Source organism: Leucobacter sp. cx-328, from assembly GCF_014530035.1.
GTDB lineage: Bacteria > Actinomycetota > Actinomycetes > Actinomycetales > Microbacteriaceae > Leucobacter.
Window position 1 is genome coordinate 57,672 of the sequence record NZ_JACVMX010000002.1, and the last position, 114,851, is coordinate 172,522.

The window sequence follows — 114,851 nt, forward strand, 5'->3', positions numbered from 1 at the left end:
ACAGCGCGGTTTCGTTACCGGAGTCGCGTTGACGCTGTGGCGCTTGCTCAGGTGTAATCCCTGGAGCTCGGGCGGCATCGATGATGTCCGTCCGCCCCGCCGCGTAACAACTGAACTTAATTCCAGCGGATACGTCCGCCCGCTTGACCGAAAGGCCTGATCAGGTGCAATTCTTCGAGACAATTCTGTGGCCACTCCGGTGGCTCGTTGAGCTTGTGCTGGCGGTCTGGCACCGCGCATTCACCTTCATTGGTATGGATGCCGATTCAGGCCTGACCTGGGTCCTTTCAATCATCGGCCTCGTTATTGTTGTGCGAGCGGCACTCGTGCCCGTGACGGTTCGGCAGATCAAGTCGCAGCGTCGCATGATGGATCTTGCGCCTGAGATGAAGAAGATCCAGGCGAAGTACAAGGGCAAGAAAGATCAGTACTCGCGCGAGGCCATGAGCCGCGAGACGATGGCGCTCTACAAGAAGCACGGTACGAACCCGTTCGCTTCGTGCCTGCCGATCCTGATCCAGATGCCGATCTTCTTCTCGCTGTTCTACGTGCTGCGCCAGGCATCGGGTGCGATGGGCTCCGGCGCGGGTGACGGCAAGGGCCAGGCCGGCATCGGCGCAATGACGCAGGAGTTGACTGACAGCTTCAACAGCGCAACTCTCTTCGGCGCTCCGCTGAAGATGACCTTCACCCAGGGCTGGGAAGCTCAGAACTGGGTTGTCGTCGTTCTTCTCGGCGCGATCGTGATCCTCATGATCGCTTCGCAGTTCTTCACCCAGCTGCAGATCATGTCGAAGAACGTCTCTGACGAGACGAAGAATTCGCCGATGTACCGCCAGCAGAAGATGTTCCTTTACATCATTCCGTTCGCGTTCCTCTTCTCGGGTGTCACCTTCCCGCTCGCACTGAACATTTACTGGTTCACCTCGAACATCTGGACCATGGGTCAGCAGGCGATCGTCATCAACAAGATGCCGACCCCGGGCAGTGATGCATGGCGCGCACGCCAGGCTCGCCTCAAGGCAAAGGGCAAGCTCACTGATGAGGAGCGTGCAGAGCTCGACAAGATCGAGAACCCCGAGATCAGCCAGGGCCAGCGTCAGCAGCCGGTGAGCTCGAAGCGCGCGAAGAAGAAGAAGTAAGTAGGCGTACGGTGACGAACGAAACTCCAATCGAGCATCCCGAAGAGCTCTCGCTCGAGGCACTTGAGGCTGACGGCGACCTCGCCGCAGATTACCTCGAGGGTTTGCTGGACATCGCAGATCTTGACGGTGACCTTGACATCGAGGTGCGTAACCAGCGCGCATATGTTTCGGTGACCGGTGGCGACACTGGCCTCGACGCACTCGCGAACCCGGACGCCGTGCAGGCACTGCAGGACCTGACCCGCCTCGCGGTGCAGGCCAAGACCGGTCGCTTCACTCGCCTGATCGTCGATATCGGCGGATCGCGCGATGCCCGTGCACAGCAGCTGACGTCGCTCGTCGACGCCGCGATCGCTCAGATTGCTGCTGGCAAGGACGAGGTCGTCCTCGAAGCGATGTCTTCATACGAGCGCAAGCTCGTTCACGACGAGGTCGCAGAACGCGGCTACGTCTCGGAATCGATCGGCGAGGGCCGCGGCCGTCGTCTCGTTATTCGACCCGCCTAACGAACCAGAGAGTTTCACGTGGAACGCGACGCTAACGCACCTGACAGCCCCTCAGTGGCAACCATCGAACCCGAACCGGCTGCCGCCGCCCAAATCGCGGGCGACCAGATCGATAAGCTTCGCGCATTCACAGCGGATCTCGCAGAGCGCGGGGAGACTCTCGGCCTGATCGGGCCGCTAGAGCTCCCCCGCCTCTGGACTCGTCACATTCTCAACTCGGCGATCCTGGCCCCGCTGCTGAAGGCAGGCGGCCGTGTCGGCGACATCGGCACCGGTGGCGGCATGCCTGGTCTGGTGCTTGCGATCGTTCGCCCGGACGTTGAGTTCTTCCTGATTGAACCCATGGAGCGACGTTGCGCATGGTTGAACGAACAGGTTGAACTCCTCGGACTCGAGAACGTTCAGGTCAAGCGCGGCCGCGCTGAAGAATTCCATGACGCTTTCGAGGTCGACCAGGTCACTGCTCGCGCGGTCACCGCACTTCGTAAGCTCGTCCCCCTCACCGCTCCCCTGGTAAAGGCTGGCGGCGAGATGCTCTTCCTCAAGGGTGCTGCTATTTCGGAAGAGATGGACGCCGCAGCGAAGATCATGAAGAAGTTCAAGGTCCGTGAGCCGAAGGTCGAAATCCTCGGTGAAGGACAATTGGCCGAAACGACTCGCGTATTTCGGGCTAGGGTAGATTTCCATGGCTGAGAAATCGGTGGTTGGTGACCACATCGTAGATAAGGTTCGTCGCCGTCGCCGTCTTGCGGAGATCACTTCACCGCTCCCGAAGAAGACTCGCATCATCACGGTGTCGAACCAGAAGGGCGGCGTCGGTAAGACGACGACGACCGTAAACTTGGCATCTGCGCTCGCTCGTCGCGGCGCTAATGTGCTCGTAATTGACCTTGATCCGCAGGGAAACGCATCGACCGCCCTTGGTGTGATGCACCGTCCTGAGGTGACGAGCGTGTACGACGTTCTGCTTGGGGACGCAGAGATCGCTGATGCGGTCCAGCCGAGCACAGATCATGAGAACCTCATCTGTGTACCTTCGACGATCAACCTTGCGGGAGCCGAGATTGAGCTCGTCTCTCTCGTTGCCCGTGAGCAGCGCCTGCGTACCGCGGTTGAAGAGTTCCTCACCACGACGGATCGTGAGATCCACTACGTCTTTATCGATTGCCCGCCCTCGCTCGGCCTGCTGACGGTCAACGCATTCGTTGCGGCGAACGAGGTCCTCATTCCCATCCAGTGCGAGTACTACGCGCTCGAGGGCTTGAGCCAGTTGCTTGGCAACATCCAGCTCATTCAGAAGCACTTGAACCCGACGCTGAAGGTGTCGACGATCCTGCTGACTATGTACGACTCGCGTACGAACCTCTCGCAGGAGGTCGCCGGTGAGGTGCGCACGCACTTCCCGAACGAGGTCCTGTCGGCGGTCGTTCCCCGCTCGGTGCGCATTTCTGAGGCACCGAGCTACGGGCAGACAGTCCATGCATATGATGGCGGATCGATCGGCGCTCTCGCCTACCTCGAGGCTGCTGTAGAAATCGCAGAGCAGCAGGCTTTTAACGGCCGTGGCTCGAAGACTGAAGGAGCGTAACTGTGGCAGCAAAGAAGCGAACTGGCCTCGGCCGCGGCATTGGCGCCCTCATTCCCCAGCCGACCTCTGGCGAGCGTCCCGTTGACGTGTTCTTCCCGGCTGCAGATGATGCAGCTGCTGCGAAGGCTGACGTTACGACCGACACCACGAAGGTTGAGCAAGATATGGCAGCAACCAACGAGGAGCTCGACGCGAACCTTCGCGAGGTGCCCGGTGCGCAGCTGCGCCGCCTGAACCTCAGTGAGATCGTTCCCAACCGTGTGCAGCCGCGTACCGAGTTCGACGAGGAGGCGCTCACTGAGCTGACCCACTCGATCCGCGAATTTGGTGTCTTCCAGCCGGTGGTTGTGCGCGAGATTGAGGGCGCGGTTGCTGGCGATGAGCCCCGCTATGAGCTCATCATGGGTGAGCGTCGTTTCCGTGCCTCGAAGCGTGCTGGCAAGGAGACGATCCCCGCGATCGTTCGGTCAACCGCTGACGAGCATATGCTCCGTGACGCGCTGCTCGAGAACCTGCACCGCGCGCAGCTGAACCCGCTTGAAGAGGCTTCGGCATACCAGCAGCTCCTCGCTGACTTCGGCATTACGCAGGAGCAGCTTGCCGAGCGCATTGGCCGCTCGCGCCCGCAGATCTCGAACACGATCCGCCTCCTGAAGCTGCCTGAGCAGGTCCAGTCGCGCGTTGCAGCCGGTGTGCTGACCGCTGGCCACGCGCGTGCGATTCTGTCGCTCGACGGCGATGCTGACGCGATGCTCAAGCTGTCAGACAAGATCGTTAACGAGGGCCTTTCGGTCCGCGCGGCTGAGGCTGTCGCGAGCGAGGCTCCGAAGAAGAAGACCCCGAAGCCGCGCGCCGGTGGCGTGCAGGCGCAGTTGGGTGAGATCTCTGAGCGTCTTGGCGATCGTTTCGATACCCGCGTAGCGGTGAAGTTGGGCGCGAAGAAGGGCCAGATCATTATCGATTTCGCGACCGTCGCAGACCTGAAGCGGATCCTGCACGAGCTCGGTGATCCCGGCTTCGGCGCGTAACTCACTGCGTAACTGGTCGGCCGCGCATGTGCGCGCAGCCTGCCAGGCCGCAATACAACGAGAGGGGCGGACACCACACGGTGTCCGCCCCTCTCGCGTTGCAGGGAGACCCTGCTCGAGTGTCTTAGATGACGCCCTCGAGGTTGTCGAGGATCGCCTTCTTCGGCATTGCGCCGATGATTTCGCGGATCTCTTCGCCGTCCTTGAAGACCTTCATCGCCGGGATCGACGTGATGCGGTACTGCGCTGCAAGGTTCGGGTTCTCATCGACATTGAGCTTGACGATGCGAATCTTGTCGCCCTGCTCAGCTGCGATCTCTGCGAGAACGGGAGCTACTGCACGGCAGGGGCCGCACCAAGCTGCCCAGAAGTCCACGAGTACGGGGATTGGGCTCTGCAGAACGACGCGCTCGAAGCTCTGCTCGTCTACGTTGATGGGTTCAGTCATGATGCTCTCCTAAAAATTACTTGTCTGCGAGCGCTGCAAGGTAGTGCTCTGCGTCAAGCGCCGCAACGGTGCCCGATGCTGCTGCGGTGATGGCCTGGCGGTAGCTCGGGTCGATGACGTCGCCTGCGGCGAAGACACCAGGGATCGAGGTACGCGAGCTGCGACCGTCGACCGCGATGGTGCCCTCGGCGGTGAGCGCGAGCTGGTTGTGTACGAGGTGGGTACGCGGATCGTTGCCGATCGCCACGAAGACGCCAGTGACGTCGAGTTCGCTTTCGGTACCGTCAACGGTGTTGCGCAGGGTCACGCCGGTGAGCCCTGACGAGCCGTGGAGCTCCTTGATCTCGGTGTTCCAGATGAACTCGATCTTCTCGTTGTCGAAGGCACGCTGCTGCATGATCTTCGACGCCTTGAGCTCATCGCGGCGATGGATCAGGTAGACCTTTGACGCGAAGCGGGTGAGGAAGGTTGCCTCTTCCATCGCCGAGTCGCCGCCGCCGACAACGGCGATGGTCTGGTCACGGAAGAAGAAGCCGTCGCAGGTCGCGCACGACGAGACGCCGTGGCCGGTGAGGGTTTCTTCGCCGGGAACGCCGAGCTTGCGGTAGGCCGAACCGGTCGCGAAGATGACGGTCTTTGCCTCGTGTACCTTGCCGTCGCTTGAGGTGACGCGCTTGACGTCGCCCTCGAGTTCGACCGAGGTGACGTCGTCGTAGACGACCTCGGTGCCGAACTTCTCTGCCTGGTCTTGCATGTGCTGCATGAGCTCGGGGCCCTGGATGCCCTCTGGGAAACCGGGGAAATTTTCAACCTCGGTGGTGTTCATGAGCTCGCCGCCAAGTGCGACTGAGCTAGCGAACAGGAGGGGTTTCAGGCCTGCGCGTGCTGCATAGATGCCCGCGGTGAAGCCTGCGGGGCCGGAGCCGATGATGATGATCTCGTGCATGTTTCTCCTTGTGCGGGACGTCGCTTGAACCGCGATCACTGGGTATAACCCATCCTAGAGTCGCGGTATTCCGTACGTCAGCTGATTACGCTGTGGGTGATTCAGTTTCTGGTGCGGAGGATGTTTCAGTGGCTTCAGCCTTGGCCTTGCGCCGGCTGCGGATACTGCGGAAAATTCCGAACCCAACGAGCAAGACTGCGCCGGCGCCGAGCGTAATGAGGGCGATACTCTCGATCGTGGCGGTGACGGAGATTTCGATTTCGCCGCTGTGGGCGGTGACCGTGCCTGAGGGATCCTGGAGAGTCACGATGAGCGATGATTCGCCGTTCGATACACGGCTCTTCACCGGCACAAGAATGGTCTGTGTCGACTTGGCCTCGACGAAGACGTCTTGGAACGTTTCCTGTCCGACCGCGAGGACAGCCGAAGTCGGGCGCACCTCAAGCCGCACGGTCGCATTGAACGGCAGCAAGTTTTGCACCTGAATGGGGACGCGCGTTGAACTGCCGACAAGCTGGGTGTGGCGGGTGTCGATGATCCGCACGCCGCGCTCAATCTCGGCGTCACGCTCGGCGTAGGCCTCGGCGATCGCCGCAAAATCGGTGTCAGGGTCTGCAAAGTGCGTCGCGTACAGATCGAGCATGCGTGCGCGTTGATACCCGGTGACGTAGTCGGGATGTACGTACAGGTCGCGGATCGCGGTGACTTCTGGCTCACACTCCGCTGCGAGGGCGAGGGCGTCGAGACGGGCGGGATCAGCGTCTGCGGGATTCGGAGTCACACGGGTAAGCGTGGCACGGCCCTCTGCCTGAGCGGTGAGCGCGGTCGGCGTGAGCCATGACTCGCTCGTGAGCGCGGTGAGCTGTTCCCACGGCGAAATGCCTGCGGCAATGATTCCGCGGTCGACGGTGAACATGACTCCGGTGGGCTTCGCCGCGGCAAGCGCGGTGAGCTTTGCTTGGAACTGCGCCGTACCGAGCGCACGCTCGGCTGGGGTCGCGCCCTCGACTGCGAGGGCTGCGCCGGCGGAAAGGTCAGTGTCGGCAACGAAGGCTTCTGATACCCCTGATCCTGATGCACGAAGCGTCACGCGTGGTGAGGTCGCGCCTTCAACGTTTGATGAATCGAGCACCGTCGTTGACAGCGCAGAGGTGCGTAGCAGGTTGAGTGTCGCTGAATCGACAGCACCGGTAGCCGGCCAGGCGGCCGGAATGCCCTGCGGCCATGCCATGAGCGCCTCAAGCGAGGCGGGGTCGACGGGTTCTGCGTCGGCAACCTTGTCCGTAGTCTGTCCAGTCGCTGCGTCGGTCGCCGCCTCTTTTACCTCGCCCTTCGCGTCAGCCGGGTCGCCGGTACCTGGCGCGGTAGTTGCCGGATCCGTCGTCTCAGGATCCTCAAATGTGCCAAGGCGCGTGAGGAAATCGAAGGAGGTCGGCGCGAGCAGCGCGTCGGCGTCGAGGGCTGCTTGGGCTGCCGGATCCGCGTCCGCATACTGCAGCAGGAAGCTCTGCAGCGGGGAAGCTTCGAGCGTGGCAAGGAACGTGCGCGCGGGCTCTGGCGCATCGAGGCCGTAGCCGCGAATGGCGACGATAATGCGCGGATCGATTGCGAGCGTCGCCTCTTGCTTGAGGGCGTAGTTGTACGCGGCCTCAAGCTCGGGGATTGCGCGAGTGAGCTGGCGCGGGGTCGGTGTCGACTGCACAGCATCAGGCAGGACAAGGGGAACGATCGTGCTGAGTTTGACGGTGTCGCCGGTGTTTACTCCGCGCCAGATGACCGGGGCGGTTGCGCCCGCGAGGGGGCCGGGGGCACCTTCATCGGCCGTCGCGGAAGCGGTAAAACGCTCGCCTGGCTCGGGCGCGAATGCCGCCTGGAGCGCGAATACGCCCGGCTGCTCGGTGCCGGCAAGCGGCCAGACATCGCGCGGAATCTCCACCGTGACCGACTGATCGCTGGTGGCGGGAGTCTCGCGCATGGCCTGGCTCACAAGTACCTTCGCGGCGTCATCGAAGGCAGGTGCGGCAGTGCTGTCTGCGGCCGCGATCCGCGCGCCGAGCGCGAGATCGAGCGTGCCTGCGCTGATCGCTTCCTCGCTCGTGTTCCGCAGCGTGATCTCGACCGATATGGGGTCTGAGCCTGGGCGGATCAGCGCCTCAGTCGGCGCGACAAACAGCGTGACGGGTGCAATGTCAGTGGTCTCATCTACCGTTGAATCTACGGTCGAAATGACCGTCGGAGCCGCGTAGGCACTGGGGGCAGGCGCAGTAAGTGCGCCAACGCCCACAATGGTGAGCGCGGCCACAGTGAGCCCACCGATCATGCGCGCACAGTGGCGGCCTCCGCGAGAAAGTCCCATACCGACAGTTTAGAGATAGGAGCACCGAGTACCCTTAGTGGGTGACATCCTTCGCTGATTCAATGGCCGCAATGCGTGAGCGCGCGTCGCTCCCGCCCGTGTCGATTCTTGCAACCGCCTTCGATGAGGCCGGTCATGAGCTTGCGCTTGTGGGCGGTCCGGTGCGTGACGCCCTGCTCGGGCGTCCGGTGCACGACCTTGACTTCACAACGTCTGCGAGCCCTGATGAGACCCGCGCGATCCTTGAGGGCCTGACGAAGCAAATTTGGGATGTCGGCCGTGACTTCGGCACGATCGCCGCGAAGGTGGCTGGCGAGGACGTCGAGATCACGACGTACCGCGCCGACACGTACCGCGAAGACTCGCGCAAGCCCGTCGTAGAGTTCGGCGACAACATTCAGGGCGACCTGGTGCGCCGTGACTTCACGATCAACGCGCTCGCGCTCATGCTGCCATCGATGGAACTCGTCGACGTGTCTGGCGGTCTCGAAGACCTCGCAGAGGGTCGCATCAAGACGCCCGGTTCGCCCGAGGTGTCGTTCACCGATGACCCGCTGCGCATGCTGCGCGCTGCCCGCTTCGCATCTCAGCTCGGCTTCGAGGTCGAGGCTGAGACCGAGGCGGCAATGGTCGTCTTCGCAGATCGCCTCGACATCATCTCGGCAGAGCGCGTGCGCGACGAACTCGTCAAGCTGCTGCTCACCGATGACCCCGAGCCGGGCCTGCGCCTGCTCGTTGACACGGGCCTCGCGCAGCGCTTCCTGCCCGAGCTCACCGACCTGCTCACCACACAGGACGACCACGGTCGCCACAAAGACGTCTACGAGCACAGCCTCGTCGTACTGCGCCAGGCGATCGCGCTCGAGAAGAGCCGCTCACATGAGCCCTCCCCTGACCTCGTGCTTCGCCTCGCGGCGCTCCTGCACGACATCGGAAAGCCAGCGACCCGCAAGTTCGAGCGCGGTGGCGTCACCTTCCACCACCACGACATGGTCGGCGCGAAGCTCACCCGCAAGCGTCTGCGTGCGCTCCGCTTCGACAACGACACCGTCAAGCGCGTCGCACGGCTTGTTGAGCTGCACCTGCGCTTCTTCGGCTACAGCGACCAGCAGTGGACCGACTCGGCCGTGCGCCGCTACGTGCGAGACGCCGGTGATGAGCTGCAGCGTTTGCACATCATCACCCGCTCTGACGTGACGACCCGTAACCGCCGCAAGGCGGAGCGCCTCGAGCACGCCTACGACGACATCGAGCGGCGCATCGAAGAGCTCGCGGCAGAGGAAGAGCTCGCGGCCGTGCGCCCCGCGCTCGACGGCGAAACAATCATGCGAATCCTCGACCTGCCGCCCGGGCCGGTCGTGGGTATGGCCTACAAGTTCCTACTCGACCTGCGCCTCGACGAGGGGCCCCTCGAAGAAGCCGAAGCGATCGAGCGTCTGCGCACCTGGTGGGCAGAGCAAGACATTGAAAAGCTGACCGCTGCTCGTGGCCGCGGCCCGCGCGACAAGAAGCACACCACTGGAGGAAGCAATGACTGAGACCCAGGCTGCACAGCCCGCAGAGACTGCAGACGTGACCGAGTGGTTCGGCGGTCGCGCGCGCGTCATGTTTGTGCACGCGCACCCAGACGACGAGACCATCACGACCGGAGGCACGCTCGCGGCACTCGCTGCGGCAGGCCGCGAGCCACTGCTCGTCACCTGCACGCGCGGCGAGCAGGGCGAGGTTGTTGAGGGTCCGCTGCAGGCACTCGTCCAGCTGCACGGCCTGCCGATCGCACGCCAGAACGAGCTGAAGACCGCCCTCGGCATGCTCGGCATCGAGCGCCACGTGTTCCTCGGCGTTGAGCCGGCGCGCGCTGAGGGTCTCGCCCCCACGATCTATGAAGACTCCGGAATGGAATGGTCTGAGGCTGACCCCGAGACCGGAGAGCGCCGCGCGATTCCGTCGCCCGCGACCGGACCCGACGCGTTCACGACCGTGCCTGCTGTCGAGGCGCTCAACGACCTCCTCACCGCTGCGCACGCCGCTGGCGCGCAGGCGATCGTGAGCTACGACAACGGCGGTGGATACGGTCACCCCGACCACGTCCTCGCCCACCGCCTCTCGCGTGCGGTCGCTGCCGCGCTCGGTCTGCCGTTCTGGGAGATCGTCGGGGACGATGTCGTTGAGACCGCGCCCGCGGCTGAGACTGATGATGAGGGGGCGGATCCGCGCCCCATCGAAAGCTACGACGTCAGTGCGTGGCTTGACCGCAAGACCGCAGCGCTTCGCGCTCACCAGACCCAGCTCGTGGTCGAGGGTGACGAGATTGTGCACGTCGGTGGACAGCGGGAGCCGATCCGCGCAACGGAGCGATTCCGCCGCGTCGTCGGCATGTAGGTGCCCTGCAGAAGGACGTAAGTACTTCAGCAGGTGGCAATGAATTTGAGTCGGCGTAGACTGACTCGTTGGAAAGCCCGGCCGTGTGCCGGGAAGATGTACAGGGATGGTTCAATGAGTGTGAAGGTAGCCCTCGCGGGTGTAGGTAACTGCGTAAGTTCGTTGGTACAGGGCGTCGAGTACTATCGCGGTGCGGCTGACGACAAGCAGGTTCCGGGCCTGATGCACGTTCGTCTTGGTGGATACCACGTCTCGGATCTCGAGTTCGTAGCGGCGTTCGAAGTTGACGCCGCAAAGGTTGGCAAGGACCTGTCAGAGGCGATCTGGGCCGGCCACAACAACACCATTAAGTTCTCGGACGTGCCGAACCTCGGCCTTGAGGTACTGCGCGGCCCGACGTTTGACGGTTTCGGTAAGTACTACCGTGCAGTCAGCGAAGAGTCGACCGCAACCCCCGTCGACGTGGCACAGGTGCTGCGCGATTCGGGTGCAGAGGTACTGGCTTGCTACCTGCCCGTCGGCAGTGAAGAAGCAGTGAAGTTCTACGCGCAGGCAGCGCTCGAGGCAGGCGTCGCGTTCGTGAACGCAGTGCCCGTGTTCGTCGCGTCTGACCCCGTATGGGCACAGAAGTTCGTTGATGCGGGTCTCCCCATCGTCGGCGACGACATCAAGAGCCAGGTCGGCGCAACCATCACGCACCGCGTGATGGCACGCCTCATGGAGAGCCGCGGCATCGCGCTCGACCACACCTACCAGCTCAACGTCGGCGGCAACATGGACTTCATGAACATGCTGGAGCGCGACCGCCTCGAGTCGAAGAAGATCTCGAAGACGCAGGCAGTGACCTCGAACATCGACGTCGACCTGCCCGCAGAAGACGTGCACATCGGCCCGAGCGACCACGTGCCCTGGCTCGAGGACCGCAAGTTCGCGTTCGTGCGCCTTGAGGGTCGTGGCTTCGGCGACGTTCCCATGAGCCTCGAATACAAGCTTGAGGTCTGGGACTCCCCCAACTCGGCAGGCACCATGATCGACGCGATCCGCTCGGCAAAGGTTGCACTCGACAAGGGCATCGCTGGCCCCGTCGAGTCGGCATCGGCGTACTTCATGAAGTCGCCCGCTGTGCAGAAGCCTGACGATGAGGCGCGTGCAGAGCTCGAGGCATTCCTCGACGCGTAAGCCATAGGCGCGTTGGCGCTCGCCGTATGAGGGCGGGGGTTCGGATTTTCCGGGCTCCCGCCCTTTTCGATACTCACGTTTTCGACGGAGCTACTCAAACATGCCTAACGCATGCAAAAGCTATGAGTCTCAAATTTAAGCTTCCGGGATGAAGAAGTTTTCAGCTCTGTGTTTGACCGGTGCGCTCGTGTCCGCAGCGTTCGTGGCAGCGACTCCAGCGTTCGCCGAAGACGATGAACCATTTGCTGCGTGCGTGGATCCGGGATCCCCGCTTACTGTGACCGATGGACGCTCGCCGATCATGGTTACGCAGGCCGACGGCAATGCCGCGGCCGAGGAAGGAAGTTACGTCTGGGCGGTGGATCAAGCCAATGCCACCCCAGGCGTAGATGAGATCGTCATTGCTGCAGGCGTGGTGATCGAGAACATTCCTGAGGACCACCCGATTGTCGAGTCGGCAATCTTGCGCGGTGAAGATGCAACCTCAGGCATTCTGGGCCTTGGAGTTATCACCGCAGAAAACGAAGCCCACGTGGAATACGAGAGTCGCTATGCGATCAGCAATTTGACGCTGTACTCGGTTGAAGACCAAGACAATTTTGCTGGCATTCTGGATCTGAAGCAATCGTGTGGCAACGTACTTTCCAACATTCGTGCTGACGGTAACGAAGGGATCCTCATCCACAGTGATGGGACGAAGTTCTTCCACCTGACGGACAGCTCGTTCAGCAATCACGTTTCCCCTAACGGATTCGACTACGGCGGCATGGTGACCGTGAACACGATGGTCGAAGACCCGTCCGTGTTGGTGCGAGGCGTGAGCTTCACAGACAATGCGGGCGGTGCAATGCGATTCCTTACACCGTTGCGATTTACTGGCGAAGCCGGGGCTGGTGTTACGGTCGCTGATTCAATCTTTGCGCGCAACACCAACGCGAACGAGCCTGACTATTACACGACTGGCACTCTGGCATTCAATGAATTGGTTGCGCAGGAAAAGTTTGGGGAAACCTATCCCAAAACGGTTGAGCCGCTTCTGAATGTTGTAAACACGACGTTTGCCGACAACACTGCCCTTGATGGTGGCGGCATCTCAGTGCTGGGCGTCAACACCCCTGAGAGCATCACGTTTGCGCCAGCAGTCGTAAACATTGAGGATGCAAGCTTCGTAGGGAACAACAGCGAGCCTCAATTTGGCCCGACCATTCGAGGCAATGCGATCGCGTTTGGTGGGTACCTGACCACTGTGCGGGCTGGTTCCGCACTCGCCGTGACGAATTCAACCTTCGCAAACCCGAACGCGGACGGGCAAGACCTGAACGAAAACGGTCGCCCGGTGCCGAGTATCTCTGTGCAGTCGCTCGTAGGCGATGTGGCAGTGCAGCATGCCACGTTTACCGGACCAGCGATTGATATCGGGCTGGTTGACAGCGCACCTGCCTCGCTCACTGTGAGCAACTCGGCCTTCGAATCTGGTGACGTAGAGCCTATTGTCACGCCAGAAGATCCGGTTATGGCTGTGAGTGGATCGCACAATGCCTACACCAACTGGCCAACGGCTTTCGCTGCTGATGAGAACAGTCTGGTCACTACGGCGGCAGATTTTGCGCTTGGTGATCTGGTGAGCACCGCGGGACCAACGCCTGTCTTTATTCCAGCGGCAGACTCGGCACTCATCGACGCTGCCGCTAGTGGCGGGCCCTCATTTGACCAGCGTGGGCTTGCGCGTCCACAGGGAGATGCCGCAGATATCGGCTCGGTCGAACGCGAGGTTGTTGCCCCTGAACCCGAACCTGAGCCCGAGGATCCGAAGCCGGAGCCGAAGCCGGATCCCGAGCCGAAGCCTGACCCCGCACCTGCGACGCCAAAGCCAACTCCGGGCACTTCGGATGTGGACACAGGCCTTGCAAACACCGGTCAGAATGACGCGCTGATGATCGGGGTTGTGAGCATCGCGCTTGCGCTCGCCGCAGCTGGGGGTGGAGTGCTACTCGCTCGCCGACGCCTGAGCTAGCCTCGACGGTCGTAGGCGCCGTGAGGCAGTGGGCGGGAGTGCGGATTTTCCGGGCTCCCGCCCGTTGGGCTCCCGTTCCGTGGTGCTTTAGAAACTACATGTCGTTAGGCAAGACCAAATATGTGAGCAACGCTTGCACATCAGGCTTGGTGACCCTGCCGTAGTCGCGCAATGTCGCCGCAAGAGGATGCACGACCAGCAGGTTCACCTCAGGTGACAGGTAGTCGAATAGCTCTGGCCACGTGTGGGCGAAGGCGAGGCGATGCCAGCCGGTATACATAGCTTCGAAGAGGTAGTCGTCGAGGAGCCCGTCGTCTACGGCTTTGGCAATTTCTTCCCATGGCGCTGGTGCAGAGAGCGCAATGACGTTGCCCTCTGGTTCCTGCGTGATGGCGACGTGTCGGAAGTGGTGCGCGTTTGCCATGAGCTGCTCACGGCTCAGGGAACCCTTTGCGTACAACACGCAGAGTTCATAGGCAGACAGCCGTGCTTGCTGCTCCTCCAACTGCATGACGCCCGCCTAACACGTGGATGACGATAATTTCGCCCATCTTACGCAGAGGCAACCTCATTAGTCACGCATTAGTGAGTCATAGGTGCGCAGGAGTTTTGTCGCGTGTGCATCCCAGTTGTGAGCCTCTGCGTGAGCGCGCCCGCGAATCGCATATAGCTGACGCAGATTTTCGTCATTGAGCAGTGCGCGGATCGCCCCCGCCCACGTGCGCGGATCCCTGTCGGCAACGTGCACGCCGGCCACGCCATTCGGCGCGGCCTCAAGGAGCCCCGTGTGCGCCCCCACAACGGTCGGTACCCCGCTGGCCGCAGCCTCAAGCGCCACGAGTCCGAAGGTCTCAGATCGTGAGGGGACGAGCGCCAAGGTGCTCCGTGTGAGCAACGCTGCGGCCGCTGTGCGTGACTGTGCGGGAAGGAAGTGCACGCGGTCTGAGATCCCAGACTCCGTGGCACGTGCCCGAAGCGCTTGCGCGTAGTCCTCGGCGCCCGGGGTTGGCTCCCCCGCAATCACCAGTTTGGTGCGCGCGGCAAGCGTGGGATCAAGCTGTCCCAGTGCTGCCATCGCTTCAACCGCAAGGAGCTGGCCTTTGAGCGGTTGCACGCGGCCGAGCACGGTGATCGTGAAGTCGGCTGCGGCTGCGGCTGCGGCTGTGCCAGTGCCAGTGGCAGTGGCGGAGTCGGAGCGTCTGTGGGTAGGAGCTGGCACGAAGAGATCAGTATCGACGCCCGGATGGATCACAGTGTTGCCCACAGCTGGGGTCCCGTAACCGGCCACCACTCCCGCAAGCTCACTGTGGCTTCCTGCGATGATGAATTGCTCGCCGGTGAGCGATGCCTCGGCATCGAGTCTGGCCTGCGGTTCCGGGCGATCACCCAGCGCCAAGTGCGCATTCTTCTGCGCGGCAACCGTGTGGAGCGTGAGCGCGGGGGTTACTCGTTGGCCAGTCGCCTTCGCCTGTGCCGCAGCGAGTGATGCCGCGGCAACCCCGCTTAACCAGTAGTGGCCGTGAATCGCGTCGAACGGGCCGTACTCTGCGATCCGCGCCCCAAACTCGGTAGCAAGGCCCGGGAGCTCTTCCTTTCGGAGGGACGGCTTGCCAACAGCAAGAGCGATGAGCCGTGGGCCGGTCGAGTTGTGCGGGTCGAGCGCACGCTCCCCCGCGGGGGTCTCGTTCGTGGCGCGCGTGAAGATCTCAACCCCGTGACCGTGCCGGGCGAGGGCGCGAGCGGCCTCAGCGACCACTACATTCATGCCGCCAGCATCGCCGCTCCCTGGAACTGCGCCGGGGGAGGTATGAAGCGAGATGAGGGCGATGCGCATGGAACCCATCGTCCCACGTGGAATGCGTGACGGCGTGAACGATGAGTGGGCCTGCGGAAAAACTCCGCGGCCTGGCCTGACAGTGGGGTCAATCAGTGGTAGGCTTTCCAAGTTGTCTGTGCACCCGTATCCTTCGGAGTGCACGACACAATGCACAAACACCCTCCTGTCACAGAAATCCTGTGGCCGTGAAGTCCGAAGGAGGTGGGTCAGTAATGCATCCGTACGAACTCATGGTGATCCTCGATCCCGGTATCGACGAGCGCACCGTGGCCCCCAGCATGGACAAGTTCCTCGGCGTCATCCGCAATGCGGGTGGCTCGGTTGAGAACGTTGACATCTGGGGCAAGCGCCGTTTCGCATACGAAATCCAGAAGCACACCGAAGGCATCTACGTAGTTGTGAACTTCACCGCTACGCCTGAGGCTACCGACGAGCTCGATCGTCAGCTTGGTCTCTCCGAGGCAGTCCTCCGCACCAAGGTGCTCCGCGCAGACGAGCTCATGGCTCAGCGTGCAGCACAGGCAAAGCGCGACGCAGCTAAGGCTGCACGCGCTGCTGCGAAGCAGGGCGCGTAGCTCATGGCCGGCGAGCCGCTGATCACAGTTGTCGGTAACCTTGTTGCCGATCCCGAGCCTCGCGTAAGCCAGGCCGGTAAGTCTTGGGTTACCTTCCGTATCGCCTCGACTCCGCGCGTGCGTGACCGCCAGTCGGGTGATTGGTCGGACGGCGAGCCGCTTTGGCTCGGCTGCCGTGCCTTCGGCGAATATGCCGATAACATCGCCGCATCGCTCACTAAGGGCATGCGCGTGATTGTTCAGGGCCGGCTGACGCAGCGCAGCTACACCGATAACCAGGGCCAGCAGCGCACCTCTCTCGACCTTGATGTCGAAGAAGTAGGTCCGTCGCTCCGCTTCGCAACCGCACAGGTGAGCCGTGGGCAGTCCCGCGGCCAGGTTGGCGGTTTCGGTGGCGGTCAGCCTGCAGGACAGAGCGGCTGGAATAAGCCTGCTGCTGCTCCGCAGGACAACCCCTGGACCAACTCGGGCCAGCAGGGCAACTCGTCTCCCGCCGACTTCGGTGGCGGATTCGACGACGAGCAGCCCTTCTAAAACAGTTTTGTCCCAGACTTCGGTCTGAGGCGCAGTACGAAAAGAGACCATCATGGCAGGTAAGTCAAGCGGCGCAGGCCGCAAGCCGGGTCGCGGCAAGAACGCAAAGCCCGTCGCACCCGCGAAGAAGCAGACCGTCGGCGTCATTGATTACAAGGACGTCGCAACGCTTCGCAAGTTCGTTTCTGAGCGTGGCAAGATCCGCGCACGCCGTATCACCGGTGTTTCCGTCCAGGAGCAGCGTCTCATCGCAAAGGCAGTTAAGAACGCCCGCGAGATGGCACTCCTCCCCTACGCCGGCTCGGGCCGCTAAGGAGAACACATCATGGCGAAGGTAATTCTCACGAACGAGGTCCAGGGCCTCGGTTCCGCAGGCGACGTAGTAGAGGTTAAGACCGGCTACGCACGCAACTACCTCGTACCTCAGGGCTACGGCGTTCACTGGACTCGCGGTGGCGAGGCTCAGGTTGAGCAGCTCCGTGCAGCTCGCGAGGCACGTGCACTCGCATCGGTCGAGGACGCTCAGGCACTCAAGGCAAAGCTCGAGGCAGGCAAGATCCGTCTCATCGCTAAGGCTGGTGCAGAGGGCCGTCTCTTCGGCGCAGTGAAGCCCGCTTCGGTGGCTGCAGCTGTTGCTGAGCAGGGCCTCGGCGAGGTCGACAAGCGTAAGATCACCGTTCCGGCGATCAAGACCACCGGTGAGTACAAGGCAACGATCCACCTCCACGAGGGTGTCGACGCTAAGGTCACCGTTCAGGTTATCGCTCAGCGCTAATCTCGGTTTCTAAAAGACCCCCGCCCACTTCGGTGAGCGGGGGTCTTTTGCGTTTGCGTTGGCCTCTGTGCCGGCGTTGGCGTGGAGTTCTGCCAGTCGACTTCGCGAGACGGGACCTTTCCTGCGAGGGTCTGTCTTTCGGCGTAAGTAAGTGCCTCCTGTGTTAGAAACACTTCGTTTCAATGGGATGGTGGTCTTGCAAAACGTGCGCAAGGGATACGGCGATACCCTCTTTGGCGCGAAGGATCTGCAACTTGGGCGCCCCGAAACGGCACATATGAAGGAGCGCCTGGCAAGGCCTCGTGCGCTAAATAGTGTGAATTCTATGTAAACACTACTTTTCTGCTGTCTAAAAGCGGTTTGCTGGCAGTTTCTTCAATGTGTGCTGCGTGGGTATACGATTTCGATGCTTTTGTCCACAACTTTTCGCGAGGTTGAATCCTTCAAGTCTTGGCTGAATGTTGAATAAGTTTGTCATTGTGGAAACTGACAAGTCCAGTTCAGGACGTACTTTAAAATACTTATTCAATATCCATCCACAAGTTATCCCCAGAAATGTGGACAACTTGTGTGAAAACGCGGTGGATTATTCACACAGTTATCCACAGGTAGACTTGAGGGGTAGGTATTGTTGGGTAATTCCGCAATTTTGGACGTTTCGGGGGCGCTGATCCGCGCCCATCGCCCGTCCCCATGAGGTCTTGCAAGGAGCGAACGAGTGTCTATCGCACACCTGGGTATTTCAGCCCCGTCTGAGGAGCCGCGGAGCGCCGGTGATTTTGAGCGCACGCCTCCATATGACCTGCTCGCTGAGCAGAGTGCGCTCGGTGGCATGCTCCTCTCAAAGGACGCCGTTGCCGATGTGACGAGCGTTGTGCGCGGCAATGACTTCTATGTGCCCAAGCATGAGGTCATTTATGAGGCAGTGCTGTCGCTGTACTCACGCGGCGAGCCGACAGACGTCATTACCGTGACCGACGCGCTCACCAAGTCAGGCGATCTGCAGCGCGCGGGCGGTGCGGAGTACCTGCACCAACTCACCGCGATTGTGCCAACGGCTGCAAACGCGAGCTTCTACGCCGAGATCGTGGGCGAAAAAGCCCTGCTCCGCCGCCTGGTCGACGCCGGAACGCGCATCGTGCAAATGGGCTACGCCGGCGAGGGCGAAGCAATCGATCTCGTCAACGTGGCTCAGTCAGAGATTTACGGTGTGACCGGTGAGGCACAGGGCGAGGACTACGTTCCCCTCTCGCTCGCGGTCGACGCCGCGCTTGAAGAGATCAACAAGGCAAACAGCATGCCTGACGGTATGCTCGGCGTCCCGACGGGCTTCGCTGAGCTCGATGGCATGACCAACGGCTTTGCCGGTGGCCAGATGATCATCATCGCCGCGCGACCCGCAATGGGTAAGTCGACGCTTGCGCTCGACGTCGCCCGCAACGCCTCGGTGCACGCCAACGCCTGCACGGTCTTCTTCTCACTCGAGATGGGTCGCGCAGAGATCGCTATGCGCTTGCTCGCGGCAGAGGCAACGATCCCGATGCAGACCCTGCGTAAGGGTTCGCTCGATAACCGCGACTTCCAAAAGCTTGCAGCGACCCAGGCGCGCATCGCCGAGGCGCCGTTGTTCATTGATGACAGCGCGAACATGACACTGGTGGAGATTCGCGCAAAGTGCCGTCGACTCAAGCAGCAGCACGGCCTCAAAATGGTTGTCATCGACTACCTGCAGCTGCTTTCGAGCGGAAAGAAGAGCGAGAGCCGTCAGCAGGAGGTCTCGGAATTCTCGCGTGCGCTCAAGCTGCTCTCGAAGGAGCTCGACGTTCCCGTCATCGCACTATCTCAGCTGAACCGTGCCTCCGAGCAGCGTGCCGACAAGATGCCTGCGATCAGCGACCTTCGTGAGTCGGGCTCGCTTGAGCAGGACGCCGATATGGTCATCCTGCTCCACCGCGAGGCCGTTGGTGATCGTGATCACCCGCGCGCTGGCGAGGCGGACTTTATCCTTGCGAAGCAGCGTAACGGCCCCACCGGTACGGTGACCGTGGCCTTCCAGGGCCATTACTCCCGCTTTGCAGACATGCCGCAGGGCATGTAATTCGGGCGTATGGGGGGCGGATCGGGACAGCGTGCAACGCACCCGAATGATCCGCGCCCTGCACTGCGCCGTCGGGCGCAACACTCAGCTGACTGCAAGTGTCCAGGCAGACCGAGTACAATCGCGAGGGGCCAATGAAAGGGGTCGATATGAGCGTGTCTGCACAGGGCCAAGCCGTAGCTACGGGTTCGGCGCAGGAAGTCGTCTCTCGACTCGCTCCGCGAGGAGTGCGCATCGCGCGAGCGGTCGTGCTGTTCGTGGTCGGTATGGTCGTGACCTTCTCGGCCACGATGCACTCAGATTTCAACTTTGATTTCCTCGTCACCGCTGGTGCACTTGCCGCCATCGGTGTCATGCACCTCGTCGAATGGTTTGCGCGAAAAGACGAGGCTCGCTCGGTCATTCCGCTGTTGCTCGGCCTCGCTGCTCTCATTGCCACCGTCGTACTCCCCATGACTGGTGAGGCCGTTGGCTACGCGATCATCGTTGCAGTGTGGGCGCTCATCAGCGGACTCCTTGAGTTCGTCGCGATGGTCACCCAGCCCGGCACGCGCCAGGATCCAGCGATTATCGGCGCAGCTGGTCTGCTCCTCGCAATTTTCGTGCTGTTGGCACGCAACGACGCCGTGGCCGTGCTTGGCTTCTTCGGCGCGTACACCATCATTGCCGGCGTATTCCTCGGCATCGCAGCTTTTGACTCGAAGCGAAACGGCTCGGCCGACTCGCAGAAGTCTGAGTAACTGCTCACGCAGTACTCCCCCTCGATATCAAAAACGAAGAAAGCAGTCATGACGAAGTCGAATGATCCCAAGCAGTCTCAGTCGCACGAGCCCCTGCGTAAGGACCGCATGCGCCCCGTGGAGCTGCTCGTATTCTCGGGTGTGCTCGCAATCTTTGCGGGTCTTGTCGTGGTCTTCACGACGCGTGACATTCGCCTCGCACTGATCTTCATGCTCGTTGCGTTCATCGTCTCGGTAATGGGCGTTGCCCTGCTCGGACTCGGTGGCAAGCGCAGCCAGGAAGACGAAGAAGCACGTCAGGTGCTGCAGAAGCCGAACACGGACGACGCGCACTAAGCGCGAGTTGGAAAAAGCCCCGGGTGCGCCCGGGGCTTTTTGCGTTTCTGGGGCCCGGCAAAGCTCAACCCCTCGAAACAGGCCGTTTCTCTCGAGATGAGGCTCTTCATACGCATGAAAGGGTGCCTTTCGAGAGAAACGGCCTGTTTCGAAGGGGTAAGGCGGGCGGCGGGGTACGGCGGGCAGCGGGGTGCCAGGGCGGCGGGGTGCCAGGGCGGCGGGGCAACTTAGCCGCGCACGCCGGGCTGCCCCGCCTGTTCCCTTACTCCCCTGCTTCGGGCTCGCTCGGGTCGAGCGGGCCGTGGTGATCGAAGTTGGCCTCGCCGCGGCGCCAGTAGCCGCTCACGGTGTACTGCTCGCGGGGCAGCCCGATCTCGTCGCGGATAGCGCGGCGCACCGGAATCAGGCTCGTTGCCTCGCCGGCGACAAATACGTACGTACCCGCGCCGACTTCGCTGTCGAGCATGGCCTGCGCGAGTCCGCCGAGGGGCTCGCGCACGAGGATGTCTCGGCCCGTCGAGATACGCAGGTACTCTTCGACCCACTCGATGCTCGCCGGGTCGACGTCAGCGACGACCTCAATATCTGAGACGTGCGGTAGACCTGAGATCCAGCGGGTGACGGCGGGTAGCGCGGTCGGGTCGACGATGCAGACGAGGCTGTCGATGCCCTCGGGGATGCCACGCGAGCCACGCGGGCCAGCGACGACGATGGTGTCGCCAATGACCGCCTTCTCGGCCCAGGCGGACGCAGGACCGGGGTTCTCGTGAAGAACGAAGTCGAGGTCGAAGCAGACGCCATCGGCCGTCTCACGGACATTCAGGGGTGTGAAGTCGCGCGGGAATGTCTGCCCGTCGGGACGAATGATGCCATCTTCGCCGGGGCCAACAGCCTTGGGTGCCAGCAGCTCACCGGTGACGGGGTGCGGGAAGAATGCCTTCACGTGATCGCCGGGGCCGGTCGCGGTGAAGTCTGCGAGGTCATCGCCGGTGAAGGTGAGGCGTGCAATGGTGGGTACGGGGCGATAGACCGCGATCACCCGTACCTCTCGTGCGGTAAATCGGTGCCGAGTGGTGGAAAATGCGAAACGGGGTGATGCAGTCATGCATTCAGCATGGCCTGAATCACCCCGTCTCAGCAATCAGCTGCGAATCAGGAAGACCTGAGCAGTAACCCCTAGAGGTACTTGAGGAGCTCGGTAGCGCTGCCGATGTAGGTAGCGGGGGTGAGCTTCAGGAGGCGCTGCTTCGCGTCGTCACCGATCTCGAGAGCCTCAACGAACTCAACGAGCTCTGCCTGGCCGATGCGGCGGCCGCGGGTGAGCTCCTTGAGCGCTGCGTACGGGTCTTTGATCGAGGAACGGCCAGCGGTCACCTCTGCGCGGATCACGGTCTGGATCGCCTCGCCGAGGACCTCCCAGTTGTGATCGAGATCGTACGCGAGCGCCTCAGGCGCTGCGTCGATCTGGCCGAGGCCCTTGAGGATGTTGTCGAGTGCGAGCACCGAGTGGCCGAATGCGACACCAATGTTGCGCTGTGCCGACGAATCGGTGAGGTCGCGCTGCCAGCGGCTGGTCACGAGGGTTGCTGCGAGCGAGTCGAGCAGTGCATTCGAGAGCTCGAGGTTTGCCTCTGCGTTCTCGAAACGGATCGGGTTGACCTTGTGTGGCATGGTCGACGAACCGGTTGCGCCAGCAACGGGGGTCTGGCGGAAGTAACCGATCGAGATGTAGCTCCAGATGTCGGTCGCGAGGTTGTGCAGGATGCGGTTTGCGTGAGCCATACGGGTGTAGAGCTCTGCCTGCCAGTCGTGCGACTCGATCTGCGTGGTGAGCGGGTTCCAGTCGAGGCCGAGACCTTCGACGAACTCGCGCGAGATCTTCTCCCAGTCAGCTGCGGGGTCTGCTGCGAGGTGCGCAGCGAAGGTGCCGGTCGCGCCCGAGAACTTGCCGAGGTACTCGATGCGGTCGATCTGCTCGAGCTGGCGACGGAGGCGGTATACGAAGACCGCGATCTCCTTACCGAGGGTGGTCGGCGTAGCTGGCTGACCGTGGGTGCGGCTCATCATGGGGAGCTCGCGGTACAGCTCAGCCTGGCGAGCGAGCTCGTCGATGACCGCGACGAACTTCGGACGCCATGCGTCAGCAACAGCGTGCTTGACGGTGAGTGCGTACGACAGGTTGTTGATGTCTTCGCTGGTGCAGCACACGTGGGTGAGCTCAGCGAATGCTGCGAGGCCCTGCGCCTCGAGGCGCTCGCGGATGAGGTACTCAACCGCCTTCACGTCGTGGTGCGTGACTGCCTCGATGCCAGCAAGCTTGTCGATCTCGGTCTGGCCGAAGTTCGCAGCCCACTCGCGAAGCGATGCGAGCTGGTCGTCAGCGATCGGGCTGCCGCCGAGGAGCGAGTTCGAGGTGAGGTAGGCGAGCCACTCAACCTCAACGTGCACGCGTGCCTTGTTCAGGCCCGCCTCCGAGAGAGTGTTACCAAGCTCGGTAACGGCTGCGCGGTAGCGGCCGTCGAGGGGGCTGATGGGCTGCGGGGGAAGATTGGTCATTGCATCTCCGTGCGATCGTGACGTGGGGTTCACCCGACTGGGAGAACCGAAATCGTTCTTCTATTCTTTCACGTTCGCACGGGGGCGTCAGCCGGAGGCCCGCTTACCCACAGGAAGCACCCAAAGCTACGACGAGGTCAGGGCTGTGAGCAGCGCTCGGCAGCTGCGTTCTACCTGGTCTCGGACGTCGTCGAAGGCAGCCGCGTCTGAGTAGTAGGGGTCGAACACGTCGGGATCCGCCGGTGACTCAGGGTCGTACGCCGTCAACAGCTCGACCCGCGATGCACCGCGCCCCAGCATGATCTCCTCATGGCCCCGATCGAGCGCAATGAGGAGGTCGTGCGACGCGATGTCAGCGTCAGACAACTGGGCCGCACGGTGGGCGCTACCGTTGTACCCGGTCTCGGCGAGCGCTGCGACAGTGCGCGGATCAGCGCCATTGCCCACGTGGTAATTGTGCGTGCCGCGCGAGGTGATGACGAAGCGGTCAGCAACGCCAGCCTGCTCAGCGAGCTCGCGGAAGATCACCTCGCCCATGGGCGAGCGGCAGATGTTGCCGGTGCAGACGAAGCTGATGTGGAACGGCGAAGCGGCCGATGCAGTTGCAGCAGAAGCCGAAGCTGAAACAGGTACAGACACAGGAGACTCCTCTTACTTACGGTTCTTACGCTTCTTCGTGCCAAGGATCGAGTTCATCAGGCTCGCAAGCAGCGACATGACGAACGCCCCAAGCACGCCCCACCAGAAACCATCGACTTCGAGGCCGAACCCGGCGAGGCTGGAGAGCCAGACGACCACCGAGACCATGATGCCGTTCACGATGAACGCGAACAGGCCGAGCGTGATGATGTACAGCGGGATCGACACAAAGCGAACAACCTTGCCAAGCGTCGCGTTCACCAGACCAAATGCGAGCGCAACCAGCACGAGGGTCACCACGTGTGCCTGTTCGGTTGGCTCGTAGGCGCGCACCCAGAATCCGTGGTCACCGCTGCCACCCACAATGAGGGTCGTGAGCCACAAGGCGAACGAGCTGACGGCAATACGAAGAATCATGCGCATACGACCCATCCTCGCACCGACCGCTGATAACCGACCACTGACAAACTCTCAGCAAACGACGCGCCCATATAACGATCTGAGAACGGACGCTAAGTAGACTCGGGAGCTATGAGCCAACACCTCACTCTTGGCTTCGACATGAGCGATCCGGAACCCATCCGATTCCTCGACGAAGCAGGCAACTACGCCCCCTCAGACACCGCGGTCGAGTACGCAGAAGAACTCGAGGCAGCAACGCTTGACGACTTTACAGAGTGGTACAGCGACATGGTCGCGACCCGTGCGTTCGACACGGAGTGCACGCACCTGCAGCGCCAGGGCCAGCTCGCCCTCTGGGTACCGAGCGTCGGTCAGGAAGGCTGCCAGGTTGGGCTCGCGCACGCGGCAGAACCCAAGGATCACATCTTCCCCGCGTACCGCGAGCACGCCATCGCTCGTATCCGCGGCGTAGACCTCGCAGAGCTCGCGCTCCTCTTCCGCGGTTTCTCGCACGGCGGCTGGGACGTCACCGACCCCGCGAACGGCAACTTCCACCTCTATACGCTCGTGCTCGGTGCCCAGGCACCGCACGCGACCGGATACGCCCTCGGCCAGGTACTCAACGCCAAGCGTGACGCGCTCGCCGCAGGCGGATCCGCGCCCATGACGCTCGACCCGGGTGAGGCCGCAGAGCCGACCGGCGAGGCAGCCATGGTCTTCTACGGCGATGGCACCTCGAGCCAGGGTGACGCGAACGAGGCGCTCGTATTCGCTGCGAGCTACCAGACGCCGCAGGTCTTCGTCGTGCAGAACAACCAGTGGGCGATCTCGGTGCCAGTGACGCGCCAGTCGCGCACTCCCCTGTACCGTCGCGCGCTTGGTTTTGGCATTCGTGCGGTGCAGATTGATGGCAATGATCCGCTCGCTGCGTTTGCAGTGGGTCGCCGGTTCATGCGCCTCGCGCGTGAGGGTGGCGGACCGAGCTACATCGAGGCCCTCACCTACCGCATCGGCGCACACACGACGAGTGACGATCCCACGCGCTACCGCGAAAACGAAGAGCTCGAGTCGTGGCGCGACCGCGATCCCATCGAGCGCATGGAGATCTTCCTGCGTTCGAAGGGCGTCGAGGACGAGTTCTTCACCCAGGTCGCAGAGGTGGCGGATCGCGAAGCGAAGCGTATCCGCGACCAGATTCTCACGGCTCCGGCCCCCGAGGCTGACTCCATGTTTGCCAACGTGTACTCGGCTGAGCATCCGCGCATTGAAGAACAGCGCGCATGGCTCGAGCGCTACGAAGCATCGTTTGAGGAAGGCGCCTAATGAGCGACGCAGAGATTACCGCGGGTCGTCAGACCCTGCCCATGGCCCGTGCGATCAATGAGGGTCTGCGCGCGGCAATGAAGAACGATGACCGCGTCCTCATGATGGGCGAAGACATTGGCCCGCTCGGTGGCGTGTTCCGCATCACCGACAAGCTGCACGCTGAGTTTGGCTCGGCGCGCGTGCTCGATACCCCGCTCGCAGAGGCCGGCATTGTCGGCAACGCGATTGGTCTTGCGATGCACGGCTACCGCCCGGTCATTGAGATCCAGTTCGACGGTTTCATCTTCCCCGCGTTCAACCAGATTGTGTCGCAGCTCGCAAAGTTCACCAATCGGCATGACGGCAAGGTGTCGATGCCGATCGTGATCCGCGTCCCATACGGCGGACACATTGGTGCGATCGAGCATCATTCCGAGAGCCCCGAGGCGTATTTCGCGCACACTCCGGGTCTGCGCGTGGTCGCGCCCTCGACACCGAATGATGCGTACTGGATGATTCAGCAGGCGATTGAGTCGCCAGATCCCGTGCTCTTCTTCGAACCGAAGGCGAAGTACTGGATGAAGGGTGAGGTCGACTTCGACCAGCCCACCACCGACCTGCACACCGCCCGCGTCGCGCGCACCGGCACCGATTGCACCGTCGTTGGCTACGGCGCAATGGTCACGACCCTGCTCCAGGCAGCAGAGGTCGCGGCGACCGAGGGCACCAGCCTCGAGGTGGTCGATCTGCGCAGCATCTCCCCCATCGACTACGAGCCGCTGCTCGAATCCGTGCGCAAGACGGGACGCCTCGTCGTCGCGCAAGAGGCCTCGGGCAACGCGAGCGTTGGCAGCGAGATCGCGGCGTACGTTGCTGAGCACGCGTTCTATTCGCTGCAGGCTCCAGTGCTCCGGGTCGCTGGCTTCGATACGCCGTACCCTGCGGCTCGTCTTGAGGGACTGTTCCTTCCTGATGCGGATCGGGTCCTCGAGGCCGTCGACCGCACCATGCACTACTAAGCCCGGCCCGCTCCACGCGGATCGTGCGACATACTGAGACTGAACATCAGGCTTGAGGAGTCCTCATGAGTGAAATGACTTTCCCCCTCCCCGACGTTGGCGAGGGTTTGACCGAGGCTGACATCGTCAACTGGCTCGTAGCGCCGGGCGACACTGTCGAGCTCAACCAGGTCATCTGCGAGATCGAGACAGCGAAGTCGCTGGTCGAGCTGCCGTCGCCCTTCAGCGGCGTCGTGACCGAGGTGCTTGCTGCGGTCGGTGAGACCGTGCCCGTTGGCGCGCCGATTCTGCGCGTGCGCGTTGCTGGCGGGGCTGATGAGGCTGCCGCTGGTGCTAACTCGGTCGATGCTCCCGTCGAGAAGTGCGCTGACGGTGCTGATGATGCTGCGTGCGAGGTTGGCGCCGGGGCTGCTGCTGGTGCTGCGCCCAATGCCGATGCGCCCACTGCCGATGCTCCCGCGGCCGAAGAAGAGGGCGGATCCGTCCTCGTCGGCTACGGCAACGCCGGCACCGTGCGTTCGCGTCGTCGCAGTGGCGGTGAGCCCCTGCTCACTCCCCCGCCGATTCCCGTCGCCGAGGCGATGCCGGTCATCGCGAAGCCGCCGATCCGCAAGCTCGCGAAGGATCTCGGCGTTGACCTCACCCAGGTCGAGGGCTCGGGCATCGCTGGCGAGATTCTGCGCGATGACGTTGTCCGTCACGCGTCGCAGGCGAGCGTCTTCCGCAACCTGTCTACCCCTGAGGTGTCGCCGCAGCGCGAGGAGCGCATCCCGCTCAAGGGCATGCGCAAGCACATCGCGAACGCGATGACCCTCAGCTCGAACGAGGCGCCCCACGTGAGCGTCTTCACCGAGGTTGACGCGACCCGCACCATGGAATTTGTGAAGCGTCTGAAGACGTCGACCGACTTCGCTGGTGTGAAGGTGTCGCCCCTGTTGATCTTTGCGAAGGCGATGCTGTGGGCGATCCGCCGCAATCCCGAGATTAACTCGACCTTCACCGAGACCGAGATTATTCGTCGGTACTACGTGAACCTTGGCATCGCGGCCGCGACGCCGCGCGGACTCATCGTGCCCAACATCAAGGACGCGCAGGAGCTCAGCCTCATCGAACTCGCTCAGGCGATCGAACAGCTGACGATCACCGCGCGCGATGGCCGTACGAAGCCCGCTGAGATGCAGAACGGCACCATCACGATCACCAACATCGGTGTCTTCGGGATGGACTTCGGTACGCCGATTCTGAACCCGGGCGAGGTTGCGATCATGGCGATGGGTACCATCCGCGAGAAGCCGTGGGTGGTTGACGGCGAGGTGCGCCCCCGCATGGTGACGATGGTGGGCGGATCCTTCGACCACCGCGTCGTCGACGGTGACGTGATCTCGCGCTTCGTTGCAGACGTGGCTTCGGTGCTTGAGGAGCCTGCGCTGCTGCTTGACTAGCGCTTGGCGCGCGGCCCCGCGCCCGCGCCAAGCATGCGAAAAGGGCCCTTTCTCCCGAAACTGGTAGTTTCTGGCGCTTGAAAGGGCCCTTTTCGCGTGAAAGTGCCTGTTTCGAGGGGTTGAGCGCCCGCCGAGACGCTTAGGCGCCTGGTGCGGGCACGAGGCGATAGAGCACCTCTGGCCGCCCGCGTTTACCGTAGCGGTGCGACAGGTCGATCGTGCCGCGTTCAACGAGATAGTCCAGGTATCTTCTGGCCGTCGCAGGAGAGATCTCACACGCGGCAGAGAGGCTCGCCGTGGTGCGCGGCATCACCGGGTCCAATGCGGCGATGACCTCTGCAAGAGTCACTGGTGAAATGCCTTTGGGGAGCCGGTGTGGCACGGCGGGCGCCGCAGCATCGCTGCTGGTGGGAGCACCTACGCTGAGCGCCTCCAACTGTGTCGGGGTGAGAGTCTGAATGCTCCCAGTCGAGAGCAGCTGATCGATTTCGCCCTGCGCAAGCGGCAGTTCACGCACGTCTGCCGGCCGAGTCGGACCTTGATTGAGCCCGTCAAGATACGCATGGAGTCTGCTCGCGAGTGCGGCTTCGGTGAACGGCTTCACCAGGTAGCCGATGACCTGGCCAGCAAGCGCTTGGCGCACCGTCACGCGATCCTGCGAGGCGCTGATCACCAGCACGTCAGGGGATGCCGGCCCCATCATGCGCACGCGATTGAGTACCTCGACGCCACTGATGTCGGGCAGGCGCATGTCTAGGAGGACCAGGTCGATGTCTTTGCGAAGGATCCGCGAAACTGCGTCTTGACCCGTGCCAACAGCGGCAGCAAGAGAAAATCCGGGCGTGCTCGCCACGAATCTACTGTGCAGCATCCGTGCGCCAGCGTCATCATCGACGATGAGTACCCGTACCTTGGGAAACTCACCGCGGTGCATCGGAGCGTCAGTCATCGCACCTCCATCTCAAATCGGAACCGGGCCCCGCCCGAAGACGCATGTCCGACCTCGATGTTGCCGCCACGGTCGGTGACGGTGCGCCGTACCAGGTCTAGGCCAATGCCTCGTTCCATGCTGTCAAACGGGCTGTCGGGCGGCAGGGACTTTGTGGAGAATCCGCGTGTGAATACTCGCTCCAGCTGTGCCGCGGGGATTCCATCACCGTCGTCCAAAATCTCGCCGTAGAAGAAGCCGTCGCGCTCTATGAGAGTGCAATCCACTACAGACGCGCCTGCCTCGCCAGAGTTTCGGCAAAGGTTCGTCAGGACAAGGCTGACCTCTTCATCCACCACGCTCGTGACGGAGATGTTTGTTTCGAGGCGCGTACCGTTCGCTCCGAGCTCAGCGGTGAGCGCGTCGAGAGTTGCCCGCAGGAGGGGCTGGTGTTCGAGCTCCACACCGTGAACATTCGAGGTGACGGGGGTGATGCCCTCAATATATTTGAGCGCGTCATCGATGTCTCCGTGCGACACAAGCCCGTGTACGACATGCAACCGTGTGACGAATTCGTGTGACTGCTCTTGGAGCGCTGCCGAGGTGCGGCGAAGCCCTTCGTGTTCCATCGCTGCGGTGTCGAGAAGCCTGAACCGACGTTCGAGAAGTGCGGCCACCAGCGAACTTGTGAGCGTACCGACGATGAGGGCACCAAGGGTCCACGGGAGAAACTGACTAAGCGCATCTTCGATGTCGGCCGCAATTCTGCTCTCGAGAATGCCAACGGACAGCGCGCCGATGATCTCACCCTCGTCATCACGCACGGGAACCTTTGCCCGAAGCGTGCGACCGATGGTTCCCGTCTCTGTTCCGATGAACGTTTCGCCTGCAAGTACGGATGAGTTGTCTGTGGAGACATGGCGACCGCGCTCGCTTGGCGTGGGGTGGGTGATGCGAATCCCGAATTCATCCGAGATGACAACGTAGTCGACACCTGCAGCGCGCTCGATGACATCGGCGAGCGGTTGCAGTTCTTCGGCAGCGACCGAAGGATCATCGTGCACGAGCATGAGGGCGGATCTCACCTGCGTGAGCTCAGCAAGGCTTGAAGCGACGCTCAACACGCGCTTGCTGGTGGCGTCGCGTACCCCGCGCTCCTGCACCGTGAGGGCGATGCTCGTCGTTAAGATCACGGCGGCAACAACGAGCAGCGTCGGGGCGAACAGCATCAGCAGCCTGATGCTCCTGGTCGCGCGTTGAGCTGTCACCGGTGATACCTCCTTTGGTAACGCCCAAGCTTAAACCTGGTAGTGGCGGGAATGGCGGTGGTGCAAAAAACTTGTCGTGTGAATTAATGAGGTCAATTCGCTCCAGGGGTTCTTCAGAGGCTCTTCCCTGCCATGGTGTGTTGATTACCTTGGTGCATGTCAGCGCCGTCACAAAGGAGTGAACGCAAATGACAGAGTCGTATAACGCGCCTTCACAGCGCAAACAAGTGAAACGGTCGCGACCCATCGTGCGGATCGTTGGCAGCCTCATTGCCTGCGCCGCCATCGGTGTCGCGGCATTCGGGTCGATCACCTCGGCCTCTGCTGGCCAGGACATCGCTTCCTCGCTCACCATCGTGGCGCCAGCGGCGGCTGGTGGCGGCTGGGATACCGTCGCACGCGAGATGCAGCAGGCGCAGCGCGCGAACGGCCTCACCGCCAACGTGCAGGTCGTGAACATGCCTGGCGCCGGTGGCACGATCGCCCTCGGCAACATGACGCGACTTGAAGGCCGCGCCAACACCATGCTTGTCGGCGGCACAGGCCTGCTCGCAGCAACCATCCAGTACAACTCGGCCACAACTCTCGATGATGTGACGCCGCTCGCCGTGCTGTTCGATGAGTACGACGTCATCGTCGTTCCAGCAGACTCGCCCCACAAGACCCTCGACGATCTCGTGCAAGCGTGGCGCGCGAACCCGGGAGCTGTCCCCTGGACCGGCGGCGGATCATTCGATCAGCTCGTCGTCACCGAAATGGCGCTCGCCGCAGGCATCGACCCCGTCGACACAACATATATTTCTTCGGATGGTGGCGGTGAAGCTGTTGCCGCGCTCCTCAATGGCACCGCACACGCTGCCGCCGGCGGCTACCCCGACAACATCGACCAGATCGAGTCGGGCCGACTGCGCGCACTCGCACTGATTGCAGAAGAGCCTGTCCCTGGAATTGATATTCCGACTGCGCGCGAACAGGGTTTCGACGTGACAATCGCAAACTGGCGCATGCTTGCTGCGCCAGGCGGCATCACCGCTGAAGAGACCGGCCAGCTGACAACGTTGATCGAGGACTCCGTTGGGACCCCGGAGTGGCAAACCGCCGTAAAGCGTTACCACTGGAGCGAGAACTTCATCACCGGTGATGAACTTTCGACCTTCTTGACCACCGAACGCGAGCGCATTGCGCGCCTGTACGAGGAGATGGATCAGTGACCTATTCACCCAACCCAACATCGATGTCTGCCGTCATCGGCGAGGAGATCGAGCTCGGTGGTGGGCGCGGATCGCGCACAGCGCTCCTCAAGCCCCTGCTGATGCCGCTCTTCCTTTTGACATTTGCTGCCTATCTTGGCGTCGGCATGATCACGATGCGCGTGCCAGAGGGCACTGCCTTCCCTGGCCCCCGGTTCTTCCCTGGCCTCATTGCTGCCGGGCTCGTGCTCTTCGCGGTGCTGCTGACGATCAGCGCGATTCGTGAATACCGCAAGACCCCCGCGTTGATCGTGCAGGAGACGGTTATCGCCGGATCGGCGTCTGAAGGCGTTGGCGTTGGCGGTGCTGGTGCTGGTACTTTTGAGACTGATGCAAACGCGGATCACGCCGCGCCTCGCACGGTGCGCGTTGACTGGAAGTCGCTCAGCTGGGTGGTGGGCTCGTTCCTCGTCTTTGCCCTCGTGCTCCCCTACCTCGGCTGGATCATTGCTGCTGGCTTGCTGTTCTGGGGTGTTTCCCGAGGCTTCGGGGCCGCCCGCTCGCTCACGAGCCTCATTGTCGGACTCACGCTGAGCTCCGTCGTATACATCGCGTTCGATATGGCGCTCGGGATGTCGCTCCCGTCCGGCATTCTGGGTTGGGAGTTCTGACATGGATTCAATACAGCTACTGCTTGATGGTTTTGCGGGTGCTCTGACCTGGCAAAACCTGGTGTGGGTGTTGCTCGGCTGCATCCTCGGTACTGCCGTTGGCGTGCTGCCTGGCCTTGGTTCGTCCATGGCCGTTGCACTCCTGCTGCCCGTGACTTTCTCGCTTGAGCCAACAGCCGCGTTCATCATGTTCGCAGGCGTCTACTTTGGCGGCCTGTTTGGTGACTCCACCATGGGCATCCTGATGAATACGCCAGGCCAAGCCTCTGCGATCGCCTCAACATTTGAGGGGCACAAGATGGCTCGCAACGGGCGGGCAGCGCAAGCACTCGCCACCGCTGCGATCGGCGCATTCATCGGTGGCATCGTTGCTTCAATCATTGTTGTCTTCCTAGCGCCCGTACTCGCAGAATTCTCAACCAAGTTCGGACCCGCTGAGTACTTCGCACTTGCGGTGTTTGCGTTCATTGCAACCTCGTCAGTTGTGACAGACAACGCCGTACGCGGACTTGCTTCACTCTTCATCGGTCTTGGCATCGCAGTCATCGGCATCGATGGAGTCTCAGGTGCGCCGCGCTTCACCATGGACTCCCCCTACCTCTTCGATGGTGTCTCGCTTGTCACGGTCACCGTTGCGGTGCTTGCCCTCGGTGAAGTCATCTATGTGGCTAGTCTCGAACGTCACGTCACGGGAGGCAAGATTATTCGCCCGAAGGGGCGGCCGTGGCTTTCCCGGGCTGAGCTGAAGGAAGCGGCTCCCGCTTGGGCACGAGGTACAGCGATTGGCCTCCCCTTCGGTGTGATTCCCGCCGGCGGAGCTGAAATCCCGACCTTCCTCGCGTTCGGTTTGGAGAAGAAGCTTGACGCGAAGCGGGCAACGCCGATGTTCGGCAAAGGTGCGATCCGGGGTCTTGCGGCTCCGGAGGCCGCCGGTAACTCAACCACCGGCATGGCAATGGGCGCACTGCTCGCACTCGGCCTGCCGATCTCGGCAACCGCTGCAATCATGCTTGCGGCGTTCCGTCAGTACGGCTTGCAGCCTGGTCCGCTGCTGTTCGAGCGCGCACCAGATCTTGTCTGGGCATTGCTCGCGAGCTTCTTCATTGCGATGATTGTTCTGCTGATTCTGAACCTGCCGTTTGCAACGCTGTGGGCGAAGCTCCTGCTGATTCCGCGCCCGTACCTCTATGCCGGAATCACCGTGTTCTGTGCGTTTGGTATCTACGCGACCTCGGGATCACTCTTTGACCTCTTCATGCTGCTGGGTATCGCGCTTGTTGGCTTCATGATGAGGGCCCTGGACTTCCCGATTGCGCCGCTCATCATCGGCATGGTGCTTGGCCCACTGGCAGAGACGAGTTTGCGTGATGCAACCATGAGCGCCAATGGTGACTTCTCGGTGCTCGTACAGGGGCCGATCGCAGTGACGCTCTACGTTCTGCTGGCGGTCGTGCTGGGATCTGCGCTGGTGGCACGGTTGCGCGGCCGCCAGGTGAACAAGGTGCGCTAGTGCGGGCGGGCTAGCTAGTTGGCTAGCTGGCTAGTGCTAGGTGGCCTTGGCTGCTCCACCGGGGAGCCGATCACACGAAAAGGGCCCTTTCTGCCGAAACTCCTAGTTTCTGGCGTATGAAAGGGCCCTTTTGGGATGAAAGTGCCTGTGTCGCGGGGTTGAGCGCGGGATCCTCGCGGGCACCCAGCGGCCGAAAACACTACTTGTGCAGCCCAACACCCTTCACCGCGTGTGACTCGGGCTCGAGTTGCAGCGTTGAGTGGTGAAGATCGAAGTGCGTGATGAGGCACGCTTTCAGCTCGTCGAGCACCGCGTGGTAGCCGCGTTCGTTCCAGGCCCCGTCTTCAACGGTCACGTGTGCTGAGAACGCGGGGACGCCCGAGGTGATGGTCCACGCGTGAACGTCGTGCACCATTGCGACACCGGGCACCGCCTCCATGTGTGCGCGTACCTCTTCGACGGAGAGACCCTTGGGAGTTGCCTCGAGGAGCACGCGTACGACGTCCTTGAGCAGGCTGTAGGCACGCGGCAGAATCATGAGGGCGATCGCAATCGAAGCGATCCAGTCAATCGGGGTCCAGCCGGTGAAGAGAATCACGAGGCCGGCAATGATGACGGCAATCGAGCCGAGGAGGTCGCCGAGCACTTCAAGGTATGCGCCGCGAACGTTGAGGCTTTCCTTTTGTCCCGCCTGCAGTACGAGCAGGCTCACCAGGTTGGCAACCGCGCCAAGAATGGCGGCGATGAGCATCGGGCCGGCGTGCACCTCTGGGGCATCGCCGATGCGGGCGATGGCTTGGACGAAGATGACGACCGCAATCACACCGAGCACGATGCCGTTGATGAGTGCCGCAAGGATCTCGACGCGGAGCAATCCAAACGTACGCTTCGACGTTGCAGGAAGCGCGGCGATCAGCGACGCAATGAGCGCGATGAGCACGCCCGTCGCGTCGGTGAGCATATGGCCCGCATCAGCGAGCAGCGCGAGCGAGTTCGAGATGAGGGCGCCAACAACCTGGGCGACAAAGACCACGAGCGTAATGGCCAGTACGATGATGAGCCGCTTGCGGTGCTTGCCGGTAGCGGTCTGGGCGCTCACACCGTGATCGTGACCCCCGACTCCCTCGTCCCCATGGATGGGGGCGGCAGGATGCCCCGCGCTGAACGCTGCGTCACAGTACTGGTCATCACGATCGGTCATTACTTGCTCATTTCCTTAAAGCGGCGGAGGCGAAGCGAGTTACCCACAACAAACACACTCGAGAAGGCCATCGCGGCGCCAGCAATCATGGGGTTCAGAAGTCCAAGTGCTGCCAGCGGAATCGCGGCAACGTTGTACGCGAAGGCCCAGAACAGGTTGCCCTTGATGGTACGAAGTGTACTTCGCGAGAGGCGGATCGCGTCAGCCGCGCTGCGAAGGTCACCACGCACGAGCGTGATGTCTGCAGCTTCGATCGCAGCGTCGGTTCCGGTGCCCATTGCGAGACCAAGGTCGGCTTGCGCGAGTGCGGGCGCATCGTTCACACCGTCACCGACCATAGCGACAACCTTGCCGGCTGCCTGCAGCTGCTGGATGACCGCGACCTTGTCGCCGGGGAGTACCTCGGCTTCGACGCGATCGATGCCAACCTCACGAGCGACCTGGGCCGCGACCGAGCGATTGTCACCCGTCAGCAGCACCGGCTCAAGGCCAAGCTTTCGGAAGTTGCGGATCGCCTCAGCACTCGTCGGCTTCACCGTGTCGGCAACCGCTGCGACACCGCGCGGGATACCGCCCCACGAGATGATCGCTGCCGTCTTCCCCTCTGACTCCAGGCGGGCGAGCTCTGCGAGCGCAGGATCTGTCAGCTCGGAGGACATTCCTGAAATGGAATGCTTACCGATAAGCACGGTGATGCCCTCGATCGTGCCTTCCACACCCTTGCCAGCGGTGTTCGCAAAGCCGCTTACCGAAGGCAGCTCTGCAGCAGACATTCCGAGCTCGGCAAGCGCACCGCGGGCAATCGCGCGAGCGATGGGGTGCTCTGAAGCGCCCTCCACAGCGGCGACGTAGCGGAGGAGGGTGACGCGGTCGTGATCCGCGCCCTGGATCGAATCGAGGGAGACGAGGTCAGTGAGCGCCATTTCGCCGGTGGTGACGGTGCCGGTCTTGTCGAGGACGATCGTGTCGACGCGACGGGTCTGCTCGAGAATCTCGGGGCCCTTGATGAGGATGCCGAGCTGGGCTCCGCGGCCAGTGCCGACGAGGAGGGCCGTGGGAGTTGCCAGGCCAAGGGCGCAGGGGCACGCGATGATGAGGACGGCGACCGCGGCGGTGAACGCGTCAGCGACGCTGAAGCCGAGAAGTAGCCAGGTGACGAGCGTGCCAAGCGCAATGAGGATCACGATCGGAACAAAGATGCCAGAGATACGGTCAGCCAGACGCTGCACGTCGGCCTTGCCCGACTGTGCGTCCTCGACCATCTTGGCCATCTGCGCGAGCTGGGTGTCCGAGCCAACGCGGGTTGCCTCGACCACAATGCGGCCGCTCGTGGAGACGGTGCCGCCGGCGACGACGGTCCCGGTAGATGCCTCTACGGGAATAGATTCACCGGTGAGCATGGACGCGTCGATCGCGCTGTGTCCATCGACGATTCGGCCGTCGGTGGCGATTTTCTCGCCGGGACGCACTACGAACTGGTCGCCAACCTTCAGGTCTTCAACGGGAATGCGAGTCTCAACGCCGTCGCGCAGCACAGAGACTTCCTTCGCGCCGAGTTCGAGGAGCGCGCGCAGGGCTGCTCCGGCCTGGCGCTTGGACTTCTTCTCGAAGTATCGGCCCGCGAGCAGGAACATCGTGACGCCGGCCGCGGCCTCAAGATAGATGTTGCCCGCGCCGTCGCTGTGCTGCAACGAGAAGTCGAAGCCGTGGGTCATGCCTGGCATGCCGGCGTGGCCGAAGAACAACGCGTAGAGCGACCATAAGAAGGCCGCTCCCGTGCCAACAGACACGAGGGTGTCCATGGTGACGGCACCGTGTCGCAGGTTCGTCCACGCGGCCTTGTGGAACGGCCAGCCGGCCCACACGACTACGGGGGCCGCGAGGGTGAGTGACAACCACTGCCAGTATTCGAACTGGAGCGCAGGAATCATCGCCATTGCGATGACGGGTACCGAGAGCCAGATCGATCCGATCAGGCGTTGGCGCAGGGCAGTGAGCTCGGGATCAACCGCAGGCTCGTCGTCGATCTTGGCCTCAGGTGCCTTCGGCAATGATGCCGAGTATCCCGCGGCCTTGACCGTCTCGATGAGCACCTGGGGATCCATGCCAGCTGGGGCATGCACCGTGGCGCGTTCGAGGGCGTAGTTCACCGTTGCTTGAACGTTGTCGAGTTTGTTGAGCTTCTTCTCAATGCGGTTTGCGCACGAGGAGCAGGTCATGCCACCGAGGTCGAGCTGGATGAAGTTGGGCTGGGCGGTTGCCACGATGCGTCCTTTCTTGCTGTCTGGCGTGCTCAGGCGGTGCCGGTCGACAGTGGGCGCGGATCGCGAGCGCGAATCGGCGCCCAGCTCGTGCGGCCGCGTGAGCTGGAGGGGCGAGGGCTACGCGCGAACTGCTGTGTAGCCGGCCTCGTCAACCGCAGCGATGATTGCTGCATCGTCGAGGGGCTGCTCTGAAGTGATTTCAAGCAGACCAGTCTTGGCGCTGACCTCGAGCGCGATCACGCCAGCTACCTGCTCAACTTCCTCACGGGTGTGGTTCTCGCAATTGCCGCAGGTCATGCCGGTCACGTTGTACGTAGTGGTAATCATGCGACCAGAATATACCCCCCTAGGGTATCTTGCAAGTGTGTATTTCTAGTGCTGCGCATGTGCGGGTGGTGGGGCGGAGCTGGCGTGATCCGCGCCCGGCTTGGTGAACCAGATCGCACAGAGGGTCGTGACCGGCATCGACAGGACGAGGCCGGTGGCGCCCACGAGCGTGCGAATGACCTCCTGGCCCAGCTGCTCGGAGGTGACGAGCTCGATGAGGTCCTTCGGGAATGCGTAGATGAGGAGGAGGACGACGAGCATCGATCCGGCATAAGCGAAGACGAGGGTGTAAATGCTCGAGGCAATGTGATCGCGACCAACTCGCATGGCTGACGCGTAAATGCGGCGACGTGAGAGGTGTGGGTTAAGTGCACGCATCTCCCAGACAACGGAGGCCTGGGACACCGTGATGTCATTGAGCACGCCAAGCCCGGCGATGACGATTGTTGCCGTCAGGATGTCATTCATCTGAATGCCCGGCACCGAGATGGACAGGCTCGATTCCTCAGTGGTGGAGATGCCAGTGAATCGCAGCCAGCGCGTGACCATAGCTCCCGCGACCGCGGTGAACACGATGCCGAAGATCGAGCCGAAAAGAGCCGCGGTCGTACGGTGTGAGAACCCGTGGGCGAGGTACAGCACGATGATCATGATGTCGAGGGAGCCGACGATGGCGACGAGCACAGGTGAGTGGCCCGCGAGAATTGCCGGCAGGATGAACATGACGAGCAACGCGACGGCCGCGCCGACGCCGATCAGCGCCAACCCGCCACGTACCCGGCCTACCAGCACGACGACGAGCACGAACAAGATGGCGACGGCGAGCATCTTGCCGCCGCGCGGGTAGTCGTAGAACGAGTAATTTGTGACGGTTTCGTCGCCAACGGAGTACTCATGCGCGATGAGTCGTACCGCGTCGCCGACCGCAATCGGGCGGCTCTTGGCGCGTTCGGCATCCATAAAGAACGCGACTGGCTTGCCGACAGGGAGGTGAGCGCGCACGCTCAGGCAATCGGTCGCCGTGGGGGCGTCGGCAATCGACTGCTGATCGACGCTTTGCTCACCTGCCTGCGCTTCTTGGCCGGCTTGTCCTCCGGCCTGTCCACTTGCCTGTCCGCCGCCCTGCAGCTGCGGCTGTACGCAGGCCACGGCTTCGACGTGCGTGACGCGGGCATCGACCACCTCCCCGCTCGCTACCGACCCCGACTCTTGCCGTGGCACGTCTTGTTTCGCTGGCCACAGGGCGACCGTGGCGGCAATCGTCGCAACAAAGATCATCAGAACTATGCCGGCGAGGGTTGCGGATCGACGAGTTGGCTTCCTGAGTGGGAAGATCGACGGTCGGTCTTCGCGGTGGTGGTAGTGCATGCGAGCGCTGCCTTTCGGGTGGTTACGTGTTGAGGAGCTGCTCTGCGAGCTGCAGGAGTGCGGCCTCTGACCCTGCGCGACCGATGAGCTGAACGCCCATGCTCATGCCATCGGCATTGCGCAGCATGGGCACGGCGATCGCCGGGAGCCCGGCGACGTTGACCATCGACGTGTATGGCGCCCACTGGCACTGCAGTTCGTAGTCGGCGTCGGGGGAGAGGCGTGTGAATGCGTCGATGGCAGGCGCCGTCATCGCCAAGCCTGGAGTGAGTACGAAGTCTGTGAGTCCCCACTGCGCGCGCATGTGCTGTGCGTGGGAGTGGAGGTGTGCCGCCGCTGCGCGGTTGATGGCCTCGCCGCGCTGCAATGCGCGCTCGCGGAAGACCCTGGTGAGCGGCATGAGCAACGATTCTTCCTCGGGTGTGAATTCGAGCAGGGCGAGCCCTGCCGTCCATACCTTGCCGAAGGTCTCGGCGTAGTCGCCGTAGCTGAACGCGGTCTCTTCGAGGTGATGTCCGAGGTTGCCGAGTTTGCGCACGGCGATGTCGAGTGCCTGACTGGCATCGTCCGAGAGGGCAATGTTGTACGTGTCGGCGAATGGTGAGGTGGTGCTGACGCCGATCCGTGCCCCTGTGAGATCGCTCGCCCGACGCACGGCGAGGCTCCACGCTCCTGGCGCCGTTGCACGTGAAACGCCGCGCATCGCGTCGCCGAGCAGGGCAGCGTCGGTGGGGGTATGCGCAAGGGGGCCGGAGACAGTGAGCTGTGGCGCACCAAATTCATCGCGTGGGCCGTTCGCAAGGTCAGTCGGGATTGTGCCTAGCCCCGGCTTCAGGCCGATGAGCCCACAGGCAAGGGCGGGGATGCGGATCGATCCACCGCCGTCGCTCCCGGGTGCGAAGGGGAGAAGTCTGGCTGCGACCGCGGCAGCGGATCCGCCGCTCGAGCCACCTGGCGTGCGGGTTGGATCGAGCGGATTGCGGGCCGGGGGAGCTATGCGGTTCTCGGAATATGCGGTGAGTCCATATTCTGGGACCTGGGTCTTGCCGAGGGAGATCGTGCCGGCCGCGCGCAGGGTGGCGACGCCGGGGGAATCGATGCGCGAGGGGCTGAGGGGCACGCTCGTCGCGCTGCCGCGGGTCGTGGGTGAGCCAGTGACGGCAGTGAGGTCTTTATGCGCCACTGGAACACCGTGCAAGATCGGGAGTGCCGTGCGCCCCTCGCGGGTGAGTGCGGCCCGACGGATGTCTGCCTCGCCTGCGGCGTCGATGGCCTGCTCTGCGGAAACTGATACGAAGGCGCCGAGGTCTGCGTGCGTCTCGATCTGCGCGAGGTAGTGCTCTGTGGTTTCGCGGGCGGTGATCTCGCCAGCGCGGAGGGCGGCGGTGAGCTCGGATGCTGAGTCGGGAAGCGCGGACATGACACCAGCATATGAGCACCTTGTTGCGAACGGGTATCAATAAGGGTTAGAGTTGGCGCATTGCTAGAACGAGAATCGTTCTCAATTAGGAAGACACGTTATGCGTCACCATTCACTGACCAAGCGAGCTCAGATGCTCGGGGCCACTGGAATCGCGCTTGCCGCGACACTGTTGCTCACATCTTGCGGTACCAACGCTGCAGATGCTGAGCACGACAAACTGAAAGTCGTCGCTACAACGACGCAGCTCACCGACTTCGCCACTCAAGTGGGTGGGGACGACACTGAGGTTACGGGATTGCTCCCGGCGGGCGGATCCGCGCATCATTTCGACCCGACTCCCGCAGACCTGCTTGCACTCGGACAGGCCGATGTGCTCGTTGTGAACGGCGCAAACCTCGAATCCTTCGTGGACAGCGCGGTGGAAGCGTCAGGGTTCTCCGGCGTCATCATCACTGCTGCCGATGGTATTGATCTCGCGGAGGCAAAGCAGATCACGGCCGAGGGTGAGGACGAGGCGAGCGGAACTGCTGCCGCGGCCGATGCTGTTGCTCATGACCACGATCATGATCACGCCGATGAGCATGACCATGACCACGGCGATGAGGCGAATCACGACCACGCTGAACACGCAGACGAGGTTGCAAGCGAAACCGCGAATGATCACGACGGTCATGACCACGGTGACACCAACCCGCACCTGTGGACCGCTCCGCGCTACGCGGAGGGAATGGTGTCTGAGATTGCAGACGGTTTCGCACAGGCGGATCCCGAGCATGCTGCGAACTACACGAAGCGCGGGGAAGAATACATCGCAACGCTCACCGAGCTCGACCGGTGGGCTGCTGAGCAGTTCGCCGCTGTTCCCGAAGCTGACCGCGTTCTCGTGAGTGGGCATGATTCGCTTCGCTACTTCCTGCATGACTACGAAATCGGGTTCGCCGGTGCGATCCTGCCTTCGTTTGAAGACAACGCTGAGCCAAGTGCAGCCCAGATTGATGCACTTGTTGAACAGATTCACGCACGCGGCGTAAAAGCCATCTTTGTGGAGTCCTCAATGAGTCCGAAACTTGCAAAAACGATCGCCCGTGAGGCAAACGTCACGGTCGTCGATGACACCGCGCTATACGCCGATTCACTGGGCTCTGCGGGCTCCGGTGCAGAGAGCTACGTCGGGGCAACCGTACATAACACACGAGCAATTATTGAGGCCTGGGGTGGCAGTGTTACTGATCCGCCCGCCGCAGTAGACGCCGCAATGGAGGGATGAACCTCGTGACAAGCAATCAAGCAACCGCCGCAATCTCGCTCGACCGCGCAGCGTTCGGGTACGCGGGTCGAGCTCGGGTGCACGACCTCACCCTTGACGTGCCTGAGGGGGCGGCGGTTGCACTGATCGGACCGAACGGCTCAGGAAAATCCACACTGCTTCGTGGGCTCCTTGGGCTTTCCGATCTGACGGGAGGCACCGTGCACGTGCTCGGCAGGCTTCCCGCCGCAGCTCGCCGCGACATCGGGGTGCTCCCGCAGTCGGATGCACGTGATACGAGCCTGCCGCTTACACTGCGTCAGGTCGTTGCGATGGGCCTGTACCGACAGGCAGGCGCCTTTGGCCGAATTGGGCGCGCGGGCCGCGAGGCGATCGATACCGCGATTGCTCACGTTGGGTTGGCGGATCACGCCGGCCGGCTCTTCGGTGAGCTCTCTGGCGGGCAGCAGCAGCGTGGCATTCTGGCCCGTGCACTTGTCTCGCAGCCGCGTTTGCTGTTGCTCGATGAGCCGTTCAACGGCCTTGACCGCGAAAACCGCGACGTGTTGTTGGAGCTGGTGCGCGCGCAGCGCGAGGAGAAGCGCACGGTCATCGTATCGACGCACGATCTCGAAATTGCCCGCGAGGCATGCACGCACGTGCTGCTCCTTGCCTCGGGGCACGTGCCGGGGGAGCCGGGGCATCCGGCGGCCTTTGGCCCGCTTGATGAAGCGCTCACACTCGATGCCGTCAAGCACGCGTTCCATGAAGTCACCGTTGAGATCGATGAGCACACCGTAACAACGACCCACGAAGTGGATACCCCCTGATGGTATTTCTGGTGGCGGCCGTAGGCCTTGACTACTCAGTGCTCGACGCGTTCTCCATGCCGTTCATGAGCCGTGCCCTCATTGCCGTGATTGCGATCTCAGTCGCAGCAGGCATCGTGGGGCTGTTCGTGAGCTTTCGCGAGATGGAGTTTGTGACCGACGGCCTTGTGCACGCGGTGTTCCCCGGCCTTGTGGCTGGCTTTTTACTCGGTGGATCCGCCGGCATTCTGCCAGGTGCAGCGATCGCCGCACTCGGCGCCGCAGCTTTGTTCACACTGACCGATCGGCGCGGGGGCTCAGACGCTGGCGTTGCCGTCGTTCTCACCGGTCTATTTAGCCTGGGAGTGGTGCTCATTTCGCGCGGCGGCAGTTACGTGTCACAGCTGCAAGAGTTGCTCTTCGGACGAATCCTCATGGTGACAAGCGATGTCCTCTGGCAAATCATTATTGTCGCTGTTATTGCCGTTGCAATCGTGTTGGTCACCCGTCGTGCGCAGCTCATGCGGGCGTTTGACCCTGTCGGTGCTGAGTCAGCGGGCTTCCGCCCGTTTGCGACAGACCTAGCCTTAAACATCGCGGTCGCTCTGACCGTGGTGGCTGGTGTGCAAGCGCTGGGAGTGCTCATGGTGATTGCGGTACTGGTGGTGCCAATGGCAGTCGCTCGTCTGCTCACCAAGCGCCTCGGCCTACTTGTGCCGCTCGCGGTGCTGGTGTCACTTGCTGCCGGCATCATGGGACTCTGGTTCTCATTTGATTGGTCGGTGCGGGCAGGGGCCTCGGCCTCACCAGGGGCCTTGATCGTCCTCATGCTCATTGCGGCATACGTAATTGCGCTTGCGGTACGCGGTATCGCGCCCCGCAATACTTGGAACGGCAGGGGTAACGCATGAGCTACTTCGCACTCGCAGCCATTGAACTTTCTTTGCTGGGCCTCCTGGCAGGTGTCGCTGGAACACTCGTGGTGCTGCGCCGCCGTTCATTCTTTGCGGTCGCGCTCAGCCACGCGACGTTCCCCGGTGGTGTGGTGTTCGCCCTCGCCGGCTGGAATCTGCTCATCGGTCAGGCGCTCTTCGCTGCCGTCCTTGTGGCCATCATGGGGCTCCTCGCGAAGGTGCCCGGCCAAGGCTCTCAGGTTTCGAGCGGCGTCGTACTGGCATTTGGCTTCGCCCTCGGCACGCTGCTCACCGGCCTCAACCCAGGGCTTGGGGTGCCGGTCGAGGCACTGCTAGTTGGCTCGCCGCTTGGTGTCGCGCCCTCTGACGTTGTCGCGACCAGTGTCGTTCTGGTCTTGTCTGTGATGGTCGTGTGGCTCTTCCGGCGCCGCATTCTGTTCCAGACCTTTGACCCTGCGGGCTACACCGCTGCAGGGTTCTCCACGGCCTCGGTTGAGCTCGTGGTGACGAGCGTCATCGCTGCCGCGGTTGTTGTGGCCATGCCCGCGGTGGGCGCGATCCTGGGTGTTGCAATCTTGATTGCCCCTGCGGCAGCGGCGCGGATCATCGCCCCCACCATCACCTGGGTGCCTCCCATTGCGGCTGCCCTGGGAGTCGTGACTGGCCTGCTTGGTCTGTGGGTCTCACGTGAGTTTGATCTCGCTGCAGGCGGTGCAGTTGGACTCGTGGCGACTGCGGTCTATATTGCCGCGCTCGCGGGACGAGCACTTGTGGGCTTCGTGCGAAGCGCACAGCTTCGTGCCCGTGGCGGCGCGCGTTTGGGTACGGTGGAACCGCAGACCGAATGTGGAGGTGATGGTCAGCATGCCTGATCAACAAGTATCGCAGCCCGAGTTGGCACCCAAGCCGGCACTCAAAGTGGCACCAAAGTCGGCGTCCAGGGAGCGCCAGGATGCGCAGCCCAAGGCGAAGCGCAATACCTGGCAGCGTGAGGCGGTGCGCGCTGCGCTCGTCGAGCACCGCGGCTTCGTCAGCGCCCGTGAGCTGCATGAGCGCCTATGCGCGCAGGGCTCAACCATTGGCCTCGCAACTGTGTATCGGGCTGTCTCTGATCTTGCTGACTCAGGTGAAGCTGATGTCATCGTCTCGCCTGACGGTGAGAACATCTTCCGTTTCTGTGGAACGCACCATCACCATCACCACCTCATTTGCCGCTCCTGTGGTGCAACCCGAGAGCTGGAAGCCTCGGTCGTTGAAGACTGGGCGGGCAACGTCGGCGCCGAGCATGGGTTTGCTGAGATCGACCACGTAGTCGACCTCTTCGGCCTGTGCGAGAAGTGTCAGGCGGCCCGCGTCTAGCGCGCTCGCGATTCTTTTCACCCTCATCTGCAAAAAGACCGTAGGGTAAGACGTTTTCCGTGAAATTCGTCTTACCCTACGGTCTTTTGCATACCTAGGGTAAATCAGACCTAGCGGTCGCCTGCCCCAGCTCCAGCACCAGCACCAGCACTACCTGCACGGTACGCAGCAACGCGGCGCGCCTCAACAATGCCCCGTGCCCGCTTGCGCGCGCGACGCAGTCGCTTCCGCTCGTGGCGGCGCTCGACGAGCGTGTACAGCACCGGCACCAGAATCAGCGTGAGCAGCGTAGACGAGATCAGGCCGCCAATCACAACAATTGCGAGCGGCTTCGAGATGAAGACGCCGCCACCGGTGAGGCCGAGAGACATCGGAATGAGCGCGAAGATCGTCGCAGCCGCGGTCATCAGAATGGGACGCAAGCGCAGACGCGTACCGTGCTCGACAGCGTCTGCCAAGGACTCGCCGCCCTCGCGCAGGCGACCGATAAGGTCGAGCAGCACGATGGCGTTCGTGACCACGATGCCGATGAGCATGAGCAGACCGATGAGCGCGGGAAGTCCGAGCGCAGTGCCAGTGATGAGCAGGCTGAGAATCGCACCAGTCGCCGCGAACGGAACCGATACGAGCAGAATCATCGGCCCGCGGAAGCTCCTGAACGTCGCAATCATCACCACGAGCACGAGCGCGATCGCGGCGAGCATCGCAGCGCCGAGCTGCGCGAATGCCTCGTCCTGCTCGGCGGTCACGCCACCCAGCTCGAACGTGACGCCAGAGGGTAGCTGCGTCTTCTCAATCGCAGACGCCACGGCCGCGTTTGCGGCGTCGAGGCCGCCAGCCTTCGGCGTCACGCTCAGGGTCACCTGACGTTCACCGCCGGCACGGGTAATCGATGGCGCGGTGAGTACCTCTTCAACCGTCGCGATTGCACTGAGCGGAATGGCGGTACCGCGAACCTTCGCAGCCGCTTCCTGCTCGTCCTGCGCTGCCTTCGCGTCGGATTCTGCCTGCGCAGCTTGCTCGCGTGCCTCGTAAAGACCTTCGATCTGCGCGTCGAGACCGGCAATGCCGCCCTGGGCGCCGGCGATCGCTTCCTGGAGCGCGGCAATCTGCTGCTGCCGTTCTTCCTGTGCGCGCTGGGCCGCCTGCTCGTCAGGGGTCTGTGGCTTGCCGGGCATGATCGGAGCCTTTGAGAGCTGCGCCAGCTGCGAGTTCAGCTCCGAGAGCTGGGAGTTCAGCTGACTGCGCTGATCCGCCGCATCACTGATCTGCTGCGAGATCTCATTAGCGGCCTTCGAGCGCGCGTCATCGGCCTCGGCCTCTGCCTTCTTCTGCAGCGCTTCAGCGGCGATCTTCTGCGCCTCAGCGGTCTGCTGCGGGGTGACGGGGAGCAAGATCTCACCGAGCTTCTCGGCGGATCGCGCAGTCCCAGGGGTGCGCAGCAGAATCGAGCGATCTTGACCCTCGAACATGAGCTGACCGATGGTTTCGCCCTCGAGCGCGTTCGAAATCGCGGCGGCAACCGACGTGCGGTCGAAGCCGAGGCGGGCAGCCTTCATCTCGTCGAGCGTGACCTTCATGACGGGCTGTTCGCCCTGCAGCTCGCTTCGGACGGACTTGACGCCGTCGCTCTCCTTGAGCTTCTCCTCAAGCAGGTCGCTCGCCTTGCGCAGCGCCTCGGGATCCTTGCCGCTGATCTGCAGTGAGATATCGCTGCCGCCTGCGCCTGCTATAAATGCATCGTTGGTTGCTTGGCGGATCTCGCCAGCCCCCTTGAGCTTCTGCATCCGCGCCTCAACTGCTTCGCCGGTCTTCTCGGCGTCGACGCCCTCCTTGAGCATGAGGGTGTACGAAATCGAGGTCGGCAGACCCGGGGTGCTGCCACCGAGGGAGACGCTTGTGACGACGTCCTGCACGCCTGACACCTTGAGAAGTGCCTGCTCGACGGGCTCAGCAGCCTTGATGAGCTGCGCGGCGTCACCAGACTCGGGTGGCGTCTGGGTGACCTGCAGAGTTTCCTGGCCGGAGGAGCCGAGGAAGTCAGTCTGCACGAACGGCAACATTGCGAACGTCGCCACAAGAATAAGTACTGAAGCGGTGAGCGTCAGTGCGGGACGGCGCCTGGTTGCATTGAGCGCGGGCATGATGGCCCGCTGCAGGCGATCCGTCTCAGAGGCGACCTCATCGGCCTCTGAAAGAACTTCGTTTGCGGTGGCGCTGGGATCCGCGCCCTCGCCAGTGACTGCCGCGGTCTGCACCGAGACACGATTCTTGGAGCCGCGCATGAACCAGTAAGCCAGGACGGGAACGATTGTGAGCGCGACGAGCAGTGAAGCCAGCAACGCAATCGTCACCGTAACCGCAAACGGCCTGAACAGCTGCCCCGTGACTCCCGAGACGAGTGCGATCGGGAGGAACACGGCCACGGTCGTAAGGGTCGACGCCGTGATCGCTCCTGCGACCTGACGCGTTGAAGCGACGACGCCCTCGACCGTGAGGGGGCCAGTTCCGCGGCGACGGCTGATGTTCTCGATGACCACGATCGAGTCATCGACCACTCGGCCGATCGCGATGGTGAGTGCTGCGAGCGTCAAAATGTTCAGCGTGTTTTCGCTCACCCAGAGACCGATGAGGGTGATGAGAAGCGAAAGCGGAATCGAAACGGCCGCGATGATGGTTGACCGCCACGATCCAAGGAACGCGAGGATTACCAGGATCGCGAAGAGGAGACCGAGGCCGCCCTCGACCGAGAGATCGTGGATCGACTGCTCAATGTAAGGAGCCTGGTCGAAGAGTGCCACAAACTCTGCCTTGACGGTCGGCGCGAGTCGATCAAGCTCGGCGTTGACGCCCTTCGAGATCTCGACCACATTGGCGCCCTGGGCGGGGTAAACCTCGAGGTTCACTGAGGGCTTGCCGTTCACGCGCGCGATTGATGTGATGGGCTCAGCCTCGAGCTTGACATCGGCGATTGCTGACAGCTGGATGACGCCGTCTTCAGTGCTGAGGGGTGCGCCCTTGATCTGGTCGAGAGAGGTGAGCTTATCGCCAACAGTGACCGAGAGCTGGCCTGACTCAGACTGAGCCTCGCCTGCGGGGGCAGCCGAGCCCAGCGTGGCAAGCACCGCTTGAATCTGGGCTGTTTCTACCTTGTGCTTTGCGACATCCGCTGGCCGGAGGTCGATAACGATCCGCTCCTGCTGGCCACCGCTGAGATCTACGCGCTGCACGCCAGGCACTGCTGCGAGTGCAGGGACGACCTGGCTATTCAGGCGGTCGACGAATGCTGAGGCTGTTGCGGCAGCGTCGGCTTCCTCAGTACCGGTGGCCGCTGCCTTGTCGCCCGCGCTGAGCATGAGGGCAGGCATCGAGTCAGAGCCACCAGAGAAGACCTGAACGTTTGCATCTTTCGGCAGGCCAGGCTTGACCGCGTCAACTGCGCCACGGATCGCTCGCAACGTCTCATCGTCGCCGTCCTTGAACGACCACTCGGCGCTGATACTCGTCGAGCCGCTTGAAGTCGTCGAGGTCACCTTGGAGACGCCTGGCACGGCAGAGATTGCCTGCTCGAGCGGCTCCGTGACGGCCTGCGACATTTCTTCAGGAGCAAGCCCCTTGGAATCTGCCATGACATAGGCGGCGGGTACCTGCATGGACGGCATGAGCTCTTGCTTGAGAGAGGTCATGGACACGAGGCCCATGACCGCTACAGCGAGAGTGATCAAGCCGACGAGGAGGCGGTTTTTCAGACTGGCGCGAGTGAGGATTGACACCAGACAATACTCCCAAGTGAGGCCAGCAGGCGCATCGTCCCTAGGTACCATTCCGTGCGGTACCCCGGGGTCATTGAGGAGTTCAAGCGTTGCTTTGAGCGCCAACGCGCGTCAGGGGTCGGGCCAGAGTCGCTCCGAAGTGCGCCGACGCGCGCCGACGCGGGCAGGCGCTGCGCCCGGGCCTTGCAGTAGATATGCGATCCGCCAACCATATGCAGAATCCGCCGCCAAAGAACATATTGAGGGCCGATTACATATCTACGGCAAACCTGAGCGGCTAGGGCGTGCGCAGTTTCGCCTCTGTATGCAAAAACGCCTTCGGTCGGGCGAATATCGCCGAATCGACCTTACCCAAGGCCCTTTTTCATACCGAAGGGCAAAGGGGGCGAACCACCTAGCCGCGCGGGAACACCCGCACCCACCCGGGGTACTTCGCAGTGCGCCCGTCGCCGCTCGACTTGCCGGTCAGGCGCCGCTTGATCCACGGCGCCACATGTTGCCGAGCAAACGCGAGCTCGTCGCGGAACGTGGGCTTCGCGACCGGATCCGCGTCAATCATCCAATCAGCCGGGGCATCGTGGCCGAGGGTGCGCAGCACATTGGTGGCGACGCGGTGGTGACCGACGGGCGCGAGGTGCAGACGGTCGTGTGACCAGTACTGGCGCTGCGCGAGCGTGGGGTCTGACCAGTTGTCGGTGTAGCGAAGCCCCAGCGCGGCGGCGGTCACGCCCGCGGCGGTGACGAGTTCTGAACCTTTGGCGCTGATCCGCGCCCCATTGGGCAGGCCGACGGTTGGGTTCGCGCCTGCGAGCAGGAGGGGCTCCGCGCCCGATGCCTGGATGCGGCGCAGGGCAGCGTCGGTCTGGGCGATGACCGACTCGAGGTCGGTGCCAGGGCGGAGCATGTCGTTGCCGCCACCGTTGAAACTCACGAGCGTGGGTTTCAGAGTGAGCGCGGGTTCGACCTGCTCGGCGATGATCGGGCCGAGGAGGCGGCCGCGGATCGCGAGGTTGGCGTACTCGATCGGTTCGCCGGTGGCGTCCGCGAGGCCTTGCGCGACGAGGTCGGCCCAGCCACGGACTGATCCGTCTGGTCGCTCGTCACCGACGCCCTCGGTAAAGCTATCTCCGATTGCGACGTAGCGGATCACGCCCACTCCCTACCTCAATTACTGCGGTTTGCGCGCGCGGCTCTTAGCGCCGCAAGCGCGCCTATACGTTCTGTGCGTCGCGCGCCTGGTCGATGCGCTGCTGCGCCTCGGGGCTGCGCACGAGCGGCGGCACGATCTCGTTCTGCTCGTTCACGATGACGACGTCGTGGTCAACGTGTTCGACCATCGCGTGCACTGCGTCGATGAAGTCTCGGCGGCGGATCGCGTCCAAGACGCGAGCGTGGTCCTGCTCCATTTCGGCGCCCGTTGCGACGTTCGCGAGGCGACCGCGGTGCTCGGGGGTGCGGAGCTGATCGTTGATGCCAGCGTAGAGCGAGGACAGCAGGCGGTTCTTCGCAGCGTCAAAGATGAGCTGGTGGAACTTGCTGCTGAACGCGGTCGTATCAGAGCCGTCGATCATGCCAAGGACGGGGCAGCGGGTGCAGCCCATCTCTTCCTTTGCGGCCTCTTCGAGCGCGGCGATGTCTTCCTCGGTGCGCTGCAGGGCAGCCTGTTGCGCGGCCTCGATTTCGAGCGCGCGACGGTAGCTCAGAATTTCTTCGAGCGTGAAGTCATTGAGGAACTCGTTGAGCAGCGAGCTCGTCGGGGTGGCCGAACGCACGAAGGTGCCGCGGCCGGGTGCGGTTTCGAGCATGCCGACGCTCGCCAGTGAGCGCACAGCCTCTCGCACGGTTGAACGGCCGACGCCCATCTGTTCAGCGAGCTCGGGCTCGATGGGAATTCGGCTGCCGACGGGCCAAGTTCCGGTGGTGATTTGGCGTCGAAGGTACGCAAGTGCGCCGCGCGCACGATCTGATCCCATAGTGGAAGCCATTGCTTCGCCTCCTTGTACTCACGACTGCTCGTGATTGACGCTGGTGTGACTGGCTTCGTGTGGGTTCGCTCTCGCGAGGAAGCACAGTATGAGTCAGTATAGTTGTGACCCCTTCCGGCGAGGTGGCCGGAGTCGGACGGAATTCGGAGAGTCAGATGTCCCAGGTTGCTAGTCGCGGTCCCGCGAACCCATATGCGCTCATGCGTCAGGTGCCAGAGTTCACCCTCACGAGCGCGACAATCCAAGCGGGCGAGCCGATGCCCGCTGAGTTGTATGCAGAATATGCCGGCGGATCAAACCAATCCCCACAGCTCTCCTGGACAGATGTTCCAGAGGGTACGAAGAGCTTCGCGATTACGTCGTACGACCCAGACGCTCCCACCGGTTCAGGCTTCTGGCACTGGGCGGTGGCGAACATTCCCGCTGACGTGCGTGAGTTGCGTGCCAATGCTGGGGCGATCGGGGGCGCGGATCTCCCAGACGGCGCCTACATGATCCGCAACGAGAAGGGGGAGCCCGCCTTCACGGGCGCTGCGCCGCCCGAGCACACCGGCGTGCACCACTACTGGTTCGTTGTCCACGCACTCAACGTTGCTCACATCGATGTGCCGGCAGATGTTACTCCGGCAGTTCAGGGCTTCATGATGCGAGACGCTGTCATCGGTCGTGCGATTCTCGTGGCGACCGGCGAGTACGGCCAGGCTGTGTAAAACTCTGCAATCGCGGCTTCGCAGGAGAACTGGGGGAGTAGCCTGGCTGCAACGTCAATCTCCTCTGCTCAGCGCTTCGGCGTCGAGCTCTCCTGCGAAAGCGAGCCGACAATGTCACTGCCCTCACGCCCCGGCCTCGAACACGTTGCTGCATACCGTCCCGGTAAGCCTGCACCCGTTGGCCATGATGGTCTGAGTGCAAAGCTGTCGTCGAATGAGAACCCGTATGATCCGCTGCCTTCGGTGGCGGCCCGCGTGCAGGCGTGTTTGCCAGCCGCGATCAACCGGTACCCCGATCACGGTGCCGTGGTGATCGGCGAAGCAGTTGCTGCTCGGTTTGGCGTGAAGTACGAAAACGTCGTGTTTGGCTCGGGCTCGGTCGAGGTCGCCGGTCAGCTCATTCACGCGGTAACAGGCCCCGGCGACGAGGTCATGTTTGCGTGGCGTTCGTTCGAGGCCTACCCGATTCTCGTGCGCTCGGCGGGCGCCGTGCCTGTTGAGGTGCCCCTTGACGCCGGCGCACGTCACGATCTCGATGCGATGGCCGATGCCATTACCGACCGCACTCGTCTGATCTTCGTCTGCAACCCGAACAACCCGACTGGCACGGTGGTCGATCGCGCAGACTTCGAGCGCTTCCTCGCCCGCGTGCCTGAGAACGTCGTCGTGGTCATCGATGAGGCGTACACGCATTTCGACCGCGGCGCTGAGTCACCCCGCGGCATCGACTACTTCGGCAAGTTCCCGAACGTCGTTGTGCTCCACACCTTCTCGAAGGCCTACGGCCTTGCCGGCCTGCGCATCGGCTACGCGATTGCCCCCGTTGAGCTCGCAGATGACCTGCGCAAGGTCTCGATTCCATTCGCGGTCTCGGCGCTCGCTCAGGAGGGCGCGCTCGCGTCGTTCGAAGCTGAGGGTGAGCTGCAGGAGCGCGTCGACCAGCTCGTTGCAGAGCGCGAACGCCTGGAAGCAAAGCTCGCAGAGCTCGGTGTCCACTTCGTGCCTTCGCAGGCGAACTTCGTGTGGTTGCCGGCTGGTGAGCGCAGCGACGAGCTCGCGACGCAGTTTGCAGAGCGCGGCATTTCGGTTCGTTACTTCCCGGGCTCCGGCATGCGCATCTCAATCGGCCTCCCCCTCGAGAATGACGCAGTGCTCGAGGTTGCTGCGAAGTTCGCAGCCTAACCGTTTCGGTGGCGGGCATTGCTTCCGCCTCGCAATTCTGTTGCATAAGACGAGGTCTGTAGGGCAACTAGATTGCGAGAAGGGAAGCGCTGCCCGCAACTGGGTGTTGTCGCGCTCGCCGCATCACAAAACGACAACCGTTTCCAAAACGGTGGCTCAGACATTTGAAACCGTGGTGTCTTCGCGCATACGATGCTTGCAGCGGTGGCGACAACCCTGCGGTCCTGGACGTGTGCAAAGACGGCACGCGTTGGTCCTGTTGGGAGCGAGTTGCGGCCGTTCAGCCTCGGAGATTTCCCGTGGCGTTGACCAACCCGTAAGGATCCACACCCATGCGACAGACATCTTTCTCACGTCGCGCGCTCGCAGTAGTCGGTTTGACTGCTGCTGCCGCTCTCACGCTCAGCGGCTGCGCGAGCACTGACTCGGGTTCCGAGACAGGCGCAGACTCCGTCACGATTGGCATTAGCCAGTTCGTGCAGCACCCTGCACTCGACGCAGCGACCGCAGGTTTCAAGGAAGCCTTCACGGAAGCTGGCTACGTTGAGGGCGAGACCGTTATCTTCGACGAGCAGAACGCACAGGCGGAGGTTCCCACCGCGGGCACCATCGCTGAGAGCTTCGCTGGCAACAAGGACCTCGACCTCGTACTCGCAGTTGCGACGCCTTCGGCGCAGGCAGCAGTGAACTCGATTACCGAGATTCCCGTGCTCTTCACCGCTGTTACCGACGGCGTCGAGGCGCAGCTCGTTACCTCGAACGAAGCCCCCGGCGCAAACGTCACCGGCACCAGCGACGCTGTCCCCGAGGAAGCCCTCGAGCAGCAGTTCCAGCTCCTCAAGGAGATCAAGCCCGACGCAAAGACCGTTGGTATCGTCTACGCTTCGGGCGAGGTGAACTCAGAGGTGCAGGTCAAGAACGCAACCGCGGTTGCAAAGAAGCACGGCCTCGAGATCAAGACCTCGACCGTCACCACCGGTGCAGACATCTCGTCGGCAGCTGAGGCGCTCGGCAAGGTTGACGCGTTCTACGTCCCGACCGACAACGTCGTTGTTGCTGGCATCGCGTCGCTCGTCAAGGTTGCAGAGACCAATAAGATTCCCGTTATTGCAGCAGAGGCTGGCACCGTTGAGGGTGGCGCGCTCGCTACCGTCGGTATCGACTACTTCGCACTCGGCAAGCAGACCGGTGCGATGGCAGTGAAGATCCTCAAGGGTGAGGCTGAGCCCGCAACCATGCCGGTTGAGTTCGCTGACACCCTCGCGAGCACCTACAACTCGGCTGCAGCAGCGGCAATTGGCATCGAGCTGCCCGAGTCGATCACCGCTGAGGGCACCGACGTCTCGAAGTAAGACGTTGCGGGTGGTTCCCGTCGCATAGACGCGGAGGAACACCACCAGCGGTAAGCGCAAGCTCACCATTAGGGGTACCGGCCATCGTAAATACGCGATTGGCCGGTACCCTTATTTACAGACAGTGTGGCGTGACACAGATTCCTGTGACTGCCACACGAAGAAGCCCGTAACCGCTCGGGAAACCACAATGAATAGGACAACCGCATGATCGGTGCGCTCGAACTCGGCCTGCTCTACGGAGTGATGGCACTCGGGGTCTACCTGACCTTCCGTGTGCTGAATTTCCCTGACCTCACCGTTGACGGTAGCTTCACGACCGGTGGCGCAACCGCCGCATCGATGATCGTGCTTGGTTTCAATCCTGCCCTTGCGACCGCGGCTGGCTTTGGCGTTGGTCTCATCGCAGGTGCCATCACCGGCCTGCTGCATACCAAGGGCAAGATCGATGGGCTGCTCGCCGGTATCCTCACGATGATCGGCCTGTGGTCAATCAACTTGCGGATCATGGGTAGCACCAAGGAAGGCGTCGCTGGCACATCAAACGTGCCCCTGCTTCGCGCAGACACCGTCTTTACTCCGATCGATAACGCAGGCATCAGCAAGAGCTGGTGGAGCGTCCTCATCATCTTCGCCGGTGTCTTCATCGTGAAGCTCATCGTTGACTGGTTCCTGTCGACGAACCTTGGCCTCGCTATCCAGGCGACTGGCGACAACGGCCCCATGATCTCGAGCTTCGGCGTCAGCACCGACGGCACCAAGATCCTTACGCTTTCGCTTTCGAACGGCCTCGTCGGCCTCTGTGGTGCGCTTGTCGCTCAGTACCAGGGCTTTGCCGACATCAGCATGGGCGTCGGTCTCATCCTTATCGGTCTCGCGTCGGTCATCCTCGGCCAGGCGATCTTCGGTCAGCGCTTCATCTGGGTTGCAACCTTTGCGGTTATCTTCGGTGCGGTGCTCTACCGCATGATCATCTTCTTGGCGCTCAAGGCTGGCCTTGACCCCAACGACATGAAGCTCGTTACGGCGCTGCTTGTGATCGCCGCGCTGCTGCTGCCGCGCTGGGGCTTCCTCAAGAAGGTGCCCTCGCTCTGGAGCCGCGGCGGCAAGGTCTCGAGAGCAGAAGACCGTGACACCGCGCTCTTCGATGACTCGACTCCGTCGACCACCGAGAACATCAAAATCGACGCTGCGAACGCGAAGGGCTAATCGACATGCTGCAGATTGAACGCATCTCCAAGACCTTCTTCCCCGGCACTGTCAACGAGCGTCGCGCGCTCAACGAGATCAGCCTGACCCTCGAACAGGGTGACTTCGTCACCATCATCGGTTCGAACGGCGCCGGTAAGTCGACGCTGCTGAACGCGATCTCGGGTCGCTACTCGGTTGACTCGGGCACGATTGACATCGCAGGCAACCGCGTGAACAAGCTCAAGGAACACCAGCGCGCAAAGTACGTCGGTCGCGTGTTCCAGGACCCCATGGCGGGTACCGCGCCCGATCTCACGATCGAGCAGAACCTTGCACTTGCGGTGCGCCGCGGCAAGAGCCGTGGCCTCGGCCCTGCGCTGACGCGCGGCCAGCGTGACCGCTTCCGTGAAGACCTCAAGTCGCTTGAGCTCGGCCTTGAGAACCGCCTCACCGCAAAGGTTGGCCTGCTTTCAGGCGGCCAGCGCCAGGCGCTCTCGCTGCTCATGTCGGGCTTCACGAACCCCGACATCCTGCTGCTCGATGAGCACACCGCTGCGCTCGACCCGCAGCGTGCGGCGCTCGTGACTGACCTCACCGCTCGCATTGTCGGCCAGGGCGGTCTCACCACTCTCATGGTCACGCACAACATGGAGCAGGCGCTTGCCCTCGGTAACCGCCTCATCATGATGCACGAGGGTCGCATTGTGTTCTCGGCTGATCCCGAGCGCAAGAAGACGCTTACCGTTGCTGGCTTGCTCGAGGAGTTCTCGAAGATCAAGGGCGCACAGCTCGACGATCGCGCACTGCTCTCGTAACATCACTGCAGTCGAAAGGCGGGCCTGCTCGTGGGAGCAGGCCCGCCTTTTGCTATTTCCCGCGTTCGTCTGCGCTGCCGGGTGCGATCGTGTCTCGTGCGTGCACGCGTCCGAGCGCGGCCTGCAGCTGAGATTCGAGCACCGGTACCCGAGGGTCGAGCACGAACCGGTCATCGCGTGGAATGTCTCGGGAGACAGGGACTTCCGCCACGATCCGCGCCCCACCGTGCCCACCGCGCCCGCCTGCCTCACCGACCTCGCCAGCCCGACCAAGCACGAGTGCACGGTCGGAAAGGCGCACGGCCTCGCGAATATCGTGGGTAATGAGCAAGATGCTCCAGCCATGCTGTTCCCAGATTGCAAGGAGCCACCGCTGCAGGTCGTCGCGAGTGATCGCGTCGAGCGCCCCAAACGGCTCATCGAGCAGCAGTACGGGCTTTTCTTGCACGACCGTGCGCAGGAACGACACGCGCTGACGCATGCCGCCTGAAAGCTGTCGGGGAAACTGCGCCTCGCTTCCCGTGAGGCCGAAGGGAGCGAAGAGCTCGGCTGCGCGGGACCGGGCTTCCCGCTTGGGCACTCCAGCAACCTCGAGTCCGATGCTCGCGTTCTCCACCATGTCGCGCCATGGCAGCAGTACGTCGCGCTGCGGCATTGCGGCAAAGGGTCGGTGCGCTCCCATCGCCGCCGGGTAAATCACGGCGCCGCCGTAGCGGATCTCTCCCGCACTCGCGCGCACCGCTCCGGTCAGGAGGGATAGCAGCGTTGACTTGCCGCTTCCGCTTGCGCCAACCAGCGCCACGATCTCGCCTGGCGCAACCTGCAAGTGTAGATCGTCGAGCACGCGATGGCTGCCGAATCCGGCCGAGATGCCATCAAGCTCAAGTAATTGCGCGCTCATGCGACCTTCCCCCGTTCGATTCTCAGCCATGGCACGGTGATGCGTTCGATGAGCATCACGACCCCATAGAGGGTGAGCGTCAGTACCGAACTCATCGTGACCGCTGCGAGCACCAGGTCTGTACGAAACACATGTTTCGCTGACTGCATGTACACGCCGAGTCCGGCGACCGCGCCCGCATACTCGGCGAAGATTGTTCCGACTACGGCGTAGGTGATCGAGATACGGAGCGCTGAGAAGAAGGACGGAATACTCGCCGGGAGGCGGAGCAGGCGAAACACCTGCCATCTTCCAGCCCCCATCGAACGCAGTAGCGCCTCGGCTTCAGGGTCGGCCTCGGTGAAGCCTCGAAGCAGTCCGACGACCATGGGGAAGAACGTGACAAAGGCGACGAGGAGCACCTTCGGGAGTAGGCCAAACCCAAACCAGAGCACCACAAGCGGTGCAAGCGCGATCAGCGGCAGGGTTTGGCTCACGACAAGAATGGGCAAGATTGCCCGTCGCAACAGCTGCGAAAAATCGAGGAGTGCCGCCGCGAGAAAGGCGACGGCCACCGAAAGTCCGAATCCGACGACGGTGGCGGTCAGCGTTGGCACCAGGTGCCGCAGAAGCGCGTCACGCTCAGCGAATCCCGCCTCGGCAATCCTTGTCGGAGATGGCAACAGTTCTGGCGGCACCAGCCCTGCCTGCGTGGCTCCTTGCCACACGCCAAATAGCACGCAGCACGCGAGCGCGGGCGGCAGCACGACGGCTGCTACCCGCGCGCTACGCGGCTGAGTCACTTGAGCAGTTCGTCGGTGTAGTAGGTGCTCCAGTCAGGTTCAACGGTCACCGGCTTTCCCGAAGCATCAGCCAAGAAGCCGCCATCGAAGAGGAACTTGCCAAAGTCGTTCCACGCGTCAGGGTTTGCCGCACCGATTGCGTGGCCCTCCTGCACGAGGTAGCCGTCTTCGGCCATGAGCTTGGCGCTGCGTTGCACGAGCTCGCGAGCCGTGCCCAAAGTGTCAGGGTTCGCGTCGATGAGCATCTCGGCTGCCTGTTCAGGGTGGTCAGCGGCGAACTGGTAGCCCTTCGCCACGGCGCCAACGAATGCGCGGGCTGCATCGGGATGCTCAGCAAGATACGCATCACTCGAAATGATGCCGGTTGACTGCTGCACGGGTACGCCAAAGTCTTGGTAGCGCCATGCCTGGTATGGGTGGCCGTCAATTTCGTTCTGCAGGTTCTCCCACGTCGCGACCGAGAGCGTGAAGTCGATGCGTCCCTGCGACAAGGCTTCATACGCGCCGGTATCGAGCACGACCTCTTCGAATGTGCCGGTGCCGCCGTCACCCTGAATCGTTGACTTCGCGAGTGCTGGGAAGAGGGGCGCGCCAAATCCACCGAAGACCATTCCGTCGAGATCCTTCGGCCGGGTGATGTCTGCACGGTCGTTCAGGGCCACCAGGCGTCCGGTATCGGTCTGGGTCACGCGGTAGACCGAAAGGACGTCGAGGCCTGAGGTGCGGGCCATCTGTACCCCAGACTGCCCGCCAATGCCGAAGTCTGCTTCGCCAGCTGAGACCAGCTGCGTGGCAGAGGTTGAGCCGTATGGCAGGATCTCGACGTCGAGGCCGGCATCGGCGAAGTATCCTTCTGCCTCGGCAACGTAGACGCCAATGTGGTTGGTGTTTGGCGCCCAATCCAGTGCGAATGTGACGGCCTCTGTCGACCCGTCTGAGGTAGTGGCAGAGTCGGCGTCGCTCGTGCTGCACCCGGAGAGTGCCAGGGTTGCGACGGCGATTGCAGCCGTAGCCGCGATGCTGCGACCGGTCTTGAATGTGTGGTGACGCATGTGCGTGCCCTTTCAGTGTTCACTGGGCACGGGTATGTAGAAGAGTGTCTCCCTGCGCTGGCATGATCCAGATCAGGTTCGACGGTCGAAGGTTGATGACCTTCCTCTCAGCCCGGCCTACCGGACTCCCGTGTGTGCTCACCGTAACAGAACTCGCATGCGCCATGCGCTTGGCCACTGTGGAAAGGCAGGTCAGGCCGGAGGTGCGTCATTCCGAATCCCCTATGGTTGATCGTGTGATCGCACCAGTATCAACTTCGACACCAGCACCAGCACCAGCACTTGCACCGGAGCAGTACGGCGTCGGTGCCCGTTTCACGCTTTCGGTCTACGACTCCGACTACGTACGGATCATCTTGGGTGCCCTCGCCGAGGCGAACCGCGACGGGCTCACCATTGAGACCAATGACATCTCAACGTTCATCGGCGGCGCCGAGCAGCGAGTGCTCGAATTCTTGCACGAGGTCATTGCACAGGCCGCGGCTACCGGTGTGCACCTGTCGGCGACGATTCTGCTTTCGCGTGGCTGCCCTGGGGAACTCACGTGCGCGCTGCCAGCTGGCGTCACGGCGCTGGGGGCTGCGCCGGTGGCACTTGTACCCACTGGGGTGCGAGCTCGCGCGCACTGGTCGCTGTACCCGTTGCTTGACGGTGACTCGACGGGTGATCATATGACGCCAATTTATGAGGCAATTGAGTCGGCGAAGCAGGCCGGAGTGTATTCGGGCTCAGACCACTTCGCGACGCGACTCGACGGCGACCTTGCTGATGTGCTCGCAACCGCTGCTAACGGCTGGATCGGTGTTGGCGCCGTCGTGCAGCACGTCACCACGCATCTCACGGTCTCGCTCAACAGCCCGACCACGATTACCGACTGAGCCGGGGAGCGCGATGACGCAGATGCACCTCGTGGCGATGGTGAACCCGCCAACGAGTCAGTACGCAGAGAACTGGCGCCACCCGCTCTCGCGCACTGACTGGCTGAGCGGCAAGTTCTTTACTGACCTCGCGCGCATCCTGGAGCGCGGGTGCTTCGACATGATGTTCTTTGCGGATGCGCTCGCGGTGCCTGAGGATCGACACGGTGACTTTGCCACCACGCTGCGCACGGCGGGGAAGGGGAGCATCTACTTCGATCCGGTGACGCTCATCTCGCACGTCGCCGCGGTAACGACCCATTTGGGACTCGGGGCGACCGTGTCAACGAGTTTTGTGCCGCCGTATGCGATCGCACGCCAGCTGCTGTCGGTCGATCATCTCTCTGGCGGTCGCGTCGCTTGGAATATCGTCACCTCGACGACCAACGCTGAGGCGCGCAATATGGGGCACGCGGCGATCGCATCGCCCACCGACCGCTACGATCATGCTGACTCGGTCGTTGAGACGGTACGGGCGCTGTGGCAGTCGTGGGAACCCGATGCGATGGTGCTCGATCAGGCAAATGGTGAATTTGTGGATGCGGATCGTGTGCACCGCATCCCCGCGGGACTTGGCTCACGCGGCCCGCTCACGCTCCCGAGCAGCTCACAGCGTGAGCCTGTGCTCATGCAGGCGGGGTCGTCGCCGCGTGGCCGTGACTTCGCTGCACGCTGGGCAGAGGTCGTGTTCGCGATTGGCGACTCTGCCGAGCAGATGCGCGAACTGCGCACCGAACTCCGAGAACGCGCGCAGCGTGATTACGGACGTGACCCAGATTCCATCAGGGTGCTGCAGGGCGTGCAACCCATCGTGGGGTCCACTGATGCTGCGGCGGCAGCGAAGCTCGCGGAGCTTCGCGCGGCCATCGATCTCCCCGCAGCGGTGACGAAACTTGAGCGACTGTTACACGCAGACTCGCTCGACCTGGCGGCATCGGCCGTCGACGTGCTCGATGCGCACCGCGGCGCGACCGGAAGCACCGGGTTCGAGGACATGCTGCGTGCGGTGAGTGAGCGGCGCTCGTTCACGGTTGCCGATCTCGCGCTTGAGCAGGCAATGAACCAGCTGCATCCGCAGTTGGTCGGGTCACCGGCGTCGATTGCTGACGAGCTGGAGCACCTCTTCCGCACCGAGGCGGCCGATGGGTTCATTATCTTCCCTGCGCTCTACCACGCATCGTTCGAAGACTTCGTGAACGGTGTCGTGCCTGAACTGCAGCGACGCGGAGTATTCAGGCAGTCGTACGCGCACTCGACGCTGCGCGGGACACTCGGTATGAACTGAGCGCCCCAGAACACACAGCGAACATCCGCGTGTTTCGCGCCCCTCTGTGTCGCTTCGCGCTTTAGGGTAAAGACATGGCAGAGCAGGTGTTCCCTAGGGCGGCAAGCGTACCCGCGATTGTTGATCGCGCGGCACGATGGCGGGAGGCCGGGAAGGTGGGCGGATCCGCCGAAACTCCAGACGCGAACCTGCTTGCCGGCATCGCAGGCGACCCGTCACAGCGAGAATTCGTCAACCGCCTCGTCGAGGTGCTGTTCGGCACCGAAGACGCGTTTGCGGCCGCAAACGGCTTGCGCGATGCGTCACAGAACATCCCTGATTCGATGCCGATGAAGGATCGCTTGCTGCTGCGCGCGAGTGGCACGGTGTCGTTCGGCCTACCGTGGCTCGTGAAGCCGCTTGCGCGACGCCATCTACTTGGCCGTGCGTCTGAGCTGATCGCGACCGTGCGCGTCACAGCGCCAACCAAGACCAACCCTGCCAAGTTCACCGGGGTCACCGAACTCTTGCGCGGGATCACTGACGACGGTCTTGAGCCGGTCGTCACCTTGCTCGGCGATACGATCCACGGCAACGCTGGTACAGCGACCGAGGCTCAGCGACTCTTGGCGCTCATCGAGCATGCTGCCGTGCGTCAGGTGGCGATTGATCCGGGCCGCCTCGTCGCTCGCTCGCGCGGGGGAGAGTGGGCGATTGATGCCGACGCTGCGCTCGCCATCGCGGCGCTTGAACCGCTCGCGGAGGCTGCCGTCGACCACGATGTCACGCTCACGCTTGAACCAACCGATCTTGCCTGGGTGCGCGTGCTGCCCACGATCGTCCGCGGCGTGCTCGGCAACGAAGACGCCAAGCGCCTCCGCTTCGGCGTGCGCCTGCCGAGCGACCTGCCTGAATCGCGGGAGCTGTATGCAGAGCTGCACTGCTTCGCGCAGTCGCACGTTGCCAAGGGTGGCGTACCACTTGAGGTGGTCATTGGTCAGTCGCAGGTGGCGGCGCGTGAGCGGATCCGCTCGATTCTCACCGGCCTTGCCGTTCCCGTGATCGAAGATCAGGTCGAGGCTGACGCCCAGTTCCTGCGGCTCATTGAGCTGGTGTTGCACCCGGGTCGTGCGGCCGTGATCCGCCCCGTCATCGCGACCGAAGACGCGCGCATCGCTGCGGCAGCCGTCGAGGTCGCCGAGGTGCTGGAGTCGACGGCGCTGTACAGCTTCCGGCTGCGGAGCGGCGTTGAGTCGCACCTCGCACAGGAGCTCCGTGCGCACGCCGATGTGCAGCTCCTGCTGCCGCTGCTTCCCCGTGGCGAGCACGCGGGCGCGATCGACGTGCTCGTGGGGTACATTGCAGAGTTTGCGGCCGCGGATCTCGCAACAGACCCCGACGCAGCATTCCTGGAATCTGCTGACCTTGCGCAGCTGCCAGCCCCTGCCTCACACCGCACGCAGCACCGTGCGCGCGAGTGGGACCCGAGTGAGCGCGATAGTGCCCTGTTCTACAAGGCGCCAGACGAGACCACGCGCTTTGACACTGGCGGCCTGACGGCAGCCGTGCTTGGCCTGAACCACCAGGAGACGGGCGAGATCACGCTTGAGGAGTTTGCTCCCACGCGCACGATTCCCGCGGTCTCTGCATCCGGCTTCGCGAACGAGCCGCTCACCGATGCCTGCGTCGCGGCAAACCGCACGTGGGTGCGTGAACTGCTGGTGCGATCTGCGTCTGTGACCGCTGGCACCGAGGCAGCCGACGCGACGATCGCGCTCTCGGCTGCAGACCTCGATCCCGCAGCTGCAGCAGCCGCGGCGCGCGAATCAGCCGCGCAGTGGGCGAGCCAGTCACACTCGATCCGCGCCGTGCGCCTACGCCGTGCCGGACTCGCAACCGCGGCAGCCCGCGACCGCATCTTCACCGAGCTCGCAGCTGCGACGGGCGCCCCCGCCCGCGTGCTCGACGCGCAGGTGAACCTCATCATCGACGCCGCCCGCTACGCCGCCCAGCAGGCCGAGGCGCTCCAGACTATGCGCGGCGCGACGTTCGTGCCCGACCGCCTCGTACTCGTCTTCGGCGACGAACAGGCCTCGCTCGGCGTGCAGTCGGGGGCGGTGCTTGCGGCGCTCGCCGCGGGCAGCGGCGTGCTGTGGGCCGTGCCCGCTGCACTCGTGTTCCCCGCCCAGGCGTGCGTTGAGGAGTGGGAGGCTGGCGGTCTGACGCCCGGTGCGATCCGCGTCGTTGGTTTGAGCGTCGAAGAGACCCTGGCGGCGCTCGGTGCGAGCCCCATGGTTGATCGTGCGGTCGTGTTCGGTCGCCGTTCGCTCGGTCGTGAGCTTGCGCGCCACCGCCCCGACTTGCGCGTTGAGGGGCACTTCGTGTCAGGCTCGTCGATGCTCATTACGCCGACCGCCGAGATTGATCGCGCGGTGACCGACCTGGTGGATTCGGCGTTCCGCGCCGATGGCAGCTCGCTCGCGTCAATGAATCGCGCAATTCTGCTCGGCAGCGTCGGTCGTTCGAAGTCCTTCCGCGAATCGCTCGCAGATGCCGTGCGGTCGTTGCGCGTTGGCGATGTTGCGCGGCCGACGGCGGGTGCGGATCCGCTCGCCTACGATGTCGGACCGCTCACGGTTGCACCCTCCGAAGCGGGCCTGCGCGCGCTCACTGAGCTTGGTCGCGGTGAGGAGTGGCTCGTTGAGCCGCGCCTCCTCAGCGAGGACGGTCGCCTGTGGAGCCCCGGCGTGCGCATCGGTGTCTCGCCGAAATCGCAGTTCTGGGTCGACGCGGTTGGCATGCCCGTGCTGGGTATCTCGACGAGTTCCATGCTGAGCGAGGCGATCTCGCAGCAGAATGCCCTCGGCACCGGTGCCACAGCTGGCCTGCAGTCCTGGGATGCGCGCGAGATCGAGACCTGGCTGGAAGAAGTGAGCGCGGCATCGCTCATGCTGAACCGGCCGCTCGGCTCGCACGTGATCGAACGGCAGCCGCGTGGCGGCTGGGATGACTCGGTCATGGGGCTCCCCGTGCTCAGTGGCGGCCCGCACTGGCTCGTAGGCCAGGGGTCGTGGACCCGTCGCCGCGGCACCCGCAGCGACACCCTGCACCTGCGCGGCCTCGACCCCGAGATCGGCCGCCTTATCGAGCTGTTGCAGGCCGACATCACCTACGAGTCGTTTGATGAGCTGCGCCGCGCCGCCCTCGATGACCAGCTCACCTGGCGCACCGACTTCGGTGTTGTGCAGGACGAGATCGGGCTCGGCATTGAGCGCAACGTGCGCCGCGCGTGGCCGGTGGCTGTCCAGGTGCGTCTTGCGCAGGGCGGATCGGTCGTCGGCCTCACCCGCGTGCTCGCTGCCGCATTCCTCGCTCGATCGCCCATTGAGGTGTCGACCGGGGAAGTGCTGCCGGGCGAGCTTCTCGCCTTCCTCGATGCCCAGGGCATCGATGTTTCCCGTGAAACTGATGACGATTGGCTTGCGCGCATCGCAGTGAGCGGGCCGACGGCTGGTGAGGGCATTGCGGCGGATCGCGTCCGCCTCATCGGCGGCGATCGTGTGCGCGTCGCAGAGTGGATGGGCGGGCTTGACCGTGCGGCGCTCTGGGCAGAGTCCGTGACGATGGCGGGTCCGGTCGAGCTGCTCGTGTTCTTACGCGAGCAGGCGATCTCGGCCCGTGCTGAGCGTCACGGACTCGCCCACGAGGTGCCTGGCCTCGACGAGCTACTGAGTTAGGAGCGCTTTCGCGACCTCGATGCCTGCCGGGCCGTCGAGCGATGGAACGCCATCCCACTTCCCGCCAGCAATGGAGACCTCTACGCCAGGCACCCAGACCGTGGTGCCGATGGTGACAACGAGACCAATGTCGACGGTGTGCGCGAAGGCGGTGCCACCCTGCTCCGCAACCCAGGGGTCTGCAAGTGCTTCGGTGCCCTTCATGTCGAGAAGCATGCTGAAGTCAGGCTGCTCTGGGGTTGGGGTGAGTGTGACATCGACGCCGCGAATGTCAGAGAGGTCGGTGCCTGCCTCGCCGCTGCCCCACGAGCAGTAGACGCTTGTTGAGCTGACGTTGCTGCCCTCGAGAGGTACCAGGCCTTCGATGTACGGGGCGACGGCCTCGGCGACCTGGTCGCACGAGGTGATCTTCTCGATCGAGAAGGTGCCGTCATTGGCGCCGGTGTCTTGCTGGGCTGATGGGTTCGTATCGGCCGATCCGGCTGCGGTGTCGGAGGGGTCGGCTGCGCTGGAGCATCCGGCGAGCAGAACGGCAGAAGAGATCAGAGTAAACGTAGTGACAAACTTCTTCATGTCACCAGGTTAGCCTCGCAGCTAGATTTTCTCTATGAACTGCTCATGACGCGAGTGGGGCTGCAGTCGTCGGCGCGACGTTTCGCGTGAGTTCTTCGGTGTGCTCGCGGCTCCAGTTCACGAGCGGGTGCAGCAGTGAAATGAGCTGCAGGCCTGACTTGGTGAGCGTGTAGGTGATCGTGACGGGCGTCGTTGGCTGCACCTCGCGCCGCACCAGGCCCTCGCCTTCGAGCTCCTTCATGCGTGCCGAGAGCAGGCGGTCAGAGATGCCATTGATGAGGTGCTGGTACTCGGAGAAGCGGCGTGCGCCGCGTGCGCCAGCGAGCAGGATCGCCGCATTCCACTTGCGGCCCGCAAGCTCTGCCGCTGACTGAAAACGGCGGCATTCCTCTTCGTTGATGTGCAACATGCTGTGCTCGGTCACGTCTTTCTCCTAACTATTAGTAAGTAGCTTACGCAGTGTTCGCGGTTTTGGGAAGACGGGGTCATGCTGGAGTGAGCAGGCCGGAGCTACCGGCGGAGCGGCCTCACGGAGGTGCGCATCACAGACCAAACGGAGCGTGAACCATGCAGCAGAAGATCGGCATCCTGGGTGCGGGGCGGGTCGGATCCGCCATTGCGCGGGTGGCGATCGCCGCGGGGTATGACGTTGCGATCGCGAGCTCGGGGCCGGCTGCCGACCTCGAACTGCTCGCAGAAATCGTGACCCCCGGCGCGCGTGCCATGGATGCCCGTGGAGCGGCGGAGCACGGCGACATTGTGGTCGTCGCTGTTCCGCTTCATAAGCACACGACGGTCGACGCAGAGCTGCTGCGTGGCAAGGTCGTGATCGACACCATGAACTACTGGGAGCCGATCGACGGCCTGCTTCCTGAGTTCGCCGAGGCTGCAGCCGACGGCGGGGCAGGCACCAGCGCGGTGGTGCGCGGGCACTTCGGCGGATCCGCCATCGTAAAAACGCTCAATCACATTGGCTACCACGACATCGAACTCGAGGCGCGACCAGATGCGCCTGCTGGCGATCCCGCGCGCAGGGCGCTCGGCATCGCGGGCGATGATCCGGAAGCCGTCGCCGAGGTCGCGAGCTTCATTGACGGGATCGGCTTCGACGCCGTGCCCACCGGGCCGCTCGCTTCAGGCGTGCTGTTCCAGCCGGGATCCGCGCTCTTTGGCGCACGCCATACGGCGCCCGAGCTCCGAGACCTCGCTGACGCGCACTGCGCGACCCAGCAATAACGACACAGACCCTTCAACCCAGGAGCACACCATGCAGATTGGCGCCTACAGCTTCGGTGATACGCAGTTCACTGCCGACGGCGAGCAGACGGATACCGCGGGAGCGATCCGCAATCTCTTCGACGCAATCGTCCACGCGGATAGTGTCGGCCTCGACTACTTTGCCATCGGTGAGCATCACACGATGAGCATGCCTGCCTCCGCGCCCGGCACGCTCATCGCGGCGGCCGCGGCAGCGACCAAGCAGATCGTTCTTGGTAGCGGCGCGAGCATCATCAGCACGGACGATCCCGTACGGGTGTTCCAGCAGTTCGCCACCGCCGACGCGATCTCGGGTGGCGGCCGCGTGGAGATCACCGCTGGGCGTGGATCTTCCGTCGAAACCTTCCCCCTCTTTGGCTACGACCTCCAAGACTACGACCGGCTGTACTCCGAAAAGCTCGACCTCTTGTTGAAGATCAACGAAAGCGAGGACGGCCTCGTCTCATGGCGCGGATCGGTGCGCCCGGAGCTTAACCAGCTTGCGGTCGTTCCGCGTCCGGCCGCGGGGAAGCTCCCCATCTGGCTCGCGACGGGCGGTAACGCACAGTCGTCTGCTCGTGCGGGACGCCTGGGAATCCCAGTATCGTACGGCATCATTGGCGGTGAACCGCACCGATTCGCACCGCTCGCGAATCTCTACCGCAAGACGGCAGAGCAGGCTGGGCACACAGGTGACCGCGTGCAGGTGTCGGTGGGCGCGCTCGGTCTCATCGCACCGACCAAACAGGAGGCGCTCGACCGCTTCTACCCAGGTTGGCACAACCTCACGCTTGAAATGGGCAAACTGCGTGGCTGGCCGGCGCAGCCACGCAGCGCGTTCGAGGCGCAGACGGGCCCGCTTGGTGGGTTCTACGTTGGTGCTCCTGATGATATTGCGGAGCGCATCGCGTCGCTGCACGGGCACATGGGGCACACGCGCCACTTCCTCCAGATGGACGTCGGTGGCTTGCCGCAGGAACACTTCATTGAGTCGCTGACGCTGCTCGCGACTGAAGTGGCACCTCGAGTGAAAAGACTTCTTGCGCGTAAGTAATGCGGCGCGCGAGGAGGGAGAAAAGAGCGAGCCGCTCGGTTGGTGATGGCCGAGCGGCTCGTTTGCGTCTGTGTGTGCGAGTGTAGCTAGCGCCGCACGTTGGTGCTTAGAAGCGCCAGACGACCGTCTGGAAGTCTGCGGGAGGCTCAGGGGTCCAGTTCTCAACCTTGGTGACGAGACCAGATCCGCCGGGAACGTTCGACTGGATGATCGTGTACGTGCCATCGCCGTTCACGCCGGTGATGAGCAGCGTGTGCACGCCCGAAACCCATGAGGTGGGGGAGTCGATGCTCTCGTACTGAATAACATCACCGGGCTGTGCGTCGGAGATGCCGAGGCGCACTGCGTCACGGTATGCGCTGACGGGGTCGCTGCCGCCGTCCCAGTACGCGTTGCCCGCCAGAAGCCAGCGACGTGCTGACTGGATGCACTCGCCTGGGGCGCTCCAGCCGGTTGCGCGGCTCGTGCCAACTTCCGATTCTGCAGCGGCGATTGCCTTGTCGACGTCGAAGTTGTGACCGGCGCTGCCGGAGATAGAGGTGAGCTCGAGGATCGAAGGCTGGTCAGCCTCGAAATCGAACTGCGTGGTTTCAAACGTCTGTGCTGCGGGTACAGCCGCCACCGTTGAGGTCGGGGTGACCGAGTAGTCCACAGCGTCTGAAGAGCCGGTTGCTGCGAACGCAGGTGCCGCGCAGAGGGAGAAGGTGGTGACCGCGACTACTCCGACAATCAGCGGCTTAAACGGTGAACGCACCTGGTGGACTCCTCAACGGTTTTCGGTCCCCGCGGTCGCGGAAACAACTTGACCAGTATGCGTTACCTTTCTGTGATAATTCAAACCGAAATGAGAAAAAGTACTGTGAACAGGGGCTTTGTATTTTCTGTGATTGTCGATGTGCGTCGCCGGTGCGAGTTCAGGTAATGTGGTCTCCTGTTGGTGCACGCACCAGCATGGAGGATTCGCATAGCGGCCTAGTGCGCACGCCTGGAACGCGTGTTGGGTTAACGCCCTCAGGGGTTCAAATCCCCTATCCTCCGCCACAGGGAAAGCCCCTCGCAGAAGTTCGACTTCTGCGAGGGGCTTTTGGTTTGTGTTGACGCGTGCGCGTGGCCCTGGGTGGATCCGCGCTGCTTGCGCTCCGATCCGCGCCCGAACCCGCGCCCCCAACCCGCGCCCCCAACCCGCGCCCCCAACCCGCGCCCCCAACCTGCGCTCCGACCCGCGCCCCAACCCCGCGAAAATGGCCGTTTCTTGCACAGCGACCCCTTTCATACGCATGAAAGGGGCGATCTCGGCAGAAACGGTCGGTTTCGCGGGGTTGAGGGGACGGGCAGAGCGCAACAAGGTACAGTTTGAGGCATGGCTGATTCTTCATTTGACGTAGTGAGCAAGATCGACTCGATGGAGGTCGAAAACGCTATCAACCAGGCCCGCAAGGAGGTCGAGCAGCGTTACGACTTCAAGGGCGTTGGTGCTGACGTGTCGCTCTCGGGCGAGACGATCATGATCAAGGCAAACACTGAAGAGCGCGCGAACGCAGTGCTCGACGTGCTCCAGTCCAAGTTCATTAAGCGCGGACTCTCCCTCAAGGCGCTTGACACCGCCGAGCCCTACCCGAGCGGCAAGGAATACCGCATCGAGTCGAAGCTCAAGGAAGGCATCGACCAGGCGACTGCGAAGAAGCTGAACAAGCTCATTCGCGACGAGGGTGCGAAGTCGGTCAAGAGCCAGATTCAGGGCGACGAGCTGCGCGTCTCCTCGAAGAGCCGTGACGATCTGCAGGACACCATCGCACTCCTCAAGGGCGCAGATGTTGAGGTCGCGCTGCAGTTCGTGAACTTCCGCTAATGATCGGCCAGAACCTCCTCGGCCCCGAGCCCACGCTCCTCGCCGAGGACACCGCAGTGCAGGCCGCGCTCGCCGCGGGCGATTCCCTCGAGTCGATCGTGCGCGCACACCCCGAGTCGCCCCTCGCGTGGGCGCTGCTCGCAGACGAGGCGTCGGCTGCTGGCCGCGAGATTGAGGCGTACGCCTTTGCTCGTGTCGGCTACCACCGCGGCCTCGACTCGCTGCGCAAGTCAGGTTGGCGCGGAGCTGGCCCTGTGCCCTGGTCGCACGAGCCCAACCGTGGTGTGCTGCGTGCGCTGTTCGCGCTGCGCCGTGGCGCCGCCGCGATCGGTGAGACCGGCGAGGTCGAGCGCCTCACTGAGTTTTTGAATGGCGCGGATCCGGAAGCGATCCCCGCAATCGAAGCGCTCTAGCGAGTTCTGCTCGCGCGTGCGCGCCCCGTGCGCGCCCCATGCGCTGGCCCCCGGAGACAGTTATTCACACTGTCTTTCCGGGGGCTTTTGCGTGCGCAGAATGTGTGATTTACTGCCTCGCTTTGCAACTGTTGGCGACCCTGGTGTGAATTGGCGGCCATCGCGCGTTTGAGCTTGAACTGCGGTTGAATGAGCGGGCTACGCTGAACCACCTTCGAACATGAGGAGCCTTCAGCATGACCCTAGAAAGTAGCCCCGCCCAGCGGGCACAATTTGGTAAGCCGACGAGTGCGTTCATCGGCGCATCATGGGCCGCGCTGGCGCTCGGCATCGTCGTGTATTTCGTGAGTCTGTGGCGGGCAGACATGGAGCCTTTTGAGAAGGGCTTCTTCCTTGGCGCGTTCTTCTTCGGTGTCGTGAGCGCGGTCGGGCTGCAGAAGTCGGTCCGCGACCGTCACGAGGGCGTACCCGTGACCTCGCTGTATCTCGGCGTTTCGTGGCTTGGCCTCGGCCTGAGTATTGTGCTGCTCACGTGGGGCCTGTGGAAGAGTCCGCTCCTGCCGAGTGAGAACGGACTGTACGGCATGACCTTTGCGATGACAGTGTTTGCGGTCACGGTCGTGCAGAAGAACGTGCGCGACCTCATCGCATACAAAGCGCAGCACCCTGAACTGTACGGGCCTGACGCGATCGAAGCGAGACGGCAGACTGCGGAGCGGGGTGCGAGTGACTAACGCCGCGCAACCTCACGGAGCGTGCCATCAACCCGTCGCGTCCAGCCCTTCGCATCGAGTAGCTCAAGCAGCGGAATCGCTACGCGTCGCGTGGTGTCGAGCGCCTGCCGCGCCTGGCTCGTTGTAAACGGCTGGGGCAGCGCTGCGAGCCGTTGCATCGCGAGCGCGGGTGCCTGTGGCAGCAGAATGACTCCGTCTGAGAGTCTGATCACTCGTCCCGCACGCTCTGCGGTCGCGAGCTCTTTCGCCCCAAGCTTGAGGCGCGCGAGGTCGTCGGCCTCCGGAGCCGCGAACGGCTGCGTGCGAAGGCCACGTTCCAGCGCGGCCACGCCCTTCTCAGCTGGGCCGAGATCGATGGTCGCGCCGGGCTCGCGCAGCACGCCACCGGTTGACTCAAGCTTCGCGTGGTGCGCGACGAGCGGGAGGAGCGAAGCGTCGGGCATCGTCGGCGCGTCCGCCGACGTGCCTGGTGCTGCGCCAGCCGGTGCATCAGCGCGCATGAGCGCGTCGCGTGCTGCGCCGTGAGGGAGGCCAGGGCTGAGCGGGTCATGTTTGCGTTGCTGAGTGACGGCCTGCCGAAGTCGCTGCACCCAGGCGGTGAGAGCAGGGCCGTGGATCCACCAGCGAATCTCGCCGATCCGTACCTCACGCAGGCGCTCTTCGTGTGATGCGTCTGGCGCAAGCTGCGGCACGGTCGCAAGTGAGGCGTGTCCGAAACGCTCCAATTCGGTGACCCGAATAGCGCCGCGGCGGCGAACGTCTGCGAGGGGCGATCCGCCTACTGGCAGGGCCGCAAGCGCGGTCGCCCGTGCGCGGCCAGCGCCACGGCGGCCAAGCTCCGGCGGCTCGAGATCGAGCACGGTAGCGCCGGCGAATACCGATCGGCTACCGGGCGCCCTGAGTACGAACCGGTCACCGAGTTCGAGGGGGAGTACTCGCTCCAGAGTGAGGCGTGCGTGGTCGTCATCGAAGGGGCGCACGCGCGCGGTCACGGCGGCGGTACCGATGTGGACATTGAGCTCCTGCGGGCCATCGGCGAACGGCTGGCCCATGGTGCGGCGCACGTCGATCTGGTCCACAAGACACCAGGCATCGGGGGTGACCAATGCGTCACCGCGGCCGATTGCACCAGCGACACCGTCTCGCAGGTTCACCGCGACGCGAGCGTACGGAGCAACGCGGTCGGCTGCCGCGTTCTGGCTGTGGAGTCCGCGCACCGAGGTGTCTTGGATCCCAGACTCGCTGACGACGGTGAGCGCATCGCCCTTGGCCAGCGCGCCTGCCGTGAGGGTGCCGGTCGCCACCGTGCCGGAACCCTTGACCGTGAACGCGCGATCCACCCACAGGCGCACGCGGGTGTCGGTGCGCGGAGCGGGAGCGTCCGCGAGCACAGCGTCGAGCGTTGCTAACAGCTCAACGGTGCCGGTTGGTGCCGTGCCGCCGCCGGGAATCCCGACGGGCACGATCGGTGCCTCTGCCAGGGGAGTGCCCTCAAACTCGGCGCGGATCGCCGCAGCGACCTCAGCTACCTGTTCGGGGGCGCGATCCGCCCGTGTGATCGCAAACACCGCCCGCGAGAGTCCGAGCGCCGCCACCGCATCGCGATGATCGGTGGACTGAGCCTGCCAGCCTTTGTCTGCCGCAACGACGAACAGCACGACCGGCGCCGGGCCAACGCCCGCGAGCATGTTGCCAAGAAACCGCTCGTGACCAGGCACATCGACGAATGCGAGGTCACGGCCGGAAGGCAGGGTGGTCCATGAAAACCCGAGGTCGATGGTGAGTCCGCGGCGCTGCTCTTCTGCGAGGCGGTCCGTCTGCATGCCAGTGAGAGCGTGCACGAGGGTGGACTTGCCGTGGTCTACGTGTCCGGCGGTAGCGACAACGTACATGGTTAGGCGGCGGGCTCGGTCTCGACTGCGCGCAGCACCGCGATGATTGCGGCCGCGAGATCAGTATCTTGGTGCGGTGGGACGCAGCGCAAATCAATCAGACAGTTGCCCTGAGCCGTGCGGGGAACGACCGCGGTCGCACCCGCGCGGAGCGGTGACGCACAGTGTTCGGGGAGCGCGAGTGCCCAGCCGGGCAGCGGGACGCCCGGGGCTCCGCCGCCACCGACGCGGCCGTCGTGCGGCACGACCTCGAATGTACGCCCGATCGCCTCGGCAACCGCCGTGGCAAGCGCCTCAACACGAGTGCGTAGCTCGGAACGTTTCACGTGCAACGCTGCCTGGACCGGGGTTTCCGGGCCGCGGAGCGTCGCCTCGAGCGCCGCGAGCGCGAGCTTGTCGACGCGCACAGCCCGCGCCAGCGGGTGCTTCGCGAGCTGCCCAATCGCCGCCTTCGTGCCGTAGAGAATGCCAGCCTGCGGGCCACCGAGTAGCTTGTCGCCGCTCGCAATCACGATGTCAGCGCCAGCCTGAAGGGCCGCGGTGATGTCGGGTTCGTCTGGAATTACAGACTCGGGGTGGATGAGACCGCTGCCGAGGTCGACGATGAGGGGGATCCGCGCCCCGTTTGCCCCGCCGTCAGCGCCGCCAACAGCCGCGTGCGCATCGAGCAACGCACGCAATTCGGCAACCTCGACGCCCGAGGTGAATCCCTCGACTCTGAAGTTGCTCGGATGTACCTTCAGCACGCAGCCGACGCCCGCGCCGAGCGCACGCTCGTAGTCTGCCGGGTGCGTGCGATTCGTTGCGCCGACCTCGCGCAGCCGCGCGCCGGTCGTTTCCATGAGGTCAGGCAGGCGGAACCCCGCACCAATCTCCACGAGTTCACCGCGGCTCACGACAATGTCGCCCACGGTGCCGGGCGTGCGCGGATCAGCCCCAACGCCCAACGCCGTCACCGCCAAGAGCAGTGCGGCGGCACCGTTGTTCACAACGAGCGCGTCCTCCGCAGCAGGGCAGGCTTCGAGGAGGGCGGCCTTCGCGCCGAGTCCGCGGCCGCTGCGCTGGCCCGTGCCGAGGTCCATCTCGATGTCAGCGTAACCCGCGGCCCGCGTCACCGCGCGGATCGCGCCCTCCGACAGGGGAGCGCGGCCGAGGTTCGTGTGGATGATGACGCCCGTCGCGTTGATGACCGGGGTGAGTGTTGCGGGCGAGGCCGCCGCGAGTGCTTCGACGACAGTGTTGCTCACAGCATCTGGCGTGATTTCTCCCGCGCGAGCTCGCGCCTGTGCGTCCGTGATGATCGCGCGAATCGCCTGCTCGCCAAGCCACGTGCGTGCGTCCTCGACCGCTGGCAGCGCGAGGAGCTGATCCGTGCGCGGGATGCGGCGGCGCGGGTCGGTGCCCGTGGCGGTGCTCGTGCTCGCGCCAGCGCGCGCTCCGGTGCTCGACTCAGTGTTCGTCGTCGTGCTCATTCGCTCGCCACCTTGCGGTCGATGATCCGCGCCCCGCGAAAGCGGCACCGGAACCGGGATAAAACTGGCGGAAGCGGACGGGAATCGAACCCGCCAAACCGAGATACTCGGTTTCACCGGTTTTGAAGACCGGGGGCACCACCAGGAACCAGACGCTTCCACTGAGGATCCTACACACCCTCGCGGGTTGCCCGCGCCGCCCGATAGGGTCAAGGCATGACTGTTAATGGGGACAACATTCGACTGACCGGCTTTGCACACGGTGGCGGCTGCGCCTGCAAGATTCCGCCGGGAGAGCTGGAGAATGCGGTTCGCGGTCTGGTTGGCCAGACAGCGCCGAACGTCCTAGTCGGCCTCGATGACGGGGACGACGCTGCCGCCGTCCTCGTGCGCGACGACCTCGCGGTGCTTTCGACCGCAGATTTCTTCACTCCCGTTGTGGACAACGCTTACGACTGGGGGCGGATCGCAGCAGCAAACGCGCTCTCCGACATCTACGCGATGGGCGGCACCCCGATCACCGCGATTAACCTCGTCGGTTGGCCCCGCGAGAAGCTCCCCATGGAACTCCTCACCGAGGTTCTCCGCGGCGGACTCGACGTCGCAGCCGAGGCCGGCTGCCCCGTCACCGGCGGACACTCCGTCGATGACCCCGAACCCAAGTACGGCATGGCGGTCACCGGCGTCGCCGACCCGCAGAAGCTCATGCGCAACGACGCGGCCGTCGCCGGCCTGCCCATTACGCTCACGAAGCCGATCGGCGTTGGCGTGCTGAACAACCGCCACAAGCAGACGGGCGAGCGCTTCGAGCACGCGATCGCGAACATGACCCAACTCAACCGCGATGCCGCGGCCGCTGCGGTTGCTGCTGGCGTGCGGGCCGCGACGGACGTCACCGGCTTCGGCCTCCTGGGTCACCTGTACAAGATGTGTCGCGCCTCCGGCGTTGGCGCGACCCTCGACATGAGCGCGATTCCGCTGCTCGACGGCTCGCGTTCATCCCTGGAAGAGGGCTTCGTTCCCGGCGGATCACGTCGCAACCTCGACTGGGTTCGCCCGCACCTGACCGCAGACGCTGGCATTACCGAGGACGACCTCATCTTGCTCGCCGATGCCCAGACCTCGGGCGGGTTGCTCGTGGTGGGTGAGATTCCCGGGCATCCCGTGATTGGTGAGACCACGGCGGGGAGCGGGATCCGCGTCCGCTAGCCGCGCCCACACTGCCCGCCCCGCGCCCGGCTCGCCGCTGCTCGGCCCTGCCTTGCTCGGCCCGGCCTCCCCGGGCGACCCATTTCTCCTCGGTCAGAGATCGAGCGTCGGTAAGACGAATTCGGGCTTAAACGCCCTACCGAAGCTCGATCTCTGACCGTAGCGAACAGGTCAGGGGAGGATCGTGCTACTCGCGCTGCTTGAAGTAGATGAACAGTGCCCGCTCGCGGATCGTCACCGTCGCAACCACCACCCCAGCGAGCGCGCCAGCAGCGCCCAAGCCGATGACGCGTGCGGCGATGCCGAGCAGGCTACCCACGTCGTCGGGGTAGTAGCCCGCGAACACAGCGGTGGCGCCAAACGTCACGCCGCTCGCGAGCACCACCCAGACGGACTGCTGCAGCAGCTGCATCCGCGTGAGAGCTCCGCGGCCCACACCCGCGTGCTGCGCGGAAGCAAGTTCCAGCCGCCGTGACCGCACCGCGAAGACCCCGATCGCCGCTCCCGCGATGAGTGCGAGGTATGGGTCGAACCGGCTCATGCGGCTCGAAAACATCGCAGCACCGTCGAAGGTGCGCCCGAGCGTGGTGTTGAGCTGGCTCAGATCGGGGGACGGGGCGTCGGGCTTATCCGCGGGGATGACGACCGAGTGCAGCAACCCGTTGACCTCGGGGAGCTCCGGCCAAGACTTTACCCAGCACTCGTCGTAGGGCTCGGAAGACGTCGGCTCTGGCATCACCACCGCGAAGCCGTACCCGGCCATGCGTCCGTCGTCGGGGTACGGGAAGACCCCCGCAATCACGAGCTCATCTGGCTCACCGGGAAGCGTCTGCAACCCCTCGCCGAACTGGTCGAGCACCTGGCTGCCGACGAAGACGCCGGTGTCTGATCCGCCAGCCCCGCCAGCACCGCCACCCGGTCGCTCAACCCCGAGCACCTGCTCGATCCCTGGCGTCGCAACGTACTGCGACAGCGGAACCGATCGCATCGTCGTCGCCCGAAACTGCCCGGGCAGCTGCCGCACCGCAGCGGCAGTGACGTCGTAGTTGTCGGCGAGCGCGACGCAGGCAGCGCCGTCGACTCGGCCCGCGGATGACACAATCCGCACATTCGCGCCCGCCTGTTGGAACTTCTGCGCCGCATCAATCACCGCCGCGACCGACGACACCTCGTGCGCGGTGAGCAGCCCGAGCACCGCGAGGTACACGAGGAAATACAGCAGGAGTTTCGACGTCCCTGTGCCGACATCGCGCGCGGCCTCACGCAGAACTGCGGCGGCCCTCACTCTGGCACCGCCGCAAACTCGGCAAGGTCGACGATGCGGTCGCAGGCCGCCGCGGTGTCGGGGTCGTGGGTCGCGATGAGCACGATTCCGCCAGCGCTCCCGATCGACGCAATCGCGGCGTTCACCGTGGCCGCGCTCTGCCGGTCGAGCTGCGCGGTCGGCTCATCGACGAGCAGCAGGTCAGGCTTCACCGCGAGGGCACGCGCGAGCATGAGGCGCTGCGCCTCGCCGCCAGACAGCATCGAGAACGGTCGCCGATCGCTGAGGTGCGAAAGCCCCACGACTGCGCAGATGTCGGCGGCTTCGGTGTCGGCGTCAGCGATCCGCGCACCTGCCGCAAGCAACGGCAGCGCAACATGATCGATCGCGGCCCGCCGCGCGACACCGTGCGGATTCTGAAACACCCACTGCACCCGCGCCAGCCCCGCCTGTTCGATGGAGCCCTCCGTCGGAGCGAGCCACCCGGCCACGATCGACAGCAGCGTGCTCTTTCCGCTGCCGCTCGGGCCAACGATGGCGCAGCGCTCACCGCCGGAAAACTCCGCTGAAAGCTCACGAAACAACCACGGGTTCGCGTCACTAAATCGCTGCCCCAACCCGCAAAACCGCAGCGACCGGCTCCCCAGCCCCGCGTTCACTACGTCGCGCATGTGCGGTCCGTAGATTTCGGCACGTCAACGCGTGTGGGCAACGCTGCCTCGGCGTCCACAGGCGTGAAGTAGGTCTTGCCGAGCCGCGACCCAACAATGTTGATGGCGAAGCTGGCACCCTGCGCGGTCAGACAGCCGCCCGATTCGCTCACGCCAAACACGGCGGCGGGCGGCACCGCACTCACCGCCGAGTTTTCCACCAGCGCGAGCACGCCTGGCGCGCTCGGTTTCTTCGAGTCATTTGAATTGGCGAATCCCATCCCGCCACCGTCCGTTTCCTCAGTGCCGCGCGAGTAGACGCCCGAGAGCTCGAGGAGCGCCGCGGCGTCAGTCATGACCCCGGACTCATCGACGGGAACTGTCACGCCAGACACCTTAAGGATGCGGGCGCCGGGCGCGAGGTCGAGCGGAAGGGCCTCGATCCGCGCACTCGTCAGGGCGCCCTTCACCTTGCCGAATTCCGCGCCAGCTTCGACCGTGGCGCCCACGGCCGCGGAGCAGCTCCGCATCGTCACCTCGGGAGCTGGAAGCCACATGATCCGCTCGCTCGGCACCGCCTCAAGCTTGGGCAGATCGTCTTCATCGACGTCCGGGTTAAGCTTGCGCGCGACTGCTTCGAGCACGGCATCATTCACTTTGCCGGTTGAATTGAGATCGGCGCCGAGCCTGGCCAATTCGACGCGGATCGCGTCAACGTCAGCACCCTCCGACTCGGGCGTGAGGCTCTGCCAGAGCGGGGTCGACGTGTGCAGCGCGAGGATGGGCTGGCCGTCAACGCTGGCAACGAGTTGGCCTGATTTCAGGGTGCTGTTGTCCGCGCAAGCGCTCTTCGTGACGCGGCCCCCACTTGGCAGCGTGAGTAAGGTGTCGTTACCCGCGTCAAACGCGACCTGTACGGTGCGAGCGTCGTCGAACTCTGCGGTCTCGACGGCGAAGGATTGCGCCGCGGTCGCAGGCTGCAGGGTTGCGGGCGGTCGTGGCGGCAGCAGGTACTGCCCGCCGACCGAGCCTGCCAGAACGACAAGAACTGCGGCGATCGCCAGACCTACGAAGAGACCGGTTCGTTTCTCAGTCACGGAATGCTCCCTCGGGATCCTTTTCGCAATCCTTCTCCGCCATTGCTGTTTCGAATTCATCAGCAATCGCGTACTCCGACACCCATGTCTCACGGAACTTTTCGACCGTGTAGTCAGCTGGAACAACACCTGAACGGATCAAACAGGCAGTGATCTCTGCGCTCCGATCATGATTATCTGGGTTAGCTTGGATCATGTAATACAGAGAGATGACCTCAAATGCGCCAGTGCTCTTCTCGCACTCGGAAGCGATCCTTTGGTTCTCTTCGGGGTCAGTGACTGACGCATACTCCAAGGTGTATGAGAGGCCGTTCTCGAAGTCGTCAAACTTGAGCCCGCGTGAGGTTACGCATGATCGGAAGGCTTCGGTGACTGCCTGTTTCTCTGCTTCGGTGATGACTTCATCGCGCAAATAGTCGCGAATTTCCTCATTCGAAGCGCTCGCGTAAGCTTCTCGGAATTCATCCGCCCACGGCCCCTTGAAATCAGGCAAATCGGGGACGTGGGAGTAGTCGACTTCCTCTGCACTGTTTTGTTTGCCAGCAGATGCCGTGCCGCTGCACCCGGTCAAGAGCAGACATGATGTGACCAGGAACGCGAGGATCTCGAGCGGCCTATACTCGCTAGTCATTGAACGACCCGATTGGATCGGCTGTGCATGTGTTGTAAGCAGCCCAGGCTTGAACCTCGTCCTTGAGGAATAATCCTGCAAAAAGGTCGCTCTTGCTTGGGTCGATCGTGAACTCTGGTGGAACTGTTTTGGACCGGATCATGCATGCGGCAATTTCTTCGCTGAGATCCTTGTTCCCGGGATTGCCTTGAATGTGGAAGTAGAGGCTTATGACCTGATCAACCCCGGTGCTGGCCTGGCACTCATTGGTGATGAGGTTGGCCTTATCTGGATCCGTTACAGACGCAAAGCCAAAGCCGAAAGAGCCGTCGTTGTTGAAATCATCGAACGTGAGCCCTTGCGAAGTAAGACAATTTCGAAATGCTTCAGTGACGGCTTGCTTCTCAACCTCGGTGATTTCTTCGTTTCGGAGGTACTCACGAATTTCGTCAGTAGGTGCGGATTCAAATGCCTGACGAAATTCCTCGGCCCATGGCCCTGAGAACTTCGGTGTTTCAGTGGTTTCTTTGGCTTGCGAGGTTTCGGAACTGGGTGTGGGCTGGCTGCAGGAAGTTAGGGCGGTTATACAGCACACCATCGAAGCCAACAGTCTCAGTGTTCTAGACGATTGTTGCTTACTAGAATTTTGGGCCAATTATCTATCCTTACGAAAACGGGGGAGCCCCGGCCCTTTTGAGGCCGGGGCGTTGCGATCAGTAGACGTAGTAATAAGCGCGGTTCGTCACCCCGAATAGTGCGCCTGTCGCTTGAACAGCGATATATGCGGTTTTTCCGGGAGCCATGTCCAATGAGCGAACACAACCACGTTTGTTGCAAGCGGTTGAACGGTGCTTCTTCCTAGGATGGTCGTACTTCGAAAAGACAAAGATGGTGCTCGAAGGTTCAACAAACCCATAACGCCAGGTGCCCCCTTCCGGGTACTTCACAACGGCCGAAGCCGCCGAGACGCCACCAAACACCGAGGTACCAACGAGGACGAGACCTGCCATGAGCGCAGTGATTCGCTTCTTCTGTTTCATGTGTTCACTCCCTTGCGAACGTGTGGATATGAAAACCTCGAGGGCTGTCGATATTCCTCCCGTTTACACGCCCGATCAATGGGGTGACGTGCGATGAACCGGAGTTCGGCCTGGAGTGGCAAAAGATGACGAGAAGTGGGCGGATCGGGGCAGCGAGGCACCGATCCGCCCACTGGCACAGGGAAACGAAAGAACCCCTGAGGCCGAAGCTTCGGGGGTTCATAGCTGGGGGTCTGGGCGCCCGACACAGCGTTCGCGTGGGTCAGAAATCGAGCGTCGGTAAGGCGAATTCGGGCAAAAACGTCTTACGGAAGCCACTATTTCTGACCGAGGCGAAATGGGCCGGGGCGCGAAGGGGGCGCGAGCGCGCCCAGCACTACCCGGCGGTCGTGATCGAGTCGTCGACGATGCCGCGGCGGCGGCGCTCTTCGAGGCGACGCTTCTGCGGCTCGATGACGTAGCGCGGATCCTTGGTCGACTCCAAGCCAGCCTCAAGCACGCCAAATCGCGTCAGCGCCGAGGCCGCAAGCAGCGTCACGCCAGAGGCAACGGCGACCGCACGATTGCGCCCGCCGAGCAGCGCGCCGAGGCCACCGGCCGCGGCGAGGTACTTGCTCCACTTGAGCATCTTGCCTGGGGTGCCGTGGTGCAGAGGCTCCGCGGCGACGGGGTCCATACGGCGCTCCATGAGCTCCGACGCAACGAGCTCAGCGGCCGAGCCAGCGACGGCGAGCACGCGTGCGGGCTTCGCGTCGGCGACCGGGGTCGTGATCATGCCGAGTCCGCCGGAGGCGAGGCTCGCAGAGCTCACGAAGACGAACGCGAGGTCTTCCTTCGCGGCGTTCCAGGTGGGGTTCGCGGTGTCAGACAGCAGCACGCCGGTGTAGGCGGCGAGCGGCGCAGCGAAGACTGCCGAGGCAACGCCAGCGGGCGCCTCAACGAACTTCAGGACGGGACGCAGCGGGCCGAGTGGCAGCTTACGCTTGGTCATGCGATCCACCTCGGCGACGGCGGCGACACCGGCGCCGGCGCTGAACGCGCCAAGGATCCACGAGCCAACGCTCATGGGCGACGTCACCTTAAAGGTGCGGAACATGTTGAGGAAGCGCTCCGGCCGGCCAAGGTCGACAATGAGCGCGACCGCGCCAAGACCCGCAGCACCGATGGCCGCGAGGCGACTGTTGCGACGCAGCTTGGCGTTCTTCGTGAACTGCGCTCCGGCAGCGAGCAGCGACGATCCGCCAGCAACACCACCGAGGAAAAGATAGATGCCGATGGGGGCTTCCCACGGCGGAGCTTTGACGATCGGGCGATCGTAGTACGAGGTAAATTCGACCTCGGGAACCATCGCCATCTCGCGCGAACCGTCGGAACGGCCAGCGCCGCCACCGGCGCCAAAACCGCCCCCGCGCCGCTTCCGCTTGCCGCCGCGCTTCCGCGGCCCCTCGGGCGGGCGGTACGCGTCGTACTCAGAGATGCTCACCGACGTCCTCCGGCCATGAATGCAAGGGCAACTGCGCCCACCATGCCGGCCGCAGCAATCGCGGCCCGCTTGAACATACGCGGCAGATCAGCCGTCGCGACCCGCGGATCGGGCGGCAGGCCGTACACCTCAGGCTCGTCGAGCAGGAGGAAGACCGAGCCGGTTCCGCCGACGCCGTCCTTCGGGTTCGCGCCGTAGAGGCGAGCCTCGGTGAGGCCCTGCTTGTGCAGTTCGCGGACGCGAGCGCGCGCGATCTTCGCGAGGTCTTCCTTGCTGCCGAACTTGATCGACGTCGTCGGGCATGCTTGGGCGCACGCGGGAGTCTGATCGTCGGTGAGGCGGTCGTAGCAGAGGGTGCACTTCTGAGCGACGCCGACGTTTGGCGTCGCCGCCTGCTCGCCGGGCGTGAAGTCGCGGTTGGTCTTGGGCTGTGCGATGCCGTCCTTGCGGCGCTCGATCACGCCGAAGGGGCAGCCAGCGACGCAGGTGCCGCAGCCGTTGCAGACGTCCTCTTGGACGACGACCGTGCCGAACTCGGTGCGGTAGAGGGCGCCGGTCGGGCAGACGTCGAGGCAGCCAGCGTTGGTGCAGTGCTTGCACACGTCAGAAGACATGAGCCAGCGGAAATCAGGGGTGTCGGGAGGCGCGGTATCGAGGCCAGAGAGGTCGCCGTCGCCCAGGTCGCCGCGCTCAAGGAACGCGTTCGTGCCGCGCGGCTTCGGGCCACCGATCGAGGGCATGCCGAGGCCGATGAGCTTGCGACCGCTCTCGCGGGCCGCTTCGATCTTCTCTTTGCCCTGCTCTACGAAGGCGACGTGGCGCCAAGTGTCTGCGCCGAGCGAACCGGTGTTGTCGTACGACGACTCTGACAGCTTCCAGTCGGAGTCTGCCGGGTTTCGGTTCCACTCTTTACACGCGACCTCGCACGCCTTGCAGCCGATGCAGATCGAGGTGTCGGTGAAGAAGCCCTTGTGGTTGTGCTCGTCACGGGTCTGATGATGCGACTCAGTGAGGTGTCCACTCATTCGCTGTCCCCTTCGACGTCTGGCTGCTGCGGTTCAGCATACGCCGCATCGTCGTGCGGGCTGATCGCTGTCTCTACCGTAATGCCTGCGCGCTGCTGGTACTCGGCAACGAGATCGAGCAGCGCCTGACCGCGCGGACGACGGCCCGGCACAATCGCGCACGCACCGACCTTTGACTCCTGGATGAGGACGTTCGGATCCATCGCGATGCCGAGCAAGTCATTCGCAGCGTCACCCGAGACGACGGCGTCGCCGCCAACGCCCCAGTGATACGGCAGGCCGATCTGGTGCACCATGCGGCCACCGATCTCGAGCGCCTTCACGCGGTCCGTCACGAGCACCTTGGTCTCGATCGCGGCACGCGGCGAAATGATCGTCGCCCAGCCGTACGGCTCGAGTCCGTACTCCTCTGCGAGCTCGGGTGAGACCTCGCAGAACATCTCGGGCTGCAGCTCCGCAAGGTACGGCAGCCAGCGGCTCATGCCACCAGCGGTGTGGTGCTCGGTCAGACGGTAGGTCGTGAACGAGTGCGGGTACACCTCGGCGCCAGGCTCGATGTCACTCGGCGCACTGAGGTTGTCAGTGCGGTTCATGGTGACTCGCGTTGGCGATCGCTGCTGGTCATAGACCGGGTTCGCGACCTGTGACTCCTGCGGCTCGTAGTGCGTCGGCAGCGGGCCATCTGCAAGCCCCTTCGGAGCGTACAGCCAGCCCTTACCGTCGGCCTGCATGATGAACGCATCGGTTCCAGACAGGCCGGCAGCGCCGGTTGCGCCAGGTTCGGGGCGCGCGTCGGGCGCAAGCCCAACGGGGAAGTCAGGGTTGTCGTGTCCGACCCACTTCTTCGCGTCCTCGTCCCACCAGACGTACTTCTTTCGCTCACTCCAGGGCTTGCCCTGGGGATCCGCCGAAGCGCGGTTGTAGAGCATCCGTCGGTTCGCGGGCCATACCCACGCCCAATCGCCGCCATCGGGTGACTGATCGTCCTTACGGGGGCGAAGGGCCGAGTGGTTCACGCCGTCTGCGTAGACGCCGGTGTAGATCCAGCAACCGCCAGAGGTCGAGCCGTCGGCCTTCATCTCCGTGTACGAAGACAGCGGCTTGCCGGCGTTCTCGCCAGTGACGTGGAAGCCGTTGATCTCAGCGAGCACTGCCTCGGGGTCGGGGTTGCCGTGGGCATCCGCCGGGTAATCCCAGGTCAGGTCAAGGAGCGGACGATCGCGCGGATCGGTGGAGTCCTTCAGACGCTCGCGGATCCGCACACCCAACTCATGGAAGAAATCAAGCTCGCTCTGAGCCTGTCCGGGCGGCTGGACCGCCTGGTGGCGCCACTGCACCATGCGCTGGGTCTGCGTGAAGGTACCCGACTTCTCGACGTGGTTTGCGGCGGGCATGAAGAAGACCTCGGTTTCGATGTCTTCCGTGCGCAGCTCGCCCGATTCGATCTCGGGGCCGTCCTTCCACCAGGTAGCCGACTCGATCATCGCGAAATCGCGGATCACGAGCCACTTCAGGTGTGACATTGCCAGGCGCTGCATGCGACCGTGCGCCGAACCAACGGCCGGGTTCTGGCCAAAGATGAAGTAGCCATCGATCTCGTCGGCCATCATCTTCGCAACCGTTTGATAGGTGCCGTGCGGACCATCGAGACGCGGCAGATAGTCGAAGCCCCAGTCGTTCTCAGCAGTCGCCTTGTCGCCCCACCAAGACTTCATGAGACTCACGGTGTACGCCTCGGCCTCGCTCCAGAAACCGACCTGATCGGGGGTGCGGATCGCGTCCACATATTCCGTCATCGACGTTTTGTCGACGGTCGGCATGGGGAGGTAACCGGGCAGCAGGTTGAAGAGCGTCGGGATATCGGTCGAGCCCTGGATACTTGCGTGACCACGCAGCGCCATGATGCCGCCGCCGGGACGGCCCATGTTGCCGAGCAGCAGCTGCAGAATCGCCGACGTGCGGATGAACTGCGCACCCATCGTGTGCTGGGTCCAACCAACCGCGTACGCGAAGCAGGTCGTGCGGTCGCGGCCCGAGTTCTCGGTGATCGTGCGCGCAAGGTACGCGAAGTCTTCCTCAGAGATGCCACAGGTCTCGCGCACCATCTCAGGCGTGTAGCGAGCGAAGTGGCGCTTGAGGATCTGGAACACCGTGTGCGGGTTCTCCAGGGTCTCGTCACGCAGGTAGCGCTCGTCGCCAGCCAGCTCAGCGTCACCCTTTTTCTGGGTGCGCTGGTACGCCCAGGTCGACTGATCATACTTGCCAGTCGTCTCGTCGTAGCCAGAGAACAAGCCGTCGAGGTCTTCCGTGTCACGGAACTCTGGGCTCACAATCGTCGCCGCGTTCGTGTACGCCACAACGTAGTCCCGCAGCCAGTGATCGCCTGCGATGACGTAGTTGATAAGCGCGCCGAGCAGCACAATGTCCGACCCTGCGCGGATCGACACGTGCTTGTCAGCCACTGCGGAAGTTCGCGTGAAGCGCGGATCAATATGGATGATCTTGGCGCCACGAGCCTTCGCTTCAGTCACCCACTGGAATCCAACGGGATGGCACTCGGCCATGTTGGAACCCTGGATGACGATGCAATCCGCATTGGCCATATCTTGCAGCGGCTGTGTAGCGCCACCTCGGCCGAACGAAGCTCCCAAACTGGGAACTGTTGCGGAGTGTCAAATACGGGCCTGGTTCTCGATCTGGATCGCGCCAGCCGCCGTAAAGAGCTTCTTGATGAGGTAGTTTTCCTCGTTATCGAGGGTCGCGCCGCCGAGGGCCGCAATGCCCATCGTGCGGCGGAGCGCACGCCCCTGCTCGTCGACGTCTTGCCACCACTTTTTGCGGGCGTCGAGGAAGCGATCCGCAATCATGTCTATCGCGGTGTCGAGGGACAGCGGCTGCCACTCGCGAGAGCGGGGTGCGCGGTACAAGATTTCGGTCTGCCTGGTTGCGGAGTTCACGAGCTGCTCGCTCGCCGAACCCTTCGGGCAGAGGCGGCCACGCGAGATCGGCGAATCGGGATCGCCCTCGATCTGAATGACCTTTTCGTCCTTGACGAAGACCTTCTGGCCGCAACCAACGGCACAGAACGGGCACACGCTCTGCACGACGCGATCGGCAGTAGCGGTACGAGGGGTCTTATCGCGGGACTTTTGCGACATGACAGCGTCGCCCCGCCCGAACTTGTCGTTCGAGCGCAGCTGCCGGAGAACCGGCCACTCAAGGGGACTAAACCGCGCCATGCTCGCCACACTATCCGATCTGTAAAGCGAAGCGCCAGGGCATATGCCGTCGATGTGCCGGGCAATTTGCCACGATTCAAGGAGAACGAACGTTCTCCGGTGGTTTGCTATCATAGAGAACGACCATTCTCAATGCAAGTGAAAGGCCTCGCGACATGTCGACAGATCACGGAACGGCCCAGCTCCTCGATGCTGCGGAGACCTTGTTCTATGCGCGGGGCTACCAAGCCGTCGGCATGGATGCGCTGCGGGCCGAATCGGGCCTGTCGCTCAAACGGATCTACGGCCTCTTCAGCAGCAAAGATGAGATCGCGGTCGCGATGCTTGAGCGCCGCGATGACCGCTGGCACGAAGCGCTTGCTGCTGGCGTCGATCGGGAGATCGTGCCGCGTGCGCGCGTGCTCGCGGTATTCGACTGGCTCACTGAGTGGCTTGCGGGCGAAGGCTCCCGCGGCTGCGCGTGGATCAATGCGTTCGGCGAGCTCGGCGGAACCTCACCCGAAGTCGTCGCAGCGGTGCAGCGCCACAAGGCGCGCTTCCGTGCATATCTCGCTGGCCTGGTTGAGGAGGCTGGTGGATCCGCGCCCGAGGCCACCGCAATCTATCTGCTCGCAGAAGGTGCCATGGTCACCGCGGGAATTACCGGCAGCCCCGAGCCTGCATTGCAGGCGCGCTGGGCGGCGGATCGGCTGCTCGCTGCCTAACCCACCGCGGACGGGCGCATCAGGGCCGAACCCGTAAATGAAAACGTTTCAAATACGCCAGAGTCGCAAGCCAGGTAGACTGGCTCGGTAACTGCTGACCGCAAAGGAAGGGGCTGAGATGCCCGCAGTGTTGATTACGGGTGCCCAGTGGGGCGACGAGGGTAAGGGACGCGCAACCGATCTGCTCGGTAGCCGCGTCGATTACGTCGTTAAGTTCAATGGCGGTAATAACGCCGGGCACACCGTCGTCATTGGTGACGAAAAGTACGCGCTTCATCTGCTCCCCTCGGGCATTCTGACCCCGGGTGTTGTGCCGGTGATCTCGAACGGCGTCGTCGTCGACCTTGCGGTACTCAAGCAGGAGCTCGACGCACTCAACGGCCGCGGAGTGGACACCTCGCGCCTGAAGCTCAGCGCGAACGCTCACGTCATCACCGCGTACCACCGCACGCTCGACAAGGTGACCGAACGCTTCCTCGGCAAGCGCCAGATCGGTACCACCGGTCGCGGCATCGGCCCGGCATACGCTGACAAGATCAACCGCGTCGGCATCCGTATCCAGGACCTCTTCGACGAGAGCATTCTCCGTCAGAAGGTCGAGGCTGCACTCGACTTCAAGAACCAGGTTCTCGTCAAGATCTACAACCGCCGCGCAATCGGCGTTGACGAGGTCGTTGAGGAGCTCCTCAGCTTCCGCGAGATGATCGAGCCCATGGTGTGTGACACCGGTCTCCTCCTGCACGAGGCAATGGCCGCTGACAAGACCATTCTCTTCGAGGCTGGCCAGGCAACGATGCTCGACATCGACCACGGCACTTACCCCTTTGTGACCTCGTCGAACGCGACCGCTGGTGGCGCATCGACCGGTTCGGGCCTGCCCCCGCACGCGCTCGACCGCGTGATCTCGGTGGTCAAGGCGTACACGACCCGTGTTGGCGCTGGCCCCTTCCCGACCGAGCTCTTTGACGAGATGGGCGAAATGCTCGCAACCGTCGGTCACGAGTACGGCACCACCACCGGCCGTACCCGCCGCTGTGGCTGGTACGACGCACCGATCGCTCGCTACGCAGCGCGCATCAACGGCGTCACCGACTTCGTGCTCACCAAGCTTGACGTGCTCTCGGGCCTTGAGACGATCCCCGTTTGCGTCGCGTACGACGTCAACGGTGTTCGTCACGACGAGATGCCCGTGAACCAGACCGACTTCCACCACGCGAAGCCGATCTACGAAGAGTTCCCCGGCTGGAGCGAGGACATCTCGGGTGCACGCACCTTCGCTGACCTCCCCGTCAACGCACAGAACTACATCATTGCGCTCGAGAAGATGAGCGGCGCTCGTATCTCGGCTGTTGGTGTTGGCCCCGAGCGCGAGCAGGTCGTAGTTCTTCACGACCTCATCGACTAATCGAGGTCTGCAATGGATGAAGTGACGCCTGCCGAGCAGCTCGGCCGCCTGCGGTCGACGATCGACAACATCGACGCTGCCCTCATTCACATGCTTGCTGAGCGCTTCAAGGCGACCCAGCAGGTTGGTGAGCTGAAGGCTCGTCACGAGATGCCCGCATCCGACCCGGATCGCGAAGCGCGTCAGATCACCCGCCTGCGTGAGCTTGCGATCGACTCGCACCTCAACCCGGAGTTCGCTGAAAAGTGGTTCAACTTCGTGGTCGCAGAGGTCATCCAGCACCATAAGCACATTGCGGCAGGGGGCGGATCCGCCAAGGCGTAATCCACCTCAAGCTGAAAGGCCGGTACGACGTGTTCGTGCCGGCCTTTTGCGTTGGGTGGTGTGGCCATTCTCGGTTCGGTATTGAAACAGTGCTTCGGTAGGGCGAAATGCGCCGAAACTGGCTTACCGATGCTCGATTTCTTACGGTGGAGAAGGGGCTCCGGGGTGCGCTGCCGTTGCTCACAATGTGGGCAATCAGGAATTGGGGCCTTCTTCTCCACAAACTGGGTAGGCAGGGAATTTGGTCCTGCCTGCGGTGGAAGTCTGTACGCATGTATAGACAGCTGCTGCAGGAATCAAAAGGAGTGGTCAGAACAACGGCACTGCATGATGCCGGCATGACTGACTACCAAATACGAAAGGCGATCAACGGCGGCGAACTCATCCGACTCAAACGAGGTTGGATCGCCGCGCCAGACGCCGAAGAGGCGTTGAAGTACGCCGCTCGGAACGCGCTCACGATCACATGCGTTTCCCAAGCCACGAGGCTGGGCCTCTGGGTGCGAGAGCCAGATCCCCGCCACTTCGCTGTGCCCCGACCTGGGCGAGAAGTTCGGGCCGAGGGCAACCGCGTGCACTACTGCAGAGCGGTCGAAGCGAGACCCAAATTCGCGCTTGAGGACACCGTGGCAAACGTGCTCGCAACCGTTGCTCACTGCCAGCCGAAAGAGGAAGCGATTGCAGTGTGGGACTCCGCGCTGAACAAGCGGCTGGTCGTTCGGGGATACCTGGAATCACTACCGCTCAGCAAGCGGGCACAACAGGTGCTCGCGGGAACTAGCCAGTTTGCAGACTCTGGGCTTGAGACCTATTTCAGAGTCCGCATGAGATGGCTGCGTGTGCCTATTCGGACTCAGACCTGGCTGATCGGAAAGCGTGTGGACTTTCTCATGGGCGAGAGACTCGTCGTGCAGATCGACGGAAGTACCCATGTAGGTCCGCAACGCGATGCGGACAACGCCCATGACGCAGCGCTCGCGTCAGCTGGGTACACCGTATTGAGATTTGGGTACACGCAGATCATTCACGAGTGGCCAGCGGTACAGGAAGCGGTTATGCGCGCGATCAACGCCGGCTGCCACAACCGGAGGTAATGCCGTGGAAGATGAAGCCGTGAGTGGCGAACCGAAGGCAAGGTTGCCGGACGGCAACCGCCGCAGCCTGGACAGAAGTACGCCGTCGAGAGGTGAACCCCGGGGGCTGCCGCGGCTGGGCGGGCGCCCAGCCTTGCCCTTTGCGGATTGCGTACGAGCCTGGTGCCAGTGAGCGCCAGCGTTGACCCGAGCGCGCCCGCAGGCCAGGATGAAATCATGAACTTCCTGCGAGCCGCCCTCAAGCGCTACCCAATGGTGGTCAGCACGATTTTGGTCGGCCTTGTCTGCCTGGTGATGCTTGCGACCCCGGCGCATGAGCTGGCCCCGCGCATTGTGAGCATCTACGCGCTCGGTATCGCGGCGTGGCAGGCGGTGGAGATGATCCGCTCGCTGCTGAAGGGCAATGCGGGCCTCGACATCCTCGCGGTGACGGCGATCACGGCCGCGGTGCTCGTGGGGGAGCCGTGGGCTGCCCTGGTGGTCGTGCTCATGCTGACCGGAGGCGAAGCGCTCGAGGACTACGCAGAGAACCGCTCCCAGCGTGAGCTCACGGCCTTGCTCGAACGGGCCCCGCAACTCGCGACGCTGATCACCGGCGTGCATCCGAATGACAACATCGACGAGATCGAGATCTCCGAGGAGCGCACCGAAACCGTCCCGGTGGCCGACATTGAAATCGGCGATGTGTTGCTCGTGCGCCCTGGCGAGCTGGTGCCGGTTGATGCAGAGCTGATGACAGTCAGCGCGCAGTTCGATGAGTCGTCCGTGACCGGGGAGAGCCTGCCGGTTGAACGTGAGGCCGGCAGCACGATCGTCAGTGGTGTGGTGAACGGGTCGAGCGCGGTGCTCCTGCGTGCCCAGGCCACGGCGGCAGACAGCCAGTATCAGCAGATCGTTGCACTGGTGCGGGAAGCGCAGGAGAGTCGCTCGCCCATGGTGCGCATGGCTGACCGGTACGCGATCCCGTTCACCCTCGTGTCGCTTGCCATTGCTGGCGTCGCCTGGTGGATTAGCGGCGACCCCACTCGCTTCGCTGAGGTGCTCGTCGTCGCGACGCCGTGCCCGCTGCTGATCGCGGCGCCGGTGGCGTTCCTTGGGGGTATGAGTCGAGCGGCGAAGACCGGCCTCATCGTCAAGGGTGGCGGTGTGCTCGAACAGCTCGCGCGCGTGCGCTCGGCGGCGTTCGACAAGACGGGCACGCTTACAACGGGTAACCCGGAACCCCGTCGAATCCTCGCAGAGCCGGGCTTCACCGATGACGAACTACTGCAGCTCGCGGCATCCGCAGAGGTGTACTCGTCGCACGTGCTTGCGGAGGCGGTCGTCGCGGCGGCGCAAGAGCGTGGCCTCGAAACCCTTCCCGCAACGGAAGCCGAAGAACGTGCCACCAACGGTGTTGAGGCGCGGGTTGGAGCAGGGGTGATCCGCGTCGGAAAACCCAGTTGGATCGCGCAGTTCGCATCCGCGCTCACCCGTGCACCGCTCGAAGCAGGCGAGCTCGCAATTTACATCTCGCTCGATGACCGCTTCGTGGGTGCGCTCATCATGCGCGACCAGCTGCGCGACGACGCGGCACCGATGCTGGCCGAGCTCGCGACGTTCGGCATCACGCGCACGGCGATGATCACGGGCGATGTGGAACCGACGGCGCGTGCGATGGCGGATCAGGTCGGCATCGCCGAGGTTCACGCTGAGTGCACGCCGAGTGACAAGGTGCGTATCGTCTCTGAGATGCAGCCGCGCCCGCTCGTCATGGTGGGTGACGGCCTGAACGATGCGCCCGTGCTCGCGGTTGCTGACGTCGGTTTCGCGATGGGTGCGCGCGGATCGACAGCGGCGAGCGAGTCCGCGGACGTTGTGAACCGTTTCGACCGCATTGCCGGCGTCGCTGACGCGGTGCGGATCGGCCGAGACACCGTCCGCATCTCGCTCGAGAGTATCTGGGCCGGCATGATCATCAGCGTTGGCCTCATGCTTTTCGCGGCCTTCGGGTTCTTGCCAGCGCTCGTCGGGGCGTGGCTGCAGGAGGTCGTTGATCTGGTCGCGATCCTGTGGGCGCTGCGCGCAATCAAGGGGAGCCGCGCCTCGCGGCGGATGGCCCGCGCGAGCGAAGCAGCGCGCTCGACCCAGCGAGCTTAGGCATGCAAAAGCGCCTTCGGTCAGACAGAAACACAAGAATCTGTCTGACCGAAGGCGCTTTTTGCTACCGGGGGTAAATGGCCGGGGCGGGCCGGCCGCTGGCGCTCGCTAGCTCGCTAGCTCGCCTGCGGCGAGGCGGCGCACGACGCCGGTGAGGTGATCGACGCCGGCGACGAGATCCTCGTCGCGGGTGAACTCCTCGAGGCTGTGCGAGATGCCGTCAACGCTCGGCACGAAGAGCATGATCGTGGGAACGTCATCCTTCATGTTGGTCGAGTCGTGGCCTGCGACGGTCATGACGCGGTCGTTGGTGAGGCCGAGGTCTTCAGCTACCTGACGAGCCAGCTCGAGGCCGTCCTCGGGGTAGGGGTTCTGGTCCCAGCTGTGCTCAGCGACGATCTCAATCTCGACCCGGTCGCGCTGCTGCACGCGCTCGACCTCTTCCATGACGCGTGCGTACGCGCGGTTGAGCACGTCAGCGTCGGGGGAGCGGAGGTCGAAGAGCAGCTGCACATCGCTCGCAACCACGACGGGCGAGTTCGGGTAGACGTTGATCTCGCCGCACGCGGTGTGCAGGATGCCGGGCTCGAACTCATCGACAAGGTCACGCGCAGCGACAATGAGGCGGGCTGCCCCGAGCAGTGCGTCGCGGCGGTCGGCCATGAGGGTCGATCCGCTGTGCGCCTGCGCGCCGGTGATCTTGAACTCGAACTTGCGCGCGCCCCAGGTTGCGTTGACGAGGCCGATGGTGACACCGTCCTCCTCCATGCTGCGGCCCTGCTGCACGTGAATCTCAGCGTACGAAGCGACAGAGATGTCAGCGAGTGCGGCGAGATCCGCTGCATCACCGAGCTCGTCGATCGCACCGAGCGCCTCGCGCACGGTCACGCCGCGGGGGTCAGGAGTATCGAGGGCTGTTTCAAGGTCGAGCTTGCCGGTGAATACCGAGCTGCCCATCATGGAGGGCTTGAAACGCGAGCCTTCCTCGTTGAACCAGTTCACTACCGCGAGGTTGAAGCGTGCCTTCGAGGGGTCAGCGCGCAGTTCTTCCGCGATACGGAAGCACGCGTGTGCCGAAGCCATGACGCCGTATGCGCCGTCGAAACGGCCAGCGGTCGGCTGTGAGTCCATGTGCGAGCCGGTGAGCACGTAGGGTGCGCCGGGCACGAGTTCGAGCAGACCGAACTGGTTGCCGATTGCATCGTGGCGCACGGTGAAGCCGTGCTGCTCGAGGAGCTGGGTGAACCACTTGCGCTGCTCGCCGTCTGCGCTCGATGCTGCCTGGCGTTCGACACCGCCGGTGCCTTCGACGGCACCGAACTTGCTGTGGACGTTCCAGTCAGCGAGGAAAGCTTCGGGGGTGCTGATGTTCGCAGTCATTGCGATCCTTTCAGAGTGCGTGTTGCACGTGAAACGTATTACGGGCGTGCGTCGTAGCTGAGTTCGCCGCCGAGAATGGTGGCGACGATATCGAGCTGCGCGATGTTGGGAGCGGTGAGGGGTGATGCAGAGAAGACAGCGAAGTCTGCCAGCTTGCCGCGCTCGAGCGTGCCCTTTTCGCGGATCTGACCGGTCGCCGTGGCGGCCCACTCGGTGTGGGTGCGGAGCGCTTCTTCGGGAGTGATGCCCTCTTCTGCGCCGAGCAGGGTGCCCGCCTCGGTGATGCGGTCAACCGCTGACTGCATGCCGCGGCGCAGGTTGTTGTCTGCGACGGGGAGATCCGAAGAGCCCGCAAGAATGATGCCTGAGTCGATGATCGAGCGGCCGCGGTAGAGCCAGTCGGCGCGCTCAGCGCCGACCTGATCCGCCATCTGCTGGCCAAACGCATTGATGAAGCCAGCCTGCGGGGTCACTGCGACGCCGAGTGCGCCAGCGCGCTCGAGCTGCTCGGGGCGAGCAATGCCGAAGTGCTCGACACGGCACGGCTGCGGGAAGCGGCCGTAGGTGGTCTGCGCCTCTTCGATGAGATCGAGGGCGAGGTCGATTGCGGCGTCGCCGATCGCGTGGAGCGCGAGGGGCCAACCTGCGCGGTATGCGCCCATGACCTGCTGGCGGTACACCTTGGGGTCGTTGAGGAGGTAGCCGCGGTTGCCGTGGTTGTGGTGGCCGCAGAAGTCTTCGGTCACCGCGGCGGTTGCGCCGAGCAGCGAGCCGTCCATGAAGACCTTGACGTGGCCGAAGCGCACGTTGTCGTCGCCAAAGCCGTATCGAATGCCGAGGTCAATACCGGTGCCGTTGCCCTCGCCCTTGAAATCGGCAACGTTTGCCGAGATTGGGTGCAGGGCGTCAAGCGTTGGCATGAGCTGAGCGCGAGCGTGGAGGCGGCCCTGTTCGGCTGCCGACTGGTACGCGGCAACCTCTGCGGGGCTATGGCCGATCCAGCCACCACCGATGCCAGCCTCGGTGAAGCTCGTGATGCCCTCAGCGGCGTAGCGCGATGTTGCGGCTTCGAGCGCCTCGACGAGACGGTCTGAAGCGTAGGGGAGCAGCAGGCTCTGGACGAGGCCCTGAGCCGACTCCTCGATGAGTCCGGTCGGGTAGCCGTCACCATCGCGCACCACAGCGCCGCCGACAGGGTTCTCGAAGCCCTCGTCAAACGCGCCAACCAGGCGAAGCGTCGCCGAGTTGGTGATTGCCGCGTGGCCAGAAGTGTGACGGAGGTACAGTGCGCGGTCGCCGGTGATCTCATCGAGTCGCGCAATGTCGGGGAACAGGCCATCGTGGTGCGCCTGGTTGAAGCCGGTGCCGTGCACCCAAGCCGACTTGTCGCCGGTGGCGTCGAGACGAGCGACCTCAGCTGCGACGGCGGCATAGAGGTTGTCGAGACCGCGGAGCACGCTCAGGTCGACCGCGGTGAGACCGAGACCCCACCACGACGTATGGCAGTGGGCGTCAATGAGTCCGGGAGTCACGCATGCTGCTCCGAAATCGAGCACTCGATCCGCGTCCAGGCCACGTACTTCGTCATCGAAACCGACGATACGGTCGCCGATGACGCCAACGGCGGTGGCAGTGGGACGAGACACATCCATCGTGAGGATGGTCTCTGCGGTGATGAGCATGTCGAGCTTCATGCGGGGCTCCTTGAGAAGTCTTGTGGGGAGTGAGCCGCTGGGCGCCGTGTGGGATCGGCGCCCAGCGGAGTCAGGGGTGTTTAGTGCTTGTAGCCTTCGTACTGCTGGCTGAACTTCGGAGCCAGGAGGCCACCGATCACGCTGAGTACTGCGAAGAGCACGAGCAGCAACGCAGCGGGCCACCAAGCATCGTTGGTTGCGGTCACGAGCGCGGTTGCCACGAGGGGGGTGAAGCCCGAGATGAGGTTTGCGCCGTTGAAGCCAACCGAAACACCCGAGAGGCGGATCGTGCTGGGGAAGAGGCCAGTGATGACCGGGCCGACCGCTGCGAACGAGTAGGTGAGCAGCGAGACGCCGATGATCACACCGATGGTCACGAGGACCGGGTTGGTGGTCTCAATGAGCATGAAGCAGGGGAACGCTGCGACGATGGTGAGAACACCCGACCACACGATGACCTTGGTCGCACCGAACTTCTGGCCAAGCTGGCCAGCGTGGATCACCGCACCGAGCTGGAAGACCGCGCCGATGAGGGTTGCCATGAGGATGACGTTGCGCTCGATGCCGAGGACGCGGGTGCCGTAGTTCATGACGAAGGTGGTGATGATGTAGAAACCAGCGGTACCAAGCAGCGCTGCTGCGATTGCGACGAGGAGGTGCTTCCAACCCTTGACGAAGACGGTCTTGAGCGGGGTCTTCTCGCGGTCGCCCGACTTCTCGAGGTCCTTGAACACCGGTGACTCGTGCATCTGCTTACGGATGTAGATCGCGAGAACGAGGAGCGGAATTGCGAGGAGGAACGGAATACGCCAGCCCCACGAGTCGAAGCTGTCCTGGCTGAGGAACAGTGCGAGGAGGAAGAAGCCACCCGACGAGAGGAGCGTTGCGATGGGCGAACCCAGCTGGGGGAGTGCTGCCATGCGTGCACGCATGTGGAGCGGAGCGTTCTCGACCGCGAGGGTCATTGCGCCCGACCACTCGCCGCCGATGAAGGCACCCTGTGCCATACGGAGAACGATGAGGAAGATCGGTGCCCAGATGCCGATTGAGACGTAGGTCGGCAGGATACCGATGAGGCCGGTGGCAACACCGATACCGGTAACGGTGATCATCAGAACCGACTTGCGGCCAATGCGGTCACCGAGCGCGCCGAAGAAGAGGCCACCGAGCGGGCGCACCACGAAGCCGACAGCGAGCGTCGCGAACGATGCCATTGCTGCGGTTGCCGCGTTGTCACTCACGAAGAACTGGACATTGAAGACCAGCGCCGCAGCGGTGTTGAAGAGGAAGTAGTCGTACCACTCAAGGACGTTACCGATGAGGGCACCAATGGAAGCGCGCTTTGCGTCACGCTCGCTGATGACGTTGATCGTGGCTGTTTCACGATCTGCGTGCGAATTATTCTCCGCCGCGGTGGACTGTGCAGTTGAGCTCATGTCGAGTCAGTCTCCTTTGATTGAACAGGGAGGGCTTTCGCCGGCCCACTCAAGCGTCTCTGCTGAGCGACTGGTGGCAGTGAGCCCCTGTTGCACGCGTAGCAGCGTGCTCCTCATCGATACTGTCTTGTCTTGGCGTTGCATGCAGGCATCATTTGCCGCCAGCATCTGCCAGTTCGGTGTGCACACGCACACCGGCTGGTGTGAAACGCTGTGGGAAGCTCGGACTGTGCGGATCGGCATTGCTGCCTTGATCCGCGCCCACTCCCTGTACTTACTGCGGGCGTACGCACGCCCGTCCCCGATACGGAAGGCATCCCAATGGCGAAGATCGCAATTACCGACTGGGCAAATCTTGACCCGACCCCCGCAGTGGAGGTGCTCGAGCGCGCAGGCCACGAGGCGGTGCTGCTGAATAGCACGAGCGTTGAGAAGCTTCTTGCAGAGGCCGCGGATGCAGACGGCATCATCGCGAGCTTCATTGAGCTTTCGGCTGACACCCTGCGTGCGATGCCGAACCTGAAGGTCATTGCGACGATGGCAGTTGGCTACAACAAGATCGACACCGCGGTGGCGCGCGAGCTCGGCATCGACGTCTGCAACATGCTCAGCGCTGCGAGCGAAGAGGTCGCCACCCACGCACTCGCTGGCATGCTCGGCATGCTGCGTGAGGTCGCTCCCGCGGTCGCGCAGGTCAAGGGTGGCGAGTGGGACTACTCGGTGCTGCCGCTGCCGACCCGCCTCTCGGAGCAGACTCTTGGTCTCTTCAGCCTCGGCCGCATCTCGCGCGAGGTGGCTCGCCGTGCGCTGCCGTTCTTCAAGAATGTCGTCGCGTTTGACCCCTTCGTCCCTGCTGACGCTTGGGAGTCCGGTGTCACCCGCGTTGACTCGGTCGACGAGCTGCTCGCGGCGTCGAACGTACTGAGCCTGCACGCGCTGCTGACCGACGAAACCCACGGTTTCTTGAACGCTGAGAACATCGCGAAGCTGCCCCGCGGCGCGTACGTCGTGAATGTTGCTCGCGGCGAGCTCATCGACGACGCTGCACTGCTTGCTGGCCTCGATTCGGGTCAGCTGCGCGGAGCGTTCCTTGACGTGCTCGACGTCGAACCGCCAGCAGCTGACAATCCCGTTGTGGCTCACCCGCTTGTGCAGGTGACCCCGCACGTTGCGTTCCGCAGTGAAGTCACTCTCCGCGAGTACGCAGAGATTCCCGCAGAGAACGTGACCCTGGTGCTTTCGGGCCAGAAGCCGCACACCCTCGTGAACTAATTGGCGGATCGACGAGCCCGGGCCTGCACTGCGTGCGGCCCGGGCTCGTTTCGTTTGTGGGCAGTGTGCCCGATAGTGTGCTGGGTATGAGCGATTCCAGTGCAGCAACAGCGCCACACCAGCGTGAATCTTGGGGTGCGCTGCTGGACCGCTTGGAAGCGGATCTGCCCCTGCTCACCGAAACCTATCTGTCGCAAGTGCGTCTCGCTTCGGGGTACGAGCCCGGGGCGCTGGTGGGGCGTGAGGATCTGCATGCCATGGCAACTGAGTCACTTGGCCTGCTGATTGAGAGCATCCGCACGGGTGAGACGCCTGCCGCGCTCTTAGAACTCGCCGAGACGCTCGGTCGTCGCCGTGCACAGCAGCAGGTTCCTGCTGATTCGCTGACGATGGCGATGCAGTCAGACTTCAACGTGATCTGGTCTCGGCTGCTCGAACTCGCGAGCGAGGTTGACGCCTCCGATAGTGCTGGTGGCGCCGACACCGTGCTCATGCTTGCGCAGCAGGTCGAGCCGATCTGGCGTGCGGTAGAGGTATTCTCGAACTCCACGATGACGCACTACCGGCAGGAAGAACTGCGTCTTGCGCAGGATCGCCTGAATCATCGACAGGTTGCGATTGGGCGGTTGCTCTCGTTCCGTTCGCCGAGCGCGGCGTCTGTGGCGTGGGTTGCGAGCGAGCTTGATTGCAACGGTGCTGCCGCCTTTACCGTCTTGGTTGCGGATCAAGAAGAGACCCGCAGTGCGCTGTTTGAGCTCGCCTCGTCGCTTCGCCGGTCGCGCTTCTACTTCTACCGGTCGCTTGGCAGCGTTGTCGCGTTCTGGCCGAGCGATGAGACACCGCCGCAGATTGAGCAGGCGCTCGTCGGGCTACGATGTGCCCGCGCGAACCGCGTAGATGGACTCGCTTGCCTGCCACGCACGGTCACGATGCTGACGACACTGCTCGAAACGGTTGACCCTGACGTGCGGCGCACGATCGATCTGTCGGAGGGCTTCCCGCAGCTTGCCCGCCGTGCGCTACTCACCCAGGGCATCGATCTCGAAGGACGACTCGCAAACGCGCTTCGCGACTCACCAGACGCAGAGCGGGAGCGACTGCAGGAGACGGTCATCGCGTTCCTCGAAACCGGCAGCGTGCAGCAGACAGCAGCAGCCCTCTTCTACCATCGCAACACCGTGCTCAAACGGTTGAACAAGTTCACTGAGCTCACTGGCATCGACGTCACGGTACCGGTCGAGGCCGCAACCGCGGTGCTCGCGTGGTCTGAAATCAGCGATCGGCCCGGTCGGACGCTGTAGCGACTGTGGACGCGGGTTGGGTACGCATCAGCGTTCCGCACCCAAATGTGCATATGCACACGGGCAGCGTCTGAATCATGCGCGATTCGTCGTGGTTGTGAGCCCCACAAGTTGCGAATATTAATGAGAACTCTACGTTCGAAGTGTTTATTCAAGGAGGAATTTGTATGCGCTCGGCAGGACATCTCATCGTCGATCAACTCGCGGCTGAGGGCGTTACCCGCGTCTACAGCGTGCCCGGCGAGAGCTACCTCGACGTGCTCGACGGTCTCTATGATTCGAACATCACGAACGTTGTATGCCGCCAGGAAGGCGGCGCAGGCTTCATGGCGCTTGCAGAGGGTCGTCTCACCGGCCGTCCCGGCGTCGCAATGGTGACTCGTGGTCCCGGTGCAGCAAACTTCTACATTGCTGCACACTGTGCGTACCAGGATTCGACCCCGCTCGTCTGCTTCATCGGTCTCGTGCCGTTTGCAGATCGCCGTCGTGAATCGTTCCAGGAATTCAGCATCGACAGCTGGTTCGGTTCGACCGTGAAGCGCGTCTTCACCATCGAGACCGCAGACCAGGCTGCTGAAATCGTCGCGCAGGCATTCCACACGGCACGCTCGGGTCGCCCCGGCCCCGTGGTGGTTGGTCTGCCCGAGGATCTCCTCCGCGAGATGACCGAGAAGACCGCGGTTCCGCCGCGCGCAATCGCTCAGCCCGCACCGAGCGCATCGGACCTCGCTGAGCTGCGCGAGCGCCTGCTCAAGGCAGAGCGTCCCTTCCTGCTCGCAGGCGGCGACGACTTCTTCGGCGAGACCGGTCGCGAGCTCGTCGACTGGGCGCTCGAGAACCACATTCCGGTGGCCGGTGACTGGCGCAACTATGACGCCGTCCCGAACAACCACCCCGGGTACATCGGCTGGGTTGGCTACGGCCGCCGGGACAGCATCGTTGATGCGCTCCGTGAATCGGATCTGTTCGTCGCAGTCGGCACTGTCCGCAGCGACGTCATGAGCGAGGGCTACACCGTCGGCCTCGACACCGAGACCGTCATCGTCGGCACCGACGCTGAGCTGCTGCAGCACGCAGGCCGCGTCGACCAGTTCATCGCGTCGACCCCCGCGAACTTCGCTGCGGCACTCGGTTCGCTCGCTGACGTTGCGGGAAACCGTGACGGGGCGCGGATCGTTGCGCTGCGCGCAAGCCAGGACCACTTCACCGCAGTCACTGAGCACTCGCTCGTCACTGAGGGTGTCGACCTCGAGCTCGTCTTTGATGAGCTTGAGCGCCAGCTCAGCGAGGATCGCGTACTCACCTACGGCGCAGGCAACGCGACCATCTGGGGCCACCGCCAGCTCACCCACAACGTGCCCAACAGCATGGTGGGTTCGCGAAACGGCGCAATGGGCATGGCAGCTCCCGCAGCAGTCGCAGCGGCGCTCGTCTTCCCTGATCGTCACGCAGTCGCGATCTGCGGCGATGGTGACTTCCTCATGAACGGCCAGGAGGTCGCAACCCTCGTCGCACAGGGTGCACGCGCACTCTTCGTCGTGGTCGACAACGGTAAGTTCGCGACCATCGTCGAGCACCAGCAGCGTCAGTACCCCGGTCGCCCCTCGGGCACCGACATGGTCAACCCTGACTTTGTTTCGTGGATCGAATCGTTCGGCGGTCGTGGCGTGCGTCTCGATTCGGCAGACGGCATCGCAGAGGGCGTCGCGTCGGTTCTCGACTTCGACGGCCCCGCGCTGCTGCACCTCGTCATCGACTCGGCAACCCCGTCGCCGAGCGGCGTTGGCTACTAAGTCGCTGCTGTTCCCGCAGCCCCTACCGCCGACGCCTCTTCGGCCGCCTCGGTAGTGGATTTGACCTTCGGTCAGACGCTTTCTTCGGAAGGCGTCTGACCGAAGGTCTTTTTGCATACCCTGGATGGAAGCGCGTCGAGGCGCGACGCGGTGAAGCAACGAAGCTGAACAGGGAGCCACCATGCGGGATAGAAATTGGAAGCGCGAAGCGATAACTTCGGCGATCTCCTGGCTGCTGCTCGGCACCATGCTGTGGCTGGTGAATCTCAACCTTGGCCGCGGCTCTGGTGACGAGTTCAACATTGGGGTGCTGCAGCCGCACGACCTGCTTGGCATCGGGCCGATCGCGGGCATCATCGTGATCGCGGCCATCGCCTTCGTGAGCCGGGCCATTGCGGCGAAGAGGTTTGTCTCCCGCGGTGGTTACTTCGTGGCCGACCTACTTGTGCTGCTTGTCGGGGTGGTGCTGGCAGCGAGCCTGAGCCTGTTGCTCGCGCAGCCCGCGTCCGGGGGAAACCTGCTGCTCGTTGGGTGGTTGGTGCTTAACCTGATGATCCGCCTGGCGCCAATCGTGTGCGTGGCCGTCGTGATCTCGCTGTTTATCTCAAGTATCTGGGGCACCGGCAAGCAAGCCGAGCTCGAATCACCTTGAGCTAATTGGCCCCGGGCAAGGGCGGGTGCAGCTCGCCCGCGGCAGACCAACTGGGTGCGCTTTGCTCAGGGAGAGGCTCTCGTAAGGGGCTGCCGCGGTTGGGCCTACGGCCAACCTTACCTGTGGCTTGCTGCCTCACTGAGGCTGCTGGGGTGGCTGCCAGGGAGGCGTGTGGACAGCTGCCGTAGAAATGGAATCGGCCGTCAATATGCGAAAACTGGCTCCAAATCGCATATTTACGGCCGATTACATATCTTCGGGAAAAGAGTGGGCGCGGTGAGGCCGGCCGCGGGTGGGGGGCTTACGCCCAGCCGACAACGAGGCGCGCGGCCTCATTAGGAATCGTCGGGTCGATGCCCGTGATCTCCCTGAACTGCTGCAAGTTTTTCGACAGCGTATTGCGGTGGCAGAAGAGCTCGGCCGAGGAGTCTGCGATGCTGCCGGTCCGCAGGTAGCTGAGCACCGATTCGAGGAGTCGCTCACGCCGCGCAGGGCTGCACTCCGCGAGTGCGGCATCGATGTCGGCCATGAGTGGCTTGCCTGACGCAGCGAGTTCGTGCGCTGCAAGGCGGGCCCAGCCACGATCCCAGGTCATGGCCTTGAGCTCATCCGGCTTGAGGGCGAGTGCCAGGTCACGGGCGATTCGCGCCCCTGCGAGCAGGCCAGCAAGACCGTCACCCGCGGTCGTGAGCCCGATGCGCAGCTCTGAGAGACGCGCGAAACACATGGTGTCGTGCGTGCGTGACTTGGTGACGGCTGGGAGGAACGCGATGACTGCGCCGTCGAGGTAGTGGGTGTGGACCACGCAGCCGCGGCGTTCGAGTTCGGCAAGTTCCACGTGCAACGCGACCGCGTCGTTGCCGATGGCGGCGGCAACGAGCAGGGGAGTGGCGACCTCGACCTGCAGCTCGCGTGCAAGGAGGTTGAGCTGTTCCGGGGACGTGTGCAGCGCGCTGAACAGCGACTCCAGCAGCTCGCGGCGGAGGGAGGCAGATTCTTCGCGGATCCGCTGCGCCTCAGCAATATACGCATTCTGCGTTTGGGTGACGTACCCGTCGACAATGCGGAGCATCATGCTCGTGTGCCGCACGATGACCTGGGCATCTTCGACCTCAGCGACCGCGGTGAGGGCGTCCCAGAGCACGGCAAAGTCGAGTCGCACGGCCTCGAGGAGCGAGCTGAGCGAGACCCCTGCGCGAGCGCGCGAGACGCCGACGTCGGTCGCGATCGCGACGGCATCGTCGAGCTGACCGGATCGCAGACCGTCGAGGATCGCGATGAACGACAGCACGGCCGTGCGGCGGACCTCAGACCGCGGCAACGGCGGTGCTTGGTAGCCGTCGATCTCCGTGATGCGCGAGAGGAAGATCTCAGTCAGCGACTCGGCGTCCAAACGGTCGAGGAGCTCGAGCCAGCCTGGTTCGACGCTGAAGGAAACGGAAGCGGCAGGCGCGGCAAGCGTGGCAGCGGTGCCAGTCGCGGATGTCGAAACGATCGCACCAGCGGTCGACGGGGGTGTTGCAGTGGCGCTCACGTCATTGGGCGCTTTGGAGGACAGAGCCATACCCTCATCCTAAGTGCATTTGCACAGGGAAAATGCCCAGTACGGCGCCAAACGATCATGGAAACGGGGCATCTCGCCTGCCAGACTGAATCTGCCGGGCATTGCTGCTCGGTGGGCGCGGATCGTTCCAAGCTGACACGATCCGCCAGTGCGCCACACATGCGCACCCGCAAGATGAAAGTGAAGACACATGGCCAGCCCCGACATTGCAGTCGCGCCTACCGCACCCTTTGAAATTTTTGACGCGTTTGAGGCGAGCATCGCCGATACGCTCGCGGCCATCGCGGTCGGCAAGATCACCTGCGTGGAACTCACGCAACAGTATCTCGATCGCATCGAGCAGCACGACACCGGACCCGACGGCCTGAACGCGATTGTGGTCGCGAACGAGCGCGTGCTTGAGGAAGCCGCCGAGGCAGATCGCCGCTGGGCGGCCGGAACGCAGCGTGCGCTCGAAGGCATTCCGTACACGGTGAAGGACTCGTACATGGTTGCGGGCCTCACGGTCGCGGCAGGTTCCCCTGCATTCGGCGGGCTGATCGCCCAGTGGGATGCCTTCAGCGTTGAACGTCTGCGCGACGCAGGCGCGATCCTCATCGGCAAGACCAATATGCCCCCGATGGCAGATGGCGGCATGCAGCGCGGGCTCTACGGCCGCGCCGAGAGTCCGTACAACCGGAACTTCCTCGCCGCGGCATACGCGTCGGGGTCGTCAAACGGCTCCGGCGTCGCGACCGCAGCCAACTTCGCCATGTTCGGCATGGGAGAAGAGACCGTCTCGTCGGGTCGTAGCCCCGCCTCGAATAACGCGCTCTGTGCGTATACGCCGTCGTGGGGCGTGCTGTCGATCCGCGGCAACTGGCCGCTCTTCCCCGCCCGCGATGTCGTCGTCCCGCACACGCGATCGATGCCCGACATGCTGCGCCTGCTCGACGTGCTCGTGCAGGACGACCCCGTCACCCGCGGTGATTTCTGGCGCAACCAGTCGGTCGTCGAGCTGCCGTTGCCGAGTGCGCACCGACCGGAATCGTACGTCGCGCTCGCGGCGGAAACTGGTCCCGGGGCGGGCATTGGTGCGGCTGCGAACGCCCCGCTGCGCGGCAAGCGCTTCGCCGTCCCGCGCATGTATCTCGGCACTGATCCCGCCTACCCCGTCGATGTGCGCCCCTCGGTGCTGCGCCTGTGGGAGTCGGCTCGCGCCCGCCTGGAGGCGCTCGGCGCCGAGGTCGTCGAGAGCGACTTCCCACTCATCACGCAATACGAGGGTGATCGCCCCGGCGCCAAGTTCCTTGGCAGCCTCGGTGACCTGCCCGCTGACTGGTCGGCGATCGAGTTCAACCACTTCCTCGCGTTCGGCTGGGACGACTTCCTGCGCGCGAACGGCGACCCATCGATCCCGAACCTCGGTGTCGTAGATTCGGCGCGGATCTACCCCACCCCCGAGGGACAACTCCCCGATCGGTATGAGCGGGTGGGAGACCACAACGACCGGTTCCGCGGGATTGTGGAGAGCGCCCGTGCCGGCCTCGCTGATCCGCGCACCCACCCCGAATTTGCTCGCGGTCTGCGCGCGATCATCGCCCTGCGCGAAGAGCTCGTGGAGTCGTGGCTGCGAGACAACGGCTACGACGCGATCGTGTTCCCTGCGAATGCCGATGTCGGGGCTGCGAATTCCGATACTGACGAGCGGGCGGCGGATCGTGCCTGGTCGAACGGCGTCTTCTTCTCGCACGGCAACTACGCGCTGCGTCACCTCGGCTTGCCTACGGTGACGGTCGCGATGGGGCTCATGGCCGACATCAAGATGCCCGTCGGACTCACCTTCGCTGGTGCGGCCTACGACGATCCAGCGTTGCTCACGTACGCGACGGCGTTCGAGGCTGGCGGGGAGGCACTGCGCGTCGCCCCGGTGCTCGACTAGCTCCACCGTTTCGCGCCCCATTTCTGGTGCGTCAGAGATCGAGCTTCGGTCAGACGTTTTCTCCCAATTTCGTCTTACCGAAGCTCGATCTCTGACTGTGGGTGAAGAGTTTTGGTTGGGCTGAGGGTTAGAGCGCTGCAGCGAGGGCGGTGAGGGCCTCGGAGGTGCCGGAGTCGATCCGCGCCCGCACCGATGACCGGTCATCGATAGCGGTCTTGCCGCGGTTGATAACTGCGAGCGGGATGCCGAGGCGCTCCGCGCGGTGCACGAGGCGCATGCCCGTGTTCACTGCGAGCGAGGTGCCCGCAACGATGACGAGGCTCGCGCTCGTGAGGAGTTCGAGTGCGTGGTCGAAGACGGCCGTTGGCACGGTCTCGCCGAAGTAGACGACGTCGGGGCGCAGCGTGCCCTGGCAGATCGGGCAGACCGGAACGGTGACGTCGGCGAAATCCTCAACGAGGGCGTCACCGTCGGGCGCGATCTCGGTTCCGGCAAGACGGTGACGAGCGGCGTAGCCGGGGTTCGCGCGGTCGAAGCGGGACAGAATCTCGGTGCGTGTCCAGCGCTCGCCGCAGTCGATGCAGCGGATGACGCCGCCGTTCCCGTGGAGCTCAGCGACCTGCTGTGAGCCGGCCTGGCGGTGCAGGTTGTCGACGTTTTGGGTGATGACGCCCGTGGCCTTGCCTCTCGCCTCGAGCTCGGCGAGGGCGATGTGGCCCGGGTTCGGTTCGAGCCGGTCGAGGCGCGCTGCGTTCACGCGGGCGCCAGCCCAGAAGCGTCGGCGATATATTTCGTCGGTCATGAACTGCGAGATGCTCATGGGCGTGCGGGGTGGGGTGCCGGCGCCGCGGTAGTCCGGGATCCCAGAATCTGTGCTGATGCCCGCACCCGTCAGTGCGACGAGTGGGCCGCGCGCAGCCTGCTGCTGTGCGAGAGCGATGAGGGCGTCGAGCGGGGGCTGTGGCTGTGCTTCCGGCATGTGGCAAGAGTAGCCCGGGGAGCTGTGTGTGCTCCCGCCAGTTGCCGCAGATATGTAATCGGCCGTAGATATGCAAAATAGCGGCCGAAACAGCATTTTGACGGCGGATCGCATATCTACGGCAAAGTTCTGGCAGTTGGTGGGGATGGGCGGGTGCTGTGGCTGCAGCTAGGGCAGCGCCCGCAGTTGCAGCCACGTCACGAGGAGCATGTCGGGGTCGCCAAGGGGAAGTTCCGCGATCTCTTCTGCGCGACGCAGGCGGTGGCGCACGGTGTTCTCGTGCACCCCGAGTTCGCGGGCAGCGCGGGTGATGTTGCCGAACGCCTGGCACCAGTGGAGAACGGCCTCGGCGAGCTGCGGGTGCTCCGCGGCGAGCGATGACAGGCGCGGATCGACCAGCGTCGCCGACTCCTGCGCCATGAGTCCAGCCACGCGGTCGAGGACAAGCTGTGGGCGCAGCTGGGAGACGGTGAGGATGCGATCCGCGCCCCGTGAGGGCTGGCCCCCGGCCCGCGCGCCACCACCGAGCCGAGCCGCGGTCTCGAACAGCACGTCCGCCTGCTCGCGCAGGCGCGCAATCTCGTTCGGGCGCTGCGCGCGCCCAGGAAGCGCGATCGTGATGCCCGGCCCAATGAGGCGATCGAACATCGGCACCAGCGGATCGACGAGCCGCCGCACCTGCTCGTATGGGGCGTCGGCGATGATGGCGTAGACGCGCCCGCGGCGGGCAACGGCGACCGACTCCGGGTGCAGCAGAGAGAGCTGACGCTGCAGCGATGAGCGCAGCTGGGCGAGGGTCGCGGGGTGATCGTTCTCGCCAAGGGAAAACGCGAGCAGCTGGGCGCCCCGCTCATCGGGGATACCGAGCTCAGTGAACTCCGTGCCGGTCACGTCTGTGCCTGAGAGAAGGGTGCGGAACCGTTCCTCGCGCGGAATCTGACCCGCCTCCCGCACGCGAATATCGTCGAGCATGTGGGCCGCCGCAATTGCGCCGGCACTCTTCACGCGCTCCACCTGTTCGGGCGTGAGGTGATCAACCTCAGAGTCATAGATCGCCCAGATTGTCCCGAGGGGCAGTGCACCGGCGCGGATCGCATAGGCGACGCGGGGGAGCTCGTCATCGAGCTGCGGGTACTTGATCGGCTCCTCGGAACGAATGACCGTCCGATACTGATCCTCGTTGAACGGTGACGCAGGGACGCGGCGGGCGAGAATGCCGCGCGTACGGAGCGAGTCGATGGCCTGCCCTGGCACGGAGGAGTACGCGATGATGCGGCGGCCGAGGTCTTCGATGGCGACCGATCCGCCGAACAAACCAGCGAGGGAATTTGCGAGCGCGAAGAGCGGTTCTGCGCCGCGATCAAAGTGGGCGTCCTCACTGCGGCGCTGTTCGCCGAGCAGCCGGCCGACGAGCGCTTCGAACAGTCCCCAGCTCACACGTGGGGCAACCCGCAGGATCGGGATGCCAGCGGTCTCGGCGATCGCTGCGAGGACCGGTTCGTGCTCATCGAGGCACTTCATTGCGATCGCGCAGTAGTCGAGATCGGCGATGGCGGACGCGAGCTCCGCAAGATGTGCAGCGTCGAAGTGCGCGCCGGAGGGGACGATGAGGAGCCCACCGGGGGCATCAGTGAGCTCGTCGAGCGCGTCATAGAACTCGGTGCCGAGCACACGGCCGGTCGGATCCACGCGGCCGAGTGGGGTGACGGTGTGCCTGCCGAGGTGCTCGATGAGCTCACTGAGCAGGAGCGAGGGGGTGTCAGGCCCCGCCTCACCGTACGCCTCGGGCGCTTTGGGTGCGTTGAACGCTTCGTTCGCATGAGACAGCGAACTGAATGGAGGAACCCCTGTGTTCATGAAATAAATCTAACCGATTTCTCCAACGTGTGAGCGAAAAAGCCTGCGTAGGCTGAGGGACGCACAACCACACCAGGCGCGAAGGAGCACCGATGACCGAACGCAACCAGCCAGCATTCGACGGCACACGAGTTGAAGAGCTCTGGAGCATCTTCCCTGAAGAATCCTCATGCTCGGCAGACGGCGCCCTTGAAATCGGTGGCGTCTCGGTTACCGCGCTCGCCGAAGAGTTCGGCACTCCGCTGCACATCATCGACGAGGAAGGCCTCCGTCGCCAGGCACGCCGCTTCTCGGACGGCCTCGCTGAGCGCTGGCCCAACTCGCAGGTGCTGTTTGCCTCGAAGTCGCTGCCCATCGTGGCGATGTACAAGCTCGCGGCAGAGGAAGGCCTCGCAATTGACATCGCGGGCGGCGGCGAACTGCAGCTTGCGCTCGCCGCAGGCGTTGATCCGCAGCTCCTTCACTTCCACGGCAACGCGAAGACCGACGCCGAACTCAAGATGGCCCTCGACGCTGGCATCGGCACCATCATCGTTGACAACAACGACGAGCTCGACCGTCTCGAGCGTTTGCTTGAGCGCCCCCAGTCGCTCCTGCTGCGCGTGATTCCCGGCGTCGAAGCTGAGACCCACGCATCGCAGGCAACGGGCGGCGACCGCTCGAAGTTCGGGCTTCCCATGGATCAGGCCAAGGTCGCCATCGCGCGCATGCAGTCGCACCCGCTCATGAACTTCGAGGGCGTCCACCTGCACATTGGCTCGCAGATTCTCAACACCCGCCAGTTCGCGCAGGCCGTTGAGAACATCTCGACCGTCGGTGATTTCGAGACCTACGACGTTGGCGGCGGACTCGGCGTCAAATACACCTACGATGAAACCGCCCCAGAAGTTGGCGCATACCTCGACGCGATTGTTGCTGCGGCGCGCGAACACCTTCCTGCAGGGGCGCGGATCATGATCGAGCCAGGTCGCTCCGTTGTCGCACGCGCCGGTGTCACGCTGTACCGTGTGGTGAGCGTCAAGCGCACCGGTGATGTGTTCGTCGCGATTGATGGTGGAATGGCGGATCAGCTCGACGTCGCACTCACGCTGCAGCGCTACGAGGCAGTGCTCGCGAACCGCCTCAGCGAGCCGTGGACCGACACGGTACAGCTCGTCGGTCGCCAGTGTGAGTCGGGAGACCTGCTCATCGACGGCGCTCCCATGCCCGCACCACACATTGGCGACCTCGTCGCAATGGCGACGACGGGTGCTTACTCGTACACGATGACGAACAACTACAACGGTGCGCTTCGCCCCGCGATCGTCTTCGTGCGCGACGGCAAGGCCCGCCTGGTTGCCCGCCGCGAAACCTACGCCGACCTGCTCGCGCTCCACGCCCCGGCCATCGACTAGCGGGGCGGCCAGCTAGCTGCTCGCCTCGGGCTTCGGCTTCACGCCGGCTTCTCGTACATATGTAATCGGCCGTCAATATGTTGTTTGGCGACATTTTGGGCATATTGATGGCCGATTACATATCTACGACGAGTCCAGCGGAGTCCCAGCGGTTCAACCCAGCGGCGGGGCCGCAACACAACTCACAGCTTCCCCTACAACGACGTAAGGAACACCCCATGAAGATTCAGAAGAAGACCCTCACCTCAACCTTGCTTGCGGCCTCGGCTGCGCTCGCGCTTGCACTCACCGGTTGCTCGGGTGGCGGATCCGCCGACTCTGCTGGCGGCAGCACGGGCGGCAGTGACCTGCCGGTCGGCGATGAGATCTCGACGACCGTCGACAAGGACCTCACCGCACTGCTCCCCGAACGCATCGTTGACAAGGGTGTGATCAACATTGCGGTCGACATCCCGTTCCCGCCAATGGCAATGTACGACGAGAACAACCGCGCCATCGGCTTCGACCCTGAGCTGGGTCGTCTGCTCGGGCAGAAGCTCGGCGTTGACGTGAGCCTGAACAAGCAGGCATTCGACTCGGTGATTCCGTCGCTGCAGGCAGGCAAAAACGACCTCATTATGAGCGGCATGAACGACACCGCTGAACGCCAGAAGGTGCTGTCGTTCGTCGATTACAGCTACGGCGGCTTTGCTGTTGCGGTGAAGGCGGGCAACCCTGACGGCATCAAGGGCGTTAAGGACCTCTGCGGCAAGACCGTCTCGGTACAGAAGGCGACCATTCAGGGCGACCTGCTGCGCGCGATGGACTGTGGCATCAACGTCATGGAGCTGCCCAACGACCTCGACGCACAGACCGCACTGCGCGCTGGCAAGAGCCAGGCATACACCGCAGACGCGGTTGTTGCAGAGTACGTTGTCGCGACGACCGACGACGGCAAAGCGTTCGAGATCGTGCGCGACCCAGAGAACCCCGCCGGCTTCAACCCCGTCTACAGCGGAATCGGCATGCTGAACAGCGAGACCGAGCTCGTCGAAGCGATTAAGCAGGCACTCCAGGCGCTCATCGACGAGGGCACCTACCAGGAAGTCCTCGACCGAAACAGCATCGGCGCATACGCCGTTGACTCGGCTGAGATCAACCAGGGTAAGGACGCCGAATGAGCGCAACGCTGACTGAGCGCCCCATCGAAGCGATGGCGCCGCTCTCGACCGAGGATGACGTCGAAGCCGTCCCACTCCGCCGGCCCTGGCGCTGGATCAGTGCCCTCGTCGTCATCGCTCTGGTCGCCTGGTTCGTTTACGTCGTGGCGACCAACCCCAACCTCGACTTTGCAACGGTTGGCGAGTTCCTGTTCGATCCGCGCATCCTCCAGGGTGTTGGGCTCACCATCTTCATCACGGTCGTATCGATGATCGTGTCGACCCTGCTTGCGATTGTCATCGCAGCGATGCGACTCTCGTCGAACCCCGTGCTCACCTCGGTCGCGTGGTTCTACGTGTGGGCATTCCGTGGCACTCCGGTCCTCGTGCAGATCGTGCTCTGGGGTTACCTTGGGCTGCTGTTCGACCAGATCCGTTTGGGAGTCCCGCTCACCGACATCGTGTTCTGGTCGATCGACACCAACACCCTTGTCACGCCCCTCATCGCAGGTCTGCTCGCCCTCACCCTGAACCAGGCCGCCTACTCCTCGGAGATTGTGCGAGCCGGCATGATGTCGGTCGATGAAGGTCAGCGTGAATCCGCGTACTCGCTGGGTATGTCCCCGCTGTATACGTTCCGCCGAGTGCTGCTGCCACAGGCGATGCGCGTCATCATCCCGCCCATGGGCAACGAGCTCATCTCGATGCTCAAGAGCACCTCGCTGCTCTCGGTAATCGCCGTGCTCGAGCTCTACACTCAGGCGTCGATCATCTCGTCGTCGAACCTCAAGCAGGTCGAACTGCTCATCGTTGTGAGTGTTTGGTACCTCTTCATGACGAGCCTGCTCTCGATCCCGCAGTACTACCTCGAGCGACACTTCGGCCGTGGCTCGAGCCGTAACCTGCCGCCTACCCCGCTCCAGCGAATCAAGGCAGCACTCAACGCACGCAAGCCGGGCCCAGAGCCCGCACCCCCAACCCAGGTAACGGAGGTGGTCGGAGTATGACCAGCCAGGAGACCCTCGTGGCGGATCCGCGCCCCACTGCCACCCACGCCGCAGGTGCCGGTGCCGGAGCTGGCGCGCAGGCAGCCGATCCGCTCGTGCAGATTCGTCGCGTTCGCAAGAGCTACGGTGCCCACCAGGTACTGCGTGATGTCTCGCTCGCCGTTCCGGCCGGCACCGTGACCGTGCTGCTTGGCCCGTCGGGCTCGGGAAAGTCGACGCTGCTGCGCTGCATTAACCACCTCGAAACCATCGACGGCGGGCGCATCATCGTCGATGACGACCTCATCGGATACCGTCGCGCTGGCGAACGCAACCACGAAATGACCCCGCGCCAGATCGCGAAGCAGCGTCGCCACATCGGCATGGTGTTCCAGAAGTTCAATCTGTTCCCGCACATGACCGCGCTGGAGAACGTCATGGAGGCGCCCGTCGGCGTCGCTGGAAAGAGCCGTGCGGAATCGAAAGCTCGCGCGCTCGAACTGCTCGATCGTGTTGGCCTCGCGGACTTCGCGAAGCACTATCCCGCACAACTTTCGGGTGGCCAGCAGCAGCGCGTGGCGATCGCCCGTGCGCTCGCGATGGAGCCCAAGCTCATGCTGTTTGATGAGCCGACCTCGGCGCTCGACCCAGAGCTCGTCGGTGACGTGCTCGATGTCATGCGAGAGCTTGCACGGGACGGCATGACGATGATCGTCGTCACGCACGAGATCGGGTTCGCGCGCAATGTGGCGGATCAGGTCGTCTTCATGGACGGTGGCGTTGTCGTTGAAGCTGGCCCGCCGGAGGAAGTGCTTGGGAACCCGCAGCGCCAGCGCACTCGGAACTTCTTGGAGAGTGTGAAGTAGGGGCTCGCGCCACCACCCGGTTTGTGGTTTGAGTCTCTCCGTCCATATGTAATCGGCCTTCAATATGCAGAAATCACTCGTATTTCGCATATTGAAGGCCGATCGCATATCTACGACAAATTTGTGACCGCGTGGGGTGAGCCTTCGTGCGGCCGGTTCTGAGTGCGGCGACGGCTCAGGGCAAGGGCGAGCAGTGCTCGCCCGCGGCAGCGGGAAGGGTTACCCCTGGCTGGCGGCGGGTCTTCTCGAAGGTGCTGCCGCGGTTGGGCTTGCGCCCAACCTTGCCTGGGAATGGTTGCCTCATGGCCGTGGCTTGGCTGTTGCTTGGTTGGGGTGGGCTTGGTGCCAGGGTTGAACGCCGAGTCTGGGCTTGATCCTCGTCAGGAAATCTGCCGTCGTTAAGAGGTTTTCGGTGAATTTCGTCTGAACGACGGCAGGTTTCTAGGTGGAGGCTAGCGTGTGCCCGCGTGGGCTTTTGCTCCGTATGTAAAAGGGTCTTCGGTCTGAGGGAAAACGCCGAAAGTGTCTGACGGACGCTCGATTTCTGCTCGTGGGTGCAAGGTCGAGGGACGGCGCCGGGCTTCAGTGAGCGCAAAGGCTTGGCAGGGCATGCGGAAGGTCTCAGGCTTAGTGTCAGTGCAACTATTTGTAATGCTAGAAATAAGCTGCGCGAATAGGTGCTATTGTCTTTCTTGTTAGTCCGGCAGTTTGCGTCACACCAGTGCGCGCACTGCACGCGGGCAGCGCGATCGGCTCCGGGGGAGCCAGTCGGGAACACGCGGCGTACGGTCACTCCGGACTTCACGCAGGCACGTTCAAGCTCGGGCACCGCCCGGGTTTTGCGTGAGCGCAGAGCCGGAACTGAGAGGAAAACATGTCTGCAGATACAGCAGCAGTGAAGAAGCGGAAGCTGCCCAAGTGGGTCACTTCCTTTGGTTGGCAGATTCTGGCGGCACTCGTCGTGGGTCTCGCGCTCGGCGGCCTGGCTCGCTCGCTCGGGCCCGACGTTGAGGGCAACCCTAACGGCCTCCAGGCAACCCTGTCGGTCATTGGCAGCAGCTACGTGTCGCTGCTGAAGGCAGCGGTTGTTCCGCTCATCTTCACCGCGATCGTGTCGAGCATCGTCGGCCTTCGCAAGGTGAAGAACGCGGCACGTCTCGCAGGCCAGACCCTGCTCTGGTTCGCCATCACCGCGCTCATCTCGGTGACCGTCGGTATCGTTCTCAGCGTCATCCTGAAGCCCGGTGCTTCGGCTTCGCAGAGTCTCGAGACCGGCGACCCCTACGCGGTCGGCACCTGGTGGAACTTCCTGATCGGCCTCGTGCCCTCGAACTTCCTCGGCCTTTCGGTCAACGCTTCGTTCGATGCTGAAGCAGGCGCGGTCGCCGCAAGCCCCGGCTTCAACGTGCTCCAGATCATCGTGATCTCTGTTGCTGTTGGTATTGCCGCACTGAAGATTGGCGCACAGGCTGAGCCCTTCATCCGCTTCACTGAGTCTGCGCTTGCGATCATCCAGAAGGTGCTCTGGTGGATCATTCGTATCGCTCCCATCGGTACCCTCGGCCTCATCGGTAACGCGGTTGCACAGTACGGCTGGGACAAGATGGGCTCGCTCACTTCGTTCGTTGCAGTCCTGTACTTGGGGCTTCTCATCGTGATGTTTGTGGTCTACCCGGCAATCGTCAAGGCCAACGGCCTCTCGATCAAGCAGTACTTCTCGGGCGTCTGGCCCGCAGTTCAGCTCGGCTTTGTCAGCCGCTCGTCGATCGGCACCCTGCCCCTGACCCAGCGTGTGACCGAGCGCAACCTCGGTGTACCCCGCGGTTACGCATCGTTCGCCGTGCCCCTCGGTGCGACCACCAAGATGGACGGTTGCGCAGCGGTCTACCCCGCCGTGGCCGCGATCTTCATCGCTCAGTTCTTCGGTATTGAGCTCACCATCGTGCAGTACCTGCTCATCGTGCTCGTCTCGGTTGTCGGCTCGGCTGCAACCGCAGGCACCACCGGTGCGACCGTCATGCTCACGCTGACCCTGTCGACGCTCGGTCTGCCCCTTGAGGGCGTTGGCCTGCTGCTCGCAGTTGATCCGATCATCGACATGGGCCGCACCGCGCTCAACGTCGCAGGTCAGGCGCTCGTCCCGGCTGTCGTCGCAAAGCGCGAGGGCATCATCGACATGGACCTCTACAACGCGCCCCGCAAGGGCCTCGCGTTCGACAACAACGATGTCGACGCTGAGGCGGCAGCAGATGCTGACGCAGACAGCGCAATCGAGTCAGAAGCGCCCACGAAGTAGTCGCGATCCGCGCCCCGTTCCCGGCGCCTCGCGCGTAACCGATGGCCAGGTCTTCAGTGACCTGGCCATCGGTCATTTTGCGCCCCGATGTTCTACGGCAAAACGCAACGTAGAATTGACGGTATGACCACCGCACGCGATCAGCTCATTGAACTTATTACGACCGAGGCCGTATTCCACGGTGACTTCACGCTCACCAGCGGCAAGAAGGCGACGTACTACATCGACCTCCGCAAGCTGAGCCTTGATCACCGCGCGGCTCCGCTCATTGGCCAGGTCATGCTTGACCTCATCGACGACGTCGATGGCGTTGTCGCAGTTGGCGGCCTCACCATGGGCGCTGACCCCATCGCTTCGGCGATCATGCACCAAGGCGTCGCACGCGGCAAGGTGTACGACTCGTTCGTCGTCCGCAAGGAGCCCAAGGACCACGGCCGCGGCCGCCAGGTGGAGGGTCCCGATCTTGATGGCAAGCGCGTCATCGTTGTTGAAGACACTTCGACGACCGGCGGATCGCCCCTCAAAGCCATCGAGGCACTCGAGAAGGTTGGCGCAATCGTCGCCGGCGTTGCAGTAGTGGTTGACCGTCAGGCGCCCGCAAAGGCACGCATCGAAGAGGCAGGCTACGAGTACCGTTACGCAATCGGCCTCGACGACCTCGGTCTCGACCCGCAGTAATACTTCCGGCTCGGCTTCGCGATTCGACGCCCGCCCGGTAACGCAGAAGGGGAGCAACTCACTGAGCTGCTCCCCTTCTGCGTGTGTGGCCGGTGCGGCCGCCGCGATTACTACTCGGCGCGTGCCCGGCGGGCGTTCGCGCGTACGAGGAGGAGCGCGCCTGCTGCGAGGGCGAATGCGCCGAGGAAGCCGAGGCTGTTCGATGCGTTGCTGCCGGTGTGTGCGAGGGCGGATCCGCCGGCCTTCGTGCCGTTCGCGGTGCCGCCGCTGTTCGAACCGTCGTCGGTGGCAGGTGTCTCTCCGTCAGGATCCTCGCCATCGCCAGGCGTGGTCTCGGGGACTGCGCGCACGTCGAGCGACAGTGTTAGCGGATCACCCGACACCTGAGCCCCATTCGGATCGAGTCCGATCATCGCAGCGGTGTGGGCAATGGACGAGAGCGCCAAGTCTGCAGCTGTGGCCGCATAGGTGGATTCCCACGACGCTGATTCACCCGGTGCGAGCGTGACCGGCTGGCCGACGAACGCGGAGGGCGTACCCGCGCCTGAGAACGCCTGGGTCTCGGGGAACACATCCGTGAGCGTGACATTTCCCGTGTTCTCAACGGTGGCCGTGTAAACAATCTGCTGTCCAGCCTGGGTCACCACGTCGGTATCAGCGGTGAGCTGCGTGTCAAGGCTCGGCGTCTGGACAGACGCGAGAGTAACGGAGCTCACGTTCCCCGCGGGCAGCCTCCAGTTGCTCGGGGGCGTGCCGGTGGAGGTTGCCGAGAGCGACACAGTTTGGGCGTCAATGTCGGCCTGAGACGCGGTGTATTCAACGTTGAATGTCTGTGACGTGCCAGGGGCGAGAAGCGCAGGGGAACCAGAAATAACGTTGAACGTGCCGGTGCCGGTCGACGTGAGGTCGGCGAGCTGCGCGTCAGGGATGGTGACGTTGCCTTCGTTGGTGATGGTGAACGCCAGCTTCACGGTTTCGCCAGCTTGGGTGAGCTTGGATCGATCCGCCGATACACCTACCGTGAGCTTCGGTGTGGGCGTACTCGGCACGGTGATCGGCTCGATAGCGATCTTCTGGGCGCCGATCGCCGCGCTTGGAGCGTACGTGAGGTAGCCGCGCTTAATGTC

Annotated in this window: 101 protein-coding genes, 2 tRNA genes and 1 riboswitch (2 of these 104 cut by a window edge); of the genes, 59 read left to right on the forward strand and 44 right to left on the reverse strand. The window is 63.4% G+C overall.

Features of this window, described 5'->3' with window-relative positions:
• The 6 genes in view from yidD to ICL81_RS02940 are tightly spaced (at most 18 nt apart) and all read left to right on the forward strand, a layout consistent with a single transcriptional unit that may run on beyond the window.
• Positions 1-160, forward strand: partial view of a membrane protein insertion efficiency factor YidD gene (yidD, locus tag ICL81_RS02915; RefSeq protein ID WP_353055415.1) — the 3' portion only. It extends 134 nt beyond the left edge of the window; the window shows 160 of its 294 coding nt (coding positions 135-294); its start codon lies beyond the left edge, outside the window; its stop codon occupies positions 158-160.
• A 4-nt stretch (positions 161-164) separates the two neighbouring features.
• Positions 165-1,142, forward strand: coding sequence for a membrane protein insertase YidC (gene yidC / locus ICL81_RS02920; RefSeq protein WP_188024845.1), 978 nt, complete (start codon positions 165-167; stop codon positions 1,140-1,142).
• Positions 1,143-1,153: 11 nt separating this feature from the next.
• Complete coding sequence (locus ICL81_RS02925) at positions 1,154-1,651, forward strand: R3H domain-containing nucleic acid-binding protein (protein ID WP_188033489.1); 498 nt, start codon at positions 1,154-1,156, stop codon at positions 1,649-1,651.
• Between the two features lie 18 nt (positions 1,652-1,669).
• Positions 1,670-2,344, forward strand: coding sequence for a 16S rRNA (guanine(527)-N(7))-methyltransferase RsmG (gene rsmG / locus ICL81_RS02930; protein WP_370566823.1), 675 nt, complete (start codon positions 1,670-1,672; stop codon positions 2,342-2,344).
• Complete coding sequence (locus ICL81_RS02935; protein WP_188033490.1) at positions 2,337-3,239, forward strand: ParA family protein; 903 nt, start codon at positions 2,337-2,339, stop codon at positions 3,237-3,239. Before rsmG ends, ICL81_RS02935 begins: the two co-directional genes overlap by 8 nt.
• A 2-nt stretch (positions 3,240-3,241) precedes the next feature.
• Complete coding sequence (locus tag ICL81_RS02940; RefSeq protein ID WP_188033491.1) at positions 3,242-4,267, forward strand: ParB/RepB/Spo0J family partition protein; 1,026 nt, start codon at positions 3,242-3,244, stop codon at positions 4,265-4,267.
• Between the two features lie 124 nt (positions 4,268-4,391).
• Here ICL81_RS02940 and trxA read toward each other — a convergent pair whose 3' ends face one another.
• The 3 genes from trxA to ICL81_RS02955 all read right to left on the reverse strand — a co-directional run bounded on the left by trxA (position 4,392) and on the right by ICL81_RS02955 (position 8,017).
• Positions 4,392-4,715, reverse strand: coding sequence for a thioredoxin (gene trxA, locus ICL81_RS02945; protein ID WP_188024788.1), 324 nt, complete (start codon positions 4,713-4,715; stop codon positions 4,392-4,394).
• Between the two features lie 16 nt (positions 4,716-4,731).
• Positions 4,732-5,661, reverse strand: a complete 930-nt coding sequence (gene trxB / locus ICL81_RS02950; protein ID WP_188033493.1) for a thioredoxin-disulfide reductase — start codon at positions 5,659-5,661, stop codon at positions 4,732-4,734.
• Positions 5,662-5,746: 85 nt separating this feature from the next.
• Positions 5,747-8,017, reverse strand: coding sequence for a DUF6049 family protein (locus ICL81_RS02955; protein WP_188033494.1), 2,271 nt, complete (start codon positions 8,015-8,017; stop codon positions 5,747-5,749).
• Positions 8,018-8,058: 41 nt separating this feature from the next.
• Between ICL81_RS02955 and ICL81_RS02960 the strand changes: the two genes are divergently transcribed.
• The 4 genes from ICL81_RS02960 to ICL81_RS02975 all read left to right on the forward strand — a co-directional run bounded on the left by ICL81_RS02960 (position 8,059) and on the right by ICL81_RS02975 (position 13,592).
• Positions 8,059-9,555 carry a CCA tRNA nucleotidyltransferase gene (locus ICL81_RS02960; protein ID WP_353055399.1) on the forward strand — a complete coding sequence of 499 codons (1,497 nt, stop codon included), beginning with the start codon at positions 8,059-8,061 and terminating at the stop codon, positions 9,553-9,555.
• The gene (locus ICL81_RS02965) at positions 9,548-10,399 is read left to right on the forward strand and encodes a PIG-L family deacetylase (RefSeq protein WP_188033496.1); all 852 of its coding nucleotides are present in this window, start codon (positions 9,548-9,550) and stop codon (positions 10,397-10,399) included. The genes ICL81_RS02960 and ICL81_RS02965 overlap by 8 nt, the downstream gene beginning before the upstream one ends.
• 114 nt (positions 10,400-10,513) lie before the next feature.
• The gene (locus ICL81_RS02970) at positions 10,514-11,578 is read left to right on the forward strand and encodes an inositol-3-phosphate synthase (protein WP_188033498.1); all 1,065 of its coding nucleotides are present in this window, start codon (positions 10,514-10,516) and stop codon (positions 11,576-11,578) included.
• Positions 11,579-11,726: 148 nt separating this feature from the next.
• Positions 11,727-13,592 carry a choice-of-anchor Q domain-containing protein gene (locus ICL81_RS02975; protein ID WP_188033499.1) on the forward strand — a complete coding sequence of 622 codons (1,866 nt, stop codon included), beginning with the start codon at positions 11,727-11,729 and terminating at the stop codon, positions 13,590-13,592.
• 94 nt (positions 13,593-13,686) lie between these two features.
• Here the strand turns inward: ICL81_RS02975 and ICL81_RS02980 are convergent, their stop codons facing one another.
• Together ICL81_RS02980 and ICL81_RS02985 are read right to left on the reverse strand one after the other, a co-directional pair.
• Positions 13,687-14,103 carry a hypothetical protein gene (locus ICL81_RS02980; RefSeq protein ID WP_188033500.1) on the reverse strand — a complete coding sequence of 139 codons (417 nt, stop codon included), beginning with the start codon at positions 14,101-14,103 and terminating at the stop codon, positions 13,687-13,689.
• Between the two features lie 60 nt (positions 14,104-14,163).
• Positions 14,164-15,426, reverse strand: coding sequence for a glycosyltransferase (locus ICL81_RS02985; protein ID WP_188033502.1), 1,263 nt, complete (start codon positions 15,424-15,426; stop codon positions 14,164-14,166).
• Between the two features lie 215 nt (positions 15,427-15,641).
• On the opposite strand from ICL81_RS02985, the gene rpsF reads away from it, so the two are divergent.
• The 7 genes from rpsF (at position 15,642) to ICL81_RS03020 (ending at position 20,487) form a co-directional block, all read left to right on the forward strand.
• Positions 15,642-16,004 (forward strand): 30S ribosomal protein S6, encoded by a 363-nt coding sequence (gene rpsF, locus ICL81_RS02990; protein WP_188024781.1) that lies wholly within the window; start codon positions 15,642-15,644, stop codon positions 16,002-16,004.
• Between the two features lie 3 nt (positions 16,005-16,007).
• Positions 16,008-16,538, forward strand: coding sequence for a single-stranded DNA-binding protein (gene ssb / locus ICL81_RS02995; protein ID WP_188033504.1), 531 nt, complete (start codon positions 16,008-16,010; stop codon positions 16,536-16,538).
• 52 nt (positions 16,539-16,590) lie between these two features.
• Positions 16,591-16,851, forward strand: coding sequence for a 30S ribosomal protein S18 (gene rpsR, locus ICL81_RS03000; RefSeq protein ID WP_188024779.1), 261 nt, complete (start codon positions 16,591-16,593; stop codon positions 16,849-16,851).
• A 12-nt stretch (positions 16,852-16,863) separates the two neighbouring features.
• The gene (gene rplI / locus ICL81_RS03005) at positions 16,864-17,313 is read left to right on the forward strand and encodes a 50S ribosomal protein L9 (RefSeq protein WP_188033505.1); all 450 of its coding nucleotides are present in this window, start codon (positions 16,864-16,866) and stop codon (positions 17,311-17,313) included.
• Positions 17,314-18,031: 718 nt separating this feature from the next.
• A complete protein-coding gene (dnaB, locus tag ICL81_RS03010) occupies positions 18,032-19,411 on the forward strand; it encodes a replicative DNA helicase (protein WP_188024777.1) in 1,380 nt (459 codons plus the stop codon).
• A 149-nt stretch (positions 19,412-19,560) separates the two neighbouring features.
• A complete protein-coding gene (locus ICL81_RS03015; protein WP_188033507.1) occupies positions 19,561-20,151 on the forward strand; it encodes a DUF308 domain-containing protein in 591 nt (196 codons plus the stop codon).
• Between the two features lie 48 nt (positions 20,152-20,199).
• Entirely contained in the window at positions 20,200-20,487 is a 288-nt protein-coding gene (locus ICL81_RS03020; RefSeq protein ID WP_188033508.1) for an ABC transporter ATP-binding protein, read from the forward strand.
• Between the two features lie 262 nt (positions 20,488-20,749).
• On the opposite strand, the gene ICL81_RS03025 is transcribed toward ICL81_RS03020, so the two are convergent.
• The 4 genes from ICL81_RS03025 to ICL81_RS03040 all read right to left on the reverse strand — a co-directional run bounded on the left by ICL81_RS03025 (position 20,750) and on the right by ICL81_RS03040 (position 24,105).
• On the reverse strand, positions 20,750-21,592 hold the full coding sequence (locus ICL81_RS03025) for a siderophore-interacting protein (RefSeq protein ID WP_188033509.1): 843 nt from the start codon (positions 21,590-21,592) through the stop codon (positions 20,750-20,752).
• A gap of 71 nt (positions 21,593-21,663) precedes the next feature.
• Positions 21,664-23,043 (reverse strand): adenylosuccinate lyase, encoded by a 1,380-nt coding sequence (gene purB / locus ICL81_RS03030; protein WP_188033510.1) that lies wholly within the window; start codon positions 23,041-23,043, stop codon positions 21,664-21,666.
• A gap of 126 nt (positions 23,044-23,169) precedes the next feature.
• Positions 23,170-23,682 carry a low molecular weight protein-tyrosine-phosphatase gene (locus ICL81_RS03035; RefSeq protein WP_353055400.1) on the reverse strand — a complete coding sequence of 171 codons (513 nt, stop codon included), beginning with the start codon at positions 23,680-23,682 and terminating at the stop codon, positions 23,170-23,172.
• A 12-nt stretch (positions 23,683-23,694) separates the two neighbouring features.
• A complete protein-coding gene (locus ICL81_RS03040) occupies positions 23,695-24,105 on the reverse strand; it encodes a phage holin family protein (protein WP_188033511.1) in 411 nt (136 codons plus the stop codon).
• A 108-nt stretch (positions 24,106-24,213) separates the two neighbouring features.
• On the opposite strand from ICL81_RS03040, the gene ICL81_RS03045 reads away from it, so the two are divergent.
• The 3 genes from ICL81_RS03045 (at position 24,214) to ICL81_RS03055 (ending at position 27,850) form a co-directional block, all read left to right on the forward strand.
• Entirely contained in the window at positions 24,214-25,407 is a 1,194-nt protein-coding gene (locus ICL81_RS03045) for a thiamine pyrophosphate-dependent enzyme (protein WP_188033512.1), read from the forward strand.
• Positions 25,407-26,408, forward strand: a complete 1,002-nt coding sequence (locus tag ICL81_RS03050) for an alpha-ketoacid dehydrogenase subunit beta (protein ID WP_188033513.1) — start codon at positions 25,407-25,409, stop codon at positions 26,406-26,408. The genes ICL81_RS03045 and ICL81_RS03050 overlap by 1 nt, the downstream gene beginning before the upstream one ends.
• Positions 26,409-26,473: 65 nt before the next feature.
• Entirely contained in the window at positions 26,474-27,850 is a 1,377-nt protein-coding gene (locus ICL81_RS03055; RefSeq protein ID WP_188033514.1) for a dihydrolipoamide acetyltransferase family protein, read from the forward strand.
• A gap of 139 nt (positions 27,851-27,989) precedes the next feature.
• On the opposite strand, the gene ICL81_RS03060 is transcribed toward ICL81_RS03055, so the two are convergent.
• Positions 27,990-28,799, reverse strand: a complete 810-nt coding sequence (locus ICL81_RS03060; protein ID WP_251381727.1) for a response regulator — start codon at positions 28,797-28,799, stop codon at positions 27,990-27,992.
• On the reverse strand, positions 28,796-30,046 hold the full coding sequence (locus tag ICL81_RS03065; protein WP_353055401.1) for an ATP-binding protein: 1,251 nt from the start codon (positions 30,044-30,046) through the stop codon (positions 28,796-28,798). Before ICL81_RS03065 ends, ICL81_RS03060 begins: the two co-directional genes overlap by 4 nt.
• Before the next feature lie 188 nt (positions 30,047-30,234).
• Here ICL81_RS03065 and ICL81_RS03070 point away from each other — a divergent pair, with 188 nt between their 5' ends.
• From ICL81_RS03070 to ICL81_RS03080, 3 genes are read left to right on the forward strand one after another with little or no spacing between them, the layout of a single operon-like run.
• Positions 30,235-31,257, forward strand: a complete 1,023-nt coding sequence (locus tag ICL81_RS03070; protein ID WP_188033515.1) for a tripartite tricarboxylate transporter substrate binding protein — start codon at positions 30,235-30,237, stop codon at positions 31,255-31,257.
• Positions 31,254-31,907 carry a tripartite tricarboxylate transporter TctB family protein gene (locus ICL81_RS03075; protein ID WP_188033516.1) on the forward strand — a complete coding sequence of 218 codons (654 nt, stop codon included), beginning with the start codon at positions 31,254-31,256 and terminating at the stop codon, positions 31,905-31,907. Before ICL81_RS03070 ends, ICL81_RS03075 begins: the two co-directional genes overlap by 4 nt.
• A gap of 1 nt (position 31,908) precedes the next feature.
• Entirely contained in the window at positions 31,909-33,417 is a 1,509-nt protein-coding gene (locus ICL81_RS03080; RefSeq protein WP_188033517.1) for a tripartite tricarboxylate transporter permease, read from the forward strand.
• 199 nt (positions 33,418-33,616) lie between these two features.
• Here ICL81_RS03080 and ICL81_RS03085 read toward each other — a convergent pair whose 3' ends face one another.
• The 5 genes from ICL81_RS03085 to ICL81_RS03105 form a co-directional block, all read right to left on the reverse strand.
• Entirely contained in the window at positions 33,617-34,618 is a 1,002-nt protein-coding gene (locus ICL81_RS03085) for a cation diffusion facilitator family transporter (RefSeq protein ID WP_188033518.1), read from the reverse strand.
• The gene (locus tag ICL81_RS03090) at positions 34,618-36,837 is read right to left on the reverse strand and encodes a cation-translocating P-type ATPase (protein ID WP_188033809.1); all 2,220 of its coding nucleotides are present in this window, start codon (positions 36,835-36,837) and stop codon (positions 34,618-34,620) included. The genes ICL81_RS03085 and ICL81_RS03090 overlap by 1 nt, the downstream gene beginning before the upstream one ends.
• 162 nt (positions 36,838-36,999) lie before the next feature.
• Positions 37,000-37,209: a heavy-metal-associated domain-containing protein gene (locus ICL81_RS03095; RefSeq protein ID WP_188033519.1), complete on the reverse strand. Its 210-nt coding sequence runs from the start codon at positions 37,207-37,209 to the stop codon at positions 37,000-37,002.
• Between the two features lie 45 nt (positions 37,210-37,254).
• Positions 37,255-38,577, reverse strand: a complete 1,323-nt coding sequence (locus tag ICL81_RS03100) for a YibE/F family protein (protein ID WP_188033520.1) — start codon at positions 38,575-38,577, stop codon at positions 37,255-37,257.
• Between the two features lie 22 nt (positions 38,578-38,599).
• A complete protein-coding gene (locus ICL81_RS03105; RefSeq protein ID WP_188033521.1) occupies positions 38,600-39,997 on the reverse strand; it encodes an amidase in 1,398 nt (465 codons plus the stop codon).
• 100 nt (positions 39,998-40,097) lie between these two features.
• On the opposite strand from ICL81_RS03105, the gene ICL81_RS03110 reads away from it, so the two are divergent.
• Genes ICL81_RS03110 through ICL81_RS03130 form a run of 5 tightly spaced genes read left to right on the forward strand, consistent with a single transcriptional unit; the run spans position 40,098 to position 44,328 of the window.
• Positions 40,098-41,267 (forward strand): metal ABC transporter substrate-binding protein, encoded by a 1,170-nt coding sequence (locus ICL81_RS03110; protein WP_188033522.1) that lies wholly within the window; start codon positions 40,098-40,100, stop codon positions 41,265-41,267.
• Positions 41,268-41,272: 5 nt separating this feature from the next.
• Positions 41,273-42,076 carry an ABC transporter ATP-binding protein gene (locus ICL81_RS03115; RefSeq protein ID WP_353055402.1) on the forward strand — a complete coding sequence of 268 codons (804 nt, stop codon included), beginning with the start codon at positions 41,273-41,275 and terminating at the stop codon, positions 42,074-42,076.
• The gene (locus ICL81_RS03120; protein ID WP_188033524.1) at positions 42,076-42,966 is read left to right on the forward strand and encodes a metal ABC transporter permease; all 891 of its coding nucleotides are present in this window, start codon (positions 42,076-42,078) and stop codon (positions 42,964-42,966) included. Before ICL81_RS03115 ends, ICL81_RS03120 begins: the two co-directional genes overlap by 1 nt.
• Positions 42,963-43,841: a metal ABC transporter permease gene (locus ICL81_RS03125; RefSeq protein WP_188033525.1), complete on the forward strand. Its 879-nt coding sequence runs from the start codon at positions 42,963-42,965 to the stop codon at positions 43,839-43,841. Before ICL81_RS03120 ends, ICL81_RS03125 begins: the two co-directional genes overlap by 4 nt.
• Positions 43,834-44,328 (forward strand): transcriptional repressor, encoded by a 495-nt coding sequence (locus ICL81_RS03130; RefSeq protein WP_188033526.1) that lies wholly within the window; start codon positions 43,834-43,836, stop codon positions 44,326-44,328. The genes ICL81_RS03125 and ICL81_RS03130 overlap by 8 nt, the downstream gene beginning before the upstream one ends.
• 110 nt (positions 44,329-44,438) lie before the next feature.
• Here the strand turns inward: ICL81_RS03130 and ICL81_RS03135 are convergent, their stop codons facing one another.
• The 3 genes from ICL81_RS03135 to ICL81_RS03145 form a co-directional block, all read right to left on the reverse strand.
• Complete coding sequence (locus tag ICL81_RS03135; RefSeq protein WP_353055403.1) at positions 44,439-48,101, reverse strand: efflux RND transporter permease subunit; 3,663 nt, start codon at positions 48,099-48,101, stop codon at positions 44,439-44,441.
• A gap of 394 nt (positions 48,102-48,495) precedes the next feature.
• Positions 48,496-49,248 carry an SGNH/GDSL hydrolase family protein gene (locus ICL81_RS03140; RefSeq protein ID WP_370566840.1) on the reverse strand — a complete coding sequence of 251 codons (753 nt, stop codon included), beginning with the start codon at positions 49,246-49,248 and terminating at the stop codon, positions 48,496-48,498.
• A gap of 64 nt (positions 49,249-49,312) precedes the next feature.
• Entirely contained in the window at positions 49,313-50,086 is a 774-nt protein-coding gene (locus ICL81_RS03145; RefSeq protein WP_188033529.1) for a FadR/GntR family transcriptional regulator, read from the reverse strand.
• Positions 50,087-50,241: 155 nt separating this feature from the next.
• Here ICL81_RS03145 and ICL81_RS03150 point away from each other — a divergent pair, with 155 nt between their 5' ends.
• The 5 genes from ICL81_RS03150 to ICL81_RS03170 all read left to right on the forward strand — a co-directional run bounded on the left by ICL81_RS03150 (position 50,242) and on the right by ICL81_RS03170 (position 55,336).
• Positions 50,242-50,796, forward strand: coding sequence for a YbhB/YbcL family Raf kinase inhibitor-like protein (locus ICL81_RS03150; protein ID WP_188033530.1), 555 nt, complete (start codon positions 50,242-50,244; stop codon positions 50,794-50,796).
• A 111-nt stretch (positions 50,797-50,907) separates the two neighbouring features.
• The gene (gene hisC / locus ICL81_RS03155; RefSeq protein ID WP_188033531.1) at positions 50,908-51,978 is read left to right on the forward strand and encodes a histidinol-phosphate transaminase; all 1,071 of its coding nucleotides are present in this window, start codon (positions 50,908-50,910) and stop codon (positions 51,976-51,978) included.
• A 332-nt stretch (positions 51,979-52,310) separates the two neighbouring features.
• On the forward strand, positions 52,311-53,330 hold the full coding sequence (locus ICL81_RS03160) for an ABC transporter substrate-binding protein (RefSeq protein WP_188033532.1): 1,020 nt from the start codon (positions 52,311-52,313) through the stop codon (positions 53,328-53,330).
• Positions 53,331-53,537: 207 nt separating this feature from the next.
• Complete coding sequence (locus ICL81_RS03165) at positions 53,538-54,539, forward strand: ABC transporter permease (protein ID WP_188033533.1); 1,002 nt, start codon at positions 53,538-53,540, stop codon at positions 54,537-54,539.
• A gap of 5 nt (positions 54,540-54,544) precedes the next feature.
• Positions 54,545-55,336, forward strand: a complete 792-nt coding sequence (locus ICL81_RS03170; RefSeq protein WP_188033534.1) for an ABC transporter ATP-binding protein — start codon at positions 54,545-54,547, stop codon at positions 55,334-55,336.
• 52 nt (positions 55,337-55,388) lie between these two features.
• Here ICL81_RS03170 and ICL81_RS03175 read toward each other — a convergent pair whose 3' ends face one another.
• From ICL81_RS03175 to ICL81_RS03185, 3 genes are read right to left on the reverse strand one after another with little or no spacing between them, the layout of a single operon-like run.
• A complete protein-coding gene (locus ICL81_RS03175) occupies positions 55,389-56,237 on the reverse strand; it encodes an ABC transporter ATP-binding protein (protein WP_188033535.1) in 849 nt (282 codons plus the stop codon).
• Positions 56,234-57,019 (reverse strand): ABC transporter permease, encoded by a 786-nt coding sequence (locus ICL81_RS03180; RefSeq protein ID WP_188033536.1) that lies wholly within the window; start codon positions 57,017-57,019, stop codon positions 56,234-56,236. Before ICL81_RS03180 ends, ICL81_RS03175 begins: the two co-directional genes overlap by 4 nt.
• Positions 57,016-58,071, reverse strand: a complete 1,056-nt coding sequence (locus ICL81_RS03185) for an ABC transporter substrate-binding protein (RefSeq protein ID WP_188033537.1) — start codon at positions 58,069-58,071, stop codon at positions 57,016-57,018. The genes ICL81_RS03180 and ICL81_RS03185 overlap by 4 nt, the downstream gene beginning before the upstream one ends.
• Before the next feature lie 32 nt (positions 58,072-58,103).
• A riboswitch (TPP riboswitch) is annotated at positions 58,104-58,213 on the reverse strand.
• A 94-nt stretch (positions 58,214-58,307) separates the two neighbouring features.
• Between ICL81_RS03185 and ICL81_RS03190 the strand changes: the two genes are divergently transcribed.
• From ICL81_RS03190 to ICL81_RS03200, 3 genes are all read left to right on the forward strand, one after another.
• Positions 58,308-58,949 carry a YkoF family thiamine/hydroxymethylpyrimidine-binding protein gene (locus ICL81_RS03190; RefSeq protein ID WP_353055404.1) on the forward strand — a complete coding sequence of 214 codons (642 nt, stop codon included), beginning with the start codon at positions 58,308-58,310 and terminating at the stop codon, positions 58,947-58,949.
• A gap of 13 nt (positions 58,950-58,962) precedes the next feature.
• Positions 58,963-60,273 carry an NtaA/DmoA family FMN-dependent monooxygenase gene (locus ICL81_RS03195; protein WP_251381729.1) on the forward strand — a complete coding sequence of 437 codons (1,311 nt, stop codon included), beginning with the start codon at positions 58,963-58,965 and terminating at the stop codon, positions 60,271-60,273.
• 74 nt (positions 60,274-60,347) lie between these two features.
• Positions 60,348-63,989 (forward strand): proline dehydrogenase family protein, encoded by a 3,642-nt coding sequence (locus ICL81_RS03200; RefSeq protein WP_188033539.1) that lies wholly within the window; start codon positions 60,348-60,350, stop codon positions 63,987-63,989.
• Here ICL81_RS03200 and ICL81_RS03205 read toward each other — a convergent pair.
• Positions 63,978-64,562: a hypothetical protein gene (locus tag ICL81_RS03205; protein WP_188023642.1), complete on the reverse strand. Its 585-nt coding sequence runs from the start codon at positions 64,560-64,562 to the stop codon at positions 63,978-63,980. The two genes, ICL81_RS03200 and ICL81_RS03205, sit on opposite strands and share 12 nt — an antisense overlap.
• A 43-nt stretch (positions 64,563-64,605) precedes the next feature.
• Positions 64,606-64,986, reverse strand: a complete 381-nt coding sequence (locus ICL81_RS03210) for a helix-turn-helix domain-containing protein (protein WP_353055405.1) — start codon at positions 64,984-64,986, stop codon at positions 64,606-64,608.
• Positions 64,987-65,129: 143 nt separating this feature from the next.
• On the opposite strand from ICL81_RS03210, the gene ICL81_RS03215 reads away from it, so the two are divergent.
• Positions 65,130-65,798 carry an NADPH-dependent F420 reductase gene (locus ICL81_RS03215; protein ID WP_188033540.1) on the forward strand — a complete coding sequence of 223 codons (669 nt, stop codon included), beginning with the start codon at positions 65,130-65,132 and terminating at the stop codon, positions 65,796-65,798.
• A gap of 31 nt (positions 65,799-65,829) precedes the next feature.
• Positions 65,830-66,873, forward strand: a complete 1,044-nt coding sequence (locus ICL81_RS03220; RefSeq protein ID WP_188033541.1) for an LLM class flavin-dependent oxidoreductase — start codon at positions 65,830-65,832, stop codon at positions 66,871-66,873.
• A 106-nt stretch (positions 66,874-66,979) separates the two neighbouring features.
• On the opposite strand, the gene ICL81_RS03225 is transcribed toward ICL81_RS03220, so the two are convergent.
• Complete coding sequence (locus ICL81_RS03225) at positions 66,980-67,627, reverse strand: lipase (protein ID WP_188033542.1); 648 nt, start codon at positions 67,625-67,627, stop codon at positions 66,980-66,982.
• 199 nt (positions 67,628-67,826) lie between these two features.
• Between ICL81_RS03225 and ICL81_RS03230 the strand changes: the two genes are divergently transcribed.
• The 4 genes from ICL81_RS03230 to ICL81_RS03245 all read left to right on the forward strand — a co-directional run bounded on the left by ICL81_RS03230 (position 67,827) and on the right by ICL81_RS03245 (position 69,869).
• A tRNA-Ser gene (locus ICL81_RS03230) sits at positions 67,827-67,914 on the forward strand.
• Between the two features lie 319 nt (positions 67,915-68,233).
• On the forward strand, positions 68,234-68,722 hold the full coding sequence (locus ICL81_RS03235; protein ID WP_188033543.1) for a YajQ family cyclic di-GMP-binding protein: 489 nt from the start codon (positions 68,234-68,236) through the stop codon (positions 68,720-68,722).
• Positions 68,722-69,135 carry a DUF3151 domain-containing protein gene (locus ICL81_RS03240; RefSeq protein ID WP_188033544.1) on the forward strand — a complete coding sequence of 138 codons (414 nt, stop codon included), beginning with the start codon at positions 68,722-68,724 and terminating at the stop codon, positions 69,133-69,135. The genes ICL81_RS03235 and ICL81_RS03240 overlap by 1 nt, the downstream gene beginning before the upstream one ends.
• 236 nt (positions 69,136-69,371) lie before the next feature.
• Complete coding sequence (locus tag ICL81_RS03245) at positions 69,372-69,869, forward strand: YiaA/YiaB family inner membrane protein (RefSeq protein WP_188033545.1); 498 nt, start codon at positions 69,372-69,374, stop codon at positions 69,867-69,869.
• On the opposite strand, the gene ICL81_RS03250 is transcribed toward ICL81_RS03245, so the two are convergent.
• From ICL81_RS03250 to ICL81_RS03260, 3 genes are all read right to left on the reverse strand, one after another.
• On the reverse strand, positions 69,866-71,761 hold the full coding sequence (locus ICL81_RS03250) for a SelB C-terminal domain-containing protein (RefSeq protein ID WP_188033546.1): 1,896 nt from the start codon (positions 71,759-71,761) through the stop codon (positions 69,866-69,868). The two genes, ICL81_RS03245 and ICL81_RS03250, sit on opposite strands and share 4 nt — an antisense overlap.
• 2 nt (positions 71,762-71,763) lie before the next feature.
• The gene (selA, locus tag ICL81_RS03255; RefSeq protein WP_188033547.1) at positions 71,764-73,233 is read right to left on the reverse strand and encodes an L-seryl-tRNA(Sec) selenium transferase; all 1,470 of its coding nucleotides are present in this window, start codon (positions 73,231-73,233) and stop codon (positions 71,764-71,766) included.
• Positions 73,234-73,298: 65 nt separating this feature from the next.
• A tRNA-Sec gene (locus tag ICL81_RS03260) sits at positions 73,299-73,393 on the reverse strand.
• 56 nt (positions 73,394-73,449) lie between these two features.
• Between ICL81_RS03260 and selD the strand changes: the two genes are divergently transcribed.
• Entirely contained in the window at positions 73,450-74,442 is a 993-nt protein-coding gene (gene selD / locus ICL81_RS03265; RefSeq protein ID WP_188033548.1) for a selenide, water dikinase SelD, read from the forward strand.
• Between the two features lie 187 nt (positions 74,443-74,629).
• Here the strand turns inward: selD and ICL81_RS03270 are convergent, their stop codons facing one another.
• The 9 genes from ICL81_RS03270 to fdh all read right to left on the reverse strand — a co-directional run bounded on the left by ICL81_RS03270 (position 74,630) and on the right by fdh (position 84,850).
• Entirely contained in the window at positions 74,630-75,727 is a 1,098-nt protein-coding gene (locus ICL81_RS03270) for a hypothetical protein (RefSeq protein ID WP_188033549.1), read from the reverse strand.
• Positions 75,724-76,377: an ABC transporter ATP-binding protein gene (locus ICL81_RS03275; protein WP_188033550.1), complete on the reverse strand. Its 654-nt coding sequence runs from the start codon at positions 76,375-76,377 to the stop codon at positions 75,724-75,726. The genes ICL81_RS03270 and ICL81_RS03275 overlap by 4 nt, the downstream gene beginning before the upstream one ends.
• On the reverse strand, positions 76,365-77,453 hold the full coding sequence (locus tag ICL81_RS03280) for a hypothetical protein (RefSeq protein WP_188033551.1): 1,089 nt from the start codon (positions 77,451-77,453) through the stop codon (positions 76,365-76,367). The genes ICL81_RS03275 and ICL81_RS03280 overlap by 13 nt, the downstream gene beginning before the upstream one ends.
• Positions 77,446-78,084 (reverse strand): hypothetical protein, encoded by a 639-nt coding sequence (locus tag ICL81_RS03285; protein ID WP_188033552.1) that lies wholly within the window; start codon positions 78,082-78,084, stop codon positions 77,446-77,448. The genes ICL81_RS03280 and ICL81_RS03285 overlap by 8 nt, the downstream gene beginning before the upstream one ends.
• Positions 78,077-78,670, reverse strand: a complete 594-nt coding sequence (locus tag ICL81_RS03290) for a hypothetical protein (RefSeq protein ID WP_188033553.1) — start codon at positions 78,668-78,670, stop codon at positions 78,077-78,079. Before ICL81_RS03290 ends, ICL81_RS03285 begins: the two co-directional genes overlap by 8 nt.
• Positions 78,671-78,776: 106 nt before the next feature.
• Positions 78,777-79,103, reverse strand: coding sequence for a lactococcin 972 family bacteriocin (locus tag ICL81_RS03295; protein ID WP_188033554.1), 327 nt, complete (start codon positions 79,101-79,103; stop codon positions 78,777-78,779).
• Positions 79,104-79,479: 376 nt separating this feature from the next.
• Positions 79,480-80,586: an NrfD/PsrC family molybdoenzyme membrane anchor subunit gene (nrfD, locus tag ICL81_RS03300; protein ID WP_188033555.1), complete on the reverse strand. Its 1,107-nt coding sequence runs from the start codon at positions 80,584-80,586 to the stop codon at positions 79,480-79,482.
• A complete protein-coding gene (locus ICL81_RS03305) occupies positions 80,583-81,611 on the reverse strand; it encodes a 4Fe-4S dicluster domain-containing protein (protein WP_188033556.1) in 1,029 nt (342 codons plus the stop codon). The genes nrfD and ICL81_RS03305 overlap by 4 nt, the downstream gene beginning before the upstream one ends.
• Positions 81,608-84,850 carry a formate dehydrogenase gene (fdh, locus tag ICL81_RS03310; protein ID WP_188033557.1) on the reverse strand — a complete coding sequence of 1,081 codons (3,243 nt, stop codon included), beginning with the start codon at positions 84,848-84,850 and terminating at the stop codon, positions 81,608-81,610. The genes ICL81_RS03305 and fdh overlap by 4 nt, the downstream gene beginning before the upstream one ends.
• Before the next feature lie 155 nt (positions 84,851-85,005).
• On the opposite strand from fdh, the gene ICL81_RS03315 reads away from it, so the two are divergent.
• From ICL81_RS03315 to ICL81_RS03335, 5 genes are all read left to right on the forward strand, one after another.
• Entirely contained in the window at positions 85,006-85,554 is a 549-nt protein-coding gene (locus tag ICL81_RS03315; RefSeq protein ID WP_188033558.1) for a TetR/AcrR family transcriptional regulator, read from the forward strand.
• 118 nt (positions 85,555-85,672) lie between these two features.
• Positions 85,673-86,959, forward strand: a complete 1,287-nt coding sequence (locus ICL81_RS03320) for an adenylosuccinate synthase (RefSeq protein WP_188033559.1) — start codon at positions 85,673-85,675, stop codon at positions 86,957-86,959.
• Positions 86,960-86,971: 12 nt separating this feature from the next.
• Positions 86,972-87,283, forward strand: coding sequence for a chorismate mutase (locus tag ICL81_RS03325; protein ID WP_188033560.1), 312 nt, complete (start codon positions 86,972-86,974; stop codon positions 87,281-87,283).
• Positions 87,284-87,621: 338 nt separating this feature from the next.
• Positions 87,622-88,377: an endonuclease domain-containing protein gene (locus ICL81_RS03330; protein WP_188033561.1), complete on the forward strand. Its 756-nt coding sequence runs from the start codon at positions 87,622-87,624 to the stop codon at positions 88,375-88,377.
• Positions 88,378-88,593: 216 nt separating this feature from the next.
• Positions 88,594-90,516, forward strand: a complete 1,923-nt coding sequence (locus ICL81_RS03335; RefSeq protein WP_188033812.1) for a heavy metal translocating P-type ATPase — start codon at positions 88,594-88,596, stop codon at positions 90,514-90,516.
• A gap of 108 nt (positions 90,517-90,624) precedes the next feature.
• Here ICL81_RS03335 and ICL81_RS03340 read toward each other — a convergent pair whose 3' ends face one another.
• The 3 genes from ICL81_RS03340 to ICL81_RS03350 form a co-directional block, all read right to left on the reverse strand.
• Positions 90,625-91,896: a M20 family metallo-hydrolase gene (locus ICL81_RS03340; protein WP_188033562.1), complete on the reverse strand. Its 1,272-nt coding sequence runs from the start codon at positions 91,894-91,896 to the stop codon at positions 90,625-90,627.
• Positions 91,897-91,934: 38 nt separating this feature from the next.
• Complete coding sequence (locus ICL81_RS03345) at positions 91,935-93,590, reverse strand: amidohydrolase (RefSeq protein ID WP_188033563.1); 1,656 nt, start codon at positions 93,588-93,590, stop codon at positions 91,935-91,937.
• A gap of 80 nt (positions 93,591-93,670) precedes the next feature.
• The gene (locus ICL81_RS03350; RefSeq protein WP_188033564.1) at positions 93,671-95,026 is read right to left on the reverse strand and encodes an MFS transporter; all 1,356 of its coding nucleotides are present in this window, start codon (positions 95,024-95,026) and stop codon (positions 93,671-93,673) included.
• A gap of 321 nt (positions 95,027-95,347) precedes the next feature.
• Here ICL81_RS03350 and ICL81_RS03355 point away from each other — a divergent pair, with 321 nt between their 5' ends.
• From ICL81_RS03355 to ICL81_RS03370, 4 genes are all read left to right on the forward strand, one after another.
• Positions 95,348-96,298: a C-terminal binding protein gene (locus tag ICL81_RS03355; protein WP_188033565.1), complete on the forward strand. Its 951-nt coding sequence runs from the start codon at positions 95,348-95,350 to the stop codon at positions 96,296-96,298.
• 86 nt (positions 96,299-96,384) lie between these two features.
• Positions 96,385-97,599, forward strand: coding sequence for a helix-turn-helix domain-containing protein (locus tag ICL81_RS03360; protein ID WP_188033566.1), 1,215 nt, complete (start codon positions 96,385-96,387; stop codon positions 97,597-97,599).
• Positions 97,600-97,766: 167 nt separating this feature from the next.
• Positions 97,767-99,392, forward strand: coding sequence for a thiamine pyrophosphate-binding protein (locus ICL81_RS03365; protein ID WP_188033567.1), 1,626 nt, complete (start codon positions 97,767-97,769; stop codon positions 99,390-99,392).
• Between the two features lie 181 nt (positions 99,393-99,573).
• Positions 99,574-100,044 carry a hypothetical protein gene (locus ICL81_RS03370; RefSeq protein WP_188033568.1) on the forward strand — a complete coding sequence of 157 codons (471 nt, stop codon included), beginning with the start codon at positions 99,574-99,576 and terminating at the stop codon, positions 100,042-100,044.
• Positions 100,045-100,345: 301 nt separating this feature from the next.
• On the opposite strand, the gene ICL81_RS03375 is transcribed toward ICL81_RS03370, so the two are convergent.
• The gene (locus ICL81_RS03375; protein WP_188033569.1) at positions 100,346-101,608 is read right to left on the reverse strand and encodes a helix-turn-helix domain-containing protein; all 1,263 of its coding nucleotides are present in this window, start codon (positions 101,606-101,608) and stop codon (positions 100,346-100,348) included.
• Between the two features lie 190 nt (positions 101,609-101,798).
• Here ICL81_RS03375 and ICL81_RS03380 point away from each other — a divergent pair, with 190 nt between their 5' ends.
• A complete protein-coding gene (locus ICL81_RS03380; RefSeq protein WP_188033570.1) occupies positions 101,799-103,529 on the forward strand; it encodes an amidase in 1,731 nt (576 codons plus the stop codon).
• A gap of 127 nt (positions 103,530-103,656) precedes the next feature.
• On the opposite strand, the gene ICL81_RS03385 is transcribed toward ICL81_RS03380, so the two are convergent.
• Both ICL81_RS03385 and ICL81_RS03390 read right to left on the reverse strand, forming a co-directional pair.
• Complete coding sequence (locus ICL81_RS03385) at positions 103,657-104,508, reverse strand: Sir2 family NAD-dependent protein deacetylase (RefSeq protein ID WP_188033571.1); 852 nt, start codon at positions 104,506-104,508, stop codon at positions 103,657-103,659.
• Positions 104,509-104,676: 168 nt separating this feature from the next.
• Positions 104,677-106,365: a CdaR family transcriptional regulator gene (locus ICL81_RS03390; protein WP_188033572.1), complete on the reverse strand. Its 1,689-nt coding sequence runs from the start codon at positions 106,363-106,365 to the stop codon at positions 104,677-104,679.
• Between the two features lie 92 nt (positions 106,366-106,457).
• On the opposite strand from ICL81_RS03390, the gene lysA reads away from it, so the two are divergent.
• The 6 genes from lysA to pyrE all read left to right on the forward strand — a co-directional run bounded on the left by lysA (position 106,458) and on the right by pyrE (position 113,724).
• The gene (gene lysA / locus ICL81_RS03395; RefSeq protein ID WP_188033573.1) at positions 106,458-107,759 is read left to right on the forward strand and encodes a diaminopimelate decarboxylase; all 1,302 of its coding nucleotides are present in this window, start codon (positions 106,458-106,460) and stop codon (positions 107,757-107,759) included.
• 218 nt (positions 107,760-107,977) lie between these two features.
• Positions 107,978-108,919 carry an ABC transporter substrate-binding protein gene (locus ICL81_RS03400; RefSeq protein WP_188033574.1) on the forward strand — a complete coding sequence of 314 codons (942 nt, stop codon included), beginning with the start codon at positions 107,978-107,980 and terminating at the stop codon, positions 108,917-108,919.
• Positions 108,916-109,905 carry an amino acid ABC transporter permease gene (locus ICL81_RS03405; RefSeq protein ID WP_251381731.1) on the forward strand — a complete coding sequence of 330 codons (990 nt, stop codon included), beginning with the start codon at positions 108,916-108,918 and terminating at the stop codon, positions 109,903-109,905. Before ICL81_RS03400 ends, ICL81_RS03405 begins: the two co-directional genes overlap by 4 nt.
• On the forward strand, positions 109,902-110,750 hold the full coding sequence (locus tag ICL81_RS03410) for an amino acid ABC transporter ATP-binding protein (RefSeq protein WP_251381733.1): 849 nt from the start codon (positions 109,902-109,904) through the stop codon (positions 110,748-110,750). The genes ICL81_RS03405 and ICL81_RS03410 overlap by 4 nt, the downstream gene beginning before the upstream one ends.
• An 874-nt stretch (positions 110,751-111,624) precedes the next feature.
• Positions 111,625-113,046: a dicarboxylate/amino acid:cation symporter gene (locus tag ICL81_RS03415; RefSeq protein ID WP_188033575.1), complete on the forward strand. Its 1,422-nt coding sequence runs from the start codon at positions 111,625-111,627 to the stop codon at positions 113,044-113,046.
• Positions 113,047-113,169: 123 nt separating this feature from the next.
• The gene (pyrE, locus tag ICL81_RS03420; protein WP_188023594.1) at positions 113,170-113,724 is read left to right on the forward strand and encodes an orotate phosphoribosyltransferase; all 555 of its coding nucleotides are present in this window, start codon (positions 113,170-113,172) and stop codon (positions 113,722-113,724) included.
• Between the two features lie 110 nt (positions 113,725-113,834).
• On the opposite strand, the gene ICL81_RS03425 is transcribed toward pyrE, so the two are convergent.
• On the reverse strand, positions 113,835-114,851 hold the 3' end of the coding sequence (locus ICL81_RS03425; protein ID WP_188033576.1) for a hypothetical protein. Its footprint extends 1,125 nt past the window's final position; the window shows 1,017 of its 2,142 coding nt (coding positions 1,126-2,142); the start codon falls outside the window, past its right edge — the gene reads right to left on this strand; the stop codon is at positions 113,835-113,837.

Excerpts from the sequence above, each read along its gene's own strand:
- ICL81_RS02935 (WP_188033490.1), top strand. The coding sequence starts at position 2,337 with ATGGCTGAGAAATCGGTGGTTGGTGACCACATCGTAGATAAGGTTCGT.
- trxA (WP_188024788.1), bottom strand. The coding sequence starts at position 4,715 with ATGACTGAACCCATCAACGTAGACGAGCAGAGCTTCGAGCGCGTCGTT.
- trxB (WP_188033493.1), bottom strand. The coding sequence starts at position 5,661 with ATGCACGAGATCATCATCATCGGCTCCGGCCCCGCAGGCTTCACCGCG.
- ICL81_RS02955 (WP_188033494.1), bottom strand. The coding sequence starts at position 8,017 with ATGGGACTTTCTCGCGGAGGCCGCCACTGTGCGCGCATGATCGGTGGG.
- ICL81_RS02965 (WP_188033496.1), top strand. The coding sequence starts at position 9,548 with ATGACTGAGACCCAGGCTGCACAGCCCGCAGAGACTGCAGACGTGACC.
- ICL81_RS02970 (WP_188033498.1), top strand. The coding sequence starts at position 10,514 with ATGAGTGTGAAGGTAGCCCTCGCGGGTGTAGGTAACTGCGTAAGTTCG.
- ICL81_RS02975 (WP_188033499.1), top strand. The coding sequence starts at position 11,727 with ATGAAGAAGTTTTCAGCTCTGTGTTTGACCGGTGCGCTCGTGTCCGCA.
- ICL81_RS02980 (WP_188033500.1), bottom strand. The coding sequence starts at position 14,103 with ATGCAGTTGGAGGAGCAGCAAGCACGGCTGTCTGCCTATGAACTCTGC.
- ICL81_RS02985 (WP_188033502.1), bottom strand. The coding sequence starts at position 15,426 with ATGCGCATCGCCCTCATCTCGCTTCATACCTCCCCCGGCGCAGTTCCA.
- rpsF (WP_188024781.1), top strand. The coding sequence starts at position 15,642 with ATGCATCCGTACGAACTCATGGTGATCCTCGATCCCGGTATCGACGAG.
- ssb (WP_188033504.1), top strand. The coding sequence starts at position 16,008 with ATGGCCGGCGAGCCGCTGATCACAGTTGTCGGTAACCTTGTTGCCGAT.
- rpsR (WP_188024779.1), top strand. The coding sequence starts at position 16,591 with ATGGCAGGTAAGTCAAGCGGCGCAGGCCGCAAGCCGGGTCGCGGCAAG.
- rplI (WP_188033505.1), top strand. The coding sequence starts at position 16,864 with ATGGCGAAGGTAATTCTCACGAACGAGGTCCAGGGCCTCGGTTCCGCA.
- ICL81_RS03015 (WP_188033507.1), top strand. The coding sequence starts at position 19,561 with ATGAGCGTGTCTGCACAGGGCCAAGCCGTAGCTACGGGTTCGGCGCAG.
- ICL81_RS03020 (WP_188033508.1), top strand. The coding sequence starts at position 20,200 with ATGACGAAGTCGAATGATCCCAAGCAGTCTCAGTCGCACGAGCCCCTG.
- ICL81_RS03025 (WP_188033509.1), bottom strand. The coding sequence starts at position 21,592 with ATGACTGCATCACCCCGTTTCGCATTTTCCACCACTCGGCACCGATTT.
- purB (WP_188033510.1), bottom strand. The coding sequence starts at position 23,043 with ATGACCAATCTTCCCCCGCAGCCCATCAGCCCCCTCGACGGCCGCTAC.
- ICL81_RS03040 (WP_188033511.1), bottom strand. The coding sequence starts at position 24,105 with ATGCGCATGATTCTTCGTATTGCCGTCAGCTCGTTCGCCTTGTGGCTC.
- ICL81_RS03045 (WP_188033512.1), top strand. The coding sequence starts at position 24,214 with ATGAGCCAACACCTCACTCTTGGCTTCGACATGAGCGATCCGGAACCC.
- ICL81_RS03050 (WP_188033513.1), top strand. The coding sequence starts at position 25,407 with ATGAGCGACGCAGAGATTACCGCGGGTCGTCAGACCCTGCCCATGGCC.
- ICL81_RS03055 (WP_188033514.1), top strand. The coding sequence starts at position 26,474 with ATGAGTGAAATGACTTTCCCCCTCCCCGACGTTGGCGAGGGTTTGACC.
- ICL81_RS03060 (WP_251381727.1), bottom strand. The coding sequence starts at position 28,799 with ATGACTGACGCTCCGATGCACCGCGGTGAGTTTCCCAAGGTACGGGTA.
- ICL81_RS03070 (WP_188033515.1), top strand. The coding sequence starts at position 30,235 with ATGACAGAGTCGTATAACGCGCCTTCACAGCGCAAACAAGTGAAACGG.
- ICL81_RS03080 (WP_188033517.1), top strand. The coding sequence starts at position 31,909 with ATGGATTCAATACAGCTACTGCTTGATGGTTTTGCGGGTGCTCTGACC.
- ICL81_RS03085 (WP_188033518.1), bottom strand. The coding sequence starts at position 34,618 with ATGACCGATCGTGATGACCAGTACTGTGACGCAGCGTTCAGCGCGGGG.
- ICL81_RS03090 (WP_188033809.1), bottom strand. The coding sequence starts at position 36,837 with ATGACCTGCTCCTCGTGCGCAAACCGCATTGAGAAGAAGCTCAACAAA.
- ICL81_RS03095 (WP_188033519.1), bottom strand. The coding sequence starts at position 37,209 with ATGATTACCACTACGTACAACGTGACCGGCATGACCTGCGGCAATTGC.
- ICL81_RS03100 (WP_188033520.1), bottom strand. The coding sequence starts at position 38,577 with ATGCACTACCACCACCGCGAAGACCGACCGTCGATCTTCCCACTCAGG.
- ICL81_RS03105 (WP_188033521.1), bottom strand. The coding sequence starts at position 39,997 with ATGTCCGCGCTTCCCGACTCAGCATCCGAGCTCACCGCCGCCCTCCGC.
- ICL81_RS03110 (WP_188033522.1), top strand. The coding sequence starts at position 40,098 with ATGCGTCACCATTCACTGACCAAGCGAGCTCAGATGCTCGGGGCCACT.
- ICL81_RS03120 (WP_188033524.1), top strand. The coding sequence starts at position 42,076 with ATGGTATTTCTGGTGGCGGCCGTAGGCCTTGACTACTCAGTGCTCGAC.
- ICL81_RS03125 (WP_188033525.1), top strand. The coding sequence starts at position 42,963 with ATGAGCTACTTCGCACTCGCAGCCATTGAACTTTCTTTGCTGGGCCTC.
- ICL81_RS03130 (WP_188033526.1), top strand. The coding sequence starts at position 43,834 with ATGCCTGATCAACAAGTATCGCAGCCCGAGTTGGCACCCAAGCCGGCA.
- ICL81_RS03145 (WP_188033529.1), bottom strand. The coding sequence starts at position 50,086 with ATGGCTTCCACTATGGGATCAGATCGTGCGCGCGGCGCACTTGCGTAC.
- ICL81_RS03150 (WP_188033530.1), top strand. The coding sequence starts at position 50,242 with ATGTCCCAGGTTGCTAGTCGCGGTCCCGCGAACCCATATGCGCTCATG.
- hisC (WP_188033531.1), top strand. The coding sequence starts at position 50,908 with ATGTCACTGCCCTCACGCCCCGGCCTCGAACACGTTGCTGCATACCGT.
- ICL81_RS03160 (WP_188033532.1), top strand. The coding sequence starts at position 52,311 with ATGCGACAGACATCTTTCTCACGTCGCGCGCTCGCAGTAGTCGGTTTG.
- ICL81_RS03165 (WP_188033533.1), top strand. The coding sequence starts at position 53,538 with ATGATCGGTGCGCTCGAACTCGGCCTGCTCTACGGAGTGATGGCACTC.
- ICL81_RS03170 (WP_188033534.1), top strand. The coding sequence starts at position 54,545 with ATGCTGCAGATTGAACGCATCTCCAAGACCTTCTTCCCCGGCACTGTC.
- ICL81_RS03175 (WP_188033535.1), bottom strand. The coding sequence starts at position 56,237 with ATGAGCGCGCAATTACTTGAGCTTGATGGCATCTCGGCCGGATTCGGC.
- ICL81_RS03185 (WP_188033537.1), bottom strand. The coding sequence starts at position 58,071 with ATGCGTCACCACACATTCAAGACCGGTCGCAGCATCGCGGCTACGGCT.
- ICL81_RS03195 (WP_251381729.1), top strand. The coding sequence starts at position 58,963 with ATGACGCAGATGCACCTCGTGGCGATGGTGAACCCGCCAACGAGTCAG.
- ICL81_RS03200 (WP_188033539.1), top strand. The coding sequence starts at position 60,348 with ATGGCAGAGCAGGTGTTCCCTAGGGCGGCAAGCGTACCCGCGATTGTT.
- ICL81_RS03205 (WP_188023642.1), bottom strand. The coding sequence starts at position 64,562 with ATGAAGAAGTTTGTCACTACGTTTACTCTGATCTCTTCTGCCGTTCTG.
- ICL81_RS03215 (WP_188033540.1), top strand. The coding sequence starts at position 65,130 with ATGCAGCAGAAGATCGGCATCCTGGGTGCGGGGCGGGTCGGATCCGCC.
- ICL81_RS03220 (WP_188033541.1), top strand. The coding sequence starts at position 65,830 with ATGCAGATTGGCGCCTACAGCTTCGGTGATACGCAGTTCACTGCCGAC.
- ICL81_RS03235 (WP_188033543.1), top strand. The coding sequence starts at position 68,234 with ATGGCTGATTCTTCATTTGACGTAGTGAGCAAGATCGACTCGATGGAG.
- ICL81_RS03240 (WP_188033544.1), top strand. The coding sequence starts at position 68,722 with ATGATCGGCCAGAACCTCCTCGGCCCCGAGCCCACGCTCCTCGCCGAG.
- ICL81_RS03245 (WP_188033545.1), top strand. The coding sequence starts at position 69,372 with ATGACCCTAGAAAGTAGCCCCGCCCAGCGGGCACAATTTGGTAAGCCG.
- ICL81_RS03250 (WP_188033546.1), bottom strand. The coding sequence starts at position 71,761 with ATGTACGTTGTCGCTACCGCCGGACACGTAGACCACGGCAAGTCCACC.
- selA (WP_188033547.1), bottom strand. The coding sequence starts at position 73,233 with ATGAGCACGACGACGAACACTGAGTCGAGCACCGGAGCGCGCGCTGGC.
- selD (WP_188033548.1), top strand. The coding sequence starts at position 73,450 with ATGACTGTTAATGGGGACAACATTCGACTGACCGGCTTTGCACACGGT.
- ICL81_RS03275 (WP_188033550.1), bottom strand. The coding sequence starts at position 76,377 with ATGCGCGACGTAGTGAACGCGGGGCTGGGGAGCCGGTCGCTGCGGTTT.
- ICL81_RS03285 (WP_188033552.1), bottom strand. The coding sequence starts at position 78,084 with ATGACTAGCGAGTATAGGCCGCTCGAGATCCTCGCGTTCCTGGTCACA.
- ICL81_RS03295 (WP_188033554.1), bottom strand. The coding sequence starts at position 79,103 with ATGAAACAGAAGAAGCGAATCACTGCGCTCATGGCAGGTCTCGTCCTC.
- ICL81_RS03305 (WP_188033556.1), bottom strand. The coding sequence starts at position 81,611 with ATGAGTGGACACCTCACTGAGTCGCATCATCAGACCCGTGACGAGCAC.
- ICL81_RS03315 (WP_188033558.1), top strand. The coding sequence starts at position 85,006 with ATGTCGACAGATCACGGAACGGCCCAGCTCCTCGATGCTGCGGAGACC.
- ICL81_RS03320 (WP_188033559.1), top strand. The coding sequence starts at position 85,673 with ATGCCCGCAGTGTTGATTACGGGTGCCCAGTGGGGCGACGAGGGTAAG.
- ICL81_RS03325 (WP_188033560.1), top strand. The coding sequence starts at position 86,972 with ATGGATGAAGTGACGCCTGCCGAGCAGCTCGGCCGCCTGCGGTCGACG.
- ICL81_RS03330 (WP_188033561.1), top strand. The coding sequence starts at position 87,622 with ATGACTGACTACCAAATACGAAAGGCGATCAACGGCGGCGAACTCATC.
- ICL81_RS03335 (WP_188033812.1), top strand. The coding sequence starts at position 88,594 with ATGAACTTCCTGCGAGCCGCCCTCAAGCGCTACCCAATGGTGGTCAGC.
- ICL81_RS03340 (WP_188033562.1), bottom strand. The coding sequence starts at position 91,896 with ATGACTGCGAACATCAGCACCCCCGAAGCTTTCCTCGCTGACTGGAAC.
- ICL81_RS03345 (WP_188033563.1), bottom strand. The coding sequence starts at position 93,590 with ATGAAGCTCGACATGCTCATCACCGCAGAGACCATCCTCACGATGGAT.
- ICL81_RS03350 (WP_188033564.1), bottom strand. The coding sequence starts at position 95,026 with ATGAGCTCAACTGCACAGTCCACCGCGGCGGAGAATAATTCGCACGCA.
- ICL81_RS03355 (WP_188033565.1), top strand. The coding sequence starts at position 95,348 with ATGGCGAAGATCGCAATTACCGACTGGGCAAATCTTGACCCGACCCCC.
- ICL81_RS03360 (WP_188033566.1), top strand. The coding sequence starts at position 96,385 with ATGAGCGATTCCAGTGCAGCAACAGCGCCACACCAGCGTGAATCTTGG.
- ICL81_RS03365 (WP_188033567.1), top strand. The coding sequence starts at position 97,767 with ATGCGCTCGGCAGGACATCTCATCGTCGATCAACTCGCGGCTGAGGGC.
- ICL81_RS03370 (WP_188033568.1), top strand. The coding sequence starts at position 99,574 with ATGCGGGATAGAAATTGGAAGCGCGAAGCGATAACTTCGGCGATCTCC.
- ICL81_RS03375 (WP_188033569.1), bottom strand. The coding sequence starts at position 101,608 with ATGGCTCTGTCCTCCAAAGCGCCCAATGACGTGAGCGCCACTGCAACA.
- ICL81_RS03380 (WP_188033570.1), top strand. The coding sequence starts at position 101,799 with ATGGCCAGCCCCGACATTGCAGTCGCGCCTACCGCACCCTTTGAAATT.
- ICL81_RS03385 (WP_188033571.1), bottom strand. The coding sequence starts at position 104,508 with ATGCCGGAAGCACAGCCACAGCCCCCGCTCGACGCCCTCATCGCTCTC.
- ICL81_RS03390 (WP_188033572.1), bottom strand. The coding sequence starts at position 106,365 with ATGAACACAGGGGTTCCTCCATTCAGTTCGCTGTCTCATGCGAACGAA.
- lysA (WP_188033573.1), top strand. The coding sequence starts at position 106,458 with ATGACCGAACGCAACCAGCCAGCATTCGACGGCACACGAGTTGAAGAG.
- ICL81_RS03400 (WP_188033574.1), top strand. The coding sequence starts at position 107,978 with ATGAAGATTCAGAAGAAGACCCTCACCTCAACCTTGCTTGCGGCCTCG.
- ICL81_RS03405 (WP_251381731.1), top strand. The coding sequence starts at position 108,916 with ATGAGCGCAACGCTGACTGAGCGCCCCATCGAAGCGATGGCGCCGCTC.
- ICL81_RS03410 (WP_251381733.1), top strand. The coding sequence starts at position 109,902 with ATGACCAGCCAGGAGACCCTCGTGGCGGATCCGCGCCCCACTGCCACC.
- ICL81_RS03415 (WP_188033575.1), top strand. The coding sequence starts at position 111,625 with ATGTCTGCAGATACAGCAGCAGTGAAGAAGCGGAAGCTGCCCAAGTGG.
- pyrE (WP_188023594.1), top strand. The coding sequence starts at position 113,170 with ATGACCACCGCACGCGATCAGCTCATTGAACTTATTACGACCGAGGCC.